We start from the raw sequence: 115,343 nt of genomic DNA on the forward strand, positions 1-115,343 counted from the left end.
ACGTGTCCGCCAAAGTTCTGTTCGATAATCCGGTTACCCGAACCATCAGCAGACAATGCCGCCCACGTTTCTCTTTCTTCTGTATAAAATTGTCAAAGAACAGACAGTCGCAAAACCGTCGAAAACTCACCCGCTTAACTCCGCGACCCAATCTCAATCATCAGAACCTTTCGGCCCAAACTCTCAATCTCGTCTCGCTCCGTCTTAGCGGTGCCGGGTATCTAATCCACAGTGCAAACCGTGTCAACCCATTTTTTTCAAGAAATTCACAGCCTTATCAACCGTTCCTTCCTCAATACATCAAGCAAACTCGCGCCCACTCAACGCCGCCAAACCAAACAATCAAAACCTAAATCTTAATCGCTTAACTTAACTCCAAGGACGAAGCATTCTGTCGCTTGCGACGCTCGCCGCCCTCGGTGAGCGCCATATAGACCCCACTCAACAAATCTGTCAACGTTCATTCATAAAAAAATACAAAGTTTCTTTCCACAGACAAATCCAGGCAACTTTACCAAACATTAAGCAGCCAAACCAGCATGATTCTGGCAGAGGGCTCTAAAGAGCGCGCATCACCTTCTTTCCTCAATGACGATCTACGGATCACTGCGGTGCCGCTCAGCTAGAACGGGATGATTGCCGTCTCAATGTCATTCCAAGAGTCAATCCAAACATCCGACCTTGATAATATACCAACTAGTTGGTATGGTATTCTGAAGGAGAGGACTCTTGGCGAAAAAGCAGAACCCTGCAACGAAATCGAATATTTTAGAAGCAGCACTGCGCGTCATTCGCACAAAAGGCTATACAGCTTCGTCAGTTGACGACATCTGCTCGGCAGCGGGACTGTCGAAAGGTGCATTCTTCCACCATTTTTCCAGCAAAGAAGATCTGGCGATCGCTGCAGCAGAGTATTGGTCGGAGAAGACGGGGGGCTTTTTTGCGGCAGCACCCTATCACAGATATACCAATCCATTGGCGCGGGTTTTAGGTTATGTTGCTTTGCGTAGCGAGCTGATTCAGGGCAAGCTGCCCGAGTTCACCTGTCTTGTAGGAACCATGACGCAGGAAATCTACGGAACAAATCCGTCGATCCAAAAAGCGTGCTGGGACAGCATTTCTGGCCATGCAGACACGTTGACCGTAGATATAGAAGTCGCGATGTCTCAATCCGGAAAGAGCTTCGACTTCACCGCAAAGAGTTTGGCCCTGCATACTCAGGGTGTCATCCAAGGTGCATTCATTCTTGCTAAGGCGAGCGGCAATCCGGCAGACGCCGTCGATAACATCGACCACCTTTGCCGATATTTGCAATTATTACTCAATCCGAAAACGGCCTGATGGTACGTTCACAAGAGGCAATGGGAGGAAACTATGCCTAGTATTATTCGCCTGCACCGCGTTATCGCAACCAATACGGAGAAGGTCTATCGTGCATTCGTGGAAGCCGATGCTATTGCAAGCTGGATTCCCCCTTACGGCTTTCTTTGCACCGTTCATGAAATGAACGCGAAGGTCGGCGGCGGGCATAAAATGTCTTTTCGAAATTTTACCACCGGCGAGCAGCACTCATTCGGCGGAACATATATCGAACTCATACCCAGAGAACGGATCGTCTATACGGACAAGTTCGATGATTCGAACCTGCCCGGTGAAATGAAGGTGACGATCGAGCTGAAATCTGTATCTGTAGGCACTGAGATCAATATTACCCAGGAAGGCGTTCCGGACATCATCCCGCCTGAGGCTTGCTATCTTGGCTGGCAGGACTCTCTCGATAAGCTAAAAAGACTCGTTGAACCCGAGATAAATCAATAAGTTCATTTACGAGCTCAAAACATCGACGTGCCTCCGCATTTTCTGCGAGAGACGCACACATGGGCGAATATTGGATCATGCGTCGGCGATCTTGAAAAGCCAATCCCGCACAGACTTAGCATTATTCGTAGGTGCTTCAGCCAGTAAAGGTGAGCGCCCCAATATAAGGTTGCATGAGCTTCCAGGCGCCGCCGGCCTTCGCGGCCTGAGCGATTGCGCATGGAGTTGCATTGCGTTGCTGGAGAGCAGCGCGCAGGCCTTCTACAGCGGCCGATCGGTCCACTAGTTTGGGGTATCGGAAGATATCGGCAAGGGTCTTCGTGATCGAATAGATCGGGTGGCCGTTGCAACACAAGTATTCGAGAAGTTTGCGCTCCCAACTGTCGGGGCCGCGTCTGCAGAGACGCCAGGCCGCGGAGGAGCGAGCTCGGCATGGCCCATGCTCGGCTGTTAGCGCCAGTCCGAGGTCGTCCTTTCGGATGTCAATCAGGTCGGCCAGCCACTCCATCACGTCCAATACAATGAGCACGTCGGCTAGTGTGCCCATGGGGACGCTGGGATATCCCCGTTCGAGGCGGGCGATGGAACTCGGCTGGGGGCCGGAGCAAACGGCAAGATCCGCCAGGGCGATACCACGCCGCAGGCGCGCATTGCGAGATCCTGGACCAGCCGCTCAAGTGCTGGTTTTGACTTGGGAGAGCCCATGTCAAATCACCATATTTGATGCATTAATTATTATAGAAAGTCATATATGACTTATTGCCATGGTGGTCCACGATGCGCCGACTTACTCTGAAAAATGAGGATCATAAAGGGAAACCTCCTCCTGCGAAGGCGACCGACTCCTGTAATCCGTTGACAGAAGAGTTGTAGCAAAAGGAGATCGACCCCGCTGACGTTACCGCCAAATTTAACCCGTCGCAGTCGTTCACTTTGTGAAACTTGGATTGCGGCGTCAGATTATGCAGCTTGGTATGGGTCGGCACCTCGAAGCATCTTTCTGCCTCAAAATACCATGAGGCGGAAGATATGGCCGCGATGGCATTGAGCCAGAGACATGGCATCAAGCTGCGGAATGCCCTTCTCCATTCCATGAGTAATTTCTCCTTGGTCGTGCTAAACAGTGCCAGACAATGCCGCACCAAAAAACAGAAAAGCCCGCAATTACGCGGGCTTAGCTTCTATATCACGCTCCTTGGTGTCGGTCTTTACCAGACGCCAACTTATTCCCACTCGATTGTACCCGGAGGTTTGGAGGTCACATCATATACCACGCGGTTGATGCCGCGTACTTCGTTGATAATGCGGGTGGCTGCATTACCAAGGAAGTTCATATCGTAGTGATAGAAGTCAGCTGTCATGCCATCGACCGAAGTCACCGCACGCAGAGCGCAGACGAATTCGTAGGTGCGGCCGTCGCCCATGACGCCAACAGTCTGCACCGGCAGTAGAACAGCAAATGCCTGCCAGATAGCATCGTAAAGACCAGCCTTTCGGATCTCGTCGAGGTAAATGGCATCGGCCTCACGAAGGATTTCAAGCTTTTCGCGCGTGATACCGCCCGGGCAACGGATCGCAAGGCCCGGTCCAGGGAACGGATGACGCCCAATAAAACTGTCGGGAAGACCGAGTTCCTTACCCAGCACGCGCACTTCATCTTTGAAGAGCTCACGCAGCGGCTCCACAAGCTGCATATTCATGCGTTCTGGCAATCCACCAACATTGTGGTGCGATTTGATCGTTACCGACGGGCCGCCAGTGAACGAAACGCTTTCAATAACATCTGGATAGAGCGTACCCTGCGCAAGGAAATCCGCGCCGCCAAGCTTGTTCGCTTCTTCTTCGAAAACTTCGATGAACAGACGACCAATTGTCTTTCGCTTCTTTTCCGGATCGCTCTCGCCTTCCAGAGCATTGATGAAGCGGTCCTGCGCATCCACAAGAATAAGCGGGAGATTATAGTGTTCCTTGAACATGGCCACCACATCGGCAGCCTCGTTCTTGCGCATCAAGCCATGGTCGACGAGAATACAGGTAAGCTGATCGCCAACTGCCTCGTGAATCAAAAGGGCTGCAACCGAGGAGTCGACTCCGCCGGACAAAGCACAGATCACTTTGCCCTTACCAACCTGCTTACGAATGGCATCAACGGCCTGTTCGCGATACGCAGACATAGTCCAGTCCGGCTTGATACCAACAATTTTATGTACAAAATTCTGAATCAGCTTCGCGCCATCAGGGGTGTGCACGACTTCCGGATGAAACTGAACTGCAAAGTACTTACGCTTCTCATCGGAAATGGCAGCAAATGGCGCATTAGGCGAGGTGCCAATAACTTTGAAACCTTCAGGAAGGGCTGTGACGCGATCGCCGTGGCTCATCCATACCTGATGGCGTGTGCCTTTTGCCCAAATACCAGCGAACAACGCGCTGTCTTCCTGAACTTCGAGAAATGCGCGACCAAATTCACGATCATGGCCACTTTCGACCTTGCCACCCAGCTGGGCACACATGGTCTGCTCACCGTAGCAAATTCCCAAGACAGGAATGCCTGCCTCAAAAACAGCTTGCGGCGCGCGAGGGCTGCCAATGTCCGTCGTCGAGTGGGGACTACCCGACAGGATCACAGCCTTCGGATTGATGCGTTTATAAGCATCTTCCGCAGACTGGAACGGAACGATTTCGGAATAGACTCCGGCCTCGCGTACGCGGCGTGCAATTAGCTGCGTGACCTGGCTGCCAAAGTCAACGATTAAGATAGTGTCAGGATGTGCCGTGGTGCTCATGCCGAGCATCTAGATAAAAAGCAGCAAAAATGCAATGGAAGAAGTGCCACGTTTCAACAATCCAACTAAGAAACTTGGCTATACTGACATATCCTTGTCAGGAAGTTTTAACGAACCATCGAAAATCGTGGCTTCGAGTTCCTCTACAACGCTTGCGAGCTTCTCGTCGATCACATGCAGATATTCTTCCCAATCGCCCACATGGCGCAGTTCGCGCACCCCGTCTGAGATACCGCGCAACCCAATTAGTCCAACCCCAAAGGTTTGACAGACGCGCTGGCAGGCAAACGTTTCCATATCGACCATGTCGGCTGCTACGTCGGCATAAGCTGCCCCGGTCACGATATTTGCACCTGTGGAGAGCGTGGCGTGCGGCAGGTTCGGCATCCGAACGGGCAGCTCGATCTCATTTGGGAGATCAAGAAAGGGAGTGCATCCTTTTTCAAATCCCAGCGGCGATGCATCCATATCGCGATAAGAGACCGATGAAACCTGGTACACTCCGGTTTGTTCAAGCTTCGCCGACCCCGCAGAACCAATAGAAATGACGAGATCAGGTAATTCTCCCTGCTGTTCAAGCACGGCCAAAAAGCGCGTTAGATTGATTGAAGCTTCAACCGGGCCAACACCAATCATCAATGGTAGGAAGAGTGAACTTAAATACGGACCATACTCGGCCTCTGTAGCCATCACATACAGAAGACGTTTACCTGCAATCGTTCTGATCATCCCTGTAGCCCCTTACGATCTTGAACAACCATCATCGTTCCTGTCATCGTCGCGATCAGGCGCACTTCCGTGTCCGTGACAGCGAAAGCCTGTCCATCACTGACCATGATCGTTCGTCCGGGCTTCGTAACCTCGCCTCGGAATAAGAACCGATCACCTCTGCCGGGGGCGAGCAGATTGACCTTAAACTCTATAGTAAGCACCGCAGCCTCAGAAGGCATAAGGCTTAGCGCCGCATATCCACAGGCCGAATCCAGTGCTGCAGAAATGATACCCGCATGGAGAATACCGTGCTGCTGTGTCAGCTCTTCTCGAAACGGCATCTCGACTTCCACAATACCTGGCTCACAGCGGGTAAGCTCGGCACCGATTAACTTCATTGCTGCCTGTCGATCAAAACTTTCTTCGACGCGCTCTTTAAAATCAGGCTCCGCAATTCTGTGCGCTGGCATAAAGCTCTCTGAAATCAGCCTCTCTTGTTTAGAACACTCACATAAAACCCATCTGTATCCGTTGACAATGGGGAAAATACACTGCCTCGGGCTGGGAAAGCAGGAGAAATGTCACCGGCATCCGGTACAACGTTTCTCCAGAGTTCACGAGGCGCTGCTTCTTCGAAATTGCTATTCTCAGCAAGGAAGCGTTCTACCTGTCTGGTATTCTCTTCAGCAAACAGTGAACAAGTGACGTAAACCAGTCTTCCACCCGGCTTTACATAGTGCTTTGCTGCTTCCAGCACTTCGTGCTGATCCTGCACGCGGGATTCGAGCTGATGACCGTTGAGACGCCATTTTGCGTCTGGTCTGCGTCGCCATGTACCGGAACCGGTACAGGGCGCGTCTGTCAGCACGAGGTCCATCCGCTCGATCAGCGGCGCCAGTGCATCGAGATTGCCGTGTATTTGCGTATTGCGGACGCCCGCGCGCTGTAAGCGGTCATTCATCGGAGAAAGGCGTGCACGCTCAGCATCATAAGCATGGACCTGTCCCCTGTTTTGCATCGCTGCGGCAAGCGCAAGCGTTTTGCCGCCTGCGCCAGCGCAGTAGTCCAGCACCTGGTCTCCGGGCTTTGCACCCGCATACAATGCCGCAAGCTGCGAGCCCAGATCCTGCACTTCAAACCAACCATCAAGAAAAGACTGATCTTTCTGCACATTGGGATGGCGTCCAAGTGCTTCGATGGGCGGAATGCGCAACGCCTGATCAATCAATGGAGCCTTGGCAACACCTGCTTTTTCCAGTGCATCAATAACGGCTTCTGGTTTGGACTTCAGCAGATTGACACGTAGATCGACAGGGGGGCGCGTGGAAAGCGCCGCGGCTTCTTCCACCCAACGTTCACCAAACAATTCTTCAAACGAAGGCACGCACCATTCAGGAACATCTGCTCGGATATAGGCGGGCGCATCCGCAATATCTCTGATTTCCCAAGCTTCGCGGCGCGGCCCTTCGAGCACTGCTGGCGCAAATTTGTCACCTTCGATCACTGCATCAATAGCGGCAAAATCCATGCCGCCTTCGGAGACCAGCGCACCAAAGGCCAAAGCACGCGTATCGTCTGCATCCATACGCCAGGCGATGGAAAGTTTCCGGCGCAATGTATCATAAACGATATTGCCGATGACCGCTCGATCACCTGCACCGGCAAAGCGGTGTGATGCACCCCAGTCCTTCAGTGCATCGGAAGCCGGACGATTGCCCGCTTCAATATCGTTCAAAACTTCGATTGCCGCCTGAAGGCGTCCGCCAAGTCGCATTGGTGCTCCTTCATGTTTGTTAAGTCCGCATAGCCTTCCTTGATGGGAAAAGGCAATCGGCAAATAAAATGCGCTGCGTTTTAACTCAGCGCAAAAGCAAAAAGCCGGAACAACAGCCCCGGCTTTTTCAATCTCGTGCTTTAGCGCTTACTCAGCAGCAGCGGTCGATTCTTCTTCAAGTGCAATCGTATTGGCTTCATAGCCATGCGCCTTTTTGAGCGCGGCCCGCACACCCGCTTCATAATCGGGATGGATAAGCTTAAAGTGGCCCAACTGTCGTTCAACGATGAAACCGGGAACGCCGGTCATAGCAGCCGCAATGTTTGAGAAAAGACGAAGCTTCTGACCGTCATCGAAAAGATTAAACAGTGCACGCGGCTGCGAATAATCATCATTGCCGATACGATGATTATAGCGATCTGCATCGCCGCTGATGCGTAACGGTGGCTCCTTGGCTGACGGCTGCTCAACAGGACCGTTGAATGAGTTCGGCTCGTAGTAAGCATCTGGATTACCAGTTGCAATTCCGCCAAAAGTGTTCATCTGGCCATCGCGGTGGTAGTGATGGACAGGGCATTTAGGCTGGTTCACCGGCAGGTTCTCATAATGGGTGCCAAGGCGATGCCGATGTGCATCCGCATAGGAAAACAATCGCCCTTGCAGCATCTTGTCCGGCGAATAACTGATCCCTGGCACAATGTTTGACGGCGAAAATGCAGCGTTCTCAATCTCGGTGAAGTAATTTTCCGCATTGCGGTTAAGTTCCATCACGCCAATATCAATCGGCGGATAGTCAGCATGTGGCCAAACCTTGGTCAGATCGAACGGATTGTAAGGCGTCTTATCGGCATCCAACTCCGGCATGATCTGCACCTGAACCTTCCACTTCGGGAATTCTCCCTTATCAATCGCAGTGAACAGATCTTCCTGTGTGGATTCGCGGGTGCGACCAATTACATGCTCAGCTTCTTCATTGGTCCAATGTTTGTGGCCTTGCAGGGTCTTAAAGTGGAACTTTACCCAATAGCGTTCTCCCGCTTCATTCCAGAAGGAATACGTATGGGAGCCATAACCGTTGATGTGACGCACATCGGTTGGCAAACCACGATCGGACATCAGAATCGTTACCTGATGCAGACTTTCTGGAGAAAGTGACCAGAAATCCCACATGGCAGTTGCCGAACGCAGGTTGGTCTTCGGATGACGCTTCTGCGTGTGGATGAAATCGGGAAACTTCAGCGGATCGCGCACAAAGAAGACCGGCGTGTTGTTGCCAACCAGATCCCAGTTGCCCTCTTCGGTATAAAATTTCAGGGCAAAGCCGCGTACATCACGCTCAGCGTCAGCAGCACCCTGCTCACCGGCAACTGTGGAGAAACGCGCCAGCATCTGTGTTTTCGCACCAGGCTGCAGCGCCTTGGCTTTAGTGTATTTCGAAATATCGCCGGTAATCGTCAGAGTGCCGAAGGCACCCCAGCCCTTGGCATGCACAACACGCTCTGGGATGCGTTCACGGTTCTGATGCGTCAGTTTTTCGATCAGCTGATAGTCCTGCAGCAAGACTGGGCCGCGCTCACCGGCGGTAAGGGAATTCTGGTTATCCGGAATAGGCGCACCAGCGCTTGTAGTCATAATCGGACGGTCTGCCATGGGAATTTCCCTCCTGAAAAATAAATTGGTTGATCCAGCAATCAGCCTAGCTTTTGGCATGGGCAGCCCCGCTGCATCACGCCCTGGCTGGGTAACAAAGGCAGTTTAGACCCGTTCCAATAATAATCTCCAATTGCTTTTTTTGTTATTATTGATAGGATTTTCCTATCATGTTCACGATCAGACAAATGCGCTACTTTGATGCGCTTGCAAGCACCCTGCATTTTAGGAAAGCGGCTGAGCTAGCACATATTTCGCAACCTGCCCTCTCGGCACAGATTGCCGAAATGGAAGCCGTATCAGGCGCGTCCCTATTTGAGCGCTCACAACGTAAAGTCATTATGACGGAGCTCGGCCGCGAGTTGCTTCCAGGCATTCGCACCATATTGAGAGAGTTAAATGCGCTTGAGGAAATTTCAGCGCAGAGTAAAGGGCTGCTGCAAACGCAGTTGCGGTTGGGGATCATACCGACTGTAGCACCGTACCTAGTGCCACATCTCATCCCGCTATTGCGAGAGCGTCACCCGTCATTTCGACTGCAATTGCGCGAAAGCGTAACAGCCAAGCTTCTCGATGAGCTCCATGCAGGTGAGATTGACGCCATTGTAGCAGCACGTCCACTCGTTGATGATCGTCTTACCCATCAGAAACTTTTTGATGATCGGTTCCTGATCGCCACCTCCAGCAATGACCAGACGATCCTCTCCTCACCTATGACACAGGATAACGTTGCGCTGGATCGGCTGTTATTGCTTGAAGAAGGCCATTGCATGCGAGATCAGGCGCTGGCAGTCTGCTCCCTCCCACCACAGCGCCAACTGGTGAAATATGGAGCGACCAGCATGACCACACTTTTGCAGATGGTCAGCCATGGGATGGGTTTGACGCTGATTCCTGAGATTGCGGTACGTGCTGAGGCACGCAACAACCAAATGCGGATTGTTCCATTCGAGGGTGACCAGCCAAAGCGCGAGATCGCCCTCTTCTGGCGCAGACAAAGCAAACGTCGTAAGGATTTTCAGGCCCTCGCTGATTGTATTTTCGAGAGTGCGGGCCATCTGCTCATTGATGATGCGGAACTCGTCACCCTCGCATAACAAAAAAGCGGCCATGCAGGCCGCTTTTTTTCTGCTTAGCAGCGAACAGCTTACATGCCGCCAGGATAGTTCGGGCTTTCGCGGGTGATGGCCACGCCATGCGAATGGCTTTCGCGCAGACCAGCATTGGAAATACGCACAAAGGTCGCCTTTTCGCGGAACTCCTCCAGCGTCTTGGCGCCGACATACCCCATGGAAGCACGCAAACCACCCGCAAGCTGGTGCAGAACAGCAGAAATCGGTCCCTTGTAAGCGACCTGACCTTCGATCCCTTCTGGGACAAGCTTCAGTTCATCGCGCACTTCAGCCTGGAAGTAACGGTCTGCCGAGCCGCGCGCCATCGCACCAACCGAGCCCATGCCACGGTAGGATTTGAACGAACGACCCTGATGCAGATAAACTTCACCCGGGCTTTCTTCCGTACCCGCCAGCAACGAACCTGCCATTGCGGCAACCGCGCCGGCAGCTAGTGCCTTGGCGAAGTCGCCCGAGAACTTGATACCGCCATCCGCAATTACCGGGATGTTGTGCTTATGTGCTGCCTCAACAGCCGACATAATTGCCGAGAGCTGCGGCACGCCAACGCCTGCAACAATACGCGTCGTGCAGATCGATCCCGGTCCGATACCGACCTTCACCGCATCCGCACCAGCATCGATCAACGCCTGCGTGCCGTTAGCGGTGGCGACGTTACCAGCAAGAATAGCAACATTTGGGTAAGCTTTTTTGATGCGTGCAACTGCATCTAGAACTCGCTGCGAATGACCATGGGCAGTATCTACCACGAGCAGATCAACCCCGGCATCAATCAGGCGCTCAGCGCGTTCATAACCATCTTCACCAACGCTCGTTGCAGCAGCAGCACGCAGACGACCCTGCGCATCCTTTGCAGCGTTTGGGTTGAGTTGCGACTTTTCGATATCCTTGACAGTCACGAGACCAACACAACGACCCTTGTCGTCAACGACGAGCAGCTTTTCAATGCGATGGGCGTGCAGCAGCCGCTTCGCTTCGTCCTGATTGACGTTTTCGCGAACCGTAATGAGGTTCTCACGCGTCATCAATTCATAAATCTTCTGTGCCGGATCAGAGGCAAAACGCACATCGCGGTTGGTCAGAATACCAACGAGACGACCGGGGCCCTTGGCTCCGTTCTCGACGACCGGAATACCGGAAATTCCATGCGCTTTCATCAGCGCCTGGGCGTCTGCCAACGAAGCATCTGGTCCGATTGTCACCGGGTTGACGACCATGCCGGATTCAAATTTCTTCACCTGCCGAACTTCTTCAGCCTGACGTTCAGGGGTAAGATTACGGTGAATAACGCCAATGCCGCCGGCCTGCGCCATTGCAATAGCGAGGCGCGACTCTGTGACCGTGTCCATAGCAGCCGATAGGAGTGGCAGAGTAAGCTCGATGTCTGCAGCAATGCGCGTGCGCAGGTCAACCTGGCCTGGCATTACCTCGGAATGGCCCGGCTGCAAAAGCACATCATCGAAGGTGAGAGCGAGCGCGCCGGTGGAAGATTCCACGATTTTAGCCATTGCCAATTCCTTTACCGGTTTTACTGAATGAGAAAAGCCGCCTCTTCGGAATAAGAATCCGAGAGCTGCGACTGAGCTTCATTACTTGTTGAATTGGCACCGGCTGGTAACATGCTTATGACTGATTGGAAAGTCTTTTACGGACAAGTTTCAGTTACTGATAACGATTTCCGTGATAAATCCTCCTGTTTTTTAAAGATTAGCCTGAAAGATGCATTATGCGTAAGTCTTATACACGCGTTCCGCTCATCCGCCGGTCACGAGCCATGTGGTTGTCGCCACGCTTGTGGAAGCCACGACTGGTGTTTTGGTGCGGCGCGATCGCAATAGGACTGATCAGTGTTGGCTTTGCGCATGCAGCAGACATCGCTCAGGGTTGGTTCCAAACATTAACCGGCAACAATCAAAATGGTTGGCGAAGCTTGCTACCGCTTGCAATCACACCAATCGGCTTCATGCTCTGTTCGTGGATCGCATTGCGTTTCTTTCCTGGTTCGGGCGGCAGCGGCATTCCCCAAGCAATAGCCGCACGCCACCTGACCGATCCCGATGATCGTTCGTTGTTGCTTTCTGTAAAGGTAGCATTCGGCAAGATCCTATTGACGATAGCCGGTCTCTTCTGCGGAGCGTCTATTGGCCGTGAAGGCCCCACCGTACAGATCGGCGCCTCGATCATGTTACAGTCTGCTCGTTTTGGTGGCATGGAACAAGCGCGTGGCCTTATTCTGGCAGGCTCGGCCGCAGGTATCGCTGCTGCTTTCAATACGCCACTTGCTGGCATCGTCTTTGCGATCGAAGAAATGGGGCGTTCCTACGCTGCGCGTACGAATGGTCTGGTCCTTTCCGCTGTGATCCTCGCGGGTCTCGCATCGCTCGGCATCGTCGGAAACTATAATTACTTCGGATTGACAACGATCTCCGTTTCCACATACAGCGACTGGATATTGGTGATTGCCTGTGGCGTTATCGGGGGAGCGATGGGAGCAATATTCAGCGCTCTGGCTTTGAATATTGCAAAGCGGACACGACGATTGATGCAAAAAGCACCGCTGCTTAGAAGTATTCTCTTTGCTGGTGGCTGCGGACTAATCGTTGCTGTTATAGGCATCGCATCAGGGGGGACAACCTTTGGAACCGGCTATGATCAGGCGCGCAGTGCTGTTGAAGGCCTGCCACTCCCCTCATTCTATTTTCTCGAAAAATTTCTTGCCGGATTACTTTCTATGGCTTCTGGTATTCCTGGTGGCATTTTTGCACCTTCCCTCTCAGTTGGCGCCGGGCTCGGGAGCACGATCGGGCTTGCGCTTGGAACGAGTACTGGCCTTGCAGCAGTTTTAGGGATGGCGGGCTATTTCGCCGGTGTCGTTCAAGCCCCGATGACTGCGTTTGTCATCATTATGGAAATGACAGGTAACCATAATAATGTCATCCCGCTTATGTGCGCCTCCATGCTCGGCTATGGTACCGCACGACTGATCTCAAACGAACCGCTATATCACGCATTGTCACGCAATTATGTGGCAGACGTGCTTCGCCAGCGTCGGACAAAAGAAAAAAGCTCGACAGATTGAACGTGCTTTGGGGAGGAAAATAAATGGACAGACGCACATTTGCAAAGACACTTGCCGGCCTTGGGACAATGCCATTGATAAGCGTAAAAGCAACAGCGGCAGCTAGTGGAGACCACAACATGCTTAAACTTATTGGCGGAAGCATAAGTGATGTGCCTGGATTGAAGCTCGGCCATCACACGCTGACAAAACGCCCGACAGGCTGCACAGTTCTACTTTTTGAAGAGGGCGCAACCGCTGGCGTCGACGTGCGTGGATCAGCGCCCGGAACCCGCGAAACCGATCTGCTTGACCCAATCAATTACGTTCAACAAGTACAGGCAGTCCTTCTATCCGGCGGTAGCGCCTATGGCTTGAGTGCCGCAACTGGAGTGATGCGCTATCTGGAAGAGAACAATCTTGGTTTCAAGATCGGCAAAGGTGTTGTGCCAATTGTACCGGCAGCGATCCTGATGGATCTCGGGGTCGGCGATTTCTCTATCCGCCCAGATGAAGAAGCGGGCTACCTTGCATGCAAGGCCGCGAAAACCGAAGCTTCAGGCGAAGGCAATATCGGTGCTGGAGCTGGTGCCACCGTCGGCAAAATGTTCGGGATGGAGTATGCCATGAAGGGCGGCCTCGGCACAGCGAGCTACAAAGTGCCTGGTACCGAAGTGGTGGTTGGAGCAATCGTCGCAGTTAATGCCGTCGGCGATGTTTATGCGCCTTGTTCGCAGCAAATTCTGGCGGGCGCGCGCAATGAAGACGGTAAGGGATTCCGCAATATCATGGATTCGATAATGCGCGGCCGCAATGTGGTCAAGTCAGGGGGCGCCAATACCACGATTGGAGCGATTGCGACCAATGTTCCGTTCAGTAAGGCAGAACTAAAGAAAATTGCCGGTATGGCGCATGACGGGTTTGCGCGAACGATTAACCCCATCCACACAATGTGGGATGGCGATACAATCTTTGCGCTCTCGACAGGTAAGGCAACTGGTGTTGAAGCTGATGTAACCGCTATTGGCGCGATTGCCGCCACTGTGATGGCACAAGCCGTTGCCCGTGCAGTGGTGCAGGCTGAAAGCTTACCAGACCTTAATCTGCCGGCTCACCGGGACTATGTTTAAGAGTGACGCTTCATTGGAACGAATAAAGGAGCCAACCGCCGCAACCAGAGCAATCCTCCAGGCTGAAAGCTTACAATAACCACGTCAAAACGCAGCAATTGAAACGGTCTACAATATACGCGATAGGAAAAGTGGCAGTAGATCGATTTCATCATCAACCAGGATCACGCACGGCATGACAGGCACTTCCCTCAAATTCGGCACGAGCGGCCTTCGAGGCTTAGCAACCGAGCTCAACGGATTGCCTGCCTATTCCTATTCGATGGCGTTCGTTAAAATGTTGGCAGCTAAGGGCAGCCTCCTTTCAGGCGACAAGGTTTTCGTCGGCCAGGATTTGCGACCGTCCAGCCCAGACATTGCGGCCCTTGCAATGGGCGCGATCGAAGATGCTGGTTTCGAGCCCGTCGATTGCGGCGTGCTTCCCACTCCAGCGCTCAGCTATTTCGCGATTTCGCAGAACGCACCCTGCATCATGATAACGGGCAGCCATATCCCCGATGATCGCAACGGCCTTAAATTCTATCGTCGCGATGGCGAGATTGATAAGAATGACGAATCCGCGATCAGTGAGGCCTACGAAAAGCTACCTGCCGGTATGGCACCACGCAAAGAAACAAATCCGCAGTCAGGCACGGATGCGATAGGTGCTTACGAAAAGCGCTATACCGAGCTTTTGGGATCAAACAGCCTTTCGGGATTGAGGGTCGGCGTCTATCAGCATTCATCCGTCGCACGTGATCTTCTGATGAAAGTTCTCAGCGCGCTGGGTGCCGATGCAGTGGCTCTCGGCCGGTCGGATGTCTTTGTGCCTGTCGATACCGAAGCGCTGCGTCCTGAAGACATTCAGGCCCTTGCAGACTGGGCAGACAACGATCGTTACGACGCTATAGTATCTACCGACGGAGATGCGGATCGCCCATTGATTGCTGACGAACATGGCGACTTCGTGCGCGGAGACCTTGTGGGCGCGATTACAGCTACATGGGCGGCAGCTGATACAATTGTCACGCCTGTTACGTCGAATTCAGCACTGGAGGAATGCGCAAGCTTCGCCCGTGTCTTGCGCACCCGCGTCGGTTCCCCCTATGTCATTGCAGGGATGGAACAGGCGCAGCGTGAAAAGGCCAATATTGTAATCGGCTTTGAAGCCAATGGTGGCGTGCTTTTAGGAAGCCCCCTTGAAAGATCAGGCCATAGGCTGTCTAGCCTTGCGACACGCGACGCGCTTTTGCCTATTCTGGCTTGTCTTTGTACAATCAAAGAAACGCAGCAGCCTCTTTCCAAAATCGCTAAAAGCTATGGCTTCCGTATTACTTTGAGTGACCGCTTGCAGGACGTTCCGCAAGAAAAAAGTGCCGCCTTTCTTTCTGTTATCACACAGGAAGATGCACGGGCTATGCTGTTCCCAGCAGGCGAGAATGTTGTCCGGCTTGAAACGATCGACGGCGTGAAGCTATTTTTCGCATCAGGCAATGCGGTTCATTACCGTGCGTCAGGAAACGCTCCGGAACTTCGTTGTTATGTCGAAGCTTCCGACGAACAACAAGCCGCAAAACTATTGACCTTGGGACTTGATATAGCCCGTAACGCAACAAAGGATGCTAACAGCAAATGAGCTTTATTCCGGTTATAATTAGCGGTGGCTCAGGCTCCAGACTATGGCCACTTTCGCGCGACGCACATCCGAAGCCGTTCATCGAACTGCCAAACGGAGGTACATTGATCGGCAAAACCTATGCGCGTGCATCTCATCTCGAAGATGCCGATCAGATCCTCACTGTCACCAATCGCGATTTTCTTTTCTTGACACTCGATGCCTATTCTGGTGCTGGCGCGCGCAAGATCGAAAATACGTTTCTACTTGAACCGCTGGGTCGCGACACTGCGCCAGCAGTCGCACTCGCCACACTTCAGGCCGCATCGACCTATGGCCCAGATGCTACTTTGCTAATCATGCCTGCAGACCATTTGATCGAAGATGAAGCTGCGTTTGCACAAGCCGTCATTGAAGCGCGCCAACTTGCCGATGCAGGTCGAATCGTGACTTTCGGAATCGTACCAAATCACCCTGAAACAGGTTTCGGCTATATAGAAGTCGAAGGCAGCGATGTGCAGCGTTTTGTCGAAAAGCCTGATGCTGTTACTGCACAGTCATATGTCGAAAGCGGCCGCTATTTCTGGAACTCGGGAATGTTCTGCTTTAAGGCCGAAACAATGATCGAGGCAATGCAGCGCCATGCACCAGACGTCATTGCAGGTGCAAGATCTGCCCTTGAGAACTCCCGCCGAGGCGTTAACGGAGAAACCAGAACGCTGGAAATTCCGAAAGACCAGTTTTCTGCAACACCTGCCATCTCCATCGACTATGCAGTGATGGAAAAAGCGGACAATATTTCCTGTGTTCCTGTATCCTGCGGTTGGTCCGATATTGGATCATGGGCTGCAATGGCGGACCTGATTACGCCTGACGCTGAAGGCAATCGTTTGCGCGGCGAAACGGTTCTAGAAGATACAACAGATAGCTTCGTGCTTTCCGAAACACGCCTCGTCAGCCTCGTTGGCGTCCACGATTTGCTTGTTGTGGACACACCTGATGCGCTGCTGGTCGCCCATCGCGACAAGGCACAGGATGTTCGAAAGGTCTTCAATAAATTGCGTGCGCAGGGCCATGAAGCGGCCAAACTGCATCGCACGGCACACCGTCCATGGGGTACCTATACGGTTCTGGAGGAAGGCGCTGGTTTTAAGATCAAAAGGATCGAAGTTAAGCCAGGTCGCCGACTGAGCCTGCAGGCCCATCACCATCGTTCCGAACACTGGATCGTGGTTTCTGGAACCGCTAAGGTTGTCAACGGTGAGCGCGAGATTCTTCTGACCAATAATCAATCCACCTACATCCCCTGCGGTTTTAAACACCGCCTCGAGAATCCGGGCATTTTGCCACTGGTGCTTATTGAAGTGCAAAGTGGCGAATATCTCGGAGAAGATGACATTGTTCGCTTTGAAGACGTCTACGGCCGCACCTAACCCCAAATGGCTCGGCGAATTGTGATCCGGATGATCGACGAATGGCAGTTTTTCGATCACGCGAATCCGCTATAGTCGTCCGATGACGATCCAGCACTTAAGCGAAACCATTATCAACCAGATTGCCGCTGGCGAGGTGATTGAACGCCCTGCCAGCGTAATCAAAGAGCTTGTCGAAAACGCCATAGATGCGGGCGCCACCCGTATCGAGGTGGTAACGGCCGGCGGTGGCAAAACGCTTTTGCGCGTCACGGATAACGGCTCTGGTATTCCACCTAATGAACTGCCACTTGCAGTTTCTCGCCATTGCACTTCGAAGCTGACCGATGATGTGCACGATATCCGTGCACTGGGCTTTCGTGGCGAAGCGCTGCCATCGATTGGCTCGGTTTCAAAACTCGTGCTGAAGTCTCGCCCGCAAGACGCAGAATCGGGTTTCGAAGTCGCTGTGAGCGGTGGCTATCTGGAAGGCCCTCGCCCGTCCGCACTCAATCGCGGTACTATTGCGGAAGTGCGCGACCTGTTTTACGCGACCCCTGCCCGCCTCAAATTCATGAAAACGGATCGTGCAGAAGCCACAGCGATAACCGATGTGGTCAAGCGCATCGCGATCGCGTTTCCGCACGTCCGATTTTCACTGGCAGGAACCGACCGTACGCCGCTTGAACTTCCAGCAACTGGCACTGGCATCCAAGCAACGCTTGATCGGATCGGGCAGATTCTTGGCAAAGAGTTTTCTGAAAATGCACTGCATATTGATGCTGAACGCGACGGTATCAAGCTGGCCGGATTTGCCGGCATCCCATCCTTCAATCGCGGCAACGCATTGCATCAATTTGCCTATGTGAACGGCCGCCCCGTACGCGATAAGCAGATTTTTGGTGCGCTGCGCGGTGCTTATTCCGACGTCATTGCTCGTGACCGCCATCCCGTCGCAGTCCTCTTTCTTACGCTTGACCCAGCACTGGTCGACGTCAACGTGCATCCCGCCAAGGCGGACGTACGTTTCCGGGATCCAGGTTTGGTGCGTGGCCTTATCGTCGGCGCAATCAAGCAGGCGCTTTCGCAATCCGGCATACGCCCTGCAACCAGCGGCACAGATGCTATGTTGCAGGCCTTTCGTGCTGAAGGATTACAGCCGCGCCCTGCAACCAACAATTACGCGGCTGCATCATGGCGACCCTCAGCAACCTCTACTCGGCGAACCGAGTGGTCGCCCCAGACCGCTCATCCAGCACATAAACCCCTCGAGTTTGACGGCCCGTTTGCCTCTCCCAAAGAGGTACAAGCAACCATCGCCAGCATAACAATGCCGGATGCGGATGCGCGCGCAGCAATCGCACCAGCTTCGGTCGAGTTGCTGCAAAAACCTTTGGGAGCAGCGCGGGCACAAATTCACGAAAATTACATCGTCTCACAGACCCAGGACAGTCTGGTGATTGTGGATCAGCACGCCGCTCATGAACGGCTCGTCTATGAGGCTTTGAAGAACGCATTGCACACACGTCCGATAGCAGGACAAATGCTGCTGATTCCCGAGATCGTTGACCTGCCAGATGAAGATGCCGAGCGGCTCGCGGCAAATTCTCAAACCTTGTCACGGTTCGGTCTCCTGATTGAGCAATTCGGCCCTGGCGCGATCGCCGTCCGGGAGACGCCAGCTATGCTGGGGGAAACGAATGTGCAGCAGCTTATTCGCGATCTGGCCGATGAAGTTGCTGAACATGATACGACTGATGGGCTCGAAGCGATGCTCAACCACGTCGCCGCTACAATGGCTTGCCATGGTTCTGTGCGCTCAGGACGTCGCTTGAAGCCCGAAGAGATGAATGCACTTCTGCGCGAAATGGAAGCAACACCAGGCTCCGGCACATGCAATCACGGCCGCCCCACCTATATCGAGCTTAAACTCACCGATATTGAACGATTGTTTGGAAGGCGCTAGAATTTTCTGGCATCAAGGAATTAGAGAATGAACAAATTTGAAACCCCTCGCTCGTCACAAGCAGTCCTGCGCTATCTCGATGGCGATTTTGAAATCGTCAAGCATGGCTCCTACGTCGTGTGCGCCGTTACAAATGCGCAGATTCCACTCGATGAACTGAAATATTGGAGCGTTGCGCGCCAAGAAGCTTACGCAACGGGCCTCATATCCTATGAGCGTGAATTGGAACTCCACCCTGAACTGCGCAGCCGAAAAAAGGCTTGAATGACTTGGAGCAGCTCCTGTTTTGAAGAGGATAGCCGCTCAGTCGAAACGTTGATGTGGCGAGTAAATCCGCTCACACCTATTGTGTAGCGCTTTGAAGCGTTCGTGCCCTGTAGCGATCAATGGCCATATCAAGAATGTGGTCGACGGCATCTTTGCGTTCAAAAGCCAGCTCGACGTCTAGCACAGCCAAGATTTGTAGGAGCCGATTTGGAACGTCGCTCATCGTCACAAGGCGAACATGGTCTTTGGCTGTCGTAATAAGATTAATGCCAAGCGTGTCGGCTCTCTCCATCAGCTTAGCCAAATCTTCCGGCAGGTAGCTATAGTGGTCGGGGAAGATTCTTCCCTCCACAACCTCACCACCCGCCTGCTGCACACTGGCGAAAAACTTGGAGGGATTTCCGATCCCCGCAAATGCCAGCCACCGATTACCTGCAACCTTAGCCGATGATGAAGGCCGCAATTCCGCCTCATAAACAGCACGCCCCGCACGGGAGGCCTGTCGAATGACGAAATCTGCTTGCGTACCTTTCCCGATTCGCAAAACTGCGTCCGTCTTGCGCATCTGATCGACCATAGGAGCGCGTAGTGGGCCGGCCGGGATCACTTTGCCATTGCCAATTCCGCGCATTGAATCCACAACCAGAAGTGAAAAGTCCGTATGTAAGCGCGCACTTTGGAAGCCGTCGTCCATAATGATGAAATCGCATCCACGCTGATACAATTCCATTGCCGATTTCAGCCGATCGGGGGAAAGCGCAACCGGAGCGTGTCTTGCAAGCAGCAGCGGCTCGTCTCCAACGTGTCGGGCGCTATCGATGGTCGGATCAACGATATGCAGCCCCTTGTAACTGCCCCCATAGCCACGTGAAACGATGCCCGGAGAAAGGCCCCGCTGCTTGGCGGCTTTGGCAAAGGCAATCGCAGTCGGAGTCTTTCCCGCTCCACCGACTGTAAAATTGCCAATACAAAGAACAGGGGCAGGAATTTTGGGTGGGTCTGATTTAAGAAGTGTGCGAGCTGCAACTGTCCCGTAAATCCAGGATAATGGCGCCAGTGCAAAGGCACGCCAGTTGGGCCTATCCCACCAAAAGGAAGGTGCCTCGCTCACCATACTCAGATGCCGCCGTGAATGAACCGCGCTTCATCGCGGTTGACGGGCAATTGAGCCTGGAGCACCAGTGGCTGAATAAACGGTTCAAGTGAACTCAAGGTCCGATTAAGTGCGCCACGCATATCTGCGACAGTATTAGCACCAGCATTGACCATGTTGCGCAGATGTTGCGGATTATTGAAAAGGAAGTTTATCGCGCCCGCAAGCATGTTGCGGTCCTTCACCACGCGCGCACCACCATTTTTGATGAGGCGCTGGAAAGATTCGCGAAAATTCTGGACGTTTTTACCGGTGAGTACGGCTACCCCCATCATGGCGGGCTCTAGTGGATTATGCCCGCCTTCCTTGGTCAGCGAATTGCCGATGAACGCAATTTCCGTTAACTGTAGATACAACCCCATTTCACCAATCGTATCACCGAGCAAAACATCAGTCTGCGCATCGATCACATCGCCCCTGCTGCGTGCTGCAACCTTCAAACCTTTTGCACTCAGCATTGCTTCAATCTCTGGAGCACGGTTCGGATGGCGTGGAACAATGATGGTAAGCAGATGCGGGTAGCGGACTTTCAGCATCTGATGCACTTCGGCGGCAATTTCTTCTTCACCATCATGCGTGGATATTGCCGCCCAGCTGCGTCGCCCACCGATCTGGCGCTGGAAAGTCGCCAATGCCACCGGATCAGCCGCGGCTGGAGCCGTATCGACCTTAAGGTTACCCGAGACGCTTACCGGACGGGCGCCCAGGGCTCTGAAACGATCCCCGTCAAGTTCAGACTGAGCGATTACATAGGCGAATTTTTCAAACAGTGCTTCAGCTAGTTCTGGCCGCTTCTGCCAGGCTGCAAAGGAGCGATCCGACAGGCGCCCATTGACAAGGACCTGCGGTATATGACGCGCGCCAAGAGAGAGGACGGTCGCGGGCCAGATTTCCGATTCACATCCGATTGCAAGGTCTGGCTTCCAGTGATTGAGGAAGTTGTTGACAGCTGGCTGCAGATCAAGTGGGGCATACTGATGAATGACCTGCTGTCCCAACTGGTCTGACACGAGTTTGGCTGATGTCACCGTCCCCGTCGTCATAACGACCTTGATCCCAGTGGCCGCGATGCTTTCAATCAGTGGCGCCATGGCGACCGATTCACCCACACTCGCTGCATGAGCCCAGATGACAGGGCCCTGTGGCCTTGCAATCGAAGTCTTACCATATCGCTCGCCCCGGCGCCCACGTTCCTCCTTGCCCCGAGCGGCACGATAAGAAATATAAGGCCCGATGAAAGGATAGGCGGCAGAGCCGAGCATACGATAGGCCGACAACATGCTTCGTGCCCAACCTGCACTCATTTGTATGCCTCCAATGCGGCATAAGCCTTGGTCGTCGCGTCATTGAGCTGGCGTGTCAGTTCCATGCGCTTATCTTCCAATTCTGCCTCATTGGCATTTGCATTCACCCACACCGGCGCTCCATACACGATCGTCGAACGACCGAAAGGCAACGGAATTGTCGTCTTGTCCCATGTCTTGCGGAGCACATGATTGCGAGAAAACGCGTAAGCGCAAGGCATAATCGGCCGACCTGATAATTTGGCCAGCAAAATAATTCCGTCGCCTGCTTCCCGCGCAGTACCATGAGCTATATCGGCGATCATCGAAACCGACTGCCCTTTTTTAAGTGCATTTTTGAGCGTGAGCAGTGCGCGCGCACCACCCTTTTTCGCGGAGTTACCTTCACCCCGACCACCGGAACCTCGAACAGTTATAAATCCGAACTTTTCTGCAACCCGCGCATTCAGCTCAGCATCTGCACTCCGGGAGAACATGGCCACGACCTCAAGATTACGCGGCCGAACGGCAGCAGCCATAATGTGCTGGCCATGCCAAAAGGTAACGATTGAAGGGCTATTTTCCAGCAGAAAGACGCTGGGATCGGCAGAGCCCTTTATCAAAGGGTTGGTCGCCTTCACGAATTTCATATAGCCTGAAATCAGGTGCACCAATGCTGAGCGGGTGAAAGCAGAACGCGCGATTGGGCCACGAACGCGACGCCACAAACGCTTACCAGCACTTTCTGACCGGACACGCACACTGGTCTTCTCAACTGGTTCTTTTTCCTGGGCCATATGATCTTCGCGCAGCGCAGACAAAGGCTCTATTCTGCCTTAAGATCTACGCCTTCGGGGTCTAGCAAGCGGTGCAAATGCACAATGAAATAACGCATATGCGCATTGTCAACGGTCTGCTGTGCTTTGGACTTCCAAGCTGTCTTCGCAGATTCGTAGTCCGGATAAATCCCAACGACATCGAGATTATCGAGATCGCGGAACTGAACGGTTCCGAGCTTGGTCAGCTCACCGCCAAACACCAGATGAAGAAGTTGCTTTTTGTCGCCTTCGGCACTCATAACATTATTCCTTGAAACAAATCTGTTCGCCGCATGATTAGCTCAATGGCCAGTCCACGACAACACTCAACATTTCCTGCAAAAGGTTTCCGCTGGAAGCTACCAGCGCACCATGCTGCAATGTCACGCCGCCGTAAATGAGTGGCTCAGCACTATCAGTCAAAAGCGCCCCACCCGACTCACTTAAGATGAGATCAGCAGCAGCCAAGTCCCAATCATGCGAATTTGGCCGAATGAAGGTGCCGGCAATATCACCGCGCGCAACCATCGCAATACGATACGCCAGAGAAGGTACATAAGGATGCAAAATCACGCGATCACGCCAACCATCTGGCAGAGTTTCGGCCATTCTTTTTGCTGAGGCCAGCGCAATCTTCTCTCCACCTACCGGTAAGCGGGTGTGAATCGGCAAACCATTTTGTGAAGCACCCAATCCTTTTCCCGCCTCAATGACTTCGCTGAGCACCGGACACTGCAAAACACCGGCTATCGGCTTTCCATCCTCCACAATGGCCAGGCTGACGCACCATTGGGCTTTGCCGCCAATATAGGCGCGTGTGCCATCAATGGGATCGATCACGAAAGCGCGTCGTCGTTGTGCAGCAACACGCTCATCAACGGTTTCTTCAGAAATCCAGCCATAGTCCGGTCGCGCGTCGAGGAGCGCGTCCTTTAGATAGCGATCAACCGCAAGATCAGCTTCACTCACAGGCGATAGCCCGTCTTTCAGCCAGACCTCCGGCGATCGTCCAAAATAACGCATTGCGATGCGGCCAGCCTCGCGTGCCGCATGACGCAGGAGGTCAAGTTCGTTCTGGATATCCCTTCTCTTCTCAATTTCCAGCAAGGGTCATGCCTTCAATCACCAAAGTGGGCGCAGTCATTCCGAAATTACGATCAATATCGGATGCAGGCGTCATATTAAGAAACATATCCTTGAGATTAGATGCAATCGTGACTTCACTGACAGGATATGCCAACTCGCCATTCTCTATCCAGAAGCCCGATGCGCCACGGCTATATTGACCAGTGATCATGTCGACCCCTTGTCCAAAAACTTCGGTCACATAAAACCCACTGCCCAAATCCCCGATCAGTTCCTGCGGCGTGGCACTTCCGGGTTCAATTGCAAAATTCGTTGAGGCTGGTGTTACGCCTGAACCAGAACGAACGCCACGGCCATTGCCAATCAAACCAAGCTCACGGCCGCTTGAACCAGAAAGAAGCCAATGGTTCAGCACGCCGTTCTCCACCATAGTAAGCGGTTGGCCTTCAATTCCTTCGCCATCAAATGGCCTCGATGAAGAACCACGAACTCGCAACGGATTATCGGTAACGTTGATACCCGGTTTCAAAACTTGCTTGCCAAGGCTATCACGCAAAAAGCTGGTCTTGCGTGCGACCGATGCACCATTGATAGCACCTGCAAGATGAGCGGCAATACCGCGTGCCAGGCGCGGGTCGAAAACCACATTGACGGAACCAGTTTTCGCCTGTCGCGCGCCCAGCCGTCGCACAGCCCGTTCACCAGCGCGCCGACCGATAACGGCTGGATCATCAAGGTCACCAAAATGAAGACGGGAACTGAAATCATAGTCTCGCTCCATCTTCGTGCCTTCACCGGCAATTGCGGAGACCGAACGGCCAAAGCGCGTCGCCGCATATTCGGCTGAAAAGCCCGAAGAGGTAACCAACACAAGACCGCCCATACTACTCGATGCGCTCGCTCCGCCGGAATTGGTGACACCCGGGACCGCAAGCGCCGCCTCCTCCGTGGCAAGCGCGTCAGCCGTCAGACGCGCGGTATCGATTTGCGTTGTGTCAAAAAGATCAAGGTCGCGCAGCTGCCTGACCAACAACGAAGAATCGGCCAGTTGCTCATACGGATCTTCCGGCGCAACACGCGCCATCGCGACAGCACGCTCAGCCAAGCGGTCGGGATCGCTACCGGCATTTGCAGACACACTGGCAATGCGGCGACCAACAAAAACACGCAACGAAAAGTCATCGCTCTCCGACGATTCGGTTCCCTCAACCTTGCCAAGGCGAACAGACAGGCTGACAGATCGGGCCCGGATCACAACTGCGTCAGCATGATCAGCGCCCGCGCGCTTTGCGGCAGCAACCAACTGCGCTGCTCGGTCTACAAAATTACCCGGCGAATTAACTGAAATCATTATATAATCCAAGATTAAAAGGCTAAGAATGCACCAAAAGGAGCCACGCTATGTAAACAGTCGTAATCGGAATTTGTAAAAAATTATGTCAAATTCATCGACATCGGACTGATTAGAGCCATATCCTACTCCTATATTTTCGAAATCCTCGGGCTTCAAGGCAAGCCCATTCATTCTTATAATTCCAAGAGCATAAAATGGTCGCAACGGGCGGAAGTCTATACTTACAGGCTTTGATGATTCTGGGGGGCGCTATTATTGCAGCGCCTTTGTTCAAGCGGCTTGGGCTTGGAACAGTTCTCGGCTATCTGGCAGCAGGCATCGTCATTGGTCCAGTGGCGCGTCTGATCTCAGACGGCGAGGAATTGCTCCATTTTTCGGAACTCGGCGTCGTCTTTCTCCTGTTTGTCATTGGCCTTGAATTGAAGCCTTCGCGACTATGGGCTTTACGACACTCTATTTTTGGCCTTGGTGCAGCCCAGGTTTTGCTGACCGGAGCAGCATTGGCAGCGCTCGGTACACACCTTGCCGGATTGAACACCGGAGCGGCCATAATTGTCGGATTTGGGCTTGCACTTTCCTCAACAGCCTTCGCCATGCAAGTTCTGGAAGACCGCGCTGAGACCAATCAGAAACATGGACAGCGTGCATTCGCAATCCTGTTGTTTCAGGATCTCGCGATCGTCCCGATCCTTGCGATCATTCCTGTCCTCTCGCCCAACGAACCCTCGCAAATGACTGCGGGCTTTCATCTAGCAACAGCAATTGCGGCGATTGCGGCCCTTGTTATAGCAGGTCGGTATCTGATCAATCCAATGTTCCGGATTATCGCCAACACTGGCGCGCGCGAGGTGATGATCGCCGCCGCACTGTTCGTGGTACTTGGCTCTGCAAGCCTCCTTGAATCGGCGGGTCTGTCCATGGCTATGGGGGCGTTCATCGCTGGTGTCCTGCTGGCAGAATCATCATACCGCCATGAACTGGAAGCCGACATCGAACCATTTCGTGGCATCTTCCTCGGCTTGTTCTTTGTCGCTGTGGGTTTGTCGCTCAATCTTAGCGTCATACTGCAATACTGGCAGACCATCCTGATTGCAGTTCCCATCTTCATGATCGTTAAAGCGGCAATTATCTATGTGCTGTGCAGGATCTTCCGTTCCAACCACAACGACGCGGTTCGCGTTGCGTTTTTGCTGCCACAAGGCGGTGAGTTTGCCTTTGTGTTGTTCTCGGCTGCAGCCGCCGCTGCAGTGATCTCCAATGCACTAAGTTCAGAGCTGGTCGCAGCCGTCACCGTTTCTATGGCTCTGACGCCGCTTTCGGTCGCTATTGGAACTAAACTCCTCATCAAGGACAAGCCTGAAGATGTCATCGAAGAGAATTTCGAAGGCGCAGGCTCCGACGTTCTGATGATCGGCTTCTCACGTTATGGGCAGATTTCCGCGCAGATATTGCTTGCTGGGGGCATCGATGTAACCGTGATCGACAACTCGCCCAATCGTGTGAGAGCTGCAGGTAAGTTCGGCTTCCGTATCTATTTTGGCGATGGCACGCGTAAGGATGTGCTTGAAGCCGCAGGTATTCGCCACGCCAAGATTGTTGCTGTCTGTACTCATAAGAAGGAAATAACCAACCGGATCGTCAATCTGATCCAGTCGGAATATCCCGATGTGCGCTTGTTCGTGCGATCTTATGATCGTGAACATACGCTCCAGCTTCGTGCGCAGGGCGTCGAATATGAACTGCGTGAAACCTTTGAATCAGGTCTGCTTTTTGGTCAGCGCACGTTGGAAGGTCTCGGTCTGTCTGAAGCCAACGCCTACGCTATTCGTGAAGATGTCAGGCAGCGTGACGAAGACCGATTACATGTTCAGGCTTCGGAAGGCATTTTGGCTGGACGTCATCTGCTGTTCAATAAACCGGTAACGCCAGAGCCTTTGATGAAGCCATCCCGCGAAGGCCAGCGTATCGATAAGGCCGGAGACAATATCGATGCAGTTGCCAATGTTGATGAAGGCACGCCCTCAACGGCTGTTGCCGCCGAATGAGCTCACGATGCAACCGCTGTTCCCTTGTCGCTTAAAACCGCATCGAGCGCGAGCTTCAATTCTTCCCGGATATCAACGGTTTGGGAAAGGATCTGCTCGAATTTCAGAAAGTCGAGCAAGCCAATTCGTTCAACATTCGGACGCAGGAAAATATGCGGCGGACGATTGCGGAATTTGTTCTCTATAATCGAACACATGGTGAGCTGGTTTGCTCCCATCACCGCTTCAATCGTTGTCGGCATGTAGTCATCCGGGCCAACAGGCGCTCCGACAACATCAATGCCGATAACAATATCGGCCTTATCGAACAAAAGATCGAACGGAACCGGATTGAGCAATCCACCATCAACCAGAATGCGTCCACCACGACGCACTGGCCGGAAAACAGGTGGAATGGCGCAAGAAGCAGCAATCGCCGAGCGCAGATCGCCCTCATCGATGTGTAACTCAAGTGCCGCGTGAAAATCCGACGCCGTGATGACCATTGGGATTTTCAACTCCTCCACGTTCTCCGGCAGAGAAGCAGGAAGAAAAACTTCCAAAATCTTTTCAATGTTGAACTGGCTGACGCGGAAGCCGCCTTTCAGCAACTCCACCCAGCGTTCAGGCCGCGCTTGCCACATACGGCGCGCGACTTCCGATCGGCGATTAAAAATCGCCGCCATATATTCATGAATTTCATTGCCGCTCATGCCATTTGCCATTCCCGCACCGACAATCGAACCGATGGACGAACCGGCAATGGCCACCGGCTTAATGCCGAGTTCATCGAGAACTTCTACAATATGGATATGCGCGATACCGCGAGCACCGCCGCCGCCAAAAGCGACCGCAATACGCGGAGATGTGGGAATGCTTATATCCATGAAGTTTTCCTCACGGCGTATTGGAGCGCTTCCATGGCGCGCTCCAATATTTGTTTTGCCTATGTGTTAGGACTGCGCAGGCCCAAAGATCAGAATTGCAGGTTCTGCTTCCAGAAGCTTTTTGGCAATAGCCTTCACCTGATCGAGCGTCACCGCATCGATCAATTCAGCGCGCTTATCGATATATTCACGATCAAGACCAGCTTCCTGCAGACCAACAAGCGTGTCGGCAATGGATACAGAAGAATCGAGATTATTCACCGCATAAGAGCCTTTGAGATAGCTCTTGGCAGCTTCAAGTTCAGCTTCTGTTGGACCGTCATTTGCCATTGCTGAAACCTGCTCACGGATGATCTTAAGCGATTCCTGTGCCTTTTCAGGGCGGGTCGCCGTTGAAATAGTGAGTGCCGATACGTGGTCGCGCAGCGCCATCGATGATGAGACGGAATAAGCCAAGCCGCGCTTTTCACGCACTTCCGCATAAAGACGCGAGGTGAAGCCACCGCCAAGAATATGATTCATCAGATAGGCTGCAAAGAACTCAGGATCTTTGCGCGGGATTGCCGGATAGACAAAGCTGATCGATGTCTGCGGCATATCAAAGCTGAGGCTCGTTGTCGTACCGAGCGCGAGTTTCGCATCCGGCACCGGCACCAGTTCTGCATTTGCAGGCAAGTCGCCAAACACCTTGTCCAGCATCTCACCCAGATCCTTGGCGTTGATCGAGCCGACAACACCAACCGTCAGGCGATCACGGGCGAAGTTCTTGCGATGGAATGTGGCGAGGTCTTCGCGGCTGATCGACTGCAGCGATTTGACCGTACCTTCATCTGGACGACCATACGGGTGATTACCGTACAAGACTTCCGAGAATTTGCGCGACGCAATCGTCGAGGGGTTACGCTGCGAGGCCTCAAGGCTCGCAACAACCTGCTGGCGAATGCGATCAACTGCATCCTGATCGAAGCGCGGTTTGTTAACGGCCAACGCCAGAAGATCACTGACAGCATTGCGGTTTTCAGCCAACATACGGATGCTACCCGAAACAGAATCAGGGGAAGCTGTAAAGCTCATCTCACCACCGAGATTATCGATGCGCTCCTGAAAGCTGTCAGAATCGAGATCGCCCGCACCTTCGTCGAACAGGCCGGTCATCAGATTGGCAAGACCTTCCTTGCCACCCGGATCCTGCGATGTGCCTCCCTTGAACGAGAAGCGCATCGAAACGAGTGGGACAGAATTGTCCTCAACCAGCCAGGCTTTTATGCCCTTTGGTGAGACAACCTCCTGAATTTCTATAGCATTTGCAGGCAGGTTTAAAATGATGAGCAACATCATCGATGTTGCAAGTGCCATCATCGCAGTCTTTGCACGATTAACGTTCAACGCAATAGCTTTGCTCACTGGATTGCTCCTCCCGCGCCATTCTCGTTATTGCCAGCGGCAGCATTCGGATTTTCGCGTGCGTTTTCAGGTTCTGTGTCTGGCGGCAGCAAATAGCTAGTCACCGACTGGTCCTTGACCAGATAGCGGCTTGCCGCATCTTTGATCTGCTCGACGGTGACACCCTTGATCACATCCGGCCATTTCTGAATATCTTCGATACTCATGCCGATGGAGAGAGTGGATCCATAAATCCGGGCCATACCGGACTGGCTGTCCCGCGCGAATGTCACTGCCTTAAGAAAGCGATTGCGCGCCTGATCAAGCTCGGTCTGTGTCACACCCTCCTTGATGATACGGGCAACTTCGGCATCAACTGCCTTTTCAACATCGGCCAGCGTCTTGCCGTTTTGCGGTGAACCGTAAACCGAGAATGTGCCGTCATCGAGCGGATCGCCATCATAGCTGGCACCCGTATTGGATGCGATGCCCTGCTTGACGATCAGTTCCTGATAAAGACGCGAGCGCAGTGACCCGCCAAGAATTTCGCTCAGCAGGTCGAGTGCCGGCGCGTCTCCTGCCTTCACATCCGGGAATCGCTTCTCATTGGAATAAGAGGGCACCAGCCATGACATGCGGAACGACGGTGTGCTCACACGATCATCATGCAGCGTCACGACGCGGGCTGCGTGCTTTTCCGGTTCCTGCGGGCGCTCACGAGGCAAAACATCAGCACGCTTCGGGATTTTGGCCCAAGTTTTCATAACGAGATCACGGACGCGCTCCGGCGTTACGTCACCTGCAATAACCAGTGTCGCATTATTCGGCGTGTAATATTGCTGGTAGAAATCCACCGCATCTTTCAGGCTGAGCTTTTCCATTTCCTGTCGCCAGCCGATAACCGGCACACGGTAAGGATGGTTGTAGAACAGCACGGCATCGGTGTTTTCCATCAGCATCGCTGCGGGATTTGAATCGACGCGCATACGACGCTCTTCAAGGATCACCTCGCGCTCAGTCGTCACGGCTTCTTCATCGAGAACCAGATTGGCCATGCGATCCGATTCATATCCCATCACCATTTCCAGCGCGTCAGGTGCAACGCGCTGGAAATAGGCCGTGTAATCATACGAGGTAAACGCATTTTCCTGACCGCCAATCGCTGCAATCTTCGCGGAGAACTCTCCAGCCGGATAGGTCTTGGTCCCCTTGAACATCAGATGTTCAAGAAAATGCGCAATGCCGGATTCACCGGGAGCCTCATCAGCTGAACCGACATGATACCAGATCATCTGCGTGACCACCGGCGCGCGGTGATCCGGAATAACGACGACCTTGAGGCCGTTTTCCAGCGTGAAGCTGCTGATATCTTCAGATTTCGTGATTTCTGGCAGATTTGCTTGTTCTGCAGGCTTAGCAGCCTCAGTCGCTACAGCAGGTGCAGGCGTCTGCGCCCGGACCGAACCTGTTGCAAGCGGCAGAGCCAGCGCCAAACCAAGGGCGGTGGACAACAAATAGTGCCGGAGTGAGGGGTTATTCACCAAACGACATCTCCAATCAGTTTCATTCCGCCCTGACAGCTATGAGATGTCTGGCGAGCGGCAAGACCTGTATTTATATTCAATGTGTCTCCGAAACCGGTCGCCCGGGTTCGGATATATTTTTATCCCGATCAGAGCCCATTTTGATCTGACTTCATCAGATCGGTGCCCTGATTATCTGCTTTTGCGCATCTTATCCGAAAACCGTTTCACACTTTTTCGGGATGCGCTTTCAACTGGATGAGGCGGATAATGGTGCCACCATAATTCCGCTCTTCATGAACGACGAATCGTTCATCCAGTTCCAGCGATGCTTCCGCTTCCTCTTCAAGCACGATAAGTGCGTCAGGATTAAGCCAACTACCTTCCAGTGCAGATAAAAGAGCCTTTTCCCCCATGCGGCGACCATAGGGTGGATCAGCAAATATCAGATCGAAAGGCTCCATCGTGCCCGCTTCACCAAGCTTGCAAGCATCGCGGCGCAGAACCTTGGTCTGGCCCTGAAGACCGAAAGCTTCGATGTTCTGTCGAAGAATGCCGCGACCTTCCGCAGATTCTTCGACGAAGACCGCATAGCGAGCGCCGCGAGATAGCGCTTCGAGTCCGAGCGCGCCCGTTCCCGCGAAGAGATCCAGCACGCGACCGCCGTCCACCTTATCGGGAAAGCTATGCGCGAGAATATTGAAGAGGCTTTCGCGCGTGCGATCCGTCGTTGGACGGATCGCATTTGTTGCAGGAGTTACGAGCGCGCGCCCGCGGAATTTACCGCCGACGATCCGCACCGCTACCCCCTGGCTTGCCACCACGTGGCTTTCCATCGCCGGACCGGCCATTGCTCGGCTTTCCGCCTGAACCGCCACGATCCGGACCCTTGCCAAACCCTCCTGGACCCTTCGACGGGTTACGACCTTCGCCAGAACGTGGTCCGCCACTGCGCGGGCCACGATCCGCGTTTCCGGCGCCAAAACGGCCTTCACCACGCGGACCTGAAGGCTTGCCGAAGCTGCGACCTTCATAACCACCCGATGATCTCTCACCGCCTTCGGCCTTCAACTCGGCGCGCTCGCGCTTACCCGGACGGCGTTCCTGCTTGCGATCATCACGGCCTTCCGGACGTGGACTGCGACCCTCTTGCCGACCCTCAGAACGACCTTCATAACGGCGCGGACGATCCTCGCGACCTTCTTCTCGTCGCTGATCACCATCCCCAAAACGGCGTGGGCGCTGCTGAAAATCACCTTCACCACGTGGGCTACGGCTTGCAGGACGTCCTTCTGAACGACCCGCTGGCCTGTCGGAACGCCCTTCTGAACGGCCCTCAAAACGACGCGGACGATCTTCACGGCCTTCATCACGGCGCTGATCACCTTCTTCGAAACGACGCGGACGAGACTTGAAATCGCCTTCAGAGCGGTTTGCGCGTTCACCGCGAGCGGTAGCACGCGCGGCTTTTTCTGCTGCAGCTTTTTCACCCTGTGGGCGTGCGCCGGAGGCCATCCAGACATTCACCCCACCACGACGACGCGGTTCGATCTTGTCTTCTTTCTTTTCTGGAAGCTTGCGGCGCTCAGGCTGGCTCGAAATCCATTCACGCTCGCGTGGCTGGCGGCGATACTCGCCCTCCTGCTCACGCGGCTCGCGCTGTTCCATCTCGCGCGCAGTACGGCCCTGAACAACGGTGTTGGAGAATTCATTCAGAATTGGCGCATCGAAGTCCGCGCCAGATTCTTCTACGAGTTTTTCACCCAGCTGATCGCGCAAAATGCGGCCGCGAATTTCACGCACGCCACCTTCTTCAAGATCACCGAGCTGGAAGGGACCAAACGAAACGCGGATCAGCCGTCCAACAGTCAGGCCCAATGCGCCGAGAATGTTCTTAACTTCGCGGTTTTTGCCTTCGCGCAGACCAATCGAAATCCAGACATTAGCACCCTGCTCACGCTCAAGCGTCGCTTCGATACTGCCATAAAAGACGCCATCAACGGCAATGCCGTTTTTCAACTCGTCAAGCTGCACCTGCGTGACCTTACCATGGGCGCGGACGCGGTAGCGACGCAGCCAGCCGGTCGACGGCAGTTCTAGAACACGCGACAGACCACCATCATTGGTGAGCAACAGCAGCCCTTCGGTATTGATATCGAGACGTCCGACAGAAAGCACACGTGGCATTTCAGCAGGCAGCGCTTCAAATACGGTCGGGCGGCCCTCAGGGTCACGGTTGGTGGTCACAAGGCCCGCAGGCTTGTGATACAGCCACAACCGCGTGCGCTCAGCCTGCTTCAACTGCTTGCCATCGACTGTGATGACATCCGTGCGCTTTACATTGATCGCCGGTGTGTCGAGAACCTTGCCGTTCACCGAAATACGGCCTGCCGCAATCATGGTCTCTGCTTCGCGGCGCGAAGCAATACCGGCACGGGCCAAACGCTTGGCAATGCGCTCGCTGGTATCTTCACCCTCCTGCGGAGCACGCGATCCGAATTTGCGCGGCGCTCCGCGATCGTCATCACGACGCGGTCGATCATCGCGTGGCTTGCCGTCGCGAAAACTATCGTCGCGGGGACCGGAGCGTCGCTCACCGCGTTCGCCACGCGTACCGCTTGGGCGGTCACCGCGGCCTTCGCCACGTCCATGCGGGGGACGTCGACCGCCTTTGTTGTCGTCTTCTGTGCTCATCTGGTATTGGCCTTTCAGCAGCGCCGCCGTGTCGTCTTTCGCCCCTTTTCAACTGGGAAAGAGCTGTCCGGTCAAAAACGCCGTATAAATCCGTTCGTAAATCGGTTTTGATTTCGTGACTTATGCAGTAACAAATCGCTCATTAGCTTGCGAGCGAAATTTCCCTATCTTGGCTATGAAATGAGGTCGGTTTGAAAAAGGATGCAGATATTTCATCCCAGATATCAGTAAATCCAATGCAGATCGCCCTCCAAGAGGCCAAATCTGCAGCGCTGCGTGGCGAAGTGCCAATCGGGGCCGTCATCGTGCATGAAGGAGAAATCATCGCCAGCGCAGGTAACCGAACCCGCGAGTTGAACGACGTCACTGCCCACGCGGAAGTGCTTGCAATTCGACATGCCGGCGAATTTCTCAAATCCGAACGCCTCCCCGATTGTGATCTTTACGTAACGCTTGAGCCTTGCGCTATGTGTGCCGCAGCAATCTCCTTCGCTCGTATTCGGCGGCTTTATTACGGTGCATCTGATCCAAAAGGCGGTGGTGTTGAATATGGGCCACGCTTTTACACGCTGCCCACATGCCATCACGTGCCTGATGTTTATGCCGGATTTTCCGAAGAAGAATCCCAGAAACTGCTCAGAGAGTTTTTTCGCGAGAAGCGGTAGGCAAGCTTAATTAACGACACGGCGACCAGTCATGTGACGCAGCGTATTATCGCGCAGCGCAAAATGGTGCACCAATGCCATGAACACATGACCAACAATTACAGCGAGCAAAACCCAACCCAGAAGACCGTGCGCCGCATTGCCTGGTGCGGTCAGTGCAGCATTTTGCACACCAGTCTGTTGGAAAACTTGGATGCCGAATGCAGAAAACCCGCGACCGCTCCCGTAACTGCGCAGTAACGCAAGCGCGGGAACTGCAAACATCAGTATATAAATAACCAAATGCCCCGCCGCGGCGAGCTGACCTATCGCGCCCTGCTTTCGTGGCCGCTTGGATAGGTTCAGCAAACCCCACACTCCACGCAACAACACAAGTATCAACAGGGAGAAGCCAATCGTGTGATGGGCAGACCAAAAGAAACCGTAGGCTGCACTATCCTTTATGAAAACCCGCAGAATGGCAGATATGAATTGCCAAAGGAAAAGGACGGCCATGAGCCAATGAAACACACGACTGATGACGCCGTAACCATTGAGGCTATCCCAAATCTGATTTGTTTTATCCATTACTGTACCCTGGTTTCCGAAAAGCAGCAGGATACGCTCTGACAGAATAGTTTCGTTGATTGAAATCAAATATTGGTTAGAATAACCAACATTAAAAATATTTAATATTTGAAAAGAACCGTCACAGAACAACGTCATTTTAATGACAAGCCGCGAAGTAAATAACAAAAAAAGCCGGAAGATTGTTTCTTCCGGCTTTCTGATTTTTAAAAAATTATACTATAGTATTAGTTCCAAGGAAGCAGATCACGCCAGCTCTTACTTCCGCCGCCAGCAGCTTTCTTACGCTCGCGTTCTTTCTGCGATTCATCCTGGCCCAATTCACCCACAGCTGCCGTCGATGCGGGCTGACGGTAACCGAGAGGCGGTTCACTGAGATAGCGGCGCGTTGTGGACGAGCCTTGCGTCTGCGCTTCACGCTGCTTCTTCAGCTCAGCAACTTTCGCTGGATCAAATGTCGGCGTACGGGATTCATAGTCTTCGCGACGGCTGTTACCGCTTGGAAGAGAAGCCCGAAGATTATTGGCAACCGCTACGTCCTGTTCAACAGGCGAAACAAAGTTCGGGTTGTCGCGATTTGCAGTGATTTCATCACGCAGACGTTTACGGCGCTGCTCTGGTGATTCTGGCCACGAAGGATCACCTGCGCTTGCAACGCTTTCCTGCGGAGCAGGCAGCGAGCCCTTGTCGCCCTGAGCAGGACGCACAAGATCAGGACGCGGCTTGTAATCGATGCGTTCTTTTTTCTTGCCCTGACCGAAGCTGGCCATGTTCGACATGTCGTCGAGGAGCTGCGCACTCGCCGTTTTGTCGGTTCCGTAGGTCGGCGACGATACACATCCAGACAGTGCGAAACCCGCAACCGCCGTCATCAATACCAGAACTCGTCCTTCAATCTTCATTAGCGCCACTTCTTTTACGCCTGTCGATTTTCTTTTCGTCAAAGGCTTCTTTGTCACCCTTGCCGCAAGAAACCGGCAACTCCAAGGCAGATTGCAAGTTTATCTCAAGGAGAGCCTTGTACATGAGAGCATCTCTACGGGCAATCGCGATATTAACCGCTATTTCACCATGCTCTCACTCATCAAGGCAAGCCCTGTCGTGAAAAAGCCCGGACGCGCGATGCATCCGGGCATTATTATCAGGCTGAAAGCCGTCCGAGAGCCTTCAATTCATGCAGCGCAGCCGCGTCACGGGCCGAGACTTCCGGGAATTCCGCGTCCGAACCGACGTCGGTTGTGTATCGCCACGAACGCGCGCACTTCTCACCTTCTGCACGAACAGGAACGACCGCAACGCCCTTGACATCATCAAGCGTGAAAGCCTCAGCAGTTGCTGCAGCATCTGTAAGTGAGATGTCGCTGGTGATGCAGATTTCAGCGAAATCCAGACCTTCAAGCGAATCGGCGAGGCTCTTGTCAGTAATGTGGACAACCGGAGCTGCCTCCAGCGAAGAACCAATGCGCTTGTCTGCGCGTTCCAGTTCCAGCGCACCCGTAACAACGCGGCGAACATTACGAACCTTGCGCCACTTTTCAGCCAACACGTCATCGCGCCATTCAGCTGGAATCGCACGGAACTGCTCCAGATGCACCGATGTCGACTGTGGATAGCGGTCAAGCCATGCTTCTTCCGTGGTGAAAGGCAGCATTGGCGCAAGCCAGGTGGTTACGCGAACGAAGATTTCCCGCACAGTTTGAAGGGCGGCCTTGCGGCGAACACTCGACGGCGCATCGCAGTAGAGAGCATCCTTGCGGATATCGAAGTAGAAAGCCGAGAGTTCGACATTCATGAAGTCGATCAATGCACGGGCAATGCGCTTGAAATCAAACGCGTCGTAGCCTGAGCGGACAACCTCATCGAGTTCGGCAAGACGATGCAGCATCAACCGCTCGAGTTCCGGCAGATCAGCGTGAGGCAAGGTTTCGCCTTGATCATGGGCGAGCGTGCCAAGCATCCAGCGGATCGTGTTACGCAGTTTGCGATAGGCGTCGATATTGGTCTGAATGATATTCTTGCCGAGACGCTGATCTTCCCAATAGTCGGTGGTCATCACCCACAGACGCAGGATGTCAGCGCCAGAATCCTTGATCACATCCTGCGGCGTGACAGTGTTTCCAAGCGATTTTGACATTTTCTTGCCGTTTTCATCCATGGTGAAACCATGGGTAACGACAACGTTGTAGGGCGCGCGGCCACGCGTTCCGCAGCTTTCCAGCAGCGACGAATGGAACCAGCCGCGGTGCTGGTCAGACCCTTCAAGATAAACATCGGCAGGCCACTTCATGTCCTCACGATCTTCGAGCGTGAAAGTATGCGTCGAACCAGAATCGAACCAAACGTCGAGAATGTCGCGAACCTGCGTCCAGCCCTCATTTGCGCGGCTACCGAGGAAGCGTTCACGCGCACCTTCCGCAAACCATGCATCAGCACCCTCTTGCTCGAAAGCTTCGAGGATGCGCTTGTTGACGGCATCGTCCTGCAGGATATTGCCTTCTTCATCCGCGAAAACGCAGATCGGTACGCCCCAAGCCCGCTGACGCGAAAGCACCCAGTCCGGGCGACCTTCGATCATTGAGCGCAAACGGTTCTGACCGGCAGCTGGAACGAAGCGGGTTTCCTCAATGGCCTTGAGTGAGCGCGAACGCAGCGTGGTTCCATCGCCGAGGTTCTTGTCCATATAGACGAACCACTGCGGGGTGTTGCGGAAAATAACCGGCTTCTTCGAGCGCCATGAATGCGGATAGGAATGCTTCAGACGACCGCGTGCAAAAAGTCTATCATGCGCGATGAGCTGCTTGATGACAGCCTCGTTTGCATCGCCCTTCTTGCCGTTATCATCGATAACACGCGCGGCACCGCCGTCGCGATCCGGACCAAAGCCAGGCGCATCCTTGGTGTAATAACCGTCATCGCCGACCGGGAAAGGAATGCTTGGATCGATACCGCGCGCTTCCAGCTCGCGAGCATTGTCCATCCAGGCTTCAAAATCTTCACGACCGTGGCTTGGTGCGGTGTGAACAAAACCCGTGCCGGCATCGTCGGTTACGTGGTCGCCGGAAACCAGCGGCACTACAAACTCATATCCGCCGCCGAAGCCCTTAAGCGGATGTGAAAGCTCATTTCCTGCAAGTTCTTCGCTCGAGACATCGCGCAGACGCTTGAACTCAAGCTTAGCTTTCTTGGCGCATTCTTCAGAAAGCTTGTCAGCAAAAACCAGCTTTTCGCCGGGCTGAGGACCGAAATCGTTCTCGGCAGCGACAACTTCGTACAGACCATAGGCAACGCGCGAGGAATAAGCCACCGCACGATTGCCCGGAATGGTCCAAGGGGTTGTAGTCCAGATAACAACGGAAGCGCCTGCCAGATCGCCAGTTCCGGCTACCGCGAACTTGACCCAGATCATATCCGACTCGATGTCGTGATATTCGACTTCGGCTTCAGCAAGTGCCGTGCGCTCGACAACCGACCACATGACCGGCTTCGAGCCGCGATAAAGCTGGCCAGTGACAGCAAACTTCAGGAGTTCGCCAGCGATCCGCGCTTCCGCATGGAAGTTCATGGTCGTGTATGGGTTTTCGAAATCACCGCAGATTGCAAGGCGTTTGAACTCTTCCGACTGGACTTTGATCCAGCCCGCCGCGAACTCACGGCATTCCTTGCGGAACTCGTTGATTGCGACTTCGTCCTTGTTTTTGCCCTGTGCGCGATATTTTTCTTCGATCTTCCACTCGATCGGCAGACCATGGCAATCCCAGCCCGGAACATAGTTCGAGTTGAAACCACGCATCTGGAACGAGCGCGTGATCACATCTTTGAGGATCTTGTTCAGCGCATGGCCGATATGGATATTGCCGTTTGCGTAAGGAGGGCCGTCATGCAGGACGTAAAGCGGACGGTCCTTGGCGTCTTCACGCAGCTTTTTGTAGAGGTTCATTTCCTCCCAACGCTGCACAAAAAGCGGCTCGCGCTGCGGCAGGCCTGCGCGCATCGGGAACTCGGTCTGCGGCAGATTGAGGGTTTTGGAATAATCGATCTTGTCGGTCATTTTACGCTTGCCTGTCATTCCCGCATGTTTTGATACGAGGGGAATATGCTTTGAACGGTCAGGAGGCTGCCAAACGCAGCCGGGAAAACTCAGGAGGCTGCGAGGCACAGCCGGTCGCTCCCGGACCTTCCTGCCATGCGCCGCTTAAAAGCAGCGCCATCAAGGCTTAGAGGAAGGCCGGGCCAATAATTCGTATAGCCGTGCCGATGTGCCGAAAATCCGTCATCATGGGCACGCTTTTAGCAATGACCTTCGCAGGAATAAAGAGGCAGGGCGCAATAAACTTGCAGCCCTGCCTCCGAAAACTTTACAGATTGACCGGATTTTTATCAGTCGAGCGAGAAATCGAAACGATAGGTCGCAGATACGCCAACCATAAACTGGTTCGGCGAACCGTGCTGCTTCACGATGCTCGAATCCTTTGCCGGACCCTGAAGACGGCTATATTCGCCAAACAGACTGGTATCGATCTTGTCAGTTGCTTTCCAGGTGATGGCGCCGCCAACACCGACCGATTCCCAACCGCCACCCGGACGATATTCCTTCACACCCGATGCAACAGCTTCCTCAGCCGTTACGCCATAATAGGTCTTGAAGTAATCCTTGGAGGCGAAGGTTGCACGCGGGCCAGCCGAAACACGAACGACAGGCGTTACGTCATAGAACGCATCGGCGGCAACATCAGCGACAACACCCTTGTGCGCGCGAATACCATGACGCACTTCACCGCGGACACGCAGCCAGTCAGTTGGGTAAACATCGACGAAACCACCGGCTTCGCCGCCGAACTTGGTTTCGTGAAGACCATCAATCTTGGTGTCGCGCTCGAACATCAATTTACCGACAGCACCAACACGGAAGCGATCCTGATCTATGAGTGCAAAAGAGACATTGTCATTGCGCGATGAAAAGCGTTCTGCCTCACCCTGACGGCCAAGCGAAATCAGAGGCTGCGCTGAAAACCTATACTTGTTGGAACCTTCGAACTTCGGAGCAACCAGGCCAGCAGCACCCACCTTGAGATACCAGTCGCCAGACCAGAAATACTTGCGAGCCGGCTTGGCGGGTTCCGCAGCATAAACGTCTGTCTGCTGCATATCTGCAGCAACGGCCGAGAAAGAACCCACGAACAATGCAGCGCCTGTAATAAAGGCAAGGGAGATACGCGTCACATGAAACTCCGATAAACAGCGCCCCGGAAACTTTAGGGGCATTTAATACTATGTGTACGGAATATGTAAAATTAAACTTAAATCTCAGGTAGAAATTACTACAGGCTTTTTCGCAGCATGACTCTCAGAAGTGGAAATCCATTACGCGTCAGAACCGCCGTGGTAGCTAAGCTGGAAAGGATAGTAGACGATCCAGTGCGGATATCGGTTGTGCTCCCGCGAGGATCGCGCGCGCTTCTTCTTCATCCCGTTTCATTTGAACAATCAGCGGATCAAGACCGTCGAATTTAATTTCACCGCGCAGATAGCCAAAGAAAGAGACTTCAGCAACTTCGCCATAAAGCTCGCCTGCAAAATCGAAGACGAAAGTTTCAAGCAACGGCTTCCCATCACTGTCAACAGTCGGACGACGGCCAAAACTTGCGACACCATCGCGCAAACTGCCGTCCGCCCTGCGGAAACGCACAGCATAAATGCCATGCTTCATGCTCACATGATCATCGATTGTCATATTGGCGGTTGGAAATCCAAGCGTGCGACCAAGCTTCTTACCGTGAATAACTTCTCCGCTCACACGATAGCGATAGCCAAGAAGACCTGCCGCTTCGGAAACCGCACCATCGCATAAAAGCGCTCTGATGCGCGTGGAGGAAACGACATTTCCGCCCTCGTCGCTGAATGCATCCACCAGAGAAACACTGAACCCCGATACCTCTCCGGCTTCCACGAGGAATTGCGGTGTGCCACGGCGCCCCTTGCCAAAATGGAAGTCATAACCTGTGACCACGCAATTGGCGTGCAAACGCTCGACCAGAATATTGCGCACAAAGTCTTCAGCAGATTGCGCCGAAAAATCTGCTGTGAACGGCTGCTCCACCACAGCGTGGAAACCCATCAGTCGCAGAATTTCGGCTTTTTCGACGGCATCGGTCAGGCGCTCAACAGGCTCGTTGGGCTTGAAGAAACTGCGCGGGTGCGGCTCAAAAGTCAGAACAACAGCAGGCAACCCATCCCGCTGAGCAATTTCAAGCGCACGCTCCAACACTGCCTGATGGCCACGGTGAACACCATCAAAATTGCCTATTGCCACAACGCAATCACGCAATGTGAGCGGCAATGCATCCGTTCCTGAAAGGCGCTGAAAAGCAGGTTTTGTCATGGTCGAAGCAGGTTCTCGAGGCGGATGTCAGACGAGTGCGTAGAGCGAGGCGATTGGTGCATGGCCATGCTTTTGCAGAAACGCGTTCATTCTCTCGAAGTCGACATTTCCATCAGCTGTGTAATCCGCTGCATGAACACCACCGGAAATATAGAGCACATCGAGCCCATAATCAGCGGCGCCCTTAACATCTGTCAACACTCCGTCGCCGATCCCGAGGATACGGGTCTTTTCAACAGGCGAACCACGAATTTCTTCAACCGCTTTTGCAGCAGCTTCGTAAATCGGGCGATGCGGTTTGCCTGCAATCAGCGTGCGACCGCCAAGCTGACCGTAATCGCGCGCCAGCGCGCCGGCACACCAGATCAGGCGCGGTCCGCGTTCAACCATAATATCCGGGTTTGCGCAGATGAAAGGCAGATTGCGCGAACGAAGACGTTGCAGCAGCTCCGCGTAATTTTCCGGCGTCTCGGTTTCATCGTCATAAAGACCCGTACAGACGACGCCCGAAGCTTCGAACTCTTCAACAAGCTCGACATCCAGACCTTCATAAATCGCCAGCTCACGTTCGCTACCGATATGGAAGACCTTGCGCGGACCTTCAATAATGAGATCACGGGTCACATCGCCGGACGTGACCACACGGTCATAGGCATCTTCCGGCACACCGAGCAACGTCATCTGTGCAATAACGCTGCCAAACGGACGTGGTGCATTGGTTACGAGAATAACCGTTATGCCCTTGGCGCGCGCACGCTTTAAAGCCTCGACAGCAGGTGCAAATGCAACTTCACCATTGTGCAACACACCCCAGACATCACAGAAGATCGCATCATATCCGTCCGTCAGATCGTCTAGGCGCTCAGGCAGTTTCATCACTATCCTCTAGTATTGTGGTCCGGCATATACCGGCAAAATAAGGAGCCCGACCGTTCCATGCTCAAGCAAACAGTCGACTTTGGTGAAGATGCGTATGAGGCATCCTGCGAATTCCTCTACTAGAATGCGCCTGATCTGTCACCACGCTTGAGCCTATCTGCGTCCAAATGCACGCCCGGATGAACGCATTGTGTTTGAACGATAAGTCTTCCTGCAATCAGAGGTCGTTAACCAAGCCTGCCATTTCCTGGATATAACCCGCCACAGGTGCTTATTTTTCCGCCCGCCTTGCCAGCCATCTGTATAGTCCCCACATTGCAGGCAACAGGACGCCGATGCCTGTGACAGGCTGATTTTCAGAATTTATTTTCTGCTCTGTCAAAAAACGGCAACGATCCTTGACAAAGAATAGGACCAGTTCTATCTCTTTGGCACGTTAGCACTCGGACAGATGGAGTGCTAACAAGCGCGGATCGGTTCGATCCGTTAACAGGGTTCAACGTCTATAACACCAAGGGTTATACCATGGCTGATATCAAGTTCCGCCCGCTTCATGACCGCGTCGTCGTTCGTCGCGTTGAATCGGAAGCTAAGACCGCTGGCGGGATCATCATCCCTGACACCGCTAAAGAAAAGCCGCAGGAAGGCGAAATCGTCGCTGTTGGCGCTGGCGCTCGTGACGAAGCAGGCAAGCTGATCGCTCTCGAAGTTAAGGCTGGCGACAAGGTTCTGTTCGGCAAGTGGTCGGGCACAGAAGTCAAGATCGGCGGCGAAGACCTGCTGATCATGAAAGAATCCGACATTCTCGGTATTGTTGGCTAATCCCTCTGGTTCGCGCCGGTTAGGCGAAGCCACAGATTAGTTTCTACCTCAATATCAACTCACCATAATCTGACCGGGACATTTCCCAGGAGAGTAAAATGGCTGCAAAAGACGTAAAATTCGGTCGCAATGCGCGCGAAAAGATGCTGCGCGGCGTCGATATCCTCGCTGACGCTGTGAAGGTAACGCTCGGCCCAAAGGGTCGTAACGTTGTTATCGACAAGTCCTTTGGCGCTCCACGCATCACCAAGGACGGCGTATCGGTTGCCAAGGAAATCGAACTTGAAGACAAGTTCGAAAACATGGGCGCACAGATGCTGCGCGAAGTGGCTTCGAAGACCAACGATACTGCTGGTGACGGCACAACCACTGCGACCGTTCTCGGTCAGGCTATCGTTCAGGAAGGCGCAAAAGCTGTTGCTGCCGGCATGAACCCAATGGACCTGAAGCGCGGTATCGACCTCGCAGTCACTGAAGTTGTTGCAAACCTTCTTAGCAAGGCCAAGAAGATCAACACTTCGGAAGAAGTTGCTCAGGTTGGCACCATCTCCGCTAACGGCGAAGCCGAAATCGGCAAGATGATCGCTGAAGCGATGCAGAAAGTCGGCAACGAAGGCGTGATTACGGTTGAAGAAGCCAAGACCGCTGAAACCGAACTCGAAGTCGTTGAAGGTATGCAGTTCGACCGCGGCTACCTGTCGCCATACTTCGTCACCAACCCAGACAAGATGGTTGCTGATCTCGAAGACGCATACATCCTTCTGCATGAAAAGAAGCTTTCGAACCTGCAGGCCCTTCTGCCAGTGCTCGAAGCTGTTGTTCAGACCTCAAAGCCACTCGTCATCATCGCTGAAGATGTTGAAGGCGAAGCTCTCGCAACGCTCGTTGTCAACAAGCTGCGTGGCGGCCTGAAGATTGCTGCTGTTAAGGCTCCTGGCTTCGGCGATCGCCGTAAGGCAATGCTCGAAGACATCGCGATCCTCACCGGCGGTCAGGTTATCTCCGAAGACCTCGGCATCAAGCTTGAAACCGTTACGCTCGACATGCTCGGCCGTGCGAAAAAAGTTTCGATCACCAAGGAAAACACCACGATCGTTGACGGTGCAGGCCAGAAGGCTGAAATCGATGCGCGCGTTTCGCAGATCAAGCAGCAGGTTGAAGAAACCACTTCTGACTACGACCGTGAAAAGCTTCAGGAACGTCTTGCCAAGCTCGCTGGTGGCGTTGCCGTGATCCGCGTCGGCGGTGCAACGGAAATCGAAGTCAAGGAAAAGAAGGACCGCGTTGACGACGCCCTGAACGCAACTCGCGCTGCGGTTGAAGAAGGTATCGTTGCTGGTGGTGGTACCGCTCTGCTCCGCGCTTCGTCGCAGATCGTTGCCAAGGGTGCAAACCCTGACCAGGAAGCTGGTATCAACATCGTTCGTCGCGCTCTGCAGGCTCCTGCTCGCCAGATCACGACCAATGCCGGTGAAGAAGCTTCCGTCATCGTTGGCAAGATCCTTGAAAACGGCTCGGACACCTACGGCTACAACACTGCCAATGGTGAATTCGGCGACCTGATCAAGGCTGGCGTTGTTGACCCGGTTAAGGTTGTTCGCACCGCTCTGCAGAACGCAGCATCAGTGGCCGGTCTTCTGATCACGACTGAAGCCATGATCGCTGAACTGCCTAAGAAGGACGCAGCTCCTGCTGGCATGCCTGGCGGTATGGGTGGCATGGGCGGTATGGACTTCTAAGAAGTCCATAGAGCACGGGGCAAATAAGCCTGCACAGAGCACCTGTGCAGGTGAAAGCCCCAAAAAAATAGAAAACCTTCGGCCTCTGCCGAAGGTTTTTTTTTGAATGTTTAAAGTGCAACGCGACTTCACACATCAAGTGGCGACCAAGATTTGCAGTATAAAATTGGGAGAAAAGCAGCCTTCGATTGGCTTTCTTACATTATGTAACTCTTTGTGATTTATAGAAAATTTACCTATCCCGGGCTTTACTAAGGAAGCTGCGGCTATTTTAGCATTTTCTGATTTACATTCCGCGGTTTTCATGGTCAATCGCTACCAATACGAGATGGACTTCCTGTTTGCCCCCGCACTTTGGAAGTCCTGTCTCAGGCAACAGGAAAGGCAGGCTCGCGCCTGCCTTTCCACTTTTACGCTTTAAACTTATCGACTGCTCATTCTGCCGCTTCAGCCTGATCATAACCGTGGACCGACTTCCGCGCGTCATAACGCGCTCGCGCCATCATGACCTGCGCCTCATTAGCGACTGCCCACTCTCCCAAACCTCGAACCGGCCTGAGAAGATCGCAGCCAAGTTCCGTCAATTCATACTGGACCTTCGGTGGAATGGTCGGGAAGACAGTTCTGGAGACAAAGCCGTCGCGCTCGAGATTGCGAAGCGTCGTCGTCAGCATTTTCTGCGAAATGCCATCAACTGTGCGGCGGATTTCATTAAACCGCATCGGGCCATTGCCAAGATAACTCACAACCAAGACCGTCCACTTATCGCCGACGCGCGACAAAATATCGGTCACAGCCCTGCAAGCAGTGGTTTCCTTGAAGTCACCGGGTTTCATAAAAGTGCCTCCTTGCGCCTTATTCAGTCACCGGTATAGCGTTAGTCTCTATTGGTTACCACTAAAAAGGAAATATCGATGAGCAAGCTTAAAGTTGCAGTGATTGTCGGCAGCACTCGTGAACAGCGTTTTTCTCCAGTATCAGCGGAATGGATTGCAAAGGTCGCAGCCGCACGACCTGAATTCGATGTCGAAATCCTCGATCTGGCTGATTATCCTATGGGTTTTTATGGCGACATAGCAACAACCACCGCACAGGCAGAGACAGCCGACAGGTGGAAGACCAAGCTACGCGAGTTTGACGCCTATATTCTGACTGCTGCCGAATATAACCATGCGCCAACAGCGGTTCTGAAAAATGCCATCGATTATGGTGATTGGATTGAGAAGCCAATCGGCTTCGTCGGCCACGGCGGCGTCGGCGGTGCACGCGCTGTCGAACAGCTGCGGATGATCGCAGTTGAGATGTCTTCGATGTCGGTGAAAACTGGCGTCCATATCTTGTTCCCAGATTACCTTGCAGTCGTCAAGAAAGAGAACACGCTGGATGACTTCCCGCATCTGGGGGAAGCCGCCAAGAATATGCTGGATCAGCTTGCGTGGTGGGGTCATGCCCTGAAAGCTGCACGCCTCGGCTAATTCATTCGCGACAAACCGCGGCACTATGCCAATGCTTGGGACCGCGGCTTGTCGCACCGTTTTTTTGCCCTATGATTATCTGAACTGATCATGGGATGGATAATTAAATGCGCCAGGAACGACCGATAGCCACTGCACCGAAGGACGGACGCAAAGTAACTGTGGTATGGATCGATGATGACGATCAGCGCAATGAATCAGTTGGTCAATATCGTTCTCTTGATAAGCTGAAAGCCGGTGGTGGCGACTGGGACGAAACTGACACCGGATGGTGGATTTTCACCGACAGTAAAACCCAGCAGCGGGTCGAGCCGACCGCGTGGATTTCAGAAACCGACGACGGCGATGACGACAACGAGGATAACTGAACCTGGAGTGGGTGCTGCACTCGATAAAATTTGACTTTTATATTCATATTTTATCAAATAATTGAGAGCTAGGGCTGCTCTACGAGCATTCCATAGCCAATAATCCAGCAATGCTGTTATTCTCGATTCTACGGGCGGGCATTTCCCCCGCCTGAAACAAGCCGGAGACTGAAGATGACTGCCACGCGTACCGAAACAGATACTTTCGGACCCATCGATGTTGCCGCCGACCGTTACTGGGGCGCGCAAACACAGCGTTCTTTGCAAAATTTCAAGATCGGTGGCGAACGTATGCCCCTGCCTCTGGTTCATGCATTGGGCGTCGTCAAGCGCGCAGCAGCTGAAACCAATATTGCTCTGGGTAAGCTTGATCCTGTTCTTGGACAGGTCATCGCCGTTGCGGCATCCGAAGTGATTGAAGGCAAGCTCGACGATCATTTCCCGCTTGTTGTCTGGCAGACGGGATCAGGTACGCAGTCAAACATGAATGCCAACGAGGTTATTTCCAACCGCGCCATTGAGCTTCTGGGCGGCGAGCTTGGCTCGAAGAAGCCAGTCCATCCGAATGACCACGTCAATATGGCCCAGTCTTCGAATGACACTTTCCCAACTGCAATCCATATTGCAACGGCAGTTGAGACTGTTCAACGCCTCTTTCCGGCTTTGGAACGCCTCACCAAAGCACTCAAAGATAAGGAAGTAGCGTTCGAGCACATTATCAAGATCGGCCGCACGCATACGCAGGATGCGACGCCTGTCACGCTTGGACAGGAATTCTCAGGCTATCGCGCAGCGCTGGAATATGCGCGCCATCGCATTGAACAATCGCTTGCGGACGTGTTCCTGCTGGCACAGGGCGGAACCGCCGTTGGCACTGGCCTAAACGCACCAAAAGGTTTCGATACTGGCTTTGCGAACGCTGTCAGCGAAATCACCGGCCTAAGCTTCAAGACAGCCCCCAACAAATTTGAGGCGCTCGCAAGCCACGGTGCGCTTGCAAACTTCCATGGCAGCCTGAACGGGCTGGCGGCTGATCTTTTCAAAATCGCCAACGACATCCGCTTCCTTGGCTCCGGTCCTCGTTCTGGTCTTGGCGAATTGTCGCTGCCGGAAAATGAGCCCGGCTCATCAATTATGCCGGGCAAGGTTAATCCGACACAAGCTGAAGCTCTCACCATGGTGGCAACACAGGTCTTCGGCAACCAGACCACAGTAACCGTTGCTGCAAGCCAGGGACACTTCGAGCTTAACGTATTTAAGCCAGTCATTGCTTATAATGTACTGCAGTCGATCCGAATCTTAAGCGATGCCATGGTCTCGTTTGCGGATCACTGCGTGGAAGGCATCGAGGCCAACGAAGACCGCATCAAGGATCTTCTCGATCGTTCGCTGATGCTCGTAACTGCTCTGGCACCAGCTATCGGCTATGACAATGCCGCCAAGATCGCAAAAACCGCGCACAAGAACGGTACAACCTTGCGCGAGGAGGCATTAAAGAGCGGACATGTATCTGAGGAAGATTACGACCGGCTCGTGCGCGCAGAAAAAATGATCGCCCCAGATTGATTGTGCGCAATTAGTGAACAAACTGTCGAAGAATATCCATCTTTTCTTGACAGTGTGGAGCAGGTATTGGGTTGGTCAGTTTAATTGGAGATTCCCCTGATGTCGTCTATCACTCCTCAGAGCAACGGCTTTGCCACGCTCGTCGCACGCGTCTTTCTTTCGATCCTGTTTATTCTCGCTGGCTTTAGCAAGCTGACTGCGATTTCCGGCACAGCTGGTTACTTTGCGGGCCTCGGACTCCCGGTTCCAACTGTAACCGCTGTTCTCGTTGGCCTTGTTGAGTTCGTAGGCGGCCTCGCCATTCTCGTTGGTTTCCAGACACGTATTGCTGCTGCAATCGTGGCTCTGTTCACCATCGGTGCAACGCTTGTAGCGCACATGAACTTCGCTGAAGGCATGAACGCGATGATGGCACAGAAGAACCTCGCCATTGCTGGCGGTCTGATCCTTCTTGCACTGCAGGGGGCAGGTTCGATTTCGATCGACGCAAAGCGCGGCTAATTCCCGCTTTCATGCCCGACCTTGAAAAGCCGTGCTTCATGAGCACGGCTTTTTAGTATCAACTTTATCAAGACACAGAACTGTTACTTAGAGCTCGCAATGATTGCACCGCACGATCTTGTAAGATATTGCAACCGCCTATTTTAATTTTGGAAAGACATATCGTCCTCCCAGACGTGTCTCATAACTTAGCTTGTAGAGAAAAAATGGCCGTTTCACCCGCAACGAACAGTCAGCCTCGTGCTGATGCCCATACGGGCAACAATTACAGCTTTGCACTTGCCAGCCTCACGATGCTCTTCTTCATGTGGGGCTTCATCACTTGTCTCAACGACATTCTCATCCCGCATCTCAAGGGAGTTTTTCAGCTAAACTACTTCCAGTCGATGCTGATCCAGTTCTGTTTCTTTGGTGCTTACTTCATCGTCTCACTGCCCGCTGGCGCACTTGTCAAACGTATATCTTATAAATGGGGGATCGTGACCGGTCTGGTCATTGCAGCCGTCGGCTGCGCGCTGTTCATTCCGGCCGCCTCCTATCGGGTTTACGAACTCTTTCTTGGCGCGCTTTTCGTGCTGGCTTCGGGTGTAACCATTCTTCAGGTCGCGGCAAATCCCTATGTCACCATTCTGGGCGCGCCTGAAACAGCCGCCAGCCGTTTGACACTGACACAGGCTTTCAACTCGCTCGGCACAACCGTCGCACCATCTTTCGGAGCGCTCCTGATACTGTCCGCAGCAACCAGTGATGCAGCAAGCTCTGCGCAAGCGGATGCAGTACAGTTCCCTTACCTCATGCTGGCGCTTGCTTTCGCGGTTCTCGCAATCGTTTTCGCAATCCTGAAACTGCCTGACGTTCAGGAAGAAGAAACGGCGGTCCTCACAAAAGAAGATGGTTCAGCTTGGCAGTATCGCCATCTTGTCTTGGGCTCTATCGGCCTGTTCGTCTATGTCGGCGCTGAGGTCAGCGTAGGCAGTTTCCTCGTCAATTTCCTCAACGACCCCAATGTTGCAGGTCTGGCAGAATCTGAGGCTGCACATTACGTTTCCTACTTCTGGGGCGGCGCAATGCTCGGTCGCTTTATTGGCGCAGTCGCCATGCGATATATCGATGACGGCAAGGCGCTGGCGTTTAATGCCGCTATGGCCATCATTCTGCTTCTCATCACAGTTGCAACCACTGGCCATGTCGCTATGTGGTCGGTTCTGGCAATCGGTCTCTTCAACTCGATCATGTTCCCGACGATCTTCAGTCTGGCTCTGCATGGCCTTGGAAAGCACACCAGTCAGGGTTCCGGGATCCTGTGTCTGGCCATCGTTGGCGGCGCGATCATCCCGCTCATTCAAGGCGCGCTTGCAGATAGAGTAGGCATTCATCTGGCATTCCTGATGCCTATCATCTGCTACATCTACATCGCCTATTACGGCTTGATTGGCAGCAAGCCTAAAATCTAAAACAAAAAAGCCGGTCTGAAATTCAGACCGGCTTTTTAGGTTCAGTATTATATTATTAGCCAACCAGACCCTTTCGGATACGGGCAATCACATCCTGAACGCGGGCATTCTGATCGCTACGACGAGCTGAAACCAGACAAGCCTGCGACCGCAGGATCACTCCATCTTCAAGTACTTTGAGCTGATTGGCTTTGAGCGTCGAACCGGTGGAGGTGATATCGACAATCATGTCTGCCGAACCCGCCGCAGGCGCGCCTTCAGTTGCCCCCAAACTTTCAACGATGCGATAAACCTGAATGCCATGCTTCTGCGAGAAGAACTGCTGCGTCAAGCGCCAGTATTTGGTAGCAATGCGCAGACGGCGGCCATGACGCTGGCGGAAGTCCGCAGCAACATCATCAAGGTCGGCCATAGTCGTTACGTCCCGCCACACTTCCGGAACAGCGACCACAACATCAGCATGGCCAAAGCCGAGCTCTGCTTCAATCGCCACGCGCTCATCGGCATGGGCTAACGTTTCACGGATAAGGTCTTCCCCGGTAACGCCCAGATCAACGCTGCCATAGCCAAGCTCGCGTGCGATTTCTGAAGCCGATAAGAACAGAATGTCGAGATCGCCTTCACCTTCAACCCGTGCACGGTAATTGCGCGAGTCATCTGGCAAAATGACCTTGTATCCTGCCTTTTCGAGCACTGAGAGCGTCTGCTCTTTTAGCCGTCCTTTGGACGGAAGCGCCAGCGTTACAGTCATGATTGTTCTCCGCTCAGCGCCTCAAGTCGGTCTAGCCAGATGGAAAACCCGACGCCCGGAATGTTTTCGGACGCACCAAGCATGGTCAAAAGCCGATCATAGCGGCCGCCCCCGGCAATCACCATGTCCTTGTCGCCGCCCGCCTGACGGATTTCATAAACAAGACCTGTATAATAGTCGAGCGGGCGTCCGAAGGATGCGTCGTAAACAATATCTTCAGCAGAAATACCGGCAGCGATAATCGCATCCGTGCGCGCTTCAAACTTTTGCAGAACCGCACTTAGATCCAATGAATTGTCGGCCGCAAATGCCCGCAATGTAATCGTTGCAACTTCGAGCGAAACGCGGGTCGAAAGGAAACGTTTTAGCACATCAAGTGCAGATGATGGAAAACGTGCTGCAGCCAGATCTTCCTTTTCGATCAAACGACGCGCGATTTCGGCAGGCGTACGCCCTGCCCCCGGTGACATGCCAGCTTCAAGCATTTCAGCTTCAAGCATGCGAGCCAATCCTGCCTCATCACCTTCCGCAACGAGACCGGCTAGATGCTCCGGCAACGGGTTAATGCGCTGTTCGCCAGTCAGCTCGGCTAAAGCTGCTTCCATTGTGCGATCGTCGCCAAAGGCACGCAGTAGCTTCTTGCGCCATCCTTGCGGAAGACCCAATGCCTTTAGCATACCTGCGAAAACCGACTGGTCGCCGAGAACAATTTCGAGTGCTGCATCGGGCGCGGCGGTATGGACACAGGCCAGCGCATCAGCAATCGAACGCGCGTCCGAAGCCGCTTCATCCGTCGCACCAAGATCCTCAATCCCGGCCTGAAGGAACTCTGCCGCACCATCACGACGCTGGCGGAACACTTCTCCAAGATATGCATAGCGCTTAGGCGTTGCAGCATTGAGTTCGATATGATTGCGGCAGACAGGAATTGTAAATTCTGGCCGCAAGCAAAGGCTATCGCCATTTTCGTTCTCGGTGAGAAAAATGCGGCGGCGCAAATCCTCGCCCGCCATATCCAGAAACGGATCAGCAGGCTGGATCAGTGGAATATCGACAAGCTCGGCTTCACGGGCATCAAGTTGCCCGCGGAGCGTGCTAAGGACTGAAGATGTGCGTTGACCTGCCATGTTAACCGTCACTTCGCCTGCTGCGCGCGATCACTTGCCTGCGCTTCAAGAATTTCGCGCACTACAGCAACGATAGCCTCTTCCTTAACCGTAACCTGCGCCGGTCGACTTTCGCGCCAGGTTGCGTTGTCTTCAATCTCGGCTGATATCCGTTTGCCTTCGATCAGATCCTTGATCTGAACTTCGCCAGCTTCGCGCTCCTGCGAACCCTGAATGATCACACATGGCGCATCCCGGCGGTCAGCATATTTCATCTGCGCCTTCATGCCGGAACCACCGACATACATTTCAGCACGGATGCCTGCCTGACGCAGATCGGAAACCATCTTCTGATAACGACCGAGGCTTGCGGCGTCCTTGTCCATGACCAGCACGACGACCGGACCAACCACGTCCGACACATCAAGCTTGCCGAGATTTTTCAACGCTGTCATCAGGCGCGAAACGCCGATGGAGAAGCCGGTGGCCGGGACTGGCTCACCGCGGAAGCGGGACACCAGACCGTCATAACGACCACCGCCACCAACCGAACCGAACACGACCTTCTGGCCATCTTCGTTGGTGACATCGAACAAAAGCTCGGCTTCAAACACGGGACCGGTGTAATATTCGAGACCACGCACGACCGACGGATCGATCTTCACGCGACCTTCATAGCCACCAGCGTCAAACAGAGCTTCCATATCGGCAAGCTCTTTCACGCCTTCCTCGCCTTTGGCGTTACCGGCAACCACGGCCTGCAAGTTGGCGATGGTTTCAGCACCTGTTGCACCGCCCGCAGCGGTGAAGGCCAGAACCTTTTCCACGGCGGCATCGGACAGTTCTGCGCCCTTGGTGAAATCGCCGCTTTCGTCAAGACGACCCTTGCCCAGCAAAAGACGAACGCCGTCAGCGCCAAACTTGTCGAGCTTGTCGATAGCACGAAGAACATTAAGGCGCTTGCCCGCATTCGCATCACCATCAAGTCCAATGGCTTCGAGAACGCCGTCGAGAACCTTGCGGTTGTTGACGCGGATCACATAATCGCCGCGCTGAATGCCAAGGCGTTCTACCGTGTCTGCCATCATCATGCACATTTCAGCATCAGCCGATACGTTTGGCGCGCCTACCGTATCGGCATCGAACTGCATAAACTGGCGGAAACGTCCCGGACCCGGCTTCTCATTACGGAAAACCCAACCGTTGCGATAACTGCGATAAGGCTTAGGCAGGCTTTCGTAGTTTTCAGCCACGAACCGCGCCAGCGGCGCGGTCAAATCATAACGTAACGAAAGCCACTGTTCATCATCATCCTGAAACGAAAATACACCTTCGTTCGGACGATCCTGGTCCGGAAGGAATTTTCCGAGCGCATCGGTATACTCGATGAGCGGTGTTTCAACCGGCTCAAAACCATAAAGGTCGTAGACTTCGCGGATGGTCGCCGTCATCTTTTCGGTGGCGCGCAAATCATCCGGCACCCGATCGACAAATCCGCGCGGCAACCGCGCCTTCATCTTGTCCGCTTTGTCGGCCATTTTTCCCGCCTGATCGCTGATTTTGTTCATGTTGCACCGGAAAACCCGGCAAATCCGTTGCCGGTTTCCTAACGCATCAAACCGGGTGCGGCAAGTGCAGGAAGAGCTTTAAAAGCCGTGATCAGCGCGTGGCGATGGCGACAGCCACGCCAGCCATCATTCCCGCGCATGTACGATTGGCAATCTTCACCATGCGAGGCGTACGCAAAAACCGGCGCGCCTGAACGGCCAACAGCACCCAAGCATTATAAACAACTGCCAGAACCGCGAACATGACCAACAGCAACTCACCCCAGCCGAGGATTGAAACACCTGTGAGATCAATCACAGTGGGTAGGATGGCAACATAGAAAACCATGATCTTCGGATTGCCCAGTGTAATCGCCAGAGCGCTCAAAAAAAGACCGCCAGCCTCATTGCGGCGGGGAATAATTTCTTCGTTGATAAGATCGCTGACGGGCGCAAACCACATCTTCCAAGCGAGATATGCCAGATAGAGTAGGCCACCATATTTAAGAACGAGAAAGACCGTGTGGAAATTGTGAGCGAGCGTTGAAAGCCCCCAAACAGCCAATGACAACCAGACCGCATCGCCTATCCACAACCCAAGCATGAACGGGAAAACACCCTTATGACCGCGACTGATTACACGGGCGACCAGCGCGCCGATATTAGGACCCGGCGTGCCAGCGGCTACCAACAAGATTCCAGCAAAAACTGCGAGCGACGTCAGATCCATTTCCAACACTCCTGAAACGAGGCGTCGTAGCTTTGGCAGAAAAGGGAATTCCCCGCAATCGCACTTAATTAGGTCTTGTCAATGCAGATCGAAGCTTTTCAATGTTAGGCCGGCAATGGCAGCCTTCAATATGATCATTGACGAGCCCCATGGCTTGCATGAACGCGTAAACCGTGGTCGGGCCGACAAAAGACCAACCGCGCTTTTTGAGATCTTTAGAGATCCGCGTTGAGGTAGCGGTGGTGGGATTGGCAGACAGTGTCGGATAATCTACGATTTGCGGGCGATCCTTCTCACCCGGCTCGAACGACCAGAAATAAGCAGCCAGTGAGCCTTTTTCTTCAACTAGCTCTATTGCGCGTTTCGCATTGTTAATCGTGGAAGCGATTTTTCCACGGTGACGGACAATGCCCTTATCGGCAAGCAAGCGCTCTATATCCTTGTCGTCGTAAAGCGAAACACGACGGAAATCAAAACCGTCAAAAGCCGCTCGAAAATTTTCACGTTTGCGCAAAATCGTCAGCCAAGACAAACCCGACTGGAACCCTTCAAGGCAGATTTTCTCAAAAAGGCGATGATCGTTCGTTACCGGAACGCCCCATTCATTGTCGTGATAGGCAATATAATCAGGTAGTTCGCCCGGCCAGAAGCAGCGCATTTTGCCATCTGCATTGACGATCAATCCAGTCTTTTCCAGCACCTTATCGCTCATTTCTGGTCTCCAGACTTTTATGCATTTTTAATCATGTCGCGCAACTTGCTGCTAACCACAACTTTAATTTGCGACAAGCCAGAGCCCGACACGCAGCAAAATTTACCTTTATGATTCCATTGCCCGGCACAATGGGCCCATGAAATTCGGGGCCGTTCTCCTGACAGGAGATGTCAGGAGTGCGACGGGCAACAGCGTCGGCGCGAATGCAGGACGCAAAACAGACGGATTTGGCTTATGCAACCACGTCATCTGCTTTTGATCGGATCACTTGCGGCAATTGCCGTTTCCATTGTGACCACCAGCATGGCTTTTGCCAACGATCGATACGCGACCCAACCACCGGTTCGCGTCGACAATCAAACATCGCAGCGCTGGATTGCCCAGCTCAATGGACCAACCGTCCGTGTCTTACCATCAATTGATGCACCCCAACCACGAAAGCGCGCCGTTGTTCGGCAAAAGCAGCCACCAAAGGCACGGTATCAAAGTGTGAGCCAGCAGCGTCCTGCTGAAAATCCAGCAAAAGTTGTTCGCAAAAAGAAGCAGTTCGATCCGATGTTTCTGCCGCAGGTTGTGTCGTATTCGGGCGGCGAAAAGCCTGGAACACTGGTCATTGATACGAATAAGCGTTTTCTTTATCTCGTTGAAGACAATGGTCAGGCACGCCGCTATGGCATCGGCGTCGGCAAGCAGGGTTTTGGGTGGAAGGGCACTCAGCGTGTGAGCCGCAAAGCGGAATGGCCAACCTGGACACCACCCAAGGAAATGATCGCCCGCGAACGCAAAAAGGGCCGCATTCTGCCAGCGCAGATGAAGGGAGGGGTCAACAATCCTCTGGGCGCACGCGCACTTTACCTCGGTTCAACACTATACCGAATTCACGGCACCAACCAGCCCTGGACTATCGGTAAAGCCATGTCTTCTGGCTGTTTCCGCATGCGAAACGAAGATGTCACCGACCTCTATGGCCGCGTTCCTGTGGGCACCCGCGTCGTCGTTCGCTGACGGAACCTCCACTGACTTTCTGTGAGGGGTCCGTTCAGGCCGCCGTTACAAACAACCGACGGCGGCTTTTTGTCATCGAATTGAAACTTTTGACGTTTTTATAGGAAAAGCGTCCACCTTAACACATAAAGGCAGTCGAAAGGTCTTTCACTTTTTATGCGAACACCCATATGCTGTGGAAGCAAAATGACGAGAATATATGTAAGAGGGAAGGACTGAACATGACCGTACCGGCGGTAAAACTGAACGACGGCAATTACATTCCGCAGCTCGGTTATGGTGTTTGGCAAATCGGCAATGATGAAGCCATCTCAGCCGTCAGCGAAGCGCTGAAGGTGGGCTACCGGCACATCGATACAGCTGCCATTTACGGCAACGAAGAAGGCACCGGCAAGGCAATCAACGAGTCCGGCATCGCGCGCGGCGATATTTACCTCACGACCAAGCTCTGGAACAAAGAACAAGGTTATGAGTCCACGCTCAAAGCTTTTGACGAAAGCCTCAGGAAGCTTGGCACTGAATATGTTGATCTTTATCTGATCCATTGGCCGCTCCCATCCAAAGACCTTTTCATGGAAACATGGCGCGCTTTCATCAAGATCAAGGAAGAGGGCCGTGCGAAATCGATCGGCGTGTCGAACTTCCGCACTGCTGATCTTGAACGCATTCTCAAGGAAAGCGACGTTGTTCCTGTTCTTAACCAGATCGAACTGCACCCGCAATTCCAACAGGATGAGCTGCGTCTGTTCCACAGCAAGCACAACATCGCAACCGAAGCGTGGAGCCCACTTGGACAGGGCACTATTCTCGAAAACACGACGCTGAAAACGATTGCTGAAAAGCACGGCAAATCAGTTGCTCAGATCATCCTGCGCTGGCATATCGAAACCGGCAACATAGTCATTCCAAAGTCGGTAACTCCAGCACGCATCAAGGAAAATTTCGAAGTCTTTGATTTCAGCCTCAATGGCACCGACCATGATGCGATTACCAAGCTGGACAAGACAGAAGGTCGTATCGGACCGAACCCTGCGACGTTTTCGGTGGTGTAATCGAACAAAATAGCCCGGAGAAACTCCGGGCTTTTTTATAGAATGCCTCCCAAAAGTGGAAACCGATTGGAGGCAGAGCGTCAGAACAACCGAGCTTAAATGCGAAATGCTCTATCGCAGCAGTTTCAAGCTGCCCGTGAGCGAGCGCACCCATTTTGATGGTCCTGCAATCCCCAGCCCGTCGATCGCCTCGCTCGCAAGCTCTTTTTCAGGAAAAGCCGCTTCATATTCTGCATAGACATGCAGCGAGCGTGCGAAGGCGGGAAAGACAACGACGGCCTGACGTTCTTCAAAGCCTACCGCTTTTAACGCAATGGAGCGGAGGGTTTCCGCATCAGCCTGAAGAATGGGCACCGGACGATCCGAGCTGATATCAATTGCCACGCCATTTTTATCGATCAGTTGTCGAGCGGCAACGAGGGGCAGCTTTGCACCCAGCCCTATCGAAATCGCGCCAACCGTATTGGCGAGCAGACCGAGCGGTAGTTCGGGATTAACAACAATGGCAAGGCGCAAATCTTCGTGCATGACGGCTCCTGAAACAGAAATATCTCACTGAGAAATACACCGCTCGCTGGGGTAAATCCTGCCTATCTATCCCGCCAAACGTAGTTTTGTGGTAGATACTTCCAGAAAAACCAGATTCTGAGGTAAATCTATATGAGCGCACTCGATCCATCCGACATCAGGGTTCTCGAAGCTTTGCAGGGTGACGGCCGCCTCACAAATCAGGCGCTCGCGGATCAGGTCGGCATGTCCACCTCTCCAAGTTGGCGCAAAGTTCGCAAACTGGAGGAAGACGGCGTGATAAAGGGTTATCGCGCCACGCTGGATCGAAAGGCAATAGGACTTGGCGTTCTGGCTTTTGTTCGCATCAAAATTGATAGTCACAGTGAAGCGGAAGCCGAGCAATTTGCTGCTGAATTGATGAGCCTCGATGAAGTCATCACCTGTTACAGCATCGCTGGTGACGCCGACTTTCTGTTGCAGGTCGTATCACATGACCTCGATACCTATGCCGATTTTGCGATGTCCACCCTACGCCGCTTGCCGCGCATCAAGGAAATGCAGACCACTTTCGTGCTGAAAGAAACGAAAAGCTTCAAGGGCTTTCCCCTCAAACATGCACGGTCAGTGAAGGCGGGAGCCTGAAAGCACAACGGGCTTTGGTCCGCCATAGGCCCAGTCGAGCAATTCAACTGTATGCACAATTGGCAGTTTACTGCCTGTTGCGATCTGCGTCATACAACCGATATTGCCCGTCGCAACCAGATCGGCACCGGTCGCCTCAATATTCTTGACCTTGCGATCACGAAGTTTGGTCGCGATCTCGGGTTGCATAATATTGTAGGTGCCCGCCGAACCACAGCAAAGATGTCCCTCCAATGGCTCTTTCACCGTGAAACCCGCTTTTGAAAGCAGGTCTTTTGGCTGGCGCACAATCTTCTGGCCATGCTGCATAGAGCAGGCAGAATGATAGGCAACCGTCAGCATCTTCGGCTCTTCCGGTTGCGGCAGTTCAATGGTCGTCAGATATTCGGTGATATCTTGGGCGAGCGATGATACAAGCGCAGCTTTATCCTTGTAGGCTGGGTCGAGCCGCAACATGTAACCGTAATCCTTGATCGTCGTTCCGCAGCCAGAAGCCGTCACGATAATCGCATCGAGACCGCCCTTCTCGATCTCTCGCGTCCAGACATCGACATTATGCCGGGCCTGATCGAGCGCCTGCTCCTCACGTCCCATATGGTGAACAAGTGAACCACAGCAACCTTCATTCTTCGGGGCTACCACTTCAATGCCAAACCGATTGAGCAATCTGAGTGTCGCGGCATTGATGCCTGGATTAAGCACGGGTTGCGCGCATCCATTGAGGATCGCAACACGTCCGCGCTTTTCGCCCTTGGCAACGCTTAGTTCTACAGGATCCGCTTTGGCGGGAAGGTTATGCGGTGCGAGTGCCAGCATGGCTGCGATAGGCTTCAGGCTCGCACTTTTCTGCATAAGCGGTGCGAATGGTTGTCCGAGTTTGGCGAGCTTCAGCGCTAAACGAAACCGGCCCGGATAGGGCAAAACTTGCGCCAGCACACCGCGCAGAAATCGGTTCATAAAAGGCCGCTTATAGGTTTTTTCAATATGGGCACGCGCATGATCGACCAGATGCATGTAATTGACGCCCGACGGACAGGTGCTCATACAGGAAAGACATGAAAGACACCGATCAACGTGGCGTACAACTTCTTCGTCAGCGGGACGCCCGTTTTCGAGCATATCCTTGATGAGATAAATGCGTCCACGCGGACTATCGAGTTCATTACCAAGCGTAACATAGGTTGGACATGTCGCTGTGCAAAAGCCGCAATGCACGCATTTACGCAGGATTTTATCTGCTTCGCTGACACCTGGATCGAGCAATTGTTCAGGGCTGAAATGGGTCTGCATGGCTCACACTCCCGCCTGCTCAGGATACATACGTCCCGGATTCAGAATGTTTTCCGGATCAAACTGGTATTTCAGCCGCTGTGAAAGCGCTGCAAGCGCTGCCGGTTGCGGTTCAAATACATCAATGTTGGCACGCATAAATTCCGGTGCGCGTATCAGCGTTGCATGGCCGCCACCGTATTTGGCGACCAGCTTCCGCAGTGTCCGAGCTTCCGGCTCGGCTTCCATACGCAACCAGATCAAGCCACCCTGCCAGTCATAATAGGCATCGACGCCTGCATGGCGGCGAAACTCATCAATCATACGCCAGCCCTGCAACGGTGCCATTGAAACACGCCAGACCGCGCGGGCATCGCCAGCCTGCGCATAGGGCAGCACATCGCGAACTTCTGTCCAGAGCTGTGTCGATTGAGGCTCGTCAATCACGTCGACTGTTACCGCCCGGCCAAATAAGGCTTGTAACTGCCTGCTTCGATGCGCGACGGACGGTGCGAAACCTTCCAGCCGCAGAATTGTTGCGGCTTCCCAGCCAAGCTTACCATCGAGAAAACGATTGGCGACAGTGGGCGGCAAATGGGCGCTCGATGACACTTCCTCACGTGATCCCATAGCCATGGCCATGATACGGGATGCCTGCTCGTCATCCAGTCCGCGAACGGCGAGCGTCACAGAGGTTTCGGGCTTGGGCAGAACCTTGAACGTTACTTCCGTTGCCACCCCCAGCGTACCCCAGGAATTAGCCATGCCCTTGGAAAGATCATAGCCCGTCACATTCTTGACCACACGCCCACCGGATTTGAACAATTCACCCCGACCCGAAACCACCCGCACACCCAAAATATGGTCTCGCGCAGCGCCCGCCTTCAACCGACGCGGCCCCGACAGATTGGAAGCCAAAACACCGCCAATTGTCCCACGGCCTGCCTTGCCACCCAACAATGGCCCATAATCCATCGGTTCAAAATGAAAGCACTGGTTGTTTGCGATGAGAAGTTTTTCAATCTCGGCAACAGGTGTGCCAGCCTTTGCCGCCAGCACCAACTCATCGGGCTCATAGAGCGTGATACCCGAAAGCTGCGACACATCCAGAACATGGTCCGCCTGAACAGGGCGACCAATCCCACGCTTTGAACCATTGCCGATAATCTCCAGCGGGGTGGACGTCCCGAGTGCCCATTGGACGGCCTCAACGACACGCGCTTCATCCTGCGGTATTAAAATATTTGCATCAGTCATCTTCACAACCAAAGATCAGAAACGCGGAATGTCGGGGAAGGCGAGCTCGCCCCGATGGACATGCATACGGCCAAGCTCGGCACAACGGCGCAGTTGCGGAAAGACCTTGCCGGGATTGAGCAGGTGCTTGGCATCAAAGGCACATTTCACACGCATCTGCTGATCGAGATCAATTTCGTTGAACATCTCCGGCATGAGATCGCGCTTCTCGATACCCACGCCGTGCTCGCCAGTCAGCACGCCACCAACCTTCACGCAAAGACGCAGAATGTCGGCGCCGAAATCTTCCGCTGCCTCCAGCTCTCCAGGAATGTTTGCATCATAGAGGATGAGCGGATGCAAATTGCCATCGCCTGCATGAAAAACGTTGGCGACCCGAAGGCCATATTTTTCTGAGAGCTCACGCATTCCCGACAAGACCCGCGGGAGTTCCTTGCGGGGGATAGTTCCATCCATGCAAAGATAATCCGGCGAGATACGCCCCACCGCTGGGAAAGCCGCCTTACGACCAGCCCAGAAAGCCAGTCGCTGTTCTTCCGACTGCGACAGGATGCAAGTGGTCGAGCCATTTTTGAGTGCAATGCTCTCCACCGCTCCAATCAGGTGATCGACTTCAATCGGCGGCCCATCAAGTTCCACGATCAAAAGCGCCTCGACATCAAGCGGATAGCCAACGCGGACAAAATCTTCTGCTGCGCGGATAGCAGGCCGGTCCATCATTTCCATACCACCCGGAATGATCCCGGCACCGATAATATCAGCGACGCATTGTCCAGCCTGCTCGCTCGATGGAAACCCGACCATCACAGCACGGGCGGTTTCAGGCTTTTGCAGAATGCGAACGGTGATTTCTGTCACGACCCCAAGCAAACCTTCTGAACCCGTCATCAGTCCCAGAAGATCATAGCCTTCGCAATCAAGGTGCTTGCCGCCAAGGCGTAACACTTCGCCTGTTATAAGCACCATTTCGATGCCAAGCACGTTGTTGGCAGTAAGCCCATATTTCAAGCAATGCACGCCACCTGCGTTTTCGGCAACATTGCCGCCTATCGAGCAGGCAATCTGAGACGATGGGTCAGGCGCATAGTAAAATCCCTCATGCTCGACTGCCTTGGTAATTCCAAGATTGGTCACACCAGGTTGCACGACAGCCACACGATTGGGATAATCGATTTCCAGAATCTGATTGAACCGCGACATGCCAAGAAGCACGGCATCGGCCAGCGGCATGGCCCCCCCAGACAATGAGGTGCCAGCACCGCGTGGCACCACGCGAATACCGTTGTCATGACAATATCTCAAAACACTCGAGACTTGATCGACTGTTTCAGGCAGGACAACGACGAGGGGAAGCGAACGATGAGCGGTCAGCCCGTCACTTTCAAAGACGCGCATTGCATTGATCGTGTCGACTATCCCTTCCCCGGGTACGATATTGCGTAAGTCTGCAACAATTGCAGCCCGTCTTTGCAAGACGTTCGCATCCGGCTCCGGCATGACCAATCCGCTCATATTTCCTCCGCCTCCCAGCGACTTTGCATGATTGGTAAACTATTTTTACCAATCATGCCTATGGCGAAACAGTTTTGACACTGCGGCATAATCGCCTTGCGATCCCAACGATGCCTCGGCTAGATGAAGGTCGGCACAAAAGGCTGTCGGGGAGGATTTGAAACTATCATGATGAGCAGTCTGGCCGATATGGAGATTTTCGCGCGCGTTGTCGCAACCGGCAGCATGTCAGCAGCAGCACGCGATCTCGGCCTGTCACCTGCCGTTGTCTCCAAGCGGCTCGGCCGTCTTGAGGAGCGCCTCGGGACTCGTCTGCTCCAACGCACGACGCGCCAAATAGCACTTACTGAAGCAGGTCATGGTTATCATGAACGCGTGCTTGCTATTCTATCCAACATCGAAGAGGCGGAAGCCTTTGTGGCGCGGCGCTCTGCGGATGCCCGCGGGACACTGAAAATCTCCGCTCCCACAACTTTCGGCCGAATGCATATTGCGCCTTATCTGGTGCCTTTCATGCGTGCCAATGCCGACCTTACCGTCAATATGCAGCTCTCAGACGAAATGGTCGATATTGTCGGTGACGGTTATGACCTTGCCATCCGGATTGGCGAACTATCCGATTCTACCCTAGTCGCTCGCCGCCTTGCGCCAGTGCGCAGAATTCTCGCAGCATCCCCGCACTATATTGCAGAACGCGGGAAGCCGGAGACGATCGATGATCTTGCCGATCATATCTGTCTCGCTCCACACAACAATGATCCGTGGCGGCTTGAAGGTCCGAAAGGACCGATCACCATTCGACCAGTAGGTCCGCTTCAGACCAATTCGAGCGAAATGGTACGCGAGGCAGTACTGGCGGGTCTTGGAATCGCACAGCGTTCAACCTGGGATATTGGCCCTGAACTCGCTGAAGGCAAGCTCGTCCAAGTATTGCCGGAATATGCCGCATCGCGAAATGTTGCCATCCACGCCGTTTACCCCTCTAAACAGTTCCTGCCAGCCAAGGTGCGTCTCTTCATCGACTATCTGGCAGACCTTTACGGGCCGATTCCTTATTGGGAAAGTGGCAGCTCACCAGAAAGCCCGCCTAAGAAATAGACTACGTTTAGCTATTTGCGTATGAACGCGCTTGACCTTCGCTGAAGGCATTTAAATAATAGTCGGCTAAGCATCTGTTTTTCAACAAGCTTATTGCCATCCAGCCCGTCAATCAAACGAATCAAATGGTTTTCCTCCCTGCCATTTCGATTTTCGAGGAATGATGATGAACACACCTACACGCCTTATTCTAGCACTCATTGTTGCCGTCATTGTCGGCTGCGGCTTCATGTTCTACGACAAGTCGCGCGGCGCAGAATGGGTTGTTTCCCCCCAGCAGATCGAGCAGGCAAAGGCCGAAGGCAAAACCGGCTTTGAAAGCCGCCCTGGTACTGTGACTGTGCTTCCAATCCGCAGCGAAACCGCAGATGTCCTTCCCTTCAAGTGGGCAATGTATGGCCTCGTAGCTGGGATCGTTGTTTTCGTTTCAGGCCGCAAACGCAAGAAGGCTTGATAAAGCCCCAGTTCCCCCCACCCCGGAAGCCTCGTTTCCGGGGTTTTTATTTATCAAATTTAAGACCCGTTGCTCCCCTGATGGCTTAGGGATAGTTTGCAGCCATGACGGAGGCTGCAGACGACATGGTCGAGACAATTTTTTCCCGCATTCACGCAAGCCGCACGGCGGACGATGTTGTACATCAGATCGAGAGCCTGATTCTCGAAGGCGTTCTGCGAGGCGGGGATCGTCTTCCTGGCGAGCGTGACCTTGCACGGCAATTTGATGTCTCGCGTCCCATTCTGCGTGACGCGCTCAAGCGTCTTGAAAGTGCCGGACTTCTCAACTCGCGCCACGGCGAAGGAACATTTGTGGCCAACGTAATTGGTCAAGTGTTCAGCGCGCCTGTTGTGAAGCTTTTTGGTGAGCATAAAAAAGCAACCACCGACTACCTCGAATATCGCCGAGAGATCGAGAGCGTGGCAGCCGAATATGCGGCCCTTCGCGCTACGTCAGCCGACAAGGCTCTCCTGGCCGAAATTATGACCGCTATGGAAGACGCCAACCGCGCCAGCGATCTTAATAAAGGTGCGCAGCTCGATGTCGAGTTCCACAATGCCATCGGTGAAGCTGCACACAATATCGTGCTGCTGCACACTTTGCGTTCCTGTTATCAATTGCTGAAGGATGGTGTCTTTTACAATCGCGGGCTTATTTACAGCTATCCAGGCGTCGCTGATATGCTGCTGTCACAGCACCGCACTATTTACGACGCCGTTATTGCCGGTAATCCCCAAGCCGCACGCGAAGCGGTGCAAAAACATATCCGCTTTGTGGAACAGGCAACGAACGACCGTGAACTCAACGACGAACGCGAACGCGTATCGCAATTGCGCTATCGTCAGCGAGTGGGCAAAGACACCACCGCATAATCTTGCCTTGTTATGTTTCCAACGAGCTAAAATTATGCAGAAATTCAATGCGTTATAGCGTCAGTTGTGCGTCTGTTTTGACGCGGCGCTTTACTGAAGGCAACGACTATGAGTGGCGTTACTCTACAGCATGCGAAAGGCCCGGAAGGCATCCGGCTATATGCAATTGGCGATGTGCATGGCCGCCTTGATCTGTTGCAGGATATGCACGGGTTAATCCATGCCGATATTGATCGCAACCCAACGCACGACTGGCGCATCATTCATTTAGGCGACTACATCGACAGAGGACCGGATTCCAAAGGTGTTCTGGACTTTCTGATCCACGCGTCAACACACGATCCCCGCACTCTCTCGCTGATCGGCAATCATGACGACGGTTTTCTGCGCTATCTCGCCACCGGCGATACGAATGGCATTTTTGCGCTTCATGGCGGCAGTGACACGGCTAGATCATACGGCGTGGAAGTAGACTATACCAACACGGCTTCTGCTGCAGAAGCATATAAGCAACTGGTCAACAGGATCCCGGCGGCGCATATAGATTATATTCGCTCGATGCCGTCCTGGTTGAGTTTTGGTGATTTCTTTTTTTGTCATGCAGGCGTGAACCCGGCAGTTTCTCTCAATGCACAGGATCGCGACGACCTGATGTGGATCAGGACTCTGTTTCTGAGATGGACTGATCCATTGGAAAAGGTCATCATCCACGGGCATACCCCGCAGAGTGCTGTCGATGTTCAGACCAATCGTGTCAATCTTGATACTTATGCATGGAAAAGCGGCAAACTTTCAGCCATCGTGATCGACGGGCTGGAGAAGCGTTTTCTGGAAGCGACTGGCCCAGCCGCCACCAACACTATAATTTAACGCGCGCTTGAAATGCCGTAGCCGTCAGTAGACGTCATGCTGTTTCCAGCATCGACGGTGAAAATGCCAACTGCCATAAACACAATCGCAGAGATCATCAGGACAGTGAGAAGTGCGGCATGCTTAGCGGTCATGGTCGAAAACTCTTTCGAGGTTACCAAGGGAAACGATGAACCAAGCTTTCCTGATAGCCAAGGCCTGAACCTTGCCTAGTCACTGACCGCCCAGAAGTTGGCCTCAGTTACACCTGAAAAAAGTTACCCGCAACTGAACGAACAGACTACAATTGCCGCTTTCCGCTGGAAAAACCCAAATGGTTTTGCCCTGTGGCAAAGTCGCAACGCCTTATCCGTCCATGACGTTGTTTGCCGCCAATTTTTTAGTTGTTATTGCCGATTACACCAACCCAGGCACGCGCCAAAGCAGCCCCCGCCTTGTCCGCTGCAGCGCCCGATTGCAGAAGATTATCCGGGAGTGCCGCCGCCCAATCAGAATCGAATCTGGCAATCGTATCGCAGAGCGTTTCGCTCCATTCAACGACGAGTTTGGTATCGGCCTCGAAATGAAACTGTGTAGCGTAAACTGCACGCCCGATGCGGTAGGCCTGATGAGCCGTCATGTCGCTGGTCGCCATATGAATAGCGGCCTCCGGCAGGGTGAATGTATCCCGGTGCCAGTGAAAAATAGGGAAGGTTGAACCGGCCGCAGACAGAACCGGATCGCTTTGCCCCTCCTTCGTCAGGCGCACCTGATGCCAGCCAAATTCCATCGGGCGGTCGAGAATATTTTTCCCGCCATAGGCGCGCGCAACGAGCTGACTGCCAAGACAAATGCCAAGCACAGCCTTGTCGTTCTTGCCAAAGGCCCGAATTAGATTGAGCAAACGAGGGAAATATGGATAGTCGCCATCGTCTAGCGCGTTCTGCTCGCCACCAAGCACGATCAAAGCCTCGTGCTGATTGTCATCCTGGGGAAGCAGATCGCCATTATAGGCGTGTCGGATATCGATTGTGTGACCCGCCTCAATCAGAATCGGCTCAATCTGCCCCAGGCCTGAATCTGGATAATTCTGGACGACCAACACGCTCATGTTTCAGTTCCCAAGCTTTTGCTAACAAAGAGCTATCATGAAAAAAGCCCTGGCAACAGCCGGGCTTTGACTTGCGTAAATTACATCGTTTGATCAGTTAACGACTGAAACGCTGACAGTTCGCCCTGCCACCAGATGCACACCCTGCGGCACATCTTCAAGCTTCACACGCACAGGAACCCGCTGCGCCAGACGCACCCAGTTAAATGTCGGTGAAACATTGGCCAGGAGACTGGTTGAATCGCTACGTTCGCGATCTTCAATACCGCCGGCGATGCCTTCAACCTGCCCCTTAAGCTTCAGCTTGCTACCCATCACGTCGATCACAACTGGATCGCCGATATTGATGCGTTCAAGTTTGTTTTCCTCAAAATAGCCCGACACGTAGAACGAGTCCGTATCGACCAACGCCGTGACTGCGGAACCGGCGGTTACATAATCGCCGGGCTGAAGCGAGAAATTGGTGATGACACCATTTACCGGCGCTTTGACAGACGAACGTTCCAGATTGAGTGAAGCGAGATCACGGTCGAGTTCGGCCTGACGATAGGTGGCCTCTGCCTGCATCGTCGTGGTTTCGATCTGCTCCATCTTCTGTTGTGTGACCGTGGTGTCATTCAGCTTGCGATAGCGGGTAAGATCACGATTGGCCATATCGAGTGCGGCCTTGCTGCTGGCAAGCTTAGCTTGTGCCTGCTGCAAGGCAAGCTTGTAGCGTGCCTGATCGATACGGAAAATCACATCACCCTGTTTGATGTCCTGATTGTCGTGCACCAGAACCTCGCTCACCAGACCCGAAACATCGGGTGCAAGACGCACCACATCGGCGCGGATCTTGCCGTCACGTGTCCACGGGGCGTTCATGTAATAATCCCAGAGGTGCCAGCCGAGAAGCCCTGCCATTGTGACCATGACGAGAGTTAGGAAGACCCGGCCCGAATGTGCGAAAAGCTTCTTCATAGTGGTATTCCATTTAAGATGACGGCGCTTGCGCCAAGAATGCAGAAGTACATGGCGGCATCAAAAAGAGGCCTGTGCCACACAAAACGGTAAAAACGGGCGCGTGCGAGCAATCGCTGCATCAGCGAATTTGCGAAATAAGCGCCCAACGCCAGAACCGCGAGGCTCGGCAGATAGATCCCATAGATGTCGAATTCCGGTCTCATGAGCCTAAATTTCCATTCTCTGAACGTGTTTCAGGCGGCCTGCGGCAGTTCCAGTTGCGGCTGTGGTGGCAACTGGAAAGGCGGCGCCTTCGGGAAGAGGTTGAAGCGCAGAGCGACCAGCGCCAGACGTGGTCTTTTGGCGACCGCTGGCGACCCATGATCGATGATCACCGCAATAGCGCTATCGATTGCCGAAAGGAGTCGCTCGTCAATTTCGATACGCGTTTCAGCCTTCTTGTTGCGCAGAAGCGCGCGATAGTGAGCACCGATGCCGTCGAGCACCCTATCAACCGCTTCACGACAAGGCTCAGGCAGCTTCGCCCGATATTGCTGAAGATCGATCGTATTCATGCCGTTGCGCAGATCACGCAGCAGATCGACCTTGGCGATATCCGCTGACGGGATCAGAGCCAGTCGCGGCGTCATCATACCAATGCGATCAATCATCCTAAGCAGCAAGCGGTTCATACGCTGTCGGCGATGACGGCCGGGCTGTCGCTCTGTGGCCAAAGCAAGATCATTCCAGCCTGCTTTGACCAATCGTTGCACTGTCCATTCTGCGCCCACCGAACGAACGATCGAGGTGACCACTGCTGCAATCACAATCCCCAGCACAGTCGCAAGATTGGCATTGGCAAAGCTTACAAAATCATGCGTGAGATGGCCTTGCAGCATCAGCATATTTGGCAAGTTTACGCACAGCACCATACCAAGGAGGAATTGCGATGGGATTGCCAGAAGCAGCCCTGCCGGGACAAGAAACAAGCCCAGTACCAGCATTAGCGGGAAGAACCCATCAACCAACGGCAGCAGTGCAAACTCAAAGACGAAGGCTGCAACAATAACAATAAGGAGCAACCACCCAAATTTGCGCATAACTGGAACCGGATCATCCATCGCTGCAAAGATACAGCAGAAGATACCAGCCATCATCGCAGCCGCACTGCCTTGCGACCAACCGGTGGCGACCCAGAATGCGGTTGCAACACAGGTCGACACCAGAGCGCCAAAGCCCGAAAGAATGGCCATGCCGTAATCTCTGTGCTGCGGGCGGGCTGTGAGATGAGCGTCGTAGCGACGCCACCGAAGCGAATGACGAGAACCGGAAACGATGTCCTGACGCAGCGTAATACAGTCGCTCCAGATTTGCACCAGATCTCTCACGCGGGCTGCAACATTGAATGGCAGTAGTTCGCCCCAAGTTTGCGCGTCTTTGCCAAACCGGTCAATCTCATCAATATAGCTCAGCAAAACTGCACGACGCTGCTCCGTGAGGCTCTCTCCGCTGTCAATCCAATCGCAGGCTTCATCCAGCAATTTCTGCACCGCCGGATGCCACGGCTTTTGGCCTTCACCTGGCTTGAGTACCAAGACATCATGCAGGCTCGAGATGATCGGCAAAACAGCGACCATACGCTGCTGAAGAACATGCAGGAGTGTTCCAACATTGCGGATCGATGACGTATCATAAGCCACATGCGTCGTGAGATTGCGCAGTTCAAGCGCGTCAGCTGCAAGCCGTTGGCGGTCGCGGCGAAATTCCGGGCTATCGCCCTCTCCGCGCAATGTCTCAAGTGCGAGCTTGGAACCATCGCGCAACCAACTGTCGATACGAGCCATAAGGACCGGCCCACTATGGCGTGGGAATATCAATCGGTTGACCACCGCTGCACAGATGATTCCGATTGCAATTTCTTCGACGCGGCCCACCGCATAATCAAACGTGGTTTCAGGAACGGAAACCACGGCAAAGCTCGCAATAGCCACGGTGTAGCCAGCCAGCATGAATAGATAACTGCGCGGCGTCCCATCAAGGAGGCTGATCGCCAGACAAAGCCCCATCCAAAGACCGATGGCCAATGTCAAAATCTCAGGCGAGTTGACCAGATGTGGGACAAATAAAATCGTCACAGCGCCACCAATGATCGTGCCAATGAGCCGATAAAAGCCTTTGGAAGTCGTCGCACCCGAAAGCGGGTGCGCCACAATATAGACAGCCGCAACCGACCAATATGGATTGGGCAGGTTTGCGATCAGGGCGATCCACAACGCAAGCATTGCTGCCGCAAATGTCTTCAGCGAGAAGACCACGTCCCAAAAGCGCGGCAATGTTTCAAAGGGCTTCATCATTGGTGTTACAAGTTACAAATATCAATCAGAGTTCCTGCAAAGCCTTCCTTATTAAGAAGACTGGTTCTGGAATTTTTCGCTGAGACGGCGCAGCACATCGATTGCTATGTCGACACTTTCCGGATCGAGATCGCTTAAAAACTGAGCGCGAAGCTGAGCAGCCGTCTTGTCGACTTTTGTCGCAAGCGCTCGCCCCTCGGTCGTGAGCTGAATGAGCTTCACCCGGCGGTCGCTATCATCGGCGACACGGCGGATTAGATTATCCCTCTCCAACTCGTCCACCACGCGGACAATCGTTGCACCTTCAATGCCAACTCTTTCCGCAAGCACACCCTGCGGAATGCAGTCGCCATGTCGTAAAAGCGTCATTAGCGGAATGGCCTTAGCATCAGAAAGATTGTGCTCCGCCATTGCCGCATCAAAAGCCTTACGCCACCCTCGCGCGTTGGCGGAGAGCAGCGGTGCAAATTCGACCCAAGTCTGTTTCATCGGATAAATTCCATTTAAATAGATAGCTTCATATCTATATGGATACAATCTAATTCATTGCAACCAGTATCTTCATCCCATCAAAAAAACGTGTGCTTGCATAAGGGGATTTATCCAATGCAACCAAAACGCTTGACCATTACACGGTGCCTCTGCCATCCATGCAGACATGCGCGCAAATTACAAAATGCAACGAATTTACATCGAAAATGGCCTTGGCAACGGCGTAAGCGTCGAAGCGCCGACGCAGGCCGCCCACTATCTAACTCACGTGCTGCGGTTGAAGGACAATGATCAGATACTTGCCTTCAACGGACGTGACGGCGAGTGGAAGGTCAGCCTGCGCGCGGAAGGTAAGAAACGGCTCTTTCTTGACACGATCGAGCAGACGCGTGTGCAGCCAGCCCCGCCCAGTTTAATCTACTGCTTTGCACCGTTAAAACAGGGGCGGCTTGATTATATGGTGCAAAAAGCCGTGGAAATGGGCGCTGGCGTTTTACAACCGGTGATTACACAGCACACGCAGGTACAAAAGCTTGGAACAGACCGCATAAAGGCCAATGCCATTGAAGCTGCTGAACAATGCGGTGTACTCACAATCCCCGAATGCCGCGACGCTGTCCGTTTTGACCGCTTTCTCGACCAGTGGGATCCATCGCGATATCTTATTTTTTGCGACGAAGGCCACGAAACAGATGATCCGCTGACTATTCTAGGCGGCCTTAAACCTGGCGCTTATGCTGTTTTAATCGGACCGGAAGGTGGATTTTCTGAAGCTGAGCGCCAACAGCTGCGCAGCCTGCCTTTTGTAACTGCGATACCCCTCGGGCCGCGCATCTTGCGTGCTGATACAGCTGCTGTGTCAGCACTCACCCTTGTTCAAGCAATACTGGGCGACTGGAAATCATCAGCATGATTTTAAGAAAATCCAATCATCAATGAAATTGACTTGCGTGATTTGACAAATTTGTCCAATCACGCTGACAAAGACAAATTCGACTAGGGACGATATGCATGGCGCGCGACACGACCGATGAAACAGCACTGACCGGTGTTGAAGAACTCGCAGCCTATCTTGCGGAAGGTAGCAAACCCAAAGATGCATGGCGCATCGGCACCGAACACGAGAAATTTCCGTTCTACGTTGCAGATAACAGCCCCGTTCCTTATGAAGGTTCGCACGGGATCAAAGCCATCCTTGAAGGTATGAAGGCCAAGCTTGGCTGGGAGCCGATCATCGATGAGGGCAATATTATCGGCCTTGTTGAACCAACCGGGCAAGGCGCAATTTCTCTTGAGCCAGGTGGCCAGTTCGAACTGTCCGGTGCGCCACTATCTTCGATCCATCAAACGTGTCGCGAAGTGAATGCACATCTTTCGCAGGTTCGCGAAATTGCCGAACCGCTAGGCATTCGGTTTCTAGGCCTTGGCGGTAGCCCAAAGTGGACACTTGCCGAAACGCCGGTCATGCCGAAATCGCGCTATAAAATCATGAGTAACTACATGCCGAAAGTCGGGCATGAAGGCCTCGACATGATGTACCGCACATCGACGGTTCAGGTGAACCTCGACTTTAGTTCGGAAACTGACATGCGTCGCAAGATGCAGGTTTCAATGAAGCTCCAGTCAATTGCCACGGCGCTCTTTTCGAGTTCGCCTTTCACCGAAGGCAAGCCGAACAATCTTCTGTCCTGGCGTTCCAATATCTGGCGCGACACCGACAACCAACGCTCGGGCGTTTTGCCTTTCGTTTTCTCGGAAAACTTCGGCTTCATTGATTATGTGGAATGGGCACTTGATGTGCCGATGTATTTCATCCTGCGCGACGGTCGTTATCACGACTGCACACACGTTACTTTCCGCCAGTTCATGAATGGCGCATTAAAGGGTGAAGTCAGCGATCCCGTCCCGAATATGGGGGATTGGACCAACCATTTATCAACCCTGTTCCCTGAGGTCCGCCTCAAGCGTTTCCTTGAAATGCGTGGCGCCGATGGCGGTCCTTGGCGTCGCATTTGCGCTCTGCCCGCTTACTGGGTTGGCCTGCTTTATGATGACGAAGCGCTCAGTGCCGCCGAAGATCTGACAAAGGACTGGACCTATGAAGAGGTTCTGGCGCTGCGCAACGATGTGCCTGCAAAAGCCCTGAATGCCTCGTTCCGTGGCAAGCCAGTCGCACAAATTGCACGCAAGACGCTGGAAATTTCCCGTCTTGGCCTTCTCAACCGCAAGCAGCTCAACGGCGATGGCTTTGACGAAACCCATTTCTTAGCGCCGCTCGAAGAAATCGTGGCGGCTGGCACCACCGATGCCGAACGTATGCTCAAAGCCTATAACAGTGTTTGGGCAGGTTCAGTCGAACCGATCTTCCTCGAATACGCCTACTAAGCTTTAAAATCGGTCGAGCTGAACTTCGACCGTAACCAGCGATGCGCCGGGTCACTTTCCCGGCGCTTATGCCATACCTGCACAAAAGGTATCGATGGCAAAGCTACGGGCGCAGGCAGGACCACCAGATTATCATCCGGCGGCAGATTCTTAAGCCCGCCGCGCGCAATGGTCAAAATGAGGTCCGTGCCTGCAATCAGCTGTGGTGCCACACCCCAATGCGGAACTACCACGGCAATGTGGCGTGTATGTCCTGCAAGCCTCAAGCTTTCATCGATTTCTGTTGTCGCATCGCCACGCACCGCCACCAGCGCATGAGGGCGGGCGAAATAGGCATCAGCATCAAATGTTCGCCCTTCAAGGCTTCGGCGATCCAGCAGGCAGACATACTCGTCCTGCATGATGATATCCGCTCTAATCTGGGCTGGCAGATGAGGGAAGACACCAAAGCCCAGATCAATTTCGCCATCCAAAATTCGAGCGACCATGCCTTCCCGACTGAATTGACTGACAGCAAGATCAATCCCCGGTGCATCCTGCCGCAACGCGCGCACCAACCCTGGCAGCAAGATAGTGCCGCCATAATCCGACATCGAAAGATGAAAGCGATACTGTGTCGTTGCCGGGTCAAATCCCTGTGGCCCAAGTACCGCACGAACACCTGTCAGAACCTCTGTCAGTGGTTTTGCAATTTCCATGGCCTTAAGGGTTGGTACCAGCCCTGCGCCTTCCCGGACGAGCAATGGATCATCAAGCAGATCACGCAGACGCGCCAATGCATGGCTGACTGCAGGCTGGCTCATATTGAGCCGTATCGCAGCACGGGAAACGTGCCGCTCCGTTAAAAGCACATCCAGAATGACCAGCAAATTCAAGTCAACATTTCTTAGATTATTCATCTGATGCATAGCTATCTCAATATTTCGAATTTTACATTCAATAAGCGTATAACTAGATCAGAGCTAAAGGAATAGACGAAAGGATTTTCCATGCAGGCTCAGGGATCAATTACATTTCTTGTTGCTGCGCTTATCGCCGGTGCGGTGGTGCCATTTCAAGCCGGTGCGAATGCAGCACTGGGCCGAGCGCTCGGCCATCCACTTTGGGCAACGATCATTTCGCTGATTGTCAGCATAATCTGCGTCTTGCCGGTTCTGCTCGCCATGAAAGTGTCCCTACCCACTTTCACCGGCCTTTCGGCACAGCCGAAATGGATATGGATCGGCGGCATTGCGGGCGTGCTCTATATCACCGCCGCCATTGTGCTTGCACCAAAGCTTGGCGCCGCCGGTTTCATGACTGCGGTTATCGCCGGGCAACTCATCGCCTCTGTGCTGATCGATTATTTCGGCATCATGGGATTTGTATCAAGAGAAATAACGCCTTCTCGCATAATCGGCGTGCTGCTGGTCGCCATTGGCGTCATCGTCATGCAGGGCCCATCGCTATGGCGCGGAATGCAGGCACTGGCCGCATCCGGACAGAACTAAACCGAAGGAACGCAAAATGAATTCGCAATCAACCAAACAGTCACTCACCCTTGGTGAAGGCGCTGTCCCCGTTCAAATACGCGTTGCCCGGCCAACGGATAAACTCAATGACGTCGTCGCTTTCTATCGTGATGGTCTTGGGCTGCCGCAGCTTGGTGCCTTTGCAGCCCACGCCGGATATGATGGCATTATGTTCGGCCTACCGGGAAAGAGTGCCCATCTGGAATTCACACAACATGAAGTGCAAGGTTCTTGCCAAGCGCCGTCGCAAGATAATCTTCTGGTGATCTATGTAACCGATGAGACGGCCTATGCGCATTTGAACAAACGAATGCAGGACAGAGGGTATGCGCCTGTGCAGCCAGAAAACCCATACTGGCTCAACCGCAGCTTCACCTATGAAGATCCGGACGGATGGCGTGTGGTGATCTGCAAGGAAACAGGCATTTAACCTTGCTCCATAAAGAAGGCGCGGAAACCCGCGCCTTTGCTTCATTATGCCGAAACCTGTGTTCCCTTCGTCGGATCAGGAATGACAACAATTGTGCTTCCGTCTCTCACATTGTTGTAAAGATCAATGACATCTTGATTGAGCAGCCGGATACAACCGGAGGACACCGCTTTGCCTATGCTCCATTCCTCGGACGAACCGTGAAGTCGATAAATTGTGTCGCGACCATCTTTGTGAATGTACAGCGCACGAGCACCGAGCGGGTTTTTCAAACCTGGCGGCATACCGCCATTGGCGATGCTGTAAGGTTGAAGCGCGGGCTGGCGCGCAACCATTTCGTCCGGCGGCGTCCAGCGTGGCCACTGACGTTTATACGCAATGATCGCTCGCCCCGCCCAAGAAAACCCATCACGCCCCACCCCAATGCCGTAGCGCATAGCGCGGCCATTGCCACGGACATGATAGAGATATTTGTTAGGCGTATCGACAATGACCGTGCCAACCTTCTCACTGGTTGGATAATCGACTTCCTGGCGCCAGAATTTCGGATCAACCTTGGCAACATTCACCGCAGGGAGTGGGAACTGTTCATAGGGCATTGCCTCATACATTGGCGGCACGGCGCGCACCGGCGCAGGCGTAGCAGCAACTTTGGCAGGTGCGGCCTGCTGCGTGGCCGAAACGCAACCCGAAAGTGCAACCGCACTCGCTCCGATCAGAAATGCCCTCCGGCTCGTGACCGCTTTGGGCAATAACGCCATATCACTGCCTGCCGAAAATTTACGCGACATCGAAAAACTCTTTCATTTGCACGACTTGAAGCCACATGCCTTCCAGTTGAGAACGCATGTCAACGAATGTGCGAACAGAAAGAAGAGACCAAACTTAAGTCAGCCTTAAGGAAAAAACCTAATCGGCAACCTAGGCGCTGTCGTGAACATTTATGACCCGATGAACGGGCAAGTGTTGCTAAAATAGCGATCCTTGCCCGCCGGTGCCTGATGAAGCCTTGCGCAGCCCACCCTTCGGCGACGGTATATCAAGGCCATTTCCCACAGTAGCCGAAACATCTCCATCCCGGAACCGGATCGATAAAGCGTCACCTTCAGAAACGCTTTGAGCCAGTTTGACGGGCTTGCCATCCGCATCAAAAACAACTGCAAAACCGCGATCAAGAACGCTTTCATAAGAAAGCGTCCGCATCAGACGCTCCAGTTCCTGCCCGCGTCTTTTTGCGCGATCAAGTAAGATTTTGATCGCCTGGTCGCGACGGCGATCCAGTTGTTCGATTGCGCTTTTCGCAACCACCGTACGCCTGAGTATCGGCTCAGGTGCCAACCTGTCGGAGCGTCTGGCAAGCAATGTCCGGCGCTCGCGCAAAAATGCTTCAAGCGCGCGCGGCAAACGCTGTCCGATCAGCTTCATATGGCGTTTTTGTTCGTCGAAACCACGTTGCAGCAGACGCGGCGACAACTGACGTGCGCGGCCATCAAAATGAACGCGCTTCTTTTGTGTATTCACAAAAAGCGCTCGCGTGAGCCGCGAGGCGGCTTCATCAAAACGGCGCCGTGGCAATGCTAACAGCTGATCAGAAGAGGGCAGCGCTCGGCTTGCTGCGCGATGTGCCTGGCGCTTCAAGTCAACAAACCGGGACATAGCAGACGCTAAGCGGGCAGATTGCGTCGCAACGGTGGCAATCAGATCAGCTTTGACGGGTACGGCCATCTCGGCAGCGCCGGTCGGCGTCGGTGCACGAACATCGGCAGCCAGATCGATCAAGGTCCAATCCGTCTCATGGCCCACAGCCGAAATAACGGGAATATGCGAAGCCGCTACCGCGCGAACGACAATCTCATCGTTGAACCCCCAAAGGTCTTCAAGACTGCCACCACCGCGAGCCACAATTACCACATCAGGACGGGTGATCGTACCGCCTTGAGCTAAAGCGTTGAAGCCATCCACCGCTGCGGCCACTTCCGCACCGCTCGTCTCACCTTGTACACGCACCGGCCAGACAATCACATGCAGCGGATACCGATCCGAAATACGGTGAATAATATCGCGGATCACGGCGCCTGTTGGCGAGGTGACGACACCGATCACCCTTGGCATGAAAGGAAGCAGCTGTTTAATCGCCGGATCGAATAGGCCCTCTGCTGCCAGCTTGCGCTTGCGTTCTTCAAGCAGCGCCATCAGCGCGCCCGCGCCCGCAGGTTCCATCTGTTCGATGACGATCTGATATTTGGAAGAACCCGGATACGTCGTCAGCTTGCCAGTGGCAATGACTTCCATCCCCTCTTCAGGACGGAAGCGCAGACGCCCCATCGACCCCCGCCAGATCACGGCCTCAAGCCGCGATCGGTCGTCTTTTAATGCAAAATAGGCATGCCCAGACGAATGCGGTCCACGATACCCCGAAATCTCACCGCGCACCCGCACATGCGAAAACGTGTCCTCGACCGTGCGCTTTAATGCGCCGGAGATCTCGGATACGCTATATTCCGCAACATTTGATGCGCTACCGCTTAGTATAGAATCTGAACCCATGCTCATCCCATCATAGGTACTCAGCGCTCTTGCCCGGTCAACCGGTCAAGACGTCACCCTGTATCTTTTGCACCATCACCAACCCGGTAACAATTCATTACTTCGCACACGGCGTGTCCGAACAGACGGGAAAGCTGCGATTTCAGCTGATGCAAGAGCTGCCGGCGCTGGCGATGAGATATTATCAAGACTTTCAATAATATGCTGCGCCAGCGCGTCAACAATTGCATTCTGCTTGGTATGCCCACGCATGATCCCGATGCCAAACTCCGGCAATGTACCAAAGCCGTCCGCTTCGCCCAAAACACGCATCCCGGGTCGCAGAGCGCATTCAGGTAACACAGAGACCGCAAGTCCCGACAAAACCGCAGCTGCGAGTACCGTTGCAGACCAGCTAGTAATAATAATCCTATAATCGCGCTCAGCCTGATCAAGGACATTCATTGCCGCGTGTCGCCAGATGCAGGTCGGACGACCGACAGCGAGCGGCAACACGGCCTCTTCGTGAACCGCATGACTAGCAGAAGCTACCCACAAAAGTGGCTCGGTGCGGACGACTTCTGAACGCCGCTTATCATCACATTGCGTGACAAGAGCGATGTCCAGCGTTCCACGGCGGATCATTTCGTCAAGATTAACAGTCGGCTCGCAAACCACGGAAAGTTCCACACGCGGGTTAGACCGCGCGAAACGCGCCATGATTTCGGGCAAGAAACGATCCGCATAGTCGTCAGGTGTGCCAATGCGCACATGTCCTTCAAGTTGCGTATCATCGAAAGCTGAGATGGTTTCGCCATTTAGCAGCAGCAAGCGCCGCGCATAAAGCAGCAGCCTTTCGCCATCCTCGGTCAGACGATTGACCCGTCCATCGCGTTCGAAAAGGGGCTTACCGATGCGCTCTTCTAGCCGGCGCATCTGCATGGAAACGGCTGATTGTGTTTTAAAAACCGCATCAGCTGCTCTGGTGAAACTACCCAAGTCCGCAATGGCAATGAAGGTCTGCAACTGGTCGAGATCCAAAGGCGCGCTCATCAAACCCATCCATCACTATTTTTGAACTGTTACATTAAAAACATTCGTTGGAACAATCAATTCCATTATTGGATAAAGCCAACGTCGTAGAAAATGGAGACGCGAAAGCGAATGACCTGACGACGTTAACAGTTTGACCAAGCACGCTTGAAGGAGAGCGGCAATGACAGCGATCAGCAAGACCAACATGACACATTTACCAGCCACGAGTGCGCCGACTTCCGTACTCAAGCAAGTGGTAAAATCAGTGTTTACGTCGGTTCTGCGTCGCTGGACGCTATTCCGAAACCGGCGTCACGTGCTCCACCTCAATGAACTCGATCATTACCTCCTGAAGGATATCGGGCTTCACAGTGGTGACCTCTATACAGCGATCAGTCAGCGCAACCCACAAGATCCGACGTCCGTTCTTGCGGCGCTCGCAGATGCACGCTCACGCGTGGAGGCCGCTCGCAATATTTGTTGAATGAACATCTGGCAGGCGCCACCTTCACATGCCGGGTCCCCTCTCGGCCAGCCTGCCCTTTGCCCGGCCGCACCTCTGCTGCCGGGCTTTTTTTATCCGCACTTTGCTTTCTGCGATGAAATCCCTCAGCTTTTTGAGCACTGCTAAGAAATCAATGAATTTGCCACATTTTTTTAAAAGAAGGGCTTGCGCTCATCGTTTGAGTTCGCTAGATGGTGGCCACCGACGAACGAAGTAACTCACTTCCTTCGTGATCGCGCTTCAGAAACTAGCTGATACGTGACCCTGCTGGGGAATAGGTTAACGGTAGACCCACGGACTCTGACTCCGTTAGTCCTGGTTCGAATCCAGGTTCCCCAGCCAATTTATTCTATTACACAATCCTTATTTCGAAACTGTACCGCTTTAGCTCGGTTTACACCTTAGTTTACAGAGTTGTTCATTGGCTCAAGCTTTCTGATCACTGATTCACCGAGCTTTGGATCGCGATTTAGATAGTGTGCGTTGAAGATCGAGCGGACATCACGGAGGCTGTGACCAGTGATTGTAGCTATCTCCGCTTCCGTACATCCTGCGAGTGCAAGTCGTGTCGGTTCCGCGCTGTACATGGGCGGCCATACTACAAAGACATTTGGGGGAAGTAATGACGAGAGCGGGACACCTCTATAGCTGGGCTGGAACATGCTAAGAACGACCCATTCAATGAATATGGTTTGAAAATTTCGGTGTTAGTGGCGGGTTTCGCTGGCGGTATTCTTCGAGCGCTGTCGCGAAACAAGTCAATTTTTACATGAAACAATCGCATCACCGATATGCGGTGCATTAGCTGCGGAATACATCACCGGCTCGAACATCCACTACCTTCGGGCAATTAACTTTCCATTACCTCCAGACGATCGTTCAGATGTTGGCCTTCACGCTGCAGCATTCGTCCTCGGTGTGTGTGGGATGTGGAGCAGCGATGCGCTGTTCGGAGCTGTCACCGATAGGTTGAAACGTAAACCTTAGCAGCTATCTAGCTTTTTTCATGGATTTCACCCGGCTCCTGAAGGCCATGTTATCTACGTCATTTTGAATGACGAGCGCATGAATCTCTGCCGTTGGCGGTGCAACTTTTCGTAATCCCGCCAGCATCGGCAGATCACTTGCATTGCTGGGTATGACTAACTCAAATCTATTCGCCGCGACGCCTGAGCGATAGTCGATGGTCGATGTGCGACAAGAACACGGCTGATCTTTAAGGCTGAAACCGCCGCGTTTATGCGGCGCTCGTTCGCTTCATCCAGAGCGCTTGTGGCTTCATCCAGAAATAAGAACGAAGGGCGGCGATACAACGCACGCGCAAGAAACAGCCGTTGTTTCTGACCACCGGATAGCGAGCTTCCCAGATCGCCAATCAGCGAGTCGTACCGCATAGGCATCGCCATGATTTCATCTCGCATGGCAACCATTTGAGCGCATTCTTCTATCCATACCTGGTCGGAATGTGGATCAAAGCAAGAGATATTTTCTGCGATGGTACCTGCAAACAACAGGTCGTCCTGCAACACAGTAGCAATGTGCCTGCGATAGGCAACCAGACCTGTCTCTTTGACGTCCACATCGCCCAGCAGAACTCTGCCTTCGCTTGGTTCAATAAGACCCGACATGATTTTCAGTAAAGTGGTTTTACCGCACCCAGATGGACCGGTGATGGCCACGCATTCTCCGGGTTCAATCATCAGGTTGATATTCCTGAGAACCTCTGGCAATCCTTCACCATAGGTATAGTGCACGTTCTCAACCCGCAACGGTAAGGAGTGCTCAATGGGTATTTGCAGTGGTAGCGCAGAGAGGGTTGCGACAGGTTCAGTTGACGTCAAAGCAATATCCGCGATGCGTTCGGTGTGAAGGGTAAGCATTTTCAGGTTGATCGCCAAATCAATTAGCCCCCCCACACGCCCTACAAGCTGATCCTTGTAAGCAAGGAAGGCGATGAGCATCCCGACTGTCATGGCCCCATCCATTACGGACCTTGTGCCGAGTATAAGCATGATAATTCCGTCGCTGGCTGCAAGGAACGTACCGATGATACCGAAGAGCATATCAAGCTTCTTGATCCGGAGATCTGAGTTGATCACGTTGATCAGCAAAGTGAGCCATGCGCCCCTGCGGCGGTCATGCAGGTCCATGGTTTTAATGCTGGCAACACCACGGATGGTTTCGATGAAATGCGAATCTTCTTTTGCCCCCTGTATGATCGCTGCCTCATTGGCTGCGCGATATGGATGATAGGCAGCGACACGGATGGCCAGATGCAGCACAAGGGTGATTAATGCAACCACTGCAAGCCAGCCGCCATAAAGCACCATCATGACCAATGCCCCGATGGTCATGATGCCATCGAGGACCGCGCTCACCATGTCCGTCGTCAGTGCTGACTGAATTCTTGCCAGTGATCCGAAACGCGAGACCACATCACCAACGTGTCGCTTCTCAAAATACGAGAGCGGCAGACGCAGCAGGTGATCGAACAACGCGGTTGTCCATTGCAGGTTCAGGTTTGTCCCCATGATGAGCACGGCCCATGTTCTGGCCAAACCAAAGATGAGTTGCAGGATTGTGAGTACACCAAGGCCAATCGTAATCAGTGTCAGGAGATTTTGATCCGACGCCACGATCACTTCATCGAAGATGATCTGCGATCCAATCGGTGTAAGCAGCGCAATGGCTTCCAGACAGAGTGACAAGGCAAATATCTGGAATAGCGCCCGCTTCAATCCGCTGATGCGCCGAAACATATCTGTAAGACGAATGCGTTCTTTCTCAACCTTGCGCTCAAAACCTTCTGCGGGCCAGAGTTCGAGAGCAACACCGGTAAAGCATTCTGACAACTCTTTAAGCAGGACCAATCGCCGACCACGAGCCGGATCATGAATATAGGCACCCTTAGCAGTTACCTTTTCCAGCACCACATAATGGCGCAGTTCCCAATGCAGAATGCAGGGTGTCTGAAGTTTTGACAGGTCCTCACGCTCGACGCGCACCGGGCGGGTGGCCATAAACAAACCGCTTGCGATGCGAGATATATCGAGGAGCGAGAGTCCTTTGACTGAAACCGCAAACCGACGCCGTAAGCTACTCAGATCAATCTCATGGCCATAGTACCCTGCGGTCATCGCCAGACATGCCAGTCCGCATTCCGCGACTTCGGTTTGCAGGATGACTGGTAGTTGCCGCTTCAATGACAGGGAAAAGTTCAATCTGCTCATCATGACGGGTTATTGTCGGCCTGCGTGGTGGCGCGGCCTCGCAGACTGTAGATCGGTTCAAGCAGCCATTGATATAGCGGACGGGTATCAAGAAGCAGATCGGCTTCGACGCTCATGCCTGCTCTCAACGGCTCAGCTTGCCCATATGCCATAACGTTCGGCTGATCTGGCTGGGCAGTGATCCGATATTGTGCCTGTGTCGGTTGCGGCTGAGCCGCCAGCGCGTCCGCATTGGCTTCTCCCTGCCGTAATGTCACGCGAGAGACGTTTGAAACCCGGGCACCATATTGGCCGAACTTCTGATAGGGGAACGCCGTGTACCGCAACAGTACAGGCACGCCTTCCCGGATAAAGCCAATCGCTTTGCTGTCTGCAAGCAGATGCACTTCCATCTTCTCGCCGGTGGGCAAGATCGACACCAGTGGCGTTCCAGCTGCGACAAGCTGACCAGAATGTGCAAGGACCGCTGCAATCGTACCGTCGGCAGGTGCTGCAATTACAATGGCTCTGCGTGCTTCGGACTGCGCCAGTTGCTCTTTGAGCGTTGCTATTCGCTGGCGCATCTCACCAAGCCCGATTGCAGCTGAAGCGTCGAAACCGTCGAGCTTGGACCTGACATCTGATGCTGTACTTTCAAGTTGCACCCGTTGTCTGCGCAGACTTTCGAACTCCTGGCGGTTTTGCATATAGCTTTGCTCAGCAGCTTCGTAGCTGCGCTCGAGGGTAATGCCCTTGTCAACCAGCTCTCGGTATTTGACGGCACGGGGCCGTAACACGGCAATATATGTTTCGGTTTGTGCTATCTGCGCATCAACACGCTCGATCTCCTGTGTAATAGAGCGATCACGTTCTCCCAAGGCACGCTTTTCAACCTGATCAAGCAGAGCGCGCTGCCTTATAGCCTCGTCAAGTTCATCAATACGGCTTTGAAGCTGGTCTTTGACGACACTCTCGGTCTCGCCAAGCCCAGTCTTGATGTCTGTAGCCACCAGAAATAGAGGATCACCTGCTTTAACAGTGTTCGCCTCTGCAGCGTGTACTTGTACGAGACGCCCGGTTTGCGGCGTAAAGATATGCAAAACACCCGCACTCGGAACGACAGCGCCATGGACGCGCACGCGGCGGGTGTATTGGCCGAACATCAGCACTACCAGAATGAGCGCAATAATGACCATGCCCACTCCTGTGGCTAGCTGAACCGAAATTGGTTGAATTAAACGAGGGTTACCTAGCCACGCAACGCGACGGGCAACGATGGCCTCATTTCGGAATAGAGAGACGTATTCCGCAGGGCCATAGGATGTTTCTCTAGCGGTATTCATAAGTCACACAATTGAATGATAAAAAATTCTCATAGTGATAAGTTTTCACGACGCGTCAAATATAGTCGACGTGAGAATCTCAAAAGAAATTACACCAATTATAATTATCTAAATAATAATATTGCTCTGTACGGCATCAGATTAAATTTAAGATTACGAAATATATAACTTGAGAAAATATCACAGAATTCTAACGACCATCGTGAAAAATCTAATCATACTTATCGATAATATATTTACAGGTAATCCAAATCAACTCGAGAATTAAGCTCAAAGTAAAATAAAATATTCCGAATATGATGCCACCACCCCAAATATAAACAAATATTATAGAAATAATAGTGCTCAATGCTAAGTACCAACAAAGGTTTGACCAGCCATTTATGGACATTTCTGCAATAATAAAATCTAAATATCTACTCATATATTGCAAAGCTTCTTCTTTTTGATTGAAACGGTCATTTAGAAAAATGGCAATCAACATTTATATAGTTCATTGCCAAAATCATAGCGGCTAATTTCTCCCTCCCCATCTGGAGCCGGTAGCCGCAGCTCGCCCAGCCGCATTCTGGGCATCATGCAACGTTTTATCTATGGCCTTATTGGCTCCGGCCACGAATCCACCCTCAGTTAGATGGCCCAAGCCTGAGCCTACAACACTACCCCAGGCTCTTCCCGCTGCGGCAATCGGGCCATAACCACCTGCTACTTTGGCTCCAATCACCCCTCCAATAGTTCCACCGACAGTAGCCCCCCATCCAGAGTTTGATGGACGGTTGCTATTCCCGCTACCGCCTGAAGAGCTATGTGAACTGCTGGTTCTACTACGATTCCCACCGTAATTAGCATCGCTCTTACCGGGGGAATCCAATCCTCCACTTCCCGACACCATAATCATTTCTTCTTCGGTCAAAATACGCATAAAAAATCTCCATAACTTATATAAATACCCGCATTCGATCGCACGCATACAATGTAAAGATGTGTCCTAATCTATTAGGAATTCTCCTCCATCTCCCGCACTCATCCAAAAACCTCTTCAAGTCCGTTGGACACCTTGCCCCCTCAACGCTGAAATCAGTTGCAATTAAATCGATGGGTTAGGCTCGGTTGGCGTAAGCCATCAATGTTTGGCTAACCCGATCGGTAAGATCGCCACAGACTATACCTATCATCCTGAAAAGTAGCCTTAAGGCACTCTGCAGCTGCCTTGGGAATTTGCTTGGCAACATGTCCTAAACGCTTCACAGACGGGGTGAAGTGGACGGTCAAGTCAACCCAGAAAAACATTAGCGAACAAGATTAGGCCAAGGACAAAAGTTACCCAGTATCTTTTGTAGGCGGCACTCTCAGGAACTTTGAAATGTCAGAGCGATGAGCCCTTCCAGCCCCAGAGAGAGAAGTGTTCGCTAATGTTTGCCATCTGCGGTCTACTTTATCTTTCGCCCCAACGAGATTTGGAACCTCCGAACTTCGGACCGAACTCGTTAGTCAGCTTCTCCATCAGTGTTCGCTCGTCGGTAGCGTTGAAGATATGTCTGCCAGAGTCAAACACTACCCAATGGATTTTCCCTGTCTTTGCATCCATGATACGTCTGGCTTCAACTGTACCGCTTTGCCATGTGCCCCAGATTAAGAATCTTCTCGCACCTGCTTGAAAATACTCCTATTTTTCTTAATTTTTTTTAGACATTCAATTATAGTTACTGGAAAAGAAATAATGATAATTGTAAATAATGAAGAATAAAAATAATTCTTTAAATCCATATTCATATCAAAAGTTCCGTTACCTACAGAAAACATAAGTATAAATAACCCTAATGGGAAAACCCAAAAATTTAATATGATAGATTTAATCGACATACGTTACACTCATAAACTGAAATACAGGCAAGCAACATTGCTTGCCTGCTTGAATTTTAACGCCCTCCTCCACGGCCACCGCTATCACCGCCGCCTCTTTCCCGTCCACCAGAGTAATTTCCTCCCCCACGATTGCTCGGACTTGGGGAAGTCAACCCGCCACCTGATGAACCATAAGCGCCCCCTATCGCTCCCGCAATAGCGCCTTTCAGCCCACCAAGAACGCCACCAATGGCGCCACCAATCGCTCCCCGAGCCACATTGGGATTTAGCCCAACAGCATTCGCACCATATACGTCTCTGCCAAGATAAGAATCCATAGCAGCATCTCTGCCGTCATTATTTCTTCCGCCGCGAGATTGGGGGCCGCGAGAAGCGCCAAAATCCGTGTTACGAGCCCCGCCATAATCTGGAGAATCTAGGCGACCACCGCCACTGACAATCTTCATTTCTTCGAGTGTTAAAATGCGCATATTTATACCCTTTAATACTAATTAACTTTGGTAAAATGGCAATTTCTATTGGATCGCAACTTATTATGTGTGAATGCCATTTTCGAAAATGGCGTTCTTAAAGCTATCGACACTGTCGCAAAGAATCTCGGTTTAACGCGTTCTGCTTCCTTAGCTCAAGCTGCCAGACACGAAATTGATGTAGGCGTTTAAGCGCCCATCTTACAAAAAAGCGCTTGTTCCAAGATTGGTAGCAAATCGCGATTACATAAGTAGAACAGTAAATGACCGGTGGCATTCGTGTGAACTGATTAAACGAACCGCACTGAGCAGAAAATGCTCCATTCTCAAGAAATGAGATTGAGTGGGAAGCCATCGGTATCGTACGCTGCAAGCAGCACACTTATTTTTTTAGCGCAAAGTGCGTCCAATGCTTACTCCCTCAGATACAATGCCGGTCTCGATAGTGGACCTCGAAATTTCAGCGAGTGGCCAAGCAGCATTTTTTGCCGCCTTAATAATAGCTGTAGTGTTTGTCATGAAACAAAGATGATCGGAACGTACCGAGACGCATCTTACCGGCTTTTGGAGCTGGGCCCACGTTTTAGGCGCTTAGCATCCATAACCAAGGTTTGCCCTTTTGGCTTCTGCGCTAGTCGGGCCCTTTCGGGTGAGGCTGCCAAGACGTCTTCACGCCACAATTAACCAACATCGGCTATTTTCGCTGCCTGTCAGCAACATGCGAGGTATTCGCTCTGATATGCTAATTCTGTGCAACACATCCAGCATCCTGTCGAGGCGTCTCCTCGCAAATGACCCTCAGTTGAACTATGTATTTCCGGAGGCAACAACCGTGTCTTTATAAACGGTTACTTTATTGGCATTAAAGAAAATCCGTTCTCTGTCTGTTTTAATCTCTGAATCTCCCAACCTGATCACCGCATTCCCGCTGAGTTGATTTATTGTTTTCGAAACTTTCTCGATGCGGTCTGCACTCATCTCAAATTAAGCTTCTTCGTTTTCGCATTCGCGCTGAAAACCATCGAAGATTCGGCCAAATCGATCAAAATTAAAGCTATTTTACAATGCATTTCTATCTTCTTTTCTTTGCGATGAAGTAAACCACATACGTATTAAAATAAAAGTCCTATAAGTTCCTCACAACAAGTGAGGTATACTACTTCGACTTCCTGCACGCGACAGGCGGGTAAACTGATTGGAGAAATCGGACGTGCACGATGATTTTTATCCGTGCGAGTGAGGCGCGGAGGTGGCGCTGGGGAGCGACTGATCTTTCTGATGGCAAGCTCAGCATCCGTCAGCGCACCAACCGTTACGGTGAAAGAAAGCAAATGGTTTGGTGTTCGCCGACCTTCCCGAAAATATCGACAATCACCAGAACATAGTGAAGCGCCGGCGATTGGTTGCAGAAATAGCGGCTGGAGTGACCGTTTCTACTGGCAAAAAGACGCTACCTGCCAGTTTTCGGCCGAGATATTCAGGCTTCCACGCTATCCGGCAATGGTATGCGTCTAATCGGCTGAGGCATACTTCCGTTCAGGTGAGGTTCGACACCTACGGCAATTTATCCCTATCATTGTATGCAGAAGGCGAACTGCCCGACGCTGAAAAAGCTCTGTTCTCAATCGACGTGAAACGCATCTAATTATCTAATGATTTCAGTGCTGAGGCGAATATCCTAACTCCGCTATTCCGGCTTCGAATCCGGGTGCCTTCGCCTGGGTTAGAAGTCGGATACGTGCTACAAAAAATTAGATATGAGTTCTTAGGGCATCGTAATCATTAATTTTTTACCCCGCACATTGAAAAGTATCTCGTGAAATATCGCTTAGCCTTCGTTCAAACAACCGCGGGCCCTTCTCGGACATCACAAATTCTTATCTTAGCCTGAATAATTTGGCATTGAGTTGCCATATTATTCAGGCTACAAGGGGAAATCGACTTTGTTATCGACTGCCTCTCATAAGTAATTGAAGGCTTTTTCTTTCAATATCGTAAAAACAGCCGCGAAGTTCTATTCGCTTTTTTTTGGCTTGATCGAATTGAAAGGAATTCGTTATGGCAAATGGTACAGTAAAATTCTTTAATGGTACAAAAGGATTCGGTTTTATTCAGCCAGATGATGGTTCGCCGGACGTTTTCGTACACATCTCGGCAGTAGAACGTGCGGGTCTTCACGGCTTGAATGAGGGCCAGAAGGTCAGCTTCGACTTAGTGGCAGACAGACGCTCTGGCAAGCAGGCTGCTGATAATCTTCAGGCACTATAAGCTTTATTGCTATCTGGATTTTGTCTCGTCTCCCTAAACACTGACACAGGCATTTGGCATTTAAGAAGGTCGGCGCTCACCGACCTTTTTTATATTTGCGCAGTGTCCAATCACTCACGTTAGTCCCCAACTCAACACATCCGTTGGAGTATAGTTATGTCTAATGAGGATCAGTACCCGACAAGCGAAGCTCTTTTCAAATCGTCTTTATCGCAGGCCGAAATCAGGAGGGCAGACAAAGATAGTCGCGCAAAATCAATACTTGAGAATGAAAAGCTAGCCTTAGATACGAAAACTCAACGGCTGAAAGCAGCCAGGCTGCAGCGAGACAATCTCGCTTAATAAGCGCCTGAATCCAAGACGTCCCCCGTTACCACTCCAGGTCATTTTTAGACCACAGGACAGCCGTTGTTAGATGACGAAGATAAAAGAGACATCATGGAACACTCTTATTTTCGTCCAGGCCAGGTTTGCGGCGATGGCTTTAATTCTCCAGCCCCACAAAATAGCCACCTCCGCGGATAGAAAGAAGCGCTTGAGGCTTCGCTGTCTGTATTTCGAAAATTCTGAAGTCGCCGTCGCGCTCCAGTCGCTATCTATGGGGTGTCTTTATCCAAATTTAACATTAGCGGCAGGGAAATTGAGGGAAGCAGCTGCCGAGGTCCGGTTCGCTGATCGTTTCAACAAAAATTGAAGCTGTTTAATAAGCCATTTTGCTATAAGAGCCTCGCAGGACATAACAGCTTGGGAATGTACAGATTATGGATTGGTTTATTGTAGTCTTTGTTACGTTCAAGGTTCTCGTATTGGGAACTGGCATGTTCTTTGCCATCAAGTGGCATTACGATCAGGGCAAGAAGACGAAATAAAAATTCCACCGAACAGTTGCCGGGTAAAGCCCAGTTTAATCCCTGGAGAGGGTGGCCCGCCGCCGCTAAATGAAACGCTTAAGCATTGCCAAGATGATTGAATCTCAATGGTATGGCTGCTTGGCCTCCGCGCCACTAAATTTCGGACTTGGCAAAAATATCTCTCGCCAGGTCGATGTTGATGAGCGGCTTTCACTCCGACAATTCGGCTGCATTGTGCCCGACACAACTGTGATGGCACTGCTAACTTGCAAAGTCGGACACCATTTCCTAGAGATAGGTTCTTGCCCTTCCATTGTCTTGAAGGATTCAGTTAGAGGTATGACGACAGGATTTCGAAATATGCTGCTTTTGCTCGATATCTCGAATGATCAGTCAGCATTCCCCCTGATGATGGATGCTCGATCAGAAGATGCCATAGGGTTGCTGCGCGTCTAATCCTGCAGCGACCCCAATCCTTTTCACACAAAATGCGAAAAGTCCTGCTGGGCGACCAGTAGTGCTCACGTTTGGGATTTATTATGGCTATCTGGACCGAACTGGCGCGCGCCGGCAATATTGCTGGCGACGAAATAATATTGCGTCAAAGAGACGACATCTATGAAATCCGGTATAATGGGCTCGAGCTGATGTCGAACATTAATTTCCAATCGGAAACCATCCTTGCCGAGCGCTCGCTAAGACTGTTCGGAGGCTCGCCAAAGAGCGTGTTGATCGGGGGGCTTGGAATGGGTTTTACGCTCAGAGCCGCTCTTGACAACCTGCCCGATGATACTGAGATTACCGTTTGCGAATTCGTACCAGAAATCGTTGATTGGAACCGGACATATATTGGTCACCTAGCAGGCTTTCCTCTCGAAGACCCGAGGGTTAATTTATGTGTGGTCGATGTGATGGACAGATTACATCAACATCCATCAACATTCGATCTAATCCTCATGGATACCGATAACGGGCCGGATTTTTTGGTCAGGCACGAAAATGAAGCGATCTACAGCGACTGCGGTCTAACGGTCATAGAGCGCGCGCTCTCACCATCAGGGATTGCAAGTTTTTGGTCAGCAACAGCTTCGTCAGAGTTCGAGAATAAGCTCGCTGCTATAGACTGGCATTGGACCCGCCAGGATATTTGTTTGATCGGTGGAAGAGCAGATGCGTTCCATTACATCTATCTCGCCGAGCATCGCAGGGCGCTGACCGAGGGCTTATTGGCGAAAAAGTCGGATCATGGGATAGCGGCTATCACGCTCCTTTAATGCGCCACCCGGAATGGCGCTTTTCGCCATTCCGGAAACTGCCAAGGGTTGCAACGCTCGAGGTTACAGTCATGCGAAAGTTCTCTTTCATGAGGGCCTGATCGGATGGAGCCGGCACGGCTTAATTTTGGCTTTGATGACAATTCCCTCGCAAACCTTGGTGATGTTTCAGGAAGCCCAAAATGACGTATTAGGTCATTGTTGGCTCCGTAAAAGCTGGAAGTCGCGTCAGATTGCGGATAAGCCCCTCTGGATTAATTTGATTAAGAGGGGTCTATGTCCTACTTCCCGAATTGGCGTTTAACCAACAACACGACCGTTTTACCTGACGAACGGCTTCCAGCTGCTGCCGCAGTTCCAATGGGCATTCAGCACTTACTGGCAATGTCCGGCTCCACCATTGTCGCGCCCCTGCTTATGGGCTTTGACCCAAATGTTGCGGTATTCTTTTCTGGCATTGGAACGCTTCTCTTCTTCTTTATGACTGGAGGGCGCGTGCCGAGTTATCTTGGCTCGTCCTTTGCCTTTATCGCAGTTGTAATCGCAGTTACCGGCTATGCAGGTAGCGGCCCTAATCCGAACATCGCTCTCGCTCTTGGCGGAATCATTGCTTGCGGCGCGATCTATGCCGCGATCGGGCTTATTGTCATGGCGGTTGGTACGGGTTGGGTTGAAAAGCTCATGCCTCCAGCCGTCACAGGCGCGATTGGCGTTGCAATCGGCCTCAACTTGGCGCCTGTCGCGGTAGGCCAGCTTAAAGGTACCGGTGCGCATATGACGATTGCGCTTTTGACGGTGCTTTGCATGGCGATGATTTCTGCCTATGGCGCGCTTGCTACCAAACGTGTGGCTGTCTTGCTGGCCTTGCTGTTCGGATACTGCTTAGTATTAATTTTCGGCAACGGCTTAGGCATCGTTCCTGGCATTAATTTTGCTGCAGTTGGTTCTGCGCCATGGTTCGGCCTGCCCGCGTTCACTACCCCTGTTTTCACGTGGCCGGCGATCACTTTGATCGCACCTGTGGCGATCGTGCTTGTGGCGGAAAACCTGGGGCATATTAAAGCTCTTGGTTCAATCACTGGCCAGAACATGGACCGCTATATCGGTCGCGGGTTTCTCGGCGATGGCATCGCGACAATGATTTCAGGCTCCGGCGGCGGCACCGGCGTCACAACCTACGCTGAAAACATCGGCGTCATGGCAATGACGAAGGTCTATTCGACATTGATCTTTGTGATCGCTGCAGTGGTCGCAATTGCGCTTGGCATGTCACCAAAATTTGGTGCTATCCTGCAGACGATCCCAGCACCCGTGCTCGCTGGACTTGCAGTATCCGTTTTCGGTCTTATTGCCTCGGCGATGGCGCGCATCTGGGTCGTCAACAAGGTAAACTTTGCTGATCCACGCAATCTATTCACCGTTGGTGTTGCGCTGATTTTCGGCGCAGGAGACTTCACAGTCAATATTGGTAGTTTTGCTCTTGGCGGAATTGGAACATCCACTTTTGCAGCTCTAATCATGTACCAGCTGCTGAGCATCGGCCGATCAAGCAGTGACGGGAAAATCTAGCAACGTGTCGCGCAAAACCCCTGGAGGTCTTGCGCGACACTCCCCCCGCCCCTTATCAGGCGCGACGTGTGCCTGAGGATACGATATCGAGATAGACCGCCAGCACCAGGATGCTGCCCTTTATTATCTGCTGCCAGAATGTATCAACGCCGAGCATCGACATTCCGTTATCCAGGCTTGACATGATGAGGGCACCAACCAATGCGCCAATCACGGATCCGACCCCGCCGCGCATCGATGTTCCCCCGATAAAGCATGACGCGATGGCATCAAGCTCGCCACCGAACCCTGCTGAAGGGGTACCAGCTGCAAGACGAGCAGTAGTCGTTAGTCCTGCGACCGCCGCCATCAAGCCCATCAAGGCAAACACAGCCATTTTGACGAAGTTCACATTGACACCCGAAAACCGCGTCGCTTCGAGATTTGAACCCACAGCGTAGATGTGGCGGCCAAACACCGTCTGGCGTGAAATGACGGTAAAGACGCCCAGAATAACCAGCAACACCAGAACCGGGACCGGTACGCCCTGATAGCTATTGAGGATCAGAATAAAGCCAAGAATAAGGATTCCTGTGCCTACAAGTCGTGCAGTTTCCATCGCCGGGGTGAGTGTTTGAAGACTATGCTTGCGTTTACTGGCACGGGTTCTCAGCGTGATAAGAATTAATACCGTAAACAACACCATGGCACAGACATTGCCAAGCCAACCCGGCAAATAACCCTGACCGATATATTTGAAGCCGGGCGAAATGGGCGCAATGGTAACCCCACCCATGATGCCAAGAACGATGCCACGAAATACCAGCTGTCCACCTAGTGTCACAATGAATGACGGAATCCCGAGATAGGCTGTCAGCCAGCCATTAAAGCCTCCAAGAATGACTCCAAGCACCAAAACGGTGCTGATTGTCGCCCAAAGTGGCCAACCATAGACGACATCAAGCACGGCAGCGACACCGCCCAACAATCCAAGTAACGCGCCCACCGAAAGATCAATTTCACCAGCCACGATTACAAACACCATGGCCGATGCCAACATGCCAGTTATTGCCATCTGACGCAGCAGATTGGAGAAATTCCGCGCCGTCAGAAATTGTGACCGACCCATTTCTGGGTCATAGGTCATGATGGCAAAAAAAGCCCAGATCAGCGCAACGACAATGAGCAGCGCGACGATCTTGTATTCTGAGAGAAATTTTCTGAGGCTTTTGCCTGTCAAAGTCATATCATGCACCAGTTAGATTAGCTGCGGATTAGGCCGCGTTGGTTGCAGGCTTGCCAATTGCAGCGGCAAGGACCTTCTCCTGGGTGAGATTCGCATTCGGGAAATCGCCTCGCAGTCTGCCCTCGCCTATGACGAGAACTCGGTCACTGATGCCAAGCACTTCCGGCATTTCTGATGAAACCATCAAAATCGAAACACCCTGTTTGGCGAGCGCGAATATCAGCTTGTAGATTTCATATTTCGCACCGACATCTACGCCGCGTGTCGGTTCATCCAGGATGAGAACCTTCGGGTCAGGGAGCATCATTTTCGAAAGCACAGCTTTCTGTTGATTGCCGCCTGACAGCGATGCAATCGCCAGCATAGGATCGGCGGTTTTCACTTTGAGCCGCAAAATCTCGCGCTGAATCGTCGCCAACTCGGATTCTTTGTCGATAAGCCCACGCAGCGAAAAACGATCGAGCACCGAAATCGTCATGTTGTGACCGACTGGCATAATTGGCAGGATACCATCGCGCTTGCGATCTTCCGGCACCATGCAGATGCCCTGTCGCACGGCGTCGCGTGGCGTGCGAATCTTAATTTCTTTGCCTTCCAGAAAGACTTTACCCTGATGAGCGCCGGGCCATACACCAAAAAGGCTCGATACCAGCTCTGTGCGCCCCGCTCCCACTAGACCCGCTATCCCCAGAATCTCCCCACGTCTGAGCGCAAAGGAAACATCATCCACCACCTTGCGGTCAGGATTGGTAACATCCCAACATGTGATATTGCGAGCTTCAAACATCACCTCGCCGATGTCGTGAGCTTCACGTGGGAAGAGATTTTTCATCTCGCGCCCAACCATCATTGTAATGATGTCAGCTGTTGCAAGCTCCGCCATCGGACGTGTCGCGATATGCGCGCCATCGCGGATAACCGTCACTGTGTCGGAAATTTCCGCCACCTCATCGAGCTTGTGGGAAATGTAGACGCAAGCCATCCCTTGCGCCTTAAAGTCTTTGATGAGGTCGAGCAAAACCCGTGTTTCTGAAGCGGTGAGTGCCGATGTCGGCTCATCCAGGATGAGCAGCTTGGCGTTTTTGTTGATCGCCTTTGCAATCTCAATGAGCTGCTGCTTGCCTCCAGAGTAGTGATAAACTGGCAAGGCAACGTTGATGTCGTTGATCTTGAGACGAGCGAGCAGTTCAGTCGCTCGCGCATTCATCTGATCATAATCAATGAACCCACCGGTGGTGGGCTCTGAACCAAGAAAAATATTCTCAGCAACCGACAGATGCGGCACCATCATCAGTTCTTGATGGATGATCACAATCCCTGCAGCTTCAGTATCACGAATGCCGCTAGCTTTGAGCTCTTTGCCTTGCCAAAAGATTTCGCCAGTCCAAGTGCCGTAGGGATAAACACCAGACAAAACTTTCATCAGTGTGGATTTGCCCGCACCGTTCTCGCCGCATAGCCCGACACATTCTCCTGCGCGCACTTTCAGATAGATGCCATCCAGCGCCTTCACGCCGTTGAACTCTTTACCGATGTTTTGCATTTCCAAAAGATAGTCGGACATTCGAAACGACCTTACAGTATTTCCAAATAAACTTACTTCGGTTTATCTTTAAAAGCGGGCACCGAAATTTGCACTGGCAGACAACGCTGTCAAAGACGGACCAAAAGATATTGTTTGGAGGCCGGACGTGAGAACCTCAAATTCTAACGTCCGGCCTCGCAGCCCGCATACAGGTTCACAGACCCGAAGGATTATTTCCCTTCAATCTGCTCCTTGGTGTAGAAACCGTCAGTCACATAAACGTCGATATTGTCTTTGGTGACGGCGGTTGGTGTCAGAAGAAGTGTATCGACTTCCTTCGAACCATTGTCGATCTTGCCGTTGAACTCCGGCTTTTCATCGCGAACCAGCTGCACAGTAAGCTTTGCTGCTTCTTCAGCAATCAGCTTGAGCGGCTTGTAAACCGTTACGGTCTGCGTGCCGTCCACGAGGCGCTTAACGGCTGCCAGATCGCTATCCTGTCCGGAAACTGCAGTCTTTCCTGCAAGACCCTGTGCGGCGAGCGCCTGAATTGCGCCGCCGGCGGTGCCGTCATTGGAGGCAACAACCGCATCAATCTTATTGGATGCGGCGGTCAGGGCATTTTCCATGATGGAGAGCGCTTCGGTTGGGCTCCATTCTTTGACCCACTGCGAGCCTACGATCTTGACCTTACCGGAATCGACGGCATCCTTCAGCGCCTTTTCCTGACCAGCACGCAGCAGCTTCGCATTGTTGTCCGTCGGCGAACCGCCGAGCAGATAGTAGTTACCTTCCGGCTTTGCCTTCAAAACGGCTTCTGCCTGCATGAACCCTACGCGCTCATTGTCAAAAGAAATATAAGCATCAATGTCAGCATTCAGGATCAGGCGATCATAGGAAAGAACTTTGATGCCCGAAGCCTTTGCGTCGGCTACAACCGCATCAAAAACCTTCGAATTCATCGGGACGATCACAATGGCATCGACGCCTTGTGAAATCAGGTTTTCGACCTGCTTGACCTGCTTTTCTTCATTGCCGTCAGCCGACTGGACATTGACCTTCGCGCCTAGCTTTTCAGCAGCTGCGATAAAATAGTCGCGGTCACGTGCCCAGCGCTCTACACGCAAGTCGTCGATAGAAAAACCGATAACCGGGTTTTCAGGTGATGCATAAGCAGGCGCAGCATTCATTGCACCAAGTCCGAGAGCCGCTGCAACAAGCGCACCCGTTAGAAAATTACGACGTTTCATGCACGTTTCCTCCAATCACCGCCGGCTTGATGCCGGTTGATACAAGTCCTCGCCCCGAACGAATCCGCCCCCCGGAGTCTGGCACGACAAAACAACCTCCGAAGAGGTTCTATAGTTAGTGTCTGGTTGATCCTCCCTGCGGTGGCATGCACCAAGATCACTCCAGTAAAATCGCACTCAGACGTGCAATCTCATCCTCGGCTGCAATTGATACGTAAAGAAAATTGAATAGCAAGCATTTTTTGATTTACGTACCTCATTTTTACTCCTATGTTCCGCTCCGAGGAGTGAGAATGAAACCCACCGTGCATGATATAGCCAGAACCGCGGGCGTCAGTCTCGCCACGGTTGACCGTGTGCTTAATGATCGACCCGGTGTCAGAGCGAAGACCCGCACTCGTGTAACGGATGCGATGAATGCGCTCGGCTACGTTCGGGACGTGGGTGCTGCAAATCTTGCCCGAAGCAGGCTGTATCAGTTTGATTTCATTTTGCCGGATAACGAAAACACCTTTATGCAGAACCTGCGTGCTGAACTTGAAGCAGCGACAGAACGGGGTTTGTCTGAACGGGTTTTGATCAATCTGGTGCTTGTGCCAGCATTCGATGAAGCGGCACTCGTGAAGGCGTTGAATGATAGCGCCGAACGTAAGCCCGACGGCGTCGCTTTCGTTGCGGTCGATACTGATCCGGTCCGCGAAGCCTGCGCGAAACTGACCGAGGCGGGAATTCACGCTGTGACCCTGGTATCCGATCTGGGTCGTTCAACTCGTGCTCATTATGTTGGTATTGATAATGGTGCTGCAGGACGAACTTCTGCACGTCTATTGGGTCTTTTTGCGAGCGGTACTATTGGTCCGATTGCCGTCATTGCGGGCTCGCTTAAAGTCCATGACCACCAGGAACGCTTCGAGGGCTTCAAAAAGGCCATGGAAACGGATTTCCCGGACCGAGAAATCCTTCCCGTGCTCGAGGGTTTTGACGAAGGCGCGCGCGTAGAGAAGCTCGCCCTTGAGCTGCTCAAGGGCCAGAGAGACCTCGCAGGAATCTATAATCTTGGCGCCGGCAACAGCGGTCTTGTCCGTGCGCTCGCTGCTTTTCAAGATCATAAACGGCCGCTGGTCATTGCCCACGAACGAGACGGAATCACATCGCAAGCACTGAAGGATGGCCTTGTTCACGCCGTGCTGGCGCAGGACGCGGGACACGAAATTCGCAGTGCCGTTCGTGTTTTAAAAGCGACTGCAGACCGCCTCGCGATCGTGCAAGGGCAGGAACATATCCGCATCGAAATCTTCCTCAAAGACAACCTGCCACAGCTTGACTGAGGCGCGGAACACAATAACTCGACTGGAGCAAATATGTATCTCGGGCTTGATCTTGGAACATCGGGCGTAAAAGCGCTTCTGATCGATAGTCAACAAAATATTATCGGTTCTGCCCATGGTGAACTCGATGTCTCTCGCCCCCATCCAGGCTGGAGTGAGCAGAACCCCACGGACTGGATCAGGGCCTGTGAAGCCGCTATCGACGGTTTGCGCACAGCGCATCCAAAGGAATTTTCAACCGTTGCTGGCATAGGTCTTTCCGGCCAGATGCATGGTGCAACACTGCTTGATGAAAACGATCAGGTGCTTCGGCCGTGCATTCTATGGAATGACACGCGCAGCTATAAAGAAGCTGCCGAACTCGACGCCGATCCGGCCTTCCGTGCCATCACCGGCAACATCGTTTTCCCGGGCTTTACCGCGCCCAAACTCGTCTGGGTTGCACGCAACGAACCAGAGATTTTCGCTAGAACACGCAAGATTCTCTTACCGAAAGACTATCTACGGCTTTGGCTCACCGGCGAGTATGTTTCAGACATGTCGGATTCGGCAGGCACAAGCTGGCTTGATACCGGCGCACGCCGTTGGTCGTCTGAATTGCTTTCGAAAACTGGTCTGACGGAAAGCCACATGCCCAAACTTGCCGAGGGCAGCGAGGCCACAGGAAGATTGCGTGCAGAACTTACCTCACGCTGGGGGATCTTGAACGCCCCCGTCGTTGCGGGAGGCGCCGGCGATAATGCTGCTTCGGCCTGCGGCATGGGTACTGTTCAACCGGGTCATGCTTTCGTTTCACTTGGCACATCAGGTGTGTTGTTTGCCGCTAATGCCAGCTATCAACCAAAACCTGAAAGCGCAGTCCACGCTTTCTGCCATGCGCTTCCAAATACGTGGCATCAAATGGGTGTCATTCTATCCGCGGCAAGCGCACTCGAGTGGTTCTCTCGTATCACGTCCACCAGCCCGCACGCGCTTGATGCGGAGCTCGGAGATAGACTCCAAGCCCCCGGAAAGATCAGTTTTCTGCCCTATCTATCGGGCGAGCGAACCCCATACAACGACGCGCGGATTCGAGGCATGTTCAACGGGCTCGAGCATGAGACAGACCGCAAAGCAATGACGCAAGCGGTGCTTGAAGGCGTCGCATTTGCGATCCGCGATAATCTCGCCGCACTGCAATCGGCAGGTACCGAGATCAAATCGCTCATCGCAGTTGGTGGTGGTTCGCGCTCTGCCTATTGGCTCAAATCAATTGCCACAGCATTGAATGTTCCAATTTCTCTTCCCGAAGAAGGCGACTTTGGTGCCGCATTCGGCGCAGCACGTCTTGGCCTGATCGCTGCAAGTAACGCTGATCCTTTTGCGATCTGCACGCCGCCGCGCACGGCCCATACCATTGAACCCGAACACGCGCTCACCGCGTCATACGACGAAGCATATCAGCGTTACCACGCACTTTATCCCGCGCTGCAACCTCTGGCTCAGTAAGCCCGAGGCGCAGCGTCACCAGCATCAACATTGGAGGAGCATGATGAGCACCGCATTTTTCGGCGACATCCAGAAAATACGTTATGAAGGTCCAGATAGCGATAATCCGCTAGCATTCCGCCACTATAACCCGGACGAAATCGTCCTCGGCAAGCGTCTGGAAGACCACCTACGTTTTGCAGTCGCCTATTGGCACAGCTTCGCGTGGGAAGGTGGAGATCCTTTCGGCGGACGGACATTTGACCGTCCCTGGTATAAGGATGACCTCGAAGCCGCAAAACTAAAAGCCGATGTTGCATTTGAGTTCTTTTCGCTTCTCGGCGCACCTTTCTATTGCTTCCACGACGCCGACGTGCGCCCAGAAGGCAACAATTTTGCTGAGAACACGAAGAACCTCGAAGTCATTGTGGATATTTTCGAGCGCAAGCAGGCTGAAACCGGTATCAAGCTTTTGTGGGGCACTGCCAATCTCTTCTCACATCGTCGGTATATGTCGGGTGCTGCGACCAATCCCGATCCGGAAGTGTTTGCTTTTGCAGCTGCAACCGTGAAAACCTGCCTCGATGCAACCAAGCGCCTTGGCGGTGACAATTATGTGCTTTGGGGCGGTCGCGAGGGTTATGAAACCCTGCTCAACACCGATCTGACGCGCGAGCTCGACAATATGGGGCGGTTCCTCAACCTTGTAGTCGAGTACAAGCACAAGATTGGCTTCAAGGGTACAATCCTGATCGAGCCAAAGCCACAGGAACCAACAAAGCACCAGTATGATTACGATGTCGCAACGGTTTACGGCTTCCTCAAGCGCTACGGTCTCGAAAACGAGGTGAAGGTCAATATCGAGCAGGGCCACGCAATTCTCGCAGGCCATTCATTCGAGCATGAACTGGCACTGGCCCGCAGCCTTGGGATTCTTGGCTCAATCGACATGAACCGCAACGACTACCAGTCAGGCTGGGATACAGATCAGTTCCCGAACAATGTACCGGAAATGGCGCTCGCTTATTATCAGGTGCTGCTCAACGGCGGCTTGAAGAATGGTGGCACCAATTTCGATGCCAAGTTGCGTCGTCAGTCGCTTGACCCACAGGATTTGCTGATTGGCCATATCGGCGGCATGGACTGCTGTGCACGCGGCCTCAAAGCCGCCGCCCTGATGTTGCAGGACGGCGCTCTGAGCAAGCCGCTCGATGAGCGATATGCTGGCTGGTCTGGCGATTTCGGGAAAACGATTGGAACCGGCATGTCGCTGGAACAGATCGCATCAGAAGTCGAAGCAAAAGACATCAATCCAAAGCCAAGATCCGGCCGTCAGGAATATCTGGAAAACGTGGTCAACCGTTACGTTTAATCTCAAAGAGAAACAAAACCCCGCTTTTGAGCGGGGTTTTGAGTTTAATTCGACGCAACGTTGTGTGGTGTTCGACAAGCGGCAAAGCGGTCCAGCTTCTGGTCGTAAGCAGACGTTTTAACCGCCATCATACCAAGCACCGTATGAAACAGATTATCATGCGATGATGGCTCAGCCGTCGTCTTGCGCAAGCAATCAGGATTGAGACCGGTAGCAGCCGCATATTCTGGTGCAAACCATGTGATAAACGGTATGTGTGTCTGCTGCGATGGCGCGATGAAATAGGGCGCTGCGTGAAGGTAAAGACCGTCCTCACCAAGCGACTCGCCATGATCGGACATATAAATCATCGCGGATGCAAACTTTTCCTCATGCGCTTTGAGAAGATCGACAATCTCGGACAGAATATGGTCCGTATAAAGGATCGAGTTGTCATAGGCGTTGACGATTTCTTCCTGCGAGCATTTAGCAAAATCATTTGAACGGCAATCGGGTGCAAAGACCGCATATTCAGCCGGGTATCGGCGATAATAGGCAGGGCCGTGGCTACCCGTCATATGTAAAACGATGGTCGCATTGCCCGAAATTTCGCTCAGCTCGTTGGACAGGCTATCAACCAATATCTGATCGAGACATTCGCCACCTTCGCAATAGCGCTTGTCCTGCGCGCCTTGCAGATCGGTCAGCTTGATGCGTTCTGCAACGCCCTTGCTGCCAGTATTGTTCTCATACCAACGCGTCTGTACGCCTGCATGTTGGAGCACATCCATCAAGTTTTCGGAACCGCGGAACTTTGTATTGGAATAATCTTCACGAGTGAAAGGCGAAAACATGCAAGGCACTGAAACCGAAGTCTCTGTTCCGCAGCTCGTCGTGTCAGTGAAGGCAACAACGTCGCGTTTTTTCAGTTCAGGATTGGTTTCACGCGCATAACCGTTGAGGCTGAAATTCTGCGCCCGAGCAGTTTCACCAACGACAACGACCGTTACCAGCTTTTTGCCTCCGGGCAATTGAGTCAACGTTTGCTTGGCATCGAGCCCCAATGGCTCCATTGTAATGTCACGGTTTTTGACCACATGCGAGACATATTGGATCGTGCTGGTGATCGGCGTGCTCGGCATGAGCTTTTGCATAATATCAGCGCCATGCTCGCGAAACATTGATGAATAAGCCGCGTAGTTTGTTCCAAGTATGGCAACGGCTGCGATCAGACATGTGAGAATGACACCCGTATTCACCATCAGCTTGCCAAGCAGTCGTCGGTGCTTAACCCTCACCCAAGCAATCAACAGCGATGGTACAACGCCGAAAAGCATCATGTGCCAAATGAAGCTCGGCGTCAGCAAAGCACCGGATTCAGCCTGCGTAGTTATAAGAGCTGCTTCAACGACATTCTTGTCAATGATCGTACCGAAGGTATCAGTGAAGTAGGAACCACCTGCCGCAATTATCACAAATAGGATCAACATCGGTTTGACGACGTATTTTGCCGAAAACAACACAAAAAGCGCGGTGTGCAACAGCAACAGTGCCACGACTATGCCAGCAAGCCTTAATGGAGAATCAGCATAATAGGTGCCGATTGCACGCCAGAACGACGTGTTTGTGAATATGAGAACGTAAAGTGCAGTTAAAAGACACAGTGGCCCGCTGGCAATCACAGGGCGGAATTTCTGCATGGCACGCGCTTTCGAAAAGCTTTGAATTGACGCACCTGACGGATCCGACCTAAAAGAGGCCGGCTTTATCAGGCACATTTCAATCAAACATGAAATCAAGATGGCTTTTCTACGACGGCTGAACCGGCCCATAAGCGAGATCGCGTTACGCAAACAAAAACGCCGCCCAAATGGCGGCGCTTTCCAAATTTTTTGCTTCAGAGGCTTACCCATCCGCCATTTTTATTTGACGAGCGCACACAAGCATCGATGAAAGCAACGCCTTTGACACCATCGTCGACGGTTGGATAAATGATTGCACTGTCAGGGCTGGTGTTGTCGCGTCGGGCCTGAATTGCGTTTGCAGCTTCCCTGTAGATCGTGGCAAAGGCTTCGAGATAGCCTTCCGGATGCCCGCCCGGCACGCGCGTCACGCGGGTTGCAGCATTGCCAACGCCTGCTCCACCTCGGGTGATCAGCCGCTTTTGTTCACCAAACGGTGTGAACCACAGGCGGTTAGGATCTTCCTGCGCCCACTCAATGCCGCCCTTAGTGCCATAGACACGCAAACGCAGCGCATTCTCATTGCCCGGTGCCACTTGACTGCACCAGAGCATACCCTTGGCTCCACCGGTGAAACGAAGCATCACATGTGCATTGTCATCCAACCGACGACCCGACACGAAACTATCGAGATCGGCCGCTAGACTTTCAAGCGTCAGACCAGTGACAAAGGAGGCTAGATTGAAGGCATGGGTGCCGATGTCGCCTGTTGCGCCTCCAAGACCAGATTGCGCCGGATCAGTGCGCCAGACAGCACCCTTTGCGCCCGTTTCTTCAACCGCTTCCGTGAGCCAGTCTTGCGCATATTCAACCTGAACCACACGCAAATCACCAAGCTCCCCATTGGTGATCATTTCGCGCGCCTGCCGAACCATCGGATAACCGGTATAATTATGCGTCAGCACAAACAATGCACCGCTCTCGTCGGCCACCTTCTTCAGCTTCTTTGCATCGGCCAAGGTCGAGGTCAGTGGCTTGTCGCAGATCACATGAATGCCGCGACGTAGAAATTCCTTGGCGGCATCATAATGCACATGATTTGGCGTAACGATTGCGACCGCTTCAATACCATTCTTTAGACGCGCTTCGCGGATCGCCATATCCTTGTAGCTGGAATAAATGCGATCTTCTGAAAGCCCAAGCTCGCGCCCTGATGCTTGGGCTCGTTCGGGCGATGAAGAGAGTGCGCCTGCCAACAGTTCAAAGCGATTGTCCAAGCGTGAGGCCATGCGATGAACTCCGCCAATAAAGGCCCCTGCACCGCCGCCAACCATACCGAGTCGAATGCGTGGATTGGCCGCTTCTTTGGTTTTTGCTTCAATGGTCATTGAACTACCTATAATCCCAGCATACGACGATTGGCAGCATCATCGGTGCCGCCCGCAGCAAAGTCATCGAACGCTTTGTCGGTGACGCGAATGATATGGTGCTTTACAAACTCCGCACCCTCACGCGCACCGTCTTCAGGATGCTTCAACGCGCATTCCCATTCGACAACAGCCCAGCCATCAAAATCATTGGCCGCCATCTTGGAGAAAATGGCACCAAAATCGACTTGACCATCGCCCAAAGAACGGAAACGGCCCGCACGGTTTACCCAGCCCTGATAGCCACCATAAACACCCTGACGACCGGTCGGATTAAACTCGGCATCCTTGACGTGGAACATCTTGATGCGGTCTTTGTAGATGTCGATATTGTCGAGATAGTCGAGACATTGCAGCACGTAATGCGACGGATCATAAAGCATGTTCGCACGCGGATGGTTCTTGACCCGTTCAAGGAACATTTCAAACGTCACACCATCATGCAGATCTTCGCCCGGATGAATTTCGTAGCAAATATCCACACCATGCTCGTCAGCATGGTCAAGGATTGGCAGCCATCGGCGGGCGAGTTCATCAAACGCTGCCTCGACCAGACCGGCCGGACGCTGTGGCCACGGGTAGATGAAGGGCCAAGCCAATGCGCCTGAAAAGGTTGCATGTGCTCCTATGCCCAGATTGCGCGAGGCGCGGATTGCCATCTTCACCTGTTCGACCGCCCATTGCTGGCGCGCTTTTGGATTGCCACGGACTTCCGGCACAGCGAAACCATCAAAAGCTTCATCATAGGTCGGATGAACAGCAACAAGCTGCCCCTGCAAATGTGTGGAAAGTTCGGTCACTTCGACGCCGTTTTCGCGCGCGATGCCAGCAAACTCGTCGCAATAATCTTTGGATTCAGACGCTTTTTTAAGATCGATCAACTGGCTTGCCCAGGTGGGAACCTGCACACCGGCATAGCCCTTCTCTGCAGCCCATTTCGTGATGCCGTCCCATGTATTGAACGGCGCTTCATCACCTGCAAACTGCCCGAGAAATATCCCTGGCCCCTTGATCGTCTTCATCAAAAGTCCTCCGAATGAAATTCAAAACTGTTTAGGGGAAATTCAAATGCGCGCCTGCCAATGCAGGCGCGCAAAGATGACATTAGAAAGGAGAGTCCGGGAAGTAGAACTGCTCGGCATTGTCCTTGGTCACCAACGTAGCGTCGAGGATATAGTTGCCGCTTACCGGGATCTGATCGTAGAAATGACCAGCTGCCAACTGCATGGCTGTAGAAACCATTGCAGGCGGATAAAGCACATCCACCGGCATCAGCTTATCGCCGTCCATCACCTTCTTGATCATGTCCTTGGAACCAGCGCCGCCGATGACATATTGAATGTCTTCACGATTGGCCTGTTTAATGGCTTCAAGCACGCCCACAGCCATGTCGTCATCCTGACACCAGACAACGTCGATCTTCGGGTACTTTGTTAGGAAGTCCTGCATGACACGAAACGCATCATCACGGTTCCAATTGCCATACTGGCGATCAAGAATCTTGACGTTGGAGCCTTCGATACCCTTGTCAAATCCATCCTGACGCTGCTGGTCAATCGGAATAGGAAGGCCACGAATAACTACAACCTGCGCATCAGGTGTCGTTTTCTTGATGTATTCGCCAGCGACCTGACCGAGAGCCGGATTATTACCCGCCACATAAAGATCACGGATCGTATTGTCATTGCTGCTCGGCGCACGGTCGACGAGAGCTACGAAAGTGCCTTTATCCTTGATTTCCTTAATAGCGTTGACGAGTGGATCCGGATCGGTTGGCAGCACGACCAGACCGTCAAGCCCCTGAACGGCAAGATCCTGCAATGCATTTGCCTGACTGGCTGCGTCCGGCGAAGTCTTGACGATCACGTTGAGACCTGGATGCTCCTGCATCAGAAGCTTGGCAACGCGTTCGGCATGATAAACTACACCGGAAGTCCAGCCATGATCCGCAGCAGGGATCGATACACCGATCGTAACCTTTTTATCCTGTGCATTCGCGCCACCGGCAAATGCCAATGCCCCAGCCGCCAAAGCAGCAAAAGCAACACCTAGAAATTTTCCTCGCATTCATTCCTCCCAAATGGTCAGGGGGCTATATCGATGTGTGACCGGACTGCCCCTTGAATCCCGTCAAACCTGTCATTCAGGGCGCGAAAACACGATGCCTCACGCCTTGATTTTCATCGCCGCGAAAGCGACCTCTGCACCAGCATCGCGATAATGATGATTGCGCCTTGAATAGCACCAATCAGGTACTCGCTGATGAAATTGGAGAGCAACATGATATTGCCGACGATTTCGAGGATGAACGCGCCGCAAATTGTGCCCCAGACCCGTCCCACGCCCCCGCGCAATGCCGTGCCGCCGACGACGACCGCAGTGATTGCCTGAAGTTCCCATAACATGCCCGTCGTTGCCGACGTTGAACCCAGTCGTGGAACGTACAGCAAGACCGCAACAGCGACGCAAAGTCCCTGAACCACATAAGCAATTGTGCGAACGCGCTTGACGGAAATCCCTGAATAGCGTGCCACGTCTTCGCTGGAACCGACTGCGATGACGTGGCGCCCATATCGCGTACGATAAAGAACAAACGCTGCGATCGCTGCTGTGACGAAAATAGCGATGACCGGGATAGGAACACCAAAAACCGAACCGAAATAAGCAGGGCGATAGAGCGCCTGAATCTCAGGGTTACGCAGCGTGATTGCGCCGCCCTGAGATAGCCACGTTGTCAAACCACGGTAAATCCCCATCGTTCCGAGGGTCGCAATGAACGGCTCTATTCCTCCGAGCGTGGTAATCAGCCCGTTGGTTAACCCACAAAGTGCACCGACCACCACGGCAAGAAGGACGGCCGCGATCAACATCATGACGGGATCAGCGATGACACCACTGTTCATGAACATGATCATGATACTGCCCACGAAAGCAGCCATAGCGCCAACAGAAAGATCTAATCCTCCTGAGGAAATCACATAAGTCGCACCCAACGCGATGATTGCGATAAAGGCACTGCGTGTCGCGACATTCAGCAGATTATCGATGCTGATGAAATTTGGATTGGCAATTGTTCCCAGAACAAGCAGCAGAAGCAGCGCAACAAATGGTGCTATTGCCCGCAGATCCCAGTCTCGAGACGTCTTAGGCACCCTGCTTTTGTCAGTTACATCGTCAGTCATTGACTCCCCTTTTTTTATTTTATGCTGCTTCTTCAGTGCTGACGCCTGTAGCCAAAACGACGATGTCGTGTTCCGTCATTCGGTCACCGGTCACTTCACCAACGACCCTGCCCTCGCGCATGACGACAATACGATCGCATATGCCTATCAATTCAGGCATTTCAGACGAAACAACGATAATCGATTTGCCCTCATCGGCCAGGTTGGCGATGAATTGATAAATCTGCTCTTTGGTGCCCACATCAATGCCGCGCGTCGGCTCGTCGATGATCACAATGGACGGGTTGAGCATCATCATCTTTGCCAACAAAAGCTTTTGTTGGTTTCCGCCTGACAATTGTCCTGCAAGAATATCTTTGCGGCCAGTGCGAATATCGAATTCTTTGATCGCATCATCAAGCGCCACACGCTCTCGTCGACGGTCAATCTGCAAACCACGCACAAATTTACTGATAGATGCAAGCGTCAGATTGATGCCAAGATCCTTGGCAAGCAACAATCCCTTGCCCTTACGGTCTTCACTTAAATAGGCAATACCGGCGGAAAGACTTTCATGCGCATTGCGAAAGTTTACAGACTTTCCCCTGTGCAGCAGATGTCCTTTGCCAGGTCGAAGTCCGACAATGCCTTCCATCAGTTCTGTTCGTCCTGCCCCGACTAGCCCCGCAAAGCCTAGGATCTCGCCCCTGTTCAACTTGAAGCTTGCTGTTTTCACGTAGCCGGGGACGCTGAAGTCTTCGACTTCTAGCACCCGTTCCTGTCCGCGCTGCGCTGAACGATCTGGATAAAGCTTGGCAACATCGCGACCAACCATAAGCCGAGCCATGTCGTTCGGCTGAAGCTCTGCTGCCATATGAGCCGCAACGAGCGTTCCATCGCGCAGAACCGTAACGCGATCCGAAATCTCTTTCACTTCCGGCAGACGATGGGAGATATAAAGAACCGCAACTCCCTTCGCTCTGATATCCATGATAACCTTCAGCAGCGCTTCGGTTTCGACCGGTGTCAAAGATGCTGTCGGCTCATCGAAAATCACCACGCGATGCGGTACAAGCAGTACCCGTGCAATCTGCACTAGCTGGCGCTGCGCTATCGATAGGCTGCCGACGATTGCATCAGGATTGATGTCCGCGCCCAGATCGCGAATGGCTTTCCGAGCTCCTTCGCGCATTGATCTATCATCCACAACAAGTCCATTGGAAAGTTCTCGTCCGAGATAGATATTCTGCGCGACCGTCAGATCCGGCGCGAGCAAGATTTCCTGATGCACAAGGACAATACCCTGCGCTTCGGCTTCCACGGGATTTGAAAAAGCGATTAGCTTTCCATCGATGCGAATTTCACCGCTCGTGGGACGCTCATTCCCCGCCAGCAGTTTCATCAAAGTCGATTTTCCGGCGCCATTTTCGCCGATAATGGCGTGAACTTCGCCACCATAAATGCTCAAATTAATGTTTTTGAGAACCTGAACTGGGCCAAATGACTTTGACAGCGACACAGCTTCAAGGAGTGGCACCGTGGTCTGCGTGTGTGCCAGAATCATGCGAACCTACCGTAGACAACGTTGTCGGAACCGGTCGCAAAACGACTTCTATGTGCGAAAAAACCAATCTTCACGTGAACTCCTCCCAAAGCGTCACATCACAACCTTAGCGTCGCTCTTGAGGTACGTAAAGCAAAATTGTTCATAACACAAAAACAATCGCGCCATGCAATACTGGCAGCTATCAGCGGAAAGTATTGAAAAGGGGGCCTTCAACGAAGCGAGCCGCCTCACATCACAATTTGGACCGATGTTCCGCCAAGTTGTGTCAAGATCTCAAATTCAGGCATCCCGTCACATCGCATTCCCATCGAGGTCCGGCACCTCTATGTCGATCGACGCTTTTCCACCCTGCAAATCAGTCAAAACAGGCATTCGGCGACGCTTTGATCGTAAAGCAATAAGACAATCTTAAAGTAGTATATATACAGCAAGACACGCGCATTTTTATATATTATGAAGCGATACGTCCAAGGCGTGTTGAATTGCGGATAAAGATATTATGAACTCCAATTTAGCGCAGTCACAGTGGCGCATGCTAGACATGCTGCCAGCCGTCTCTCTTTTCCTGATAGGCCTGATGGTGCTGGTCTATGCAGTTCTGTTTCCACGCGGTGAGAATGGTCAATTTGCAGTGCTGATGCGGCCCTGGGCCGACGCTTCGCAGGTGTCCACCCTCCTCAAGGAGGCAGACGCACAGATACTTTCTTTCAATGAACGAATGAACGTCGTAGTTGTACATTCTGATCGCCTCGACGCAATTTCCGCACTTTATAACGCAGGCGCATGGCTTGTCTTTGAACCTGCCCAACTTTCCAGCTGTTTTGACCTTGCCGTCACCGGGGCCTAGTACATGATCATTGAACTCGACGATATCCGCAGACGCTTTGCGCGTTTTCTTGTGGTTCTGTTCTGGCTGCATGTACCACTTTTCGCCGCGATCGCTTATGGGGCCGGCGCTTCCGTTACGGGCGGTGCATTGGCGGGCACGTTCCTCGCAGCAAGCTACAACTTGATGTGGTGGCGTGCAGACATTGCACCAGCTACCCGTTTTTTATCTGCCGTGGCTCTTGTTGCGGAGCCCGCCATTCTGCTTTATCTGCTCCGCGGCCATATCTGGCAGATGGATATGCATATGTATTTCTTTGCCATGCTGGCCCTGACGATTGGCTGGTGTGACAGAAGAGCGACCATCATTGCAGCCGTTGCAATTGCCCTCCATCACCTTACGCTCGACTATCTGCTCCCATCTCTGGTCTTTCCAACTGGAAGCGATGTTCGACGCGTTATGATCCATGCCGTAATCGTTGCTCTTGAAGCAGCCGTGCTCGTATGGTTTTCCGACATGCTAGTGAGTTGCGTGAACAGCATTAGCAATATGCGCGATGAGATCTTGGCCAAGAACTCAGCGATTGAAATGCACTCGGCCCAGGTTGAGCAGGCTTACAAAGCCAAGGGGATGTTCCTGGCCAATATGAGTCACGAAATCCGCACCCCTCTTAATGCAATCCTGGGCTTTTGCCATTTGATGCTTCGCACAGACATGACGGAGCGCCAGCGTGACTACCTGTCGAAGATCAACAGTGCCAGCGGCTCACTACTTCGCCTGATCAACGATATTTTGGACTTCTCCAAGAATGATGCGGGCAAGCTCACTCTGGAGAACCGACCGTTCGAGTTGCGTGCTCTATTTGATCGCAAGCTTCAGATCACAAGCACCGATGCCCGGGCTAAAAACGTGACCGTTAATCTGCACATTGATCAAGGCGTCCCAGAACGGTTAGTTGGCGACGAGATGCGGCTTGGCCAAGTCTTGCTTAATCTCATGAGCAACGCCATCAAATTTAGTGAAAATGGCTCAGTTATGCTACGTGTGAGCGGCAAGCCGTCAGAGGATGGCAACTATCGTTTGCAGATAGCTGTTGCCGACACCGGCATCGGCATGACCGCCGATCAGCAATCAAAGCTCTTCAGTTCCTTCTCCCAAGCGGACAGTTCGACAACGCGTCGCTTTGGCGGAACGGGCCTAGGACTGGTGATTAGTAAGCAGATCGCCGAACAAATGGGCGGCGACATTACGGTGTCGAGCACACCCGGCAAAGGCAGTGTCTTTACCGTGACAGCAACACTCGGCAATGTTGACCGCACGCATTCGATAATCGAAAAGCCTCAACTCCATATTCAAAAGCTACGAATCCTTGTCGCAGACGACAATCCAGCTTCCCGCGAGATTTTGCAGAGCATATTTGCTGATTGGTCCATGCAAGTCGATCTGGTAGCTTCGGGCACAGAAGTGATCGGCGCCTTGGAAACAGCATTCCAGCGCGGAAACCCTTATGATGTTGTTCTGCTTGATTGGAAGATGCCAGGCATGGATGGCATGGAAACTGTCAGTACCCTATACGCGAATACAAAACTCACCAAACTGCCGGAAATCGTTCTTATCACGGCCTATGGCAGCGACGAATTCAAAGCACGGGCTTCTCGCGCCGGTATTGCAGCGTACCTGCCAAAGCCGATAGAATCGCAGCAAATCCTGCAAACTTTGAATATGCTGTTCCCGCTTTCAATAGATTCAAGCAACCAAGCAAGAGATTCTGAACTCATCGCAGAACCGTTGCGCGGAGCGCACGTGCTATTAGTAGAAGACAACGCGATCAATCGCGAAATCGCCTACCAACTGCTCAGTGATGCGGGTCTCGATGTCGATATCGCTGAAAATGGACGTATTGCCTGTGAAAAGGTAGCGCGGTCCGGATCACTCTATTCTGCCATATTGATGGATGTACAAATGCCTGAGATGGATGGTCTGGAAGCAACCACCCATATTCGGCGCAATTGGTCAGCAGAGGCCCTGCCAATCATCGCGTTGACTGCTCACGCCTATGAAGAAGAACGACGCAGATGTGCCGAAGCGGGAATGAATGACCACGTTGCCAAGCCCATCGACCCAAGTATTCTCATCGGGACTTTGGAACGCTGGATGAAACCTCGTGAACTGAAGACCGCCCCTCAAGCATCACAAGACAAAAAATCTGAACTGCTGCAAACTGACCTCCCTGAACGTCTCCCGCCTTTCGATCTGGCGCGCGCTCTTGTCCGCGTCAACGGAAAGCAGGCCTTGTTGCGCCGCCTCATTATCAGTTTCCACGATGATTTTGTCGATGTCATTCAGACACTGATGGACCAGATAGCAAAGGGCGACCTTACAAGCGCGCGCCGTTTAGCCCATACGCTGAAGGGCGTTGCGGCCTCGCTTGAATTGCCTGAAATTTCGCGCATCGCTGCTGAAGTGGAGCTTGCGATTGCCAACGAGCAGTTGGTCGGATTAGAGCCAACATTATCTGCGCTCAACTCAGCCTTGAAACCTGCATTGAAGGCTGCCGAGAACTTGAAGGAACGATCGAACGCGCCCATTCTACAAAGGGCGGATGCCATCCAAAAGACGGATTTAGCAGCCGAAGTCGCAACGTTGCGTGATCATCTGACACGCAGAAGTATGCGGGCACGCACTAGTTTCGATGCCTTGATGCAGACCCTTGAAGCAACCGCAGACAGTCGAGCAAAAGGCGCAGCACTAGGTGACGCGAAAACTGCATTGGATAAACTTGATTACGAGTCCGCCTTGCGAAGCCTTGATGCAGCTTTTGACGACTAACTTCCGTTAAGCCGCGAATGATTGATGTTTGGCGTAAGCAGCAGCTATTTAAGACCGACCGCAGATGAAGTTGTGGTACTTTAAGACTACCGGAGTTGATTAAATGCCTAACCGTGCAACCGTGTTGATTGTCGATGATGAAGTATCAAATATCGAGATCATGAATGCCGTGCTGGAAGAACATTACGAAATCTGCTTTGCAACTTCCGGCGAACAGGCACTTGAAGTTGCCAGAAATGTATTGCCTGACATCATTTTGCTCGACGTCATGATGCCCGGTGTTGATGGTTACGAAGTCTGTGTGCGCCTGAAGAACGATCGCCTGCTTGCCGACGTTCCGGTGATCTTCACAACGGGCCTTGATGATCAGGAAGCGGAAGTTCGCGGCCTGTCGCTGGGTGCCATCGATTACGTAACCAAACCAATCAATCCTGTGGTTCTGCGTGCCCGCGTATCCAATCACATCGAACTGAAGCGTTTGCGTGATCAACTAGCGCAGATGGCTGTAACCGATGCCCTCACCGGACTGAGCAACCGCCGCCAACTGGAAGTGACCCTGTCAGCGGAAATCACCCGTCTCGCACCTTCCGGCGCTTGGCTTTCGGTCATTATGCTGGATATCGATTTCTTTAAATTGTTCAATGACACCTATGGCCACCCTGAAGGCGACCGGTGCATTGCCATGGTTGCAGCAGCGCTCACACGTGCAGTACATAAAGTGTCGGGGATGACAGCGCGGTATGGTGGTGAAGAATTCGCCTGTGTTTTACCTGGCGCAGATCCGCAAACTGCGCTCGCCACCGCACAAGAAATTCAATTTCAAATTCAGTCGCTCAACATTCCACACCCCGGCTCGACAGTCAGCACGAATGTTACCGTCAGCATGGGGATTGCTTCAGCACGCACGCACCTCGAGATGGCAGGTTCACTCTGGTTGCAGCAGGCAGATCACCAGCTTTACACCAGCAAAAAGAGTGGTCGTAATCAGATCGCGAATGTCCAGTTTTCGTCTCCCTCTCACTGAAAACGGCGTTAAGTTCGAATTCTAGTGCAAATCAAGATGTGCTTTGAGCGGCATATCATCGTGAATGGATACGGTCTGCCGCTCGATCATGCGATGCACCAAAGGAGGAGTCGACCCCTTATGCAATGCCAAGAGCCGTTCTGAAACTTCAGCATCCGACTGGGTTCGACGCTGATTGTGGCGTACATATTCCACCCATGTCGGAACGTGATAACTCTCCGTCCAAGTCTCGGGATTTTCAAGATCGCGCAGCAACGCCCATTGCCGTGCGCCATCTCGAATGCGAATTCGTCGTCGCAACGCCATTGCCGCCAAAAATGCCTTAACGTCCTCCTGAGCGATCTTGTAGTCCACCATGATCATGATCGGACCACTCCGTGAACGAAGGTCAAGACGAAGCTTCGGTTCACTGAAACGATTGAGCGGATCAAGATTAAGCGATTCAAATTCTGGCTGCGGCAGCAATAACCCAACAAGGGCCCCCAACAGTAAAACGCCTGCTGCTGCAAGCAAAGCACCTGGCACGCCAAACTCGTCAGCCACCGCTCCCCAAAGCCAGCTACCTGCCGCCATGCCACCAAAAGTAGCGGTCTGATAAAGCGCCAGCGCGCGACCAACCACCCAGCGGGGGGTCGACAACTGGACGGTCACGTTGAAAAGCGACAACGCTAAAACCCACGACAGACCAGCCGGAAGCAAGAAAATACAGCTCATCCAAATGCTGCGGCTGACCGAAAGCAAAAGACAACTGATGGCAAAGGCGGCAAAGGCACTACGGACAAGCCACTCATTACCCAGGACTTCGCGCAAACGAGCACTTGAAAGCGCGCCACCAATGGCACCAATGCCGAAAAAGCCGAGCATGATGCCATAGGTTAGTGCTGTGCCGTTAACGAGATCACGCGCCACAAGCGGTAAAAGCGCAAGAATAACGATCGCAGACAAGCCGAACAGAAAGCCACGAAACATGACTTTCAAAAGATTGGGCGACATGGAGACGTAGCGCAGCCCCGCGATCATTGCCGGCCCGAGTGCTTCACGTGGCAATGTTGATTTTGCGATCTGCGGTTGCCACCGCCAAAGCGCAAGGATCAACGCACAATAGCTAAACGCGTTGAAGATGAATGCAAAAGCGGCACCAGCGGCAGCAACGATTGCGCCACCAATCGCCGGTCCGATACTGCGCATCAGATTGAAACTCATGGAATTGAGCGCAACGGCAGCAGGCAAGTCGGTTCGCGGGACAATATCACCCATCGACGCCTGCCATGAAGGATTGTGCAGGGCCCCACCACAGCCGATCAGAAAGGTAAAGCCAAGCAACATCCATGGCGTCAAAATGCCAAGATATGCGGAAACCGCTAACACCACGGAAACGAGAAGAAGGAGAACCTGCGCTGTCAACATGATGCGGCGGCGATCGAAATTATCGGCAAGCGCACCGGCCGCAACGGAGAAAATCATCACAGGAAGAGTGGTGGAGGCCTGAACCAGCGCAACCATATCATCGGAGCGCGCAATGGTAGCCATCATCCAGCCCGCGCCGACCGTCTGCACGAGGCCGCCAAGGTTCGAAAATAGTGTCGCAGACCAGAGCGCCCGAAAGGTTCCGTATTGGAACGGTGCGAGGGGGGAATTTCTTTGCGGCATTCGGACGAACCTCCATCCTCATCCGTTACCTTAAGGCGATACGCGAATCGCATCAACGGAACAAGCGAGTTCCATCGAGCGCGACCGGAAGACACAGTTGAACTGTCGAAACCTCGCATAATGAATTGCGGATACTGCCCCTTTCTGATGCAATCGTGTAAGCAGACTTATTCCGTTCATAGAAGCCATTCGAAATGACACAGCTATCTCGCTCTTCACTATTTGGGTTCGCGTTTATTTTTCTATCAAGTGGAGTGTGCGACACGTCGCTCGCGCAAAGCACATTGCTGCAACTTAAACCCGACACCGATGTCGAAGCTCAGGTTAAGAAAACTGAAAAGGGTTACTTCATTGTGCAGCCCGATGGTTCCGAGCTTCAGATGATCGATGCAGAATGGGTTAAAAATTTCGAAGGCGATCCAATTTTCACCGTCGCCGACTATAATTTCGACGGCTTTCCCGATGTCGCAATCGGCGCAAAGACAAGCGACAGCCCAGACACAGGCTTTGGCATCTTTCTCTATGATGCTGACAACAAATCCTATGTGCCGCTCCATTTTTCCGAAGCATTCAATGATCGCCTCAACTGCAGGGGATTGTGGAATGTAGAGCTGATTGAAAGCCAGAATGCTATCAAAAGCAGCTGCTATTTTGAGGGTGACGACGATACACGTGTCGATATCCTACAGATTGATCCGGATGCTTCGCCTCATTTGCTTGAACAATCGCGCGCAAAAGAAGAAGCCTGGCACTGGCCTTATATCGACAGGCCGGCCCGCATGATAACTTATGATCGTGAAGGCAACATCACTCTGGAAACAATCGCGGACCAAGATGACACAGAGAATAGTTGGACTGTTCCGGTCATTAAGCTGGAAATATATAGCAAAGCCGACCCACAGACCCGTACGCCTGCTTATCTTCTTGAAGGCGAAACAGTCCGCATTTTAGCATTTAGTGGCGAATTCATGAAATTCGCGCGCGATGGCAGTACCGGTATGTCTCAAGGCTGGGTCTCACTCACGCAGGCCTATGACCTTGTCTCCCGCTACGACACCGATGGAACCAAGCCGCAAATGGCCTCTCTTGCTCTTTCCGACTATAAAGACATTGCGGAAAACCCTGACTACTATCGCAACCTGTTCACTCTGACGCTGAAAAACACCGGCAATTCGGATATGGACCTCTCCAACGCAGAACTGTTTCTCCTCTTCAATGGCGACAATGGCACACGCGTCGCGCACAAGCTCTATGACATTTCAGGCCCGACGCTCAAACCCGGCGAAAGCCATATGATCGACGATAATCCGATTGAACAACGAGACGGAAAATATGTGATCTATCATAGTGAAGACGGTCAGGATTCCTATCCGCTGTTCTTCCCGGCAGGTCTGCCAGATGGCAAATATCGCGTCATCCCAATGATAACAGATCCGGCCCTCAGCGGTTTCATCTATGGTAAGAACGAAATCGAGCTCGAATTCCCGCCAAAGCTCGATGCTAGTCTGATCAAGAATTAAACGACCTGACCAGCACTCCAGCCGGACGACCATGCCCATT

103 protein-coding genes and 1 tRNA gene (1 of these 104 running past the window's edge) are annotated in these 115,343 nt (G+C 52.7%); 44 read left to right on the forward strand and 60 right to left on the reverse strand.

Annotated elements, in window-relative coordinates:
• The 3 genes from QSJ70_RS18025 to QSJ70_RS18035 form a co-directional block, all read left to right on the forward strand.
• Positions 1 to 353: hypothetical protein (locus QSJ70_RS18025; protein ID WP_285538446.1), on the forward strand; the 353-nt coding region annotated here is incomplete at its 5' end.
• A 376-nt stretch (positions 354 to 729) separates the two neighbouring features.
• Positions 730 to 1,341 carry a TetR/AcrR family transcriptional regulator gene (locus QSJ70_RS18030; protein ID WP_285538448.1) on the forward strand — a complete coding sequence of 204 codons (612 nt, stop codon included), beginning with the start codon at positions 730 to 732 and terminating at the stop codon, positions 1,339 to 1,341.
• A 33-nt stretch (positions 1,342 to 1,374) separates the two neighbouring features.
• The gene (locus QSJ70_RS18035; protein WP_285538450.1) at positions 1,375 to 1,818 is read left to right on the forward strand and encodes an SRPBCC family protein; all 444 of its coding nucleotides are present in this window, start codon (positions 1,375 to 1,377) and stop codon (positions 1,816 to 1,818) included.
• A gap of 136 nt (positions 1,819 to 1,954) precedes the next feature.
• Here QSJ70_RS18035 and QSJ70_RS18040 read toward each other — a convergent pair whose 3' ends face one another.
• From QSJ70_RS18040 to katA, 6 genes are all read right to left on the reverse strand, one after another.
• Positions 1,955 to 2,365: a hypothetical protein gene (locus QSJ70_RS18040; RefSeq protein ID WP_285538452.1), complete on the reverse strand. Its 411-nt coding sequence runs from the start codon at positions 2,363 to 2,365 to the stop codon at positions 1,955 to 1,957.
• Between the two features lie 676 nt (positions 2,366 to 3,041).
• Positions 3,042 to 4,604 carry a glutamine-hydrolyzing GMP synthase gene (gene guaA, locus QSJ70_RS18045; RefSeq protein ID WP_215777400.1) on the reverse strand — a complete coding sequence of 521 codons (1,563 nt, stop codon included), beginning with the start codon at positions 4,602 to 4,604 and terminating at the stop codon, positions 3,042 to 3,044.
• A gap of 78 nt (positions 4,605 to 4,682) precedes the next feature.
• Positions 4,683 to 5,333 carry a 5'-methylthioadenosine/S-adenosylhomocysteine nucleosidase gene (locus QSJ70_RS18050; protein WP_285538455.1) on the reverse strand — a complete coding sequence of 217 codons (651 nt, stop codon included), beginning with the start codon at positions 5,331 to 5,333 and terminating at the stop codon, positions 4,683 to 4,685.
• Positions 5,330 to 5,785, reverse strand: a complete 456-nt coding sequence (locus QSJ70_RS18055; RefSeq protein ID WP_215777403.1) for a PaaI family thioesterase — start codon at positions 5,783 to 5,785, stop codon at positions 5,330 to 5,332. The genes QSJ70_RS18050 and QSJ70_RS18055 overlap by 4 nt, the downstream gene beginning before the upstream one ends.
• Positions 5,786 to 5,799: 14 nt before the next feature.
• The gene (locus QSJ70_RS18060) at positions 5,800 to 7,089 is read right to left on the reverse strand and encodes an RsmB/NOP family class I SAM-dependent RNA methyltransferase (RefSeq protein ID WP_285538459.1); all 1,290 of its coding nucleotides are present in this window, start codon (positions 7,087 to 7,089) and stop codon (positions 5,800 to 5,802) included.
• 147 nt (positions 7,090 to 7,236) lie between these two features.
• On the reverse strand, positions 7,237 to 8,739 hold the full coding sequence (gene katA, locus QSJ70_RS18065) for a catalase KatA (RefSeq protein ID WP_285538461.1): 1,503 nt from the start codon (positions 8,737 to 8,739) through the stop codon (positions 7,237 to 7,239).
• A gap of 170 nt (positions 8,740 to 8,909) precedes the next feature.
• Here katA and QSJ70_RS18070 point away from each other — a divergent pair, with 170 nt between their 5' ends.
• Positions 8,910 to 9,836 (forward strand): hydrogen peroxide-inducible genes activator, encoded by a 927-nt coding sequence (locus tag QSJ70_RS18070; RefSeq protein WP_285538463.1) that lies wholly within the window; start codon positions 8,910 to 8,912, stop codon positions 9,834 to 9,836.
• Between the two features lie 50 nt (positions 9,837 to 9,886).
• On the opposite strand, the gene guaB is transcribed toward QSJ70_RS18070, so the two are convergent.
• Positions 9,887 to 11,380 (reverse strand): IMP dehydrogenase, encoded by a 1,494-nt coding sequence (gene guaB, locus QSJ70_RS18075; RefSeq protein WP_215777411.1) that lies wholly within the window; start codon positions 11,378 to 11,380, stop codon positions 9,887 to 9,889.
• Positions 11,381 to 11,598: 218 nt separating this feature from the next.
• Here guaB and QSJ70_RS18080 point away from each other — a divergent pair, with 218 nt between their 5' ends.
• The 6 genes from QSJ70_RS18080 to QSJ70_RS18105 all read left to right on the forward strand — a co-directional run bounded on the left by QSJ70_RS18080 (position 11,599) and on the right by QSJ70_RS18105 (position 19,296).
• Entirely contained in the window at positions 11,599 to 12,951 is a 1,353-nt protein-coding gene (locus QSJ70_RS18080; protein WP_285538466.1) for a chloride channel protein, read from the forward strand.
• A gap of 23 nt (positions 12,952 to 12,974) precedes the next feature.
• Positions 12,975 to 14,060, forward strand: a complete 1,086-nt coding sequence (locus QSJ70_RS18085; RefSeq protein WP_285538467.1) for a P1 family peptidase — start codon at positions 12,975 to 12,977, stop codon at positions 14,058 to 14,060.
• A 175-nt stretch (positions 14,061 to 14,235) separates the two neighbouring features.
• Entirely contained in the window at positions 14,236 to 15,675 is a 1,440-nt protein-coding gene (locus QSJ70_RS18090) for a phosphomannomutase (RefSeq protein WP_285538469.1), read from the forward strand.
• Complete coding sequence (locus tag QSJ70_RS18095) at positions 15,672 to 17,087, forward strand: mannose-1-phosphate guanylyltransferase/mannose-6-phosphate isomerase (RefSeq protein ID WP_285538471.1); 1,416 nt, start codon at positions 15,672 to 15,674, stop codon at positions 17,085 to 17,087. Before QSJ70_RS18090 ends, QSJ70_RS18095 begins: the two co-directional genes overlap by 4 nt.
• 82 nt (positions 17,088 to 17,169) lie before the next feature.
• Positions 17,170 to 19,032, forward strand: coding sequence for a DNA mismatch repair endonuclease MutL (gene mutL, locus QSJ70_RS18100; protein ID WP_285538474.1), 1,863 nt, complete (start codon positions 17,170 to 17,172; stop codon positions 19,030 to 19,032).
• 27 nt (positions 19,033 to 19,059) lie between these two features.
• Complete coding sequence (locus QSJ70_RS18105) at positions 19,060 to 19,296, forward strand: DUF2093 domain-containing protein (protein ID WP_215777421.1); 237 nt, start codon at positions 19,060 to 19,062, stop codon at positions 19,294 to 19,296.
• Positions 19,297 to 19,375: 79 nt separating this feature from the next.
• On the opposite strand, the gene lpxK is transcribed toward QSJ70_RS18105, so the two are convergent.
• The 6 genes from lpxK to QSJ70_RS18135 are packed head-to-tail and all read right to left on the reverse strand — an operon-like array spanning position 19,376 to position 24,990.
• Positions 19,376 to 20,413 carry a tetraacyldisaccharide 4'-kinase gene (lpxK, locus tag QSJ70_RS18110; protein ID WP_285538477.1) on the reverse strand — a complete coding sequence of 346 codons (1,038 nt, stop codon included), beginning with the start codon at positions 20,411 to 20,413 and terminating at the stop codon, positions 19,376 to 19,378.
• A gap of 2 nt (positions 20,414 to 20,415) precedes the next feature.
• Positions 20,416 to 21,756, reverse strand: coding sequence for a lipid IV(A) 3-deoxy-D-manno-octulosonic acid transferase (waaA, locus tag QSJ70_RS18115; RefSeq protein ID WP_215777425.1), 1,341 nt, complete (start codon positions 21,754 to 21,756; stop codon positions 20,416 to 20,418).
• The gene (locus tag QSJ70_RS18120) at positions 21,753 to 22,532 is read right to left on the reverse strand and encodes a lysophospholipid acyltransferase family protein (protein WP_215777427.1); all 780 of its coding nucleotides are present in this window, start codon (positions 22,530 to 22,532) and stop codon (positions 21,753 to 21,755) included. The genes waaA and QSJ70_RS18120 overlap by 4 nt, the downstream gene beginning before the upstream one ends.
• 29 nt (positions 22,533 to 22,561) lie before the next feature.
• On the reverse strand, positions 22,562 to 22,813 hold the full coding sequence (locus QSJ70_RS18125) for a DUF4170 domain-containing protein (RefSeq protein WP_007878087.1): 252 nt from the start codon (positions 22,811 to 22,813) through the stop codon (positions 22,562 to 22,564).
• Positions 22,814 to 22,850: 37 nt separating this feature from the next.
• The gene (locus QSJ70_RS18130; RefSeq protein WP_285538483.1) at positions 22,851 to 23,660 is read right to left on the reverse strand and encodes a 3'(2'),5'-bisphosphate nucleotidase CysQ; all 810 of its coding nucleotides are present in this window, start codon (positions 23,658 to 23,660) and stop codon (positions 22,851 to 22,853) included.
• Positions 23,647 to 24,990, reverse strand: coding sequence for a TldD/PmbA family protein (locus QSJ70_RS18135; RefSeq protein WP_285538485.1), 1,344 nt, complete (start codon positions 24,988 to 24,990; stop codon positions 23,647 to 23,649). Before QSJ70_RS18135 ends, QSJ70_RS18130 begins: the two co-directional genes overlap by 14 nt.
• A gap of 197 nt (positions 24,991 to 25,187) precedes the next feature.
• Between QSJ70_RS18135 and QSJ70_RS18140 the strand changes: the two genes are divergently transcribed.
• A complete protein-coding gene (locus tag QSJ70_RS18140; protein ID WP_285538487.1) occupies positions 25,188 to 27,038 on the forward strand; it encodes a monovalent cation:proton antiporter-2 (CPA2) family protein in 1,851 nt (616 codons plus the stop codon).
• 2 nt (positions 27,039 to 27,040) lie between these two features.
• Here the strand turns inward: QSJ70_RS18140 and QSJ70_RS18145 are convergent, their stop codons facing one another.
• The 5 genes from QSJ70_RS18145 to QSJ70_RS18165 form a co-directional block, all read right to left on the reverse strand.
• Positions 27,041 to 27,904, reverse strand: coding sequence for a patatin-like phospholipase family protein (locus QSJ70_RS18145; RefSeq protein ID WP_285538489.1), 864 nt, complete (start codon positions 27,902 to 27,904; stop codon positions 27,041 to 27,043).
• A 66-nt stretch (positions 27,905 to 27,970) separates the two neighbouring features.
• Positions 27,971 to 29,263, reverse strand: a complete 1,293-nt coding sequence (locus tag QSJ70_RS18150; RefSeq protein WP_252349124.1) for a M16 family metallopeptidase — start codon at positions 29,261 to 29,263, stop codon at positions 27,971 to 27,973.
• A gap of 41 nt (positions 29,264 to 29,304) precedes the next feature.
• Positions 29,305 to 30,828 (reverse strand): M16 family metallopeptidase, encoded by a 1,524-nt coding sequence (locus tag QSJ70_RS18155; RefSeq protein WP_285538491.1) that lies wholly within the window; start codon positions 30,826 to 30,828, stop codon positions 29,305 to 29,307.
• 209 nt (positions 30,829 to 31,037) lie between these two features.
• Complete coding sequence (gene rsmD / locus QSJ70_RS18160; protein ID WP_039860516.1) at positions 31,038 to 31,610, reverse strand: 16S rRNA (guanine(966)-N(2))-methyltransferase RsmD; 573 nt, start codon at positions 31,608 to 31,610, stop codon at positions 31,038 to 31,040.
• A complete protein-coding gene (locus tag QSJ70_RS18165) occupies positions 31,591 to 33,504 on the reverse strand; it encodes a pseudouridine synthase (protein ID WP_285538494.1) in 1,914 nt (637 codons plus the stop codon). Before QSJ70_RS18165 ends, rsmD begins: the two co-directional genes overlap by 20 nt.
• A gap of 236 nt (positions 33,505 to 33,740) precedes the next feature.
• On the opposite strand from QSJ70_RS18165, the gene QSJ70_RS18170 reads away from it, so the two are divergent.
• Positions 33,741 to 34,169, forward strand: a complete 429-nt coding sequence (locus QSJ70_RS18170; protein ID WP_445558152.1) for a nucleoside deaminase — start codon at positions 33,741 to 33,743, stop codon at positions 34,167 to 34,169.
• 6 nt (positions 34,170 to 34,175) lie between these two features.
• On the opposite strand, the gene QSJ70_RS18175 is transcribed toward QSJ70_RS18170, so the two are convergent.
• The 7 genes from QSJ70_RS18175 to QSJ70_RS18205 all read right to left on the reverse strand — a co-directional run bounded on the left by QSJ70_RS18175 (position 34,176) and on the right by QSJ70_RS18205 (position 41,991).
• Positions 34,176 to 34,736: a cytochrome b gene (locus tag QSJ70_RS18175; RefSeq protein WP_285538739.1), complete on the reverse strand. Its 561-nt coding sequence runs from the start codon at positions 34,734 to 34,736 to the stop codon at positions 34,176 to 34,178.
• 227 nt (positions 34,737 to 34,963) lie between these two features.
• Entirely contained in the window at positions 34,964 to 35,638 is a 675-nt protein-coding gene (locus tag QSJ70_RS18180; RefSeq protein WP_215777444.1) for a hypothetical protein, read from the reverse strand.
• Positions 35,628 to 35,762 carry a hypothetical protein gene (locus QSJ70_RS18185; protein WP_256443858.1) on the reverse strand — a complete coding sequence of 45 codons (135 nt, stop codon included), beginning with the start codon at positions 35,760 to 35,762 and terminating at the stop codon, positions 35,628 to 35,630. The genes QSJ70_RS18180 and QSJ70_RS18185 overlap by 11 nt, the downstream gene beginning before the upstream one ends.
• Positions 35,763 to 35,877: 115 nt before the next feature.
• A complete protein-coding gene (ileS, locus tag QSJ70_RS18190; RefSeq protein WP_285538497.1) occupies positions 35,878 to 38,784 on the reverse strand; it encodes an isoleucine--tRNA ligase in 2,907 nt (968 codons plus the stop codon).
• Positions 38,785 to 39,113: 329 nt separating this feature from the next.
• The gene (locus QSJ70_RS18195) at positions 39,114 to 39,998 is read right to left on the reverse strand and encodes a MipA/OmpV family protein (RefSeq protein WP_285538499.1); all 885 of its coding nucleotides are present in this window, start codon (positions 39,996 to 39,998) and stop codon (positions 39,114 to 39,116) included.
• Positions 39,999 to 40,122: 124 nt separating this feature from the next.
• On the reverse strand, positions 40,123 to 41,115 hold the full coding sequence (locus QSJ70_RS18200) for a bifunctional riboflavin kinase/FAD synthetase (protein WP_215777450.1): 993 nt from the start codon (positions 41,113 to 41,115) through the stop codon (positions 40,123 to 40,125).
• A gap of 27 nt (positions 41,116 to 41,142) precedes the next feature.
• Positions 41,143 to 41,991: a TIGR01459 family HAD-type hydrolase gene (locus tag QSJ70_RS18205; protein WP_215777452.1), complete on the reverse strand. Its 849-nt coding sequence runs from the start codon at positions 41,989 to 41,991 to the stop codon at positions 41,143 to 41,145.
• A gap of 528 nt (positions 41,992 to 42,519) precedes the next feature.
• On the opposite strand from QSJ70_RS18205, the gene groES reads away from it, so the two are divergent.
• Together groES and groL are read left to right on the forward strand one after the other, a co-directional pair.
• Positions 42,520 to 42,816, forward strand: a complete 297-nt coding sequence (gene groES, locus QSJ70_RS18210; RefSeq protein ID WP_006472506.1) for a co-chaperone GroES — start codon at positions 42,520 to 42,522, stop codon at positions 42,814 to 42,816.
• A 98-nt stretch (positions 42,817 to 42,914) separates the two neighbouring features.
• Positions 42,915 to 44,555 carry a chaperonin GroEL gene (gene groL / locus QSJ70_RS18215; RefSeq protein WP_215777454.1) on the forward strand — a complete coding sequence of 547 codons (1,641 nt, stop codon included), beginning with the start codon at positions 42,915 to 42,917 and terminating at the stop codon, positions 44,553 to 44,555.
• A gap of 434 nt (positions 44,556 to 44,989) precedes the next feature.
• On the opposite strand, the gene QSJ70_RS18220 is transcribed toward groL, so the two are convergent.
• Positions 44,990 to 45,391 carry a winged helix-turn-helix transcriptional regulator gene (locus QSJ70_RS18220; RefSeq protein WP_285538521.1) on the reverse strand — a complete coding sequence of 134 codons (402 nt, stop codon included), beginning with the start codon at positions 45,389 to 45,391 and terminating at the stop codon, positions 44,990 to 44,992.
• 78 nt (positions 45,392 to 45,469) lie between these two features.
• On the opposite strand from QSJ70_RS18220, the gene QSJ70_RS18225 reads away from it, so the two are divergent.
• The 5 genes from QSJ70_RS18225 to QSJ70_RS18245 all read left to right on the forward strand — a co-directional run bounded on the left by QSJ70_RS18225 (position 45,470) and on the right by QSJ70_RS18245 (position 49,919).
• Complete coding sequence (locus QSJ70_RS18225; protein WP_215777457.1) at positions 45,470 to 46,030, forward strand: NADPH-dependent FMN reductase; 561 nt, start codon at positions 45,470 to 45,472, stop codon at positions 46,028 to 46,030.
• Positions 46,031 to 46,137: 107 nt separating this feature from the next.
• Positions 46,138 to 46,398, forward strand: coding sequence for a hypothetical protein (locus QSJ70_RS18230; RefSeq protein ID WP_215777459.1), 261 nt, complete (start codon positions 46,138 to 46,140; stop codon positions 46,396 to 46,398).
• A gap of 174 nt (positions 46,399 to 46,572) precedes the next feature.
• Entirely contained in the window at positions 46,573 to 47,964 is a 1,392-nt protein-coding gene (gene fumC / locus QSJ70_RS18235; protein WP_285538524.1) for a class II fumarate hydratase, read from the forward strand.
• 99 nt (positions 47,965 to 48,063) lie between these two features.
• The gene (locus QSJ70_RS18240; RefSeq protein WP_215777462.1) at positions 48,064 to 48,465 is read left to right on the forward strand and encodes a DoxX family protein; all 402 of its coding nucleotides are present in this window, start codon (positions 48,064 to 48,066) and stop codon (positions 48,463 to 48,465) included.
• A gap of 206 nt (positions 48,466 to 48,671) precedes the next feature.
• Positions 48,672 to 49,919, forward strand: a complete 1,248-nt coding sequence (locus QSJ70_RS18245) for a sugar MFS transporter (protein ID WP_215777464.1) — start codon at positions 48,672 to 48,674, stop codon at positions 49,917 to 49,919.
• Positions 49,920 to 49,974: 55 nt separating this feature from the next.
• Here QSJ70_RS18245 and hisG read toward each other — a convergent pair whose 3' ends face one another.
• The 5 genes from hisG to QSJ70_RS18270 form a co-directional block, all read right to left on the reverse strand.
• A complete protein-coding gene (gene hisG / locus QSJ70_RS18250) occupies positions 49,975 to 50,670 on the reverse strand; it encodes an ATP phosphoribosyltransferase (protein WP_215777468.1) in 696 nt (231 codons plus the stop codon).
• Positions 50,667 to 51,797 (reverse strand): ATP phosphoribosyltransferase regulatory subunit, encoded by a 1,131-nt coding sequence (locus tag QSJ70_RS18255; protein WP_215777470.1) that lies wholly within the window; start codon positions 51,795 to 51,797, stop codon positions 50,667 to 50,669. Before QSJ70_RS18255 ends, hisG begins: the two co-directional genes overlap by 4 nt.
• Before the next feature lie 8 nt (positions 51,798 to 51,805).
• Entirely contained in the window at positions 51,806 to 53,314 is a 1,509-nt protein-coding gene (gene hisS, locus QSJ70_RS18260; RefSeq protein WP_215777472.1) for a histidine--tRNA ligase, read from the reverse strand.
• Positions 53,315 to 53,435: 121 nt separating this feature from the next.
• Positions 53,436 to 54,053, reverse strand: coding sequence for a LysE family translocator (locus tag QSJ70_RS18265; protein WP_215777474.1), 618 nt, complete (start codon positions 54,051 to 54,053; stop codon positions 53,436 to 53,438).
• Between the two features lie 64 nt (positions 54,054 to 54,117).
• Positions 54,118 to 54,765, reverse strand: a complete 648-nt coding sequence (locus QSJ70_RS18270; RefSeq protein ID WP_215777476.1) for a DNA-3-methyladenine glycosylase I — start codon at positions 54,763 to 54,765, stop codon at positions 54,118 to 54,120.
• A gap of 237 nt (positions 54,766 to 55,002) precedes the next feature.
• Between QSJ70_RS18270 and QSJ70_RS18275 the strand changes: the two genes are divergently transcribed.
• Together QSJ70_RS18275 and QSJ70_RS18280 are read left to right on the forward strand one after the other, a co-directional pair.
• Positions 55,003 to 55,773: a L,D-transpeptidase gene (locus QSJ70_RS18275; protein ID WP_215777477.1), complete on the forward strand. Its 771-nt coding sequence runs from the start codon at positions 55,003 to 55,005 to the stop codon at positions 55,771 to 55,773.
• 221 nt (positions 55,774 to 55,994) lie between these two features.
• Positions 55,995 to 56,825: an aldo/keto reductase gene (locus QSJ70_RS18280; protein WP_285538529.1), complete on the forward strand. Its 831-nt coding sequence runs from the start codon at positions 55,995 to 55,997 to the stop codon at positions 56,823 to 56,825.
• Positions 56,826 to 56,936: 111 nt separating this feature from the next.
• On the opposite strand, the gene QSJ70_RS18285 is transcribed toward QSJ70_RS18280, so the two are convergent.
• The gene (locus QSJ70_RS18285; protein WP_215777481.1) at positions 56,937 to 57,353 is read right to left on the reverse strand and encodes a DUF2000 domain-containing protein; all 417 of its coding nucleotides are present in this window, start codon (positions 57,351 to 57,353) and stop codon (positions 56,937 to 56,939) included.
• Positions 57,354 to 57,485: 132 nt separating this feature from the next.
• On the opposite strand from QSJ70_RS18285, the gene QSJ70_RS18290 reads away from it, so the two are divergent.
• Positions 57,486 to 57,977 (forward strand): Lrp/AsnC family transcriptional regulator, encoded by a 492-nt coding sequence (locus QSJ70_RS18290; protein WP_285538532.1) that lies wholly within the window; start codon positions 57,486 to 57,488, stop codon positions 57,975 to 57,977.
• On the opposite strand, the gene glcF is transcribed toward QSJ70_RS18290, so the two are convergent.
• The 3 genes from glcF to QSJ70_RS18305 are packed head-to-tail and all read right to left on the reverse strand — an operon-like array spanning position 57,957 to position 62,015.
• The gene (gene glcF / locus QSJ70_RS18295; protein WP_285538534.1) at positions 57,957 to 59,267 is read right to left on the reverse strand and encodes a glycolate oxidase subunit GlcF; all 1,311 of its coding nucleotides are present in this window, start codon (positions 59,265 to 59,267) and stop codon (positions 57,957 to 57,959) included. The genes QSJ70_RS18290 and glcF overlap by 21 nt on opposite strands.
• A gap of 3 nt (positions 59,268 to 59,270) precedes the next feature.
• The gene (glcE, locus tag QSJ70_RS18300) at positions 59,271 to 60,503 is read right to left on the reverse strand and encodes a glycolate oxidase subunit GlcE (protein ID WP_285538536.1); all 1,233 of its coding nucleotides are present in this window, start codon (positions 60,501 to 60,503) and stop codon (positions 59,271 to 59,273) included.
• A 15-nt stretch (positions 60,504 to 60,518) separates the two neighbouring features.
• Complete coding sequence (locus QSJ70_RS18305) at positions 60,519 to 62,015, reverse strand: FAD-linked oxidase C-terminal domain-containing protein (RefSeq protein ID WP_215777488.1); 1,497 nt, start codon at positions 62,013 to 62,015, stop codon at positions 60,519 to 60,521.
• A gap of 168 nt (positions 62,016 to 62,183) precedes the next feature.
• Here QSJ70_RS18305 and QSJ70_RS18310 point away from each other — a divergent pair, with 168 nt between their 5' ends.
• The 4 genes from QSJ70_RS18310 (at position 62,184) to QSJ70_RS18325 (ending at position 65,351) form a co-directional block, all read left to right on the forward strand.
• On the forward strand, positions 62,184 to 63,113 hold the full coding sequence (locus QSJ70_RS18310) for a LysR family transcriptional regulator (RefSeq protein ID WP_215777490.1): 930 nt from the start codon (positions 62,184 to 62,186) through the stop codon (positions 63,111 to 63,113).
• Positions 63,114 to 63,279: 166 nt separating this feature from the next.
• A complete protein-coding gene (locus tag QSJ70_RS18315) occupies positions 63,280 to 63,567 on the forward strand; it encodes a hypothetical protein (protein ID WP_215779085.1) in 288 nt (95 codons plus the stop codon).
• A 125-nt stretch (positions 63,568 to 63,692) separates the two neighbouring features.
• Positions 63,693 to 64,481 (forward strand): FCD domain-containing protein, encoded by a 789-nt coding sequence (locus tag QSJ70_RS18320; RefSeq protein ID WP_215779087.1) that lies wholly within the window; start codon positions 63,693 to 63,695, stop codon positions 64,479 to 64,481.
• 108 nt (positions 64,482 to 64,589) lie between these two features.
• Positions 64,590 to 65,351 carry a metallophosphoesterase gene (locus tag QSJ70_RS18325; protein WP_215777492.1) on the forward strand — a complete coding sequence of 254 codons (762 nt, stop codon included), beginning with the start codon at positions 64,590 to 64,592 and terminating at the stop codon, positions 65,349 to 65,351.
• Here QSJ70_RS18325 and QSJ70_RS18330 read toward each other — a convergent pair.
• From QSJ70_RS18330 to QSJ70_RS18355, 6 genes are all read right to left on the reverse strand, one after another.
• A complete protein-coding gene (locus QSJ70_RS18330) occupies positions 65,348 to 65,485 on the reverse strand; it encodes a hypothetical protein (RefSeq protein ID WP_007877997.1) in 138 nt (45 codons plus the stop codon). The two genes, QSJ70_RS18325 and QSJ70_RS18330, sit on opposite strands and share 4 nt — an antisense overlap.
• Before the next feature lie 245 nt (positions 65,486 to 65,730).
• On the reverse strand, positions 65,731 to 66,441 hold the full coding sequence (locus tag QSJ70_RS18335) for a type 1 glutamine amidotransferase (RefSeq protein ID WP_285538543.1): 711 nt from the start codon (positions 66,439 to 66,441) through the stop codon (positions 65,731 to 65,733).
• A gap of 93 nt (positions 66,442 to 66,534) precedes the next feature.
• Entirely contained in the window at positions 66,535 to 67,401 is an 867-nt protein-coding gene (locus tag QSJ70_RS18340) for an efflux RND transporter periplasmic adaptor subunit (RefSeq protein ID WP_215777495.1), read from the reverse strand.
• Positions 67,398 to 67,607: a DUF1656 domain-containing protein gene (locus QSJ70_RS18345; protein WP_187547241.1), complete on the reverse strand. Its 210-nt coding sequence runs from the start codon at positions 67,605 to 67,607 to the stop codon at positions 67,398 to 67,400. The genes QSJ70_RS18340 and QSJ70_RS18345 overlap by 4 nt, the downstream gene beginning before the upstream one ends.
• A 30-nt stretch (positions 67,608 to 67,637) precedes the next feature.
• Positions 67,638 to 69,737: an FUSC family protein gene (locus tag QSJ70_RS18350; RefSeq protein WP_285538547.1), complete on the reverse strand. Its 2,100-nt coding sequence runs from the start codon at positions 69,735 to 69,737 to the stop codon at positions 67,638 to 67,640.
• Positions 69,738 to 69,788: 51 nt separating this feature from the next.
• Positions 69,789 to 70,226, reverse strand: coding sequence for a MarR family winged helix-turn-helix transcriptional regulator (locus tag QSJ70_RS18355; RefSeq protein WP_215777499.1), 438 nt, complete (start codon positions 70,224 to 70,226; stop codon positions 69,789 to 69,791).
• Between the two features lie 169 nt (positions 70,227 to 70,395).
• Here QSJ70_RS18355 and QSJ70_RS18360 point away from each other — a divergent pair, with 169 nt between their 5' ends.
• Both QSJ70_RS18360 and QSJ70_RS18365 read left to right on the forward strand, forming a co-directional pair.
• The gene (locus QSJ70_RS18360; RefSeq protein WP_352231018.1) at positions 70,396 to 71,142 is read left to right on the forward strand and encodes a 16S rRNA (uracil(1498)-N(3))-methyltransferase; all 747 of its coding nucleotides are present in this window, start codon (positions 70,396 to 70,398) and stop codon (positions 71,140 to 71,142) included.
• A gap of 98 nt (positions 71,143 to 71,240) precedes the next feature.
• Positions 71,241 to 72,614 (forward strand): glutamate--cysteine ligase, encoded by a 1,374-nt coding sequence (locus tag QSJ70_RS18365; RefSeq protein ID WP_215777502.1) that lies wholly within the window; start codon positions 71,241 to 71,243, stop codon positions 72,612 to 72,614.
• Here the strand turns inward: QSJ70_RS18365 and QSJ70_RS18370 are convergent.
• A complete protein-coding gene (locus QSJ70_RS18370) occupies positions 72,611 to 73,522 on the reverse strand; it encodes a LysR family transcriptional regulator (RefSeq protein WP_285538553.1) in 912 nt (303 codons plus the stop codon). The two genes, QSJ70_RS18365 and QSJ70_RS18370, sit on opposite strands and share 4 nt — an antisense overlap.
• 81 nt (positions 73,523 to 73,603) lie before the next feature.
• On the opposite strand from QSJ70_RS18370, the gene QSJ70_RS18375 reads away from it, so the two are divergent.
• Both QSJ70_RS18375 and QSJ70_RS18380 read left to right on the forward strand, forming a co-directional pair.
• Entirely contained in the window at positions 73,604 to 74,104 is a 501-nt protein-coding gene (locus tag QSJ70_RS18375; RefSeq protein WP_215777505.1) for a DMT family transporter, read from the forward strand.
• A gap of 16 nt (positions 74,105 to 74,120) precedes the next feature.
• Entirely contained in the window at positions 74,121 to 74,555 is a 435-nt protein-coding gene (locus QSJ70_RS18380) for a VOC family protein (protein ID WP_285538556.1), read from the forward strand.
• Between the two features lie 44 nt (positions 74,556 to 74,599).
• On the opposite strand, the gene QSJ70_RS18385 is transcribed toward QSJ70_RS18380, so the two are convergent.
• The 3 genes from QSJ70_RS18385 to QSJ70_RS18395 form a co-directional block, all read right to left on the reverse strand.
• Positions 74,600 to 75,346, reverse strand: coding sequence for a L,D-transpeptidase (locus QSJ70_RS18385; protein WP_285538558.1), 747 nt, complete (start codon positions 75,344 to 75,346; stop codon positions 74,600 to 74,602).
• 178 nt (positions 75,347 to 75,524) lie between these two features.
• Positions 75,525 to 77,102, reverse strand: a complete 1,578-nt coding sequence (gene xseA / locus QSJ70_RS18390) for an exodeoxyribonuclease VII large subunit (RefSeq protein ID WP_285538560.1) — start codon at positions 77,100 to 77,102, stop codon at positions 75,525 to 75,527.
• Positions 77,103 to 77,177: 75 nt separating this feature from the next.
• Complete coding sequence (locus tag QSJ70_RS18395; protein WP_285538562.1) at positions 77,178 to 78,134, reverse strand: LysR substrate-binding domain-containing protein; 957 nt, start codon at positions 78,132 to 78,134, stop codon at positions 77,178 to 77,180.
• Positions 78,135 to 78,297: 163 nt separating this feature from the next.
• Here QSJ70_RS18395 and QSJ70_RS18400 point away from each other — a divergent pair, with 163 nt between their 5' ends.
• Positions 78,298 to 78,600 carry a DUF1127 domain-containing protein gene (locus QSJ70_RS18400; RefSeq protein WP_285538564.1) on the forward strand — a complete coding sequence of 101 codons (303 nt, stop codon included), beginning with the start codon at positions 78,298 to 78,300 and terminating at the stop codon, positions 78,598 to 78,600.
• Between the two features lie 289 nt (positions 78,601 to 78,889).
• Positions 78,890 to 78,963: transfer RNA gene (locus tag QSJ70_RS18405), tRNA-Gln, on the forward strand.
• Between the two features lie 800 nt (positions 78,964 to 79,763).
• On the opposite strand, the gene QSJ70_RS18420 is transcribed toward QSJ70_RS18405, so the two are convergent.
• The 4 genes from QSJ70_RS18420 to QSJ70_RS18435 form a co-directional block, all read right to left on the reverse strand.
• Positions 79,764 to 81,851: a peptidase domain-containing ABC transporter gene (locus tag QSJ70_RS18420; protein ID WP_285538742.1), complete on the reverse strand. Its 2,088-nt coding sequence runs from the start codon at positions 81,849 to 81,851 to the stop codon at positions 79,764 to 79,766.
• On the reverse strand, positions 81,851 to 83,026 hold the full coding sequence (locus QSJ70_RS18425) for an HlyD family secretion protein (RefSeq protein ID WP_285538566.1): 1,176 nt from the start codon (positions 83,024 to 83,026) through the stop codon (positions 81,851 to 81,853). Before QSJ70_RS18425 ends, QSJ70_RS18420 begins: the two co-directional genes overlap by 1 nt.
• Before the next feature lie 358 nt (positions 83,027 to 83,384).
• Entirely contained in the window at positions 83,385 to 83,657 is a 273-nt protein-coding gene (locus QSJ70_RS18430) for a hypothetical protein (RefSeq protein ID WP_285538568.1), read from the reverse strand.
• Between the two features lie 1,435 nt (positions 83,658 to 85,092).
• The gene (locus QSJ70_RS18435; RefSeq protein WP_285538570.1) at positions 85,093 to 85,509 is read right to left on the reverse strand and encodes a hypothetical protein; all 417 of its coding nucleotides are present in this window, start codon (positions 85,507 to 85,509) and stop codon (positions 85,093 to 85,095) included.
• 1,339 nt (positions 85,510 to 86,848) lie between these two features.
• Here QSJ70_RS18435 and QSJ70_RS18440 point away from each other — a divergent pair.
• The 5 genes from QSJ70_RS18440 (at position 86,849) to QSJ70_RS18460 (ending at position 91,471) form a co-directional block, all read left to right on the forward strand.
• Positions 86,849 to 87,154 carry a hypothetical protein gene (locus QSJ70_RS18440; protein WP_285538571.1) on the forward strand — a complete coding sequence of 102 codons (306 nt, stop codon included), beginning with the start codon at positions 86,849 to 86,851 and terminating at the stop codon, positions 87,152 to 87,154.
• A 413-nt stretch (positions 87,155 to 87,567) separates the two neighbouring features.
• Positions 87,568 to 87,777, forward strand: a complete 210-nt coding sequence (locus tag QSJ70_RS18445; RefSeq protein ID WP_215777519.1) for a cold-shock protein — start codon at positions 87,568 to 87,570, stop codon at positions 87,775 to 87,777.
• A 938-nt stretch (positions 87,778 to 88,715) separates the two neighbouring features.
• Entirely contained in the window at positions 88,716 to 89,084 is a 369-nt protein-coding gene (locus tag QSJ70_RS18450) for a hypothetical protein (protein WP_285538573.1), read from the forward strand.
• A gap of 83 nt (positions 89,085 to 89,167) precedes the next feature.
• Positions 89,168 to 89,902: a spermine/spermidine synthase domain-containing protein gene (locus QSJ70_RS18455; protein ID WP_215777522.1), complete on the forward strand. Its 735-nt coding sequence runs from the start codon at positions 89,168 to 89,170 to the stop codon at positions 89,900 to 89,902.
• Between the two features lie 276 nt (positions 89,903 to 90,178).
• Entirely contained in the window at positions 90,179 to 91,471 is a 1,293-nt protein-coding gene (locus QSJ70_RS18460) for a solute carrier family 23 protein (RefSeq protein WP_285538576.1), read from the forward strand.
• A gap of 55 nt (positions 91,472 to 91,526) precedes the next feature.
• Here QSJ70_RS18460 and QSJ70_RS18465 read toward each other — a convergent pair whose 3' ends face one another.
• The 3 genes from QSJ70_RS18465 to xylF all read right to left on the reverse strand — a co-directional run bounded on the left by QSJ70_RS18465 (position 91,527) and on the right by xylF (position 95,471).
• Positions 91,527 to 92,696 (reverse strand): sugar ABC transporter permease, encoded by a 1,170-nt coding sequence (locus tag QSJ70_RS18465; protein ID WP_215777525.1) that lies wholly within the window; start codon positions 92,694 to 92,696, stop codon positions 91,527 to 91,529.
• A 28-nt stretch (positions 92,697 to 92,724) separates the two neighbouring features.
• Positions 92,725 to 94,260, reverse strand: coding sequence for a xylose ABC transporter ATP-binding protein (locus QSJ70_RS18470; RefSeq protein ID WP_285538579.1), 1,536 nt, complete (start codon positions 94,258 to 94,260; stop codon positions 92,725 to 92,727).
• 191 nt (positions 94,261 to 94,451) lie between these two features.
• Positions 94,452 to 95,471, reverse strand: a complete 1,020-nt coding sequence (gene xylF / locus QSJ70_RS18475; protein WP_215777529.1) for a D-xylose ABC transporter substrate-binding protein — start codon at positions 95,469 to 95,471, stop codon at positions 94,452 to 94,454.
• Between the two features lie 293 nt (positions 95,472 to 95,764).
• On the opposite strand from xylF, the gene QSJ70_RS18480 reads away from it, so the two are divergent.
• From QSJ70_RS18480 to xylA, 3 genes are read left to right on the forward strand one after another with little or no spacing between them, the layout of a single operon-like run.
• Positions 95,765 to 96,799 (forward strand): LacI family DNA-binding transcriptional regulator, encoded by a 1,035-nt coding sequence (locus QSJ70_RS18480; protein ID WP_215777531.1) that lies wholly within the window; start codon positions 95,765 to 95,767, stop codon positions 96,797 to 96,799.
• A gap of 33 nt (positions 96,800 to 96,832) precedes the next feature.
• On the forward strand, positions 96,833 to 98,287 hold the full coding sequence (gene xylB / locus QSJ70_RS18485) for a xylulokinase (protein ID WP_285538582.1): 1,455 nt from the start codon (positions 96,833 to 96,835) through the stop codon (positions 98,285 to 98,287).
• Between the two features lie 43 nt (positions 98,288 to 98,330).
• Positions 98,331 to 99,638 (forward strand): xylose isomerase, encoded by a 1,308-nt coding sequence (xylA, locus tag QSJ70_RS18490; protein WP_285538584.1) that lies wholly within the window; start codon positions 98,331 to 98,333, stop codon positions 99,636 to 99,638.
• A gap of 44 nt (positions 99,639 to 99,682) precedes the next feature.
• Here xylA and QSJ70_RS18495 read toward each other — a convergent pair whose 3' ends face one another.
• The 6 genes from QSJ70_RS18495 to QSJ70_RS18520 all read right to left on the reverse strand — a co-directional run bounded on the left by QSJ70_RS18495 (position 99,683) and on the right by QSJ70_RS18520 (position 107,451).
• A complete protein-coding gene (locus QSJ70_RS18495) occupies positions 99,683 to 101,317 on the reverse strand; it encodes a phosphoethanolamine transferase (protein ID WP_285538586.1) in 1,635 nt (544 codons plus the stop codon).
• A 197-nt stretch (positions 101,318 to 101,514) separates the two neighbouring features.
• Complete coding sequence (locus tag QSJ70_RS18500; RefSeq protein ID WP_285538588.1) at positions 101,515 to 102,687, reverse strand: Gfo/Idh/MocA family protein; 1,173 nt, start codon at positions 102,685 to 102,687, stop codon at positions 101,515 to 101,517.
• Between the two features lie 8 nt (positions 102,688 to 102,695).
• Positions 102,696 to 103,748, reverse strand: a complete 1,053-nt coding sequence (locus QSJ70_RS18505) for a sugar phosphate isomerase/epimerase family protein (protein ID WP_285538590.1) — start codon at positions 103,746 to 103,748, stop codon at positions 102,696 to 102,698.
• An 82-nt stretch (positions 103,749 to 103,830) separates the two neighbouring features.
• Positions 103,831 to 104,793, reverse strand: coding sequence for a substrate-binding domain-containing protein (locus QSJ70_RS18510; RefSeq protein WP_215777541.1), 963 nt, complete (start codon positions 104,791 to 104,793; stop codon positions 103,831 to 103,833).
• A gap of 113 nt (positions 104,794 to 104,906) precedes the next feature.
• Positions 104,907 to 105,908 carry an ABC transporter permease gene (locus tag QSJ70_RS18515; RefSeq protein ID WP_215777542.1) on the reverse strand — a complete coding sequence of 334 codons (1,002 nt, stop codon included), beginning with the start codon at positions 105,906 to 105,908 and terminating at the stop codon, positions 104,907 to 104,909.
• Positions 105,909 to 105,927: 19 nt separating this feature from the next.
• Positions 105,928 to 107,451, reverse strand: a complete 1,524-nt coding sequence (locus QSJ70_RS18520) for a sugar ABC transporter ATP-binding protein (protein WP_215777544.1) — start codon at positions 107,449 to 107,451, stop codon at positions 105,928 to 105,930.
• 502 nt (positions 107,452 to 107,953) lie between these two features.
• Here QSJ70_RS18520 and QSJ70_RS18525 point away from each other — a divergent pair.
• The 3 genes from QSJ70_RS18525 (at position 107,954) to QSJ70_RS18535 (ending at position 112,133) form a co-directional block, all read left to right on the forward strand.
• Positions 107,954 to 108,301 carry a hypothetical protein gene (locus QSJ70_RS18525; RefSeq protein WP_215777546.1) on the forward strand — a complete coding sequence of 116 codons (348 nt, stop codon included), beginning with the start codon at positions 107,954 to 107,956 and terminating at the stop codon, positions 108,299 to 108,301.
• Positions 108,302 to 108,304: 3 nt separating this feature from the next.
• Complete coding sequence (locus tag QSJ70_RS18530; protein ID WP_285538595.1) at positions 108,305 to 111,109, forward strand: response regulator; 2,805 nt, start codon at positions 108,305 to 108,307, stop codon at positions 111,107 to 111,109.
• Between the two features lie 103 nt (positions 111,110 to 111,212).
• A complete protein-coding gene (locus QSJ70_RS18535) occupies positions 111,213 to 112,133 on the forward strand; it encodes a diguanylate cyclase (RefSeq protein ID WP_285538597.1) in 921 nt (306 codons plus the stop codon).
• Positions 112,134 to 112,154: 21 nt separating this feature from the next.
• Here QSJ70_RS18535 and QSJ70_RS18540 read toward each other — a convergent pair whose 3' ends face one another.
• The gene (locus tag QSJ70_RS18540; RefSeq protein WP_215777551.1) at positions 112,155 to 113,783 is read right to left on the reverse strand and encodes an MFS transporter; all 1,629 of its coding nucleotides are present in this window, start codon (positions 113,781 to 113,783) and stop codon (positions 112,155 to 112,157) included.
• Positions 113,784 to 113,977: 194 nt separating this feature from the next.
• On the opposite strand from QSJ70_RS18540, the gene QSJ70_RS18545 reads away from it, so the two are divergent.
• On the forward strand, positions 113,978 to 115,303 hold the full coding sequence (locus tag QSJ70_RS18545) for an FG-GAP repeat protein (protein WP_285538600.1): 1,326 nt from the start codon (positions 113,978 to 113,980) through the stop codon (positions 115,301 to 115,303).
• On the opposite strand, the gene QSJ70_RS18550 is transcribed toward QSJ70_RS18545, so the two are convergent.
• Positions 115,300 to 115,343, reverse strand: partial view of a BaiN/RdsA family NAD(P)/FAD-dependent oxidoreductase gene (locus tag QSJ70_RS18550; protein ID WP_285538744.1) — the final stretch only. The gene runs 1,132 nt beyond the window's last position; only the last 44 of its 1,176 coding nucleotides appear in the window; the start codon falls outside the window, past its right edge; its stop codon occupies positions 115,300 to 115,302. The two genes, QSJ70_RS18545 and QSJ70_RS18550, sit on opposite strands and share 4 nt — an antisense overlap.

The organism is Brucella sp. NBRC 12950 (assembly GCF_030268145.1).
Classification (GTDB): Bacteria; Pseudomonadota; Alphaproteobacteria; order Rhizobiales; family Rhizobiaceae; genus Brucella.

Coding starts and splice junctions, on each gene's coding strand:
- QSJ70_RS18220 (WP_285538521.1), bottom strand. CDS start 45,391: ATGAAACCCGGTGACTTCAAGGAAACCACTGCTTGCAGGGCTGTGACC.
- xseA (WP_285538560.1), bottom strand. CDS start 77,102: ATGGGTTCAGATTCTATACTAAGCGGTAGCGCATCAAATGTTGCGGAA.
- QSJ70_RS18205 (WP_215777452.1), bottom strand. CDS start 41,991: ATGAAACTGCCTGAGCGCCTAGACGATCTGACGGACGGATATGATGCG.
- QSJ70_RS18480 (WP_215777531.1), top strand. CDS start 95,765: ATGAAACCCACCGTGCATGATATAGCCAGAACCGCGGGCGTCAGTCTC.
- QSJ70_RS18360 (WP_352231018.1), top strand. CDS start 70,396: ATGCGCGCAAATTACAAAATGCAACGAATTTACATCGAAAATGGCCTT.
- glcF (WP_285538534.1), bottom strand. CDS start 59,267: ATGCAGACCCATTTCAGCCCTGAACAATTGCTCGATCCAGGTGTCAGC.
- QSJ70_RS18090 (WP_285538469.1), top strand. CDS start 14,236: ATGACAGGCACTTCCCTCAAATTCGGCACGAGCGGCCTTCGAGGCTTA.
- QSJ70_RS18450 (WP_285538573.1), top strand. CDS start 88,716: ATGAAACGCTTAAGCATTGCCAAGATGATTGAATCTCAATGGTATGGC.
- guaA (WP_215777400.1), bottom strand. CDS start 4,604: ATGAGCACCACGGCACATCCTGACACTATCTTAATCGTTGACTTTGGC.
- QSJ70_RS18095 (WP_285538471.1), top strand. CDS start 15,672: ATGAGCTTTATTCCGGTTATAATTAGCGGTGGCTCAGGCTCCAGACTA.
- QSJ70_RS18465 (WP_215777525.1), bottom strand. CDS start 92,696: ATGACTTTGACAGGCAAAAGCCTCAGAAAATTTCTCTCAGAATACAAG.
- QSJ70_RS18175 (WP_285538739.1), bottom strand. CDS start 34,736: ATGGATAAAACAAATCAGATTTGGGATAGCCTCAATGGTTACGGCGTC.
- katA (WP_285538461.1), bottom strand. CDS start 8,739: ATGGCAGACCGTCCGATTATGACTACAAGCGCTGGTGCGCCTATTCCG.
- QSJ70_RS18340 (WP_215777495.1), bottom strand. CDS start 67,401: ATGAAGAAGCTTTTCGCACATTCGGGCCGGGTCTTCCTAACTCTCGTC.
- QSJ70_RS18520 (WP_215777544.1), bottom strand. CDS start 107,451: ATGATTCTGGCACACACGCAGACCACGGTGCCACTCCTTGAAGCTGTG.
- QSJ70_RS18275 (WP_215777477.1), top strand. CDS start 55,003: ATGCAACCACGTCATCTGCTTTTGATCGGATCACTTGCGGCAATTGCC.
- QSJ70_RS18510 (WP_215777541.1), bottom strand. CDS start 104,793: ATGCGAGGAAAATTTCTAGGTGTTGCTTTTGCTGCTTTGGCGGCTGGG.
- QSJ70_RS18145 (WP_285538489.1), bottom strand. CDS start 27,904: ATGGATATAAGCATTCCCACATCTCCGCGTATTGCGGTCGCTTTTGGC.
- lpxK (WP_285538477.1), bottom strand. CDS start 20,413: ATGGTGAGCGAGGCACCTTCCTTTTGGTGGGATAGGCCCAACTGGCGT.
- QSJ70_RS18420 (WP_285538742.1), bottom strand. CDS start 81,851: ATGAGCAGATTGAACTTTTCCCTGTCATTGAAGCGGCAACTACCAGTC.
- QSJ70_RS18350 (WP_285538547.1), bottom strand. CDS start 69,737: ATGATGAAGCCCTTTGAAACATTGCCGCGCTTTTGGGACGTGGTCTTC.
- QSJ70_RS18070 (WP_285538463.1), top strand. CDS start 8,910: ATGTTCACGATCAGACAAATGCGCTACTTTGATGCGCTTGCAAGCACC.
- QSJ70_RS18330 (WP_007877997.1), bottom strand. CDS start 65,485: ATGACCGCTAAGCATGCCGCACTTCTCACTGTCCTGATGATCTCTGCG.
- QSJ70_RS18355 (WP_215777499.1), bottom strand. CDS start 70,226: ATGAAACAGACTTGGGTCGAATTTGCACCGCTGCTCTCCGCCAACGCG.
- QSJ70_RS18105 (WP_215777421.1), top strand. CDS start 19,060: ATGAACAAATTTGAAACCCCTCGCTCGTCACAAGCAGTCCTGCGCTAT.
- hisG (WP_215777468.1), bottom strand. CDS start 50,670: ATGACTGTAACGCTGGCGCTTCCGTCCAAAGGACGGCTAAAAGAGCAG.
- QSJ70_RS18365 (WP_215777502.1), top strand. CDS start 71,241: ATGGCGCGCGACACGACCGATGAAACAGCACTGACCGGTGTTGAAGAA.
- QSJ70_RS18460 (WP_285538576.1), top strand. CDS start 90,179: ATGTCCTACTTCCCGAATTGGCGTTTAACCAACAACACGACCGTTTTA.
- QSJ70_RS18315 (WP_215779085.1), top strand. CDS start 63,280: ATGAACACACCTACACGCCTTATTCTAGCACTCATTGTTGCCGTCATT.
- QSJ70_RS18225 (WP_215777457.1), top strand. CDS start 45,470: ATGAGCAAGCTTAAAGTTGCAGTGATTGTCGGCAGCACTCGTGAACAG.
- xylA (WP_285538584.1), top strand. CDS start 98,331: ATGAGCACCGCATTTTTCGGCGACATCCAGAAAATACGTTATGAAGGT.
- QSJ70_RS18050 (WP_285538455.1), bottom strand. CDS start 5,333: ATGATCAGAACGATTGCAGGTAAACGTCTTCTGTATGTGATGGCTACA.
- hisS (WP_215777472.1), bottom strand. CDS start 53,314: ATGGCCGACAAAGCGGACAAGATGAAGGCGCGGTTGCCGCGCGGATTT.
- QSJ70_RS18310 (WP_215777490.1), top strand. CDS start 62,184: ATGATGAGCAGTCTGGCCGATATGGAGATTTTCGCGCGCGTTGTCGCA.
- QSJ70_RS18060 (WP_285538459.1), bottom strand. CDS start 7,089: ATGCGACTTGGCGGACGCCTTCAGGCGGCAATCGAAGTTTTGAACGAT.
- QSJ70_RS18515 (WP_215777542.1), bottom strand. CDS start 105,908: ATGACTGACGATGTAACTGACAAAAGCAGGGTGCCTAAGACGTCTCGA.
- QSJ70_RS18245 (WP_215777464.1), top strand. CDS start 48,672: ATGGCCGTTTCACCCGCAACGAACAGTCAGCCTCGTGCTGATGCCCAT.
- QSJ70_RS18285 (WP_215777481.1), bottom strand. CDS start 57,353: ATGCACGAAGATTTGCGCCTTGCCATTGTTGTTAATCCCGAACTACCG.
- QSJ70_RS18185 (WP_256443858.1), bottom strand. CDS start 35,762: ATGTACAAGGCTCTCCTTGAGATAAACTTGCAATCTGCCTTGGAGTTG.
- QSJ70_RS18425 (WP_285538566.1), bottom strand. CDS start 83,026: ATGGTCATTATTGCGCTCATTCTGGTAGTGCTGATGTTCGGCCAATAC.
- QSJ70_RS18370 (WP_285538553.1), bottom strand. CDS start 73,522: ATGCATCAGATGAATAATCTAAGAAATGTTGACTTGAATTTGCTGGTC.
- QSJ70_RS18280 (WP_285538529.1), top strand. CDS start 55,995: ATGACCGTACCGGCGGTAAAACTGAACGACGGCAATTACATTCCGCAG.
- QSJ70_RS18040 (WP_285538452.1), bottom strand. CDS start 2,365: ATGGGCACACTAGCCGACGTGCTCATTGTATTGGACGTGATGGAGTGG.
- QSJ70_RS18200 (WP_215777450.1), bottom strand. CDS start 41,115: ATGACAAAACCTGCTTTTCAGCGCCTTTCAGGAACGGATGCATTGCCG.
- QSJ70_RS18135 (WP_285538485.1), bottom strand. CDS start 24,990: ATGATTTCAGTTAATTCGCCGGGTAATTTTGTAGACCGAGCAGCGCAG.
- QSJ70_RS18165 (WP_285538494.1), bottom strand. CDS start 33,504: ATGAGCACAGAAGACGACAACAAAGGCGGTCGACGTCCCCCGCATGGA.
- QSJ70_RS18120 (WP_215777427.1), bottom strand. CDS start 22,532: ATGGCCCAGGAAAAAGAACCAGTTGAGAAGACCAGTGTGCGTGTCCGG.
- QSJ70_RS18140 (WP_285538487.1), top strand. CDS start 25,188: ATGGTCGCAACGGGCGGAAGTCTATACTTACAGGCTTTGATGATTCTG.
- QSJ70_RS18180 (WP_215777444.1), bottom strand. CDS start 35,638: ATGAAGATTGAAGGACGAGTTCTGGTATTGATGACGGCGGTTGCGGGT.
- groL (WP_215777454.1), top strand. CDS start 42,915: ATGGCTGCAAAAGACGTAAAATTCGGTCGCAATGCGCGCGAAAAGATG.
- QSJ70_RS18335 (WP_285538543.1), bottom strand. CDS start 66,441: ATGAGCGTGTTGGTCGTCCAGAATTATCCAGATTCAGGCCTGGGGCAG.
- QSJ70_RS18505 (WP_285538590.1), bottom strand. CDS start 103,748: ATGAAGACGATCAAGGGGCCAGGGATATTTCTCGGGCAGTTTGCAGGT.
- QSJ70_RS18430 (WP_285538568.1), bottom strand. CDS start 83,657: ATGTTGATTGCCATTTTTCTAAATGACCGTTTCAATCAAAAAGAAGAA.
- waaA (WP_215777425.1), bottom strand. CDS start 21,756: ATGAGTGCAGGTTGGGCACGAAGCATGTTGTCGGCCTATCGTATGCTC.
- xylF (WP_215777529.1), bottom strand. CDS start 95,471: ATGAAACGTCGTAATTTTCTAACGGGTGCGCTTGTTGCAGCGGCTCTC.
- QSJ70_RS18240 (WP_215777462.1), top strand. CDS start 48,064: ATGTCGTCTATCACTCCTCAGAGCAACGGCTTTGCCACGCTCGTCGCA.
- QSJ70_RS18265 (WP_215777474.1), bottom strand. CDS start 54,053: ATGGATCTGACGTCGCTCGCAGTTTTTGCTGGAATCTTGTTGGTAGCC.
- QSJ70_RS18150 (WP_252349124.1), bottom strand. CDS start 29,263: ATGATGGCACTTGCAACATCGATGATGTTGCTCATCATTTTAAACCTG.
- QSJ70_RS18320 (WP_215779087.1), top strand. CDS start 63,693: ATGGTCGAGACAATTTTTTCCCGCATTCACGCAAGCCGCACGGCGGAC.
- QSJ70_RS18255 (WP_215777470.1), bottom strand. CDS start 51,797: ATGGCAGGTCAACGCACATCTTCAGTCCTTAGCACGCTCCGCGGGCAA.
- QSJ70_RS18500 (WP_285538588.1), bottom strand. CDS start 102,687: ATGACCATTGAAGCAAAAACCAAAGAAGCGGCCAATCCACGCATTCGA.
- QSJ70_RS18535 (WP_285538597.1), top strand. CDS start 111,213: ATGCCTAACCGTGCAACCGTGTTGATTGTCGATGATGAAGTATCAAAT.
- QSJ70_RS18230 (WP_215777459.1), top strand. CDS start 46,138: ATGCGCCAGGAACGACCGATAGCCACTGCACCGAAGGACGGACGCAAA.
- QSJ70_RS18035 (WP_285538450.1), top strand. CDS start 1,375: ATGCCTAGTATTATTCGCCTGCACCGCGTTATCGCAACCAATACGGAG.
- QSJ70_RS18545 (WP_285538600.1), top strand. CDS start 113,978: ATGACACAGCTATCTCGCTCTTCACTATTTGGGTTCGCGTTTATTTTT.
- fumC (WP_285538524.1), top strand. CDS start 46,573: ATGACTGCCACGCGTACCGAAACAGATACTTTCGGACCCATCGATGTT.
- QSJ70_RS18525 (WP_215777546.1), top strand. CDS start 107,954: ATGAACTCCAATTTAGCGCAGTCACAGTGGCGCATGCTAGACATGCTG.
- QSJ70_RS18125 (WP_007878087.1), bottom strand. CDS start 22,813: ATGAGTGCCGAAGGCGACAAAAAGCAACTTCTTCATCTGGTGTTTGGC.
- QSJ70_RS18445 (WP_215777519.1), top strand. CDS start 87,568: ATGGCAAATGGTACAGTAAAATTCTTTAATGGTACAAAAGGATTCGGT.
- QSJ70_RS18085 (WP_285538467.1), top strand. CDS start 12,975: ATGGACAGACGCACATTTGCAAAGACACTTGCCGGCCTTGGGACAATG.
- QSJ70_RS18055 (WP_215777403.1), bottom strand. CDS start 5,785: ATGCCAGCGCACAGAATTGCGGAGCCTGATTTTAAAGAGCGCGTCGAA.
- guaB (WP_215777411.1), bottom strand. CDS start 11,380: ATGGCTAAAATCGTGGAATCTTCCACCGGCGCGCTCGCTCTCACCTTC.
- QSJ70_RS18395 (WP_285538562.1), bottom strand. CDS start 78,134: ATGAGCGCGCCTTTGGATCTCGACCAGTTGCAGACCTTCATTGCCATT.
- QSJ70_RS18325 (WP_215777492.1), top strand. CDS start 64,590: ATGAGTGGCGTTACTCTACAGCATGCGAAAGGCCCGGAAGGCATCCGG.
- xylB (WP_285538582.1), top strand. CDS start 96,833: ATGTATCTCGGGCTTGATCTTGGAACATCGGGCGTAAAAGCGCTTCTG.
- QSJ70_RS18080 (WP_285538466.1), top strand. CDS start 11,599: ATGCGTAAGTCTTATACACGCGTTCCGCTCATCCGCCGGTCACGAGCC.
- QSJ70_RS18540 (WP_215777551.1), bottom strand. CDS start 113,783: ATGCCGCAAAGAAATTCCCCCCTCGCACCGTTCCAATACGGAACCTTT.
- QSJ70_RS18345 (WP_187547241.1), bottom strand. CDS start 67,607: ATGAGACCGGAATTCGACATCTATGGGATCTATCTGCCGAGCCTCGCG.
- QSJ70_RS18170 (WP_445558152.1), top strand. CDS start 33,741: ATGCAGATCGCCCTCCAAGAGGCCAAATCTGCAGCGCTGCGTGGCGAA.
- QSJ70_RS18290 (WP_285538532.1), top strand. CDS start 57,486: ATGAGCGCACTCGATCCATCCGACATCAGGGTTCTCGAAGCTTTGCAG.
- QSJ70_RS18380 (WP_285538556.1), top strand. CDS start 74,121: ATGAATTCGCAATCAACCAAACAGTCACTCACCCTTGGTGAAGGCGCT.
- QSJ70_RS18270 (WP_215777476.1), bottom strand. CDS start 54,765: ATGAGCGATAAGGTGCTGGAAAAGACTGGATTGATCGTCAATGCAGAT.
- QSJ70_RS18435 (WP_285538570.1), bottom strand. CDS start 85,509: ATGCGCATTTTAACACTCGAAGAAATGAAGATTGTCAGTGGCGGTGGT.
- QSJ70_RS18305 (WP_215777488.1), bottom strand. CDS start 62,015: ATGAGCGGATTGGTCATGCCGGAGCCGGATGCGAACGTCTTGCAAAGA.
- QSJ70_RS18455 (WP_215777522.1), top strand. CDS start 89,168: ATGGCTATCTGGACCGAACTGGCGCGCGCCGGCAATATTGCTGGCGAC.
- groES (WP_006472506.1), top strand. CDS start 42,520: ATGGCTGATATCAAGTTCCGCCCGCTTCATGACCGCGTCGTCGTTCGT.
- QSJ70_RS18195 (WP_285538499.1), bottom strand. CDS start 39,998: ATGCCCCTAAAGTTTCCGGGGCGCTGTTTATCGGAGTTTCATGTGACG.
- QSJ70_RS18385 (WP_285538558.1), bottom strand. CDS start 75,346: ATGTCGCGTAAATTTTCGGCAGGCAGTGATATGGCGTTATTGCCCAAA.
- QSJ70_RS18375 (WP_215777505.1), top strand. CDS start 73,604: ATGCAGGCTCAGGGATCAATTACATTTCTTGTTGCTGCGCTTATCGCC.
- glcE (WP_285538536.1), bottom strand. CDS start 60,503: ATGACTGATGCAAATATTTTAATACCGCAGGATGAAGCGCGTGTCGTT.
- QSJ70_RS18495 (WP_285538586.1), bottom strand. CDS start 101,317: ATGCAGAAATTCCGCCCTGTGATTGCCAGCGGGCCACTGTGTCTTTTA.
- QSJ70_RS18400 (WP_285538564.1), top strand. CDS start 78,298: ATGACAGCGATCAGCAAGACCAACATGACACATTTACCAGCCACGAGT.
- QSJ70_RS18470 (WP_285538579.1), bottom strand. CDS start 94,260: ATGTCCGACTATCTTTTGGAAATGCAAAACATCGGTAAAGAGTTCAAC.
- ileS (WP_285538497.1), bottom strand. CDS start 38,784: ATGACCGACAAGATCGATTATTCCAAAACCCTCAATCTGCCGCAGACC.
- mutL (WP_285538474.1), top strand. CDS start 17,170: ATGACGATCCAGCACTTAAGCGAAACCATTATCAACCAGATTGCCGCT.
- QSJ70_RS18530 (WP_285538595.1), top strand. CDS start 108,305: ATGATCATTGAACTCGACGATATCCGCAGACGCTTTGCGCGTTTTCTT.